The sequence below is a fragment of the Streptomyces sp. NPDC044061 genome, assembly GCF_056434305.1.
The window spans coordinates 1-113079 of record NZ_JBWKFL010000014.1; the positions used below are offsets into that span (position 1 = coordinate 1).

107 protein-coding genes, 1 tRNA gene and 1 pseudogene (1 of these 109 only partly in view) are annotated in these 113079 nt (G+C 72.0%); 77 read left to right on the forward strand and 32 right to left on the reverse strand.

From position 1 onward, the window contains the following. From AC07CM_RS23040 to AC07CM_RS23160, 25 genes and pseudogenes are all read left to right on the forward strand, one after another. Positions 1-480: acyl-CoA carboxylase biotin carboxyl carrier protein subunit (locus AC07CM_RS23040; RefSeq protein WP_478878320.1), on the forward strand; the 480-nt coding region annotated here is incomplete at its 5' end. Next, on the forward strand, positions 477-1307 hold the full coding sequence (locus AC07CM_RS23045) for a thioesterase II family protein (RefSeq protein WP_478878321.1): 831 nt from the start codon (positions 477-479) through the stop codon (positions 1305-1307). The genes AC07CM_RS23040 and AC07CM_RS23045, both read left to right, overlap by 4 nt. Beyond that, a complete protein-coding gene (locus AC07CM_RS23050) occupies positions 1304-2686 on the forward strand; it encodes a carotenoid oxygenase family protein (RefSeq protein ID WP_478878322.1) in 1383 nt (460 codons plus the stop codon). The genes AC07CM_RS23045 and AC07CM_RS23050 overlap by 4 nt, the downstream gene beginning before the upstream one ends. Positions 2687-2711: 25 nt before the next feature. Beyond that, positions 2712-4055 (forward strand): annotated as a pseudogene (locus AC07CM_RS23055) (aldehyde dehydrogenase family protein); the annotation flags it as partial. Positions 4056-4127: 72 nt separating this feature from the next. Further along, on the forward strand, positions 4128-5267 hold the full coding sequence (locus tag AC07CM_RS23060) for a glycosyltransferase (protein WP_478878552.1): 1140 nt from the start codon (positions 4128-4130) through the stop codon (positions 5265-5267). Positions 5268-5296: 29 nt separating this feature from the next. Further along, positions 5297-6364 carry a glucose-1-phosphate thymidylyltransferase gene (locus AC07CM_RS23065; protein ID WP_478878323.1) on the forward strand — a complete coding sequence of 356 codons (1068 nt, stop codon included), beginning with the start codon at positions 5297-5299 and terminating at the stop codon, positions 6362-6364. Beyond that, positions 6361-7347, forward strand: coding sequence for a dTDP-glucose 4,6-dehydratase (rfbB, locus tag AC07CM_RS23070; RefSeq protein WP_478878324.1), 987 nt, complete (start codon positions 6361-6363; stop codon positions 7345-7347). Before AC07CM_RS23065 ends, rfbB begins: the two co-directional genes overlap by 4 nt. 45 nt (positions 7348-7392) lie before the next feature. Beyond that, entirely contained in the window at positions 7393-8157 is a 765-nt protein-coding gene (locus tag AC07CM_RS23075) for an NAD-dependent epimerase/dehydratase family protein (protein ID WP_478878325.1), read from the forward strand. A gap of 47 nt (positions 8158-8204) precedes the next feature. After that, positions 8205-9620, forward strand: coding sequence for an NDP-hexose 2,3-dehydratase family protein (locus AC07CM_RS23080; RefSeq protein ID WP_478878326.1), 1416 nt, complete (start codon positions 8205-8207; stop codon positions 9618-9620). Continuing rightward, positions 9621-10577 (forward strand): Gfo/Idh/MocA family protein, encoded by a 957-nt coding sequence (locus AC07CM_RS23085; RefSeq protein WP_478878327.1) that lies wholly within the window; start codon positions 9621-9623, stop codon positions 10575-10577. It begins immediately after the preceding gene. Positions 10578-10619: 42 nt separating this feature from the next. Continuing rightward, positions 10620-11252 (forward strand): DsbA family oxidoreductase, encoded by a 633-nt coding sequence (locus AC07CM_RS23090; RefSeq protein ID WP_478878328.1) that lies wholly within the window; start codon positions 10620-10622, stop codon positions 11250-11252. Positions 11253-11691: 439 nt separating this feature from the next. Then, on the forward strand, positions 11692-13167 hold the full coding sequence (locus AC07CM_RS23095) for an FAD-dependent monooxygenase (RefSeq protein WP_478878553.1): 1476 nt from the start codon (positions 11692-11694) through the stop codon (positions 13165-13167). Positions 13168-13215: 48 nt separating this feature from the next. Then, positions 13216-13875: a TetR/AcrR family transcriptional regulator gene (locus AC07CM_RS23100; RefSeq protein ID WP_478878329.1), complete on the forward strand. Its 660-nt coding sequence runs from the start codon at positions 13216-13218 to the stop codon at positions 13873-13875. Between the two features lie 19 nt (positions 13876-13894). Continuing rightward, a complete protein-coding gene (locus AC07CM_RS23105; RefSeq protein ID WP_478878330.1) occupies positions 13895-14224 on the forward strand; it encodes a TcmI family type II polyketide cyclase in 330 nt (109 codons plus the stop codon). A gap of 37 nt (positions 14225-14261) precedes the next feature. Then, positions 14262-15530, forward strand: coding sequence for a beta-ketoacyl-[acyl-carrier-protein] synthase family protein (locus AC07CM_RS23110; RefSeq protein ID WP_478878331.1), 1269 nt, complete (start codon positions 14262-14264; stop codon positions 15528-15530). Beyond that, positions 15527-16744 carry a ketosynthase chain-length factor gene (locus tag AC07CM_RS23115; RefSeq protein WP_478878332.1) on the forward strand — a complete coding sequence of 406 codons (1218 nt, stop codon included), beginning with the start codon at positions 15527-15529 and terminating at the stop codon, positions 16742-16744. The genes AC07CM_RS23110 and AC07CM_RS23115 overlap by 4 nt, the downstream gene beginning before the upstream one ends. Positions 16745-16796: 52 nt before the next feature. Then, complete coding sequence (locus tag AC07CM_RS23120) at positions 16797-17066, forward strand: acyl carrier protein (RefSeq protein WP_478878333.1); 270 nt, start codon at positions 16797-16799, stop codon at positions 17064-17066. Between the two features lie 134 nt (positions 17067-17200). Beyond that, positions 17201-17986, forward strand: a complete 786-nt coding sequence (gene fabG / locus AC07CM_RS23125) for a 3-oxoacyl-ACP reductase FabG (RefSeq protein WP_478878334.1) — start codon at positions 17201-17203, stop codon at positions 17984-17986. Positions 17987-18026: 40 nt separating this feature from the next. After that, positions 18027-18962: an aromatase/cyclase gene (locus AC07CM_RS23130; protein ID WP_478878335.1), complete on the forward strand. Its 936-nt coding sequence runs from the start codon at positions 18027-18029 to the stop codon at positions 18960-18962. Between the two features lie 2 nt (positions 18963-18964). Further along, on the forward strand, positions 18965-21289 hold the full coding sequence (locus tag AC07CM_RS23135; protein ID WP_478878336.1) for an SDR family oxidoreductase: 2325 nt from the start codon (positions 18965-18967) through the stop codon (positions 21287-21289). 132 nt (positions 21290-21421) lie between these two features. After that, a complete protein-coding gene (locus AC07CM_RS23140) occupies positions 21422-22840 on the forward strand; it encodes an MFS transporter (RefSeq protein ID WP_478878337.1) in 1419 nt (472 codons plus the stop codon). Positions 22841-22851: 11 nt separating this feature from the next. Then, positions 22852-23436 carry an NADPH-dependent FMN reductase gene (locus AC07CM_RS23145; RefSeq protein ID WP_478878338.1) on the forward strand — a complete coding sequence of 195 codons (585 nt, stop codon included), beginning with the start codon at positions 22852-22854 and terminating at the stop codon, positions 23434-23436. A gap of 199 nt (positions 23437-23635) precedes the next feature. Then, entirely contained in the window at positions 23636-25201 is a 1566-nt protein-coding gene (locus AC07CM_RS23150; protein WP_478878339.1) for an acyl-CoA carboxylase subunit beta, read from the forward strand. A gap of 68 nt (positions 25202-25269) precedes the next feature. Beyond that, positions 25270-25524: an acyl-CoA carboxylase subunit epsilon gene (locus tag AC07CM_RS23155; RefSeq protein ID WP_478878340.1), complete on the forward strand. Its 255-nt coding sequence runs from the start codon at positions 25270-25272 to the stop codon at positions 25522-25524. A gap of 63 nt (positions 25525-25587) precedes the next feature. Beyond that, positions 25588-26136, forward strand: coding sequence for a nuclear transport factor 2 family protein (locus AC07CM_RS23160; RefSeq protein WP_478878341.1), 549 nt, complete (start codon positions 25588-25590; stop codon positions 26134-26136). Positions 26137-26227: 91 nt separating this feature from the next. Here the strand turns inward: AC07CM_RS23160 and AC07CM_RS23165 are convergent, their stop codons facing one another. After that, positions 26228-27106: an SCO6745 family protein gene (locus AC07CM_RS23165; protein ID WP_478878554.1), complete on the reverse strand. Its 879-nt coding sequence runs from the start codon at positions 27104-27106 to the stop codon at positions 26228-26230. 138 nt (positions 27107-27244) lie between these two features. Here AC07CM_RS23165 and AC07CM_RS23170 point away from each other — a divergent pair, with 138 nt between their 5' ends. The 4 genes from AC07CM_RS23170 (at position 27245) to AC07CM_RS23185 (ending at position 30364) form a co-directional block, all read left to right on the forward strand. Next, on the forward strand, positions 27245-28216 hold the full coding sequence (locus AC07CM_RS23170; RefSeq protein ID WP_478878342.1) for an alpha/beta hydrolase: 972 nt from the start codon (positions 27245-27247) through the stop codon (positions 28214-28216). Continuing rightward, a complete protein-coding gene (locus AC07CM_RS23175; RefSeq protein ID WP_478878343.1) occupies positions 28213-28338 on the forward strand; it encodes a hypothetical protein in 126 nt (41 codons plus the stop codon). The genes AC07CM_RS23170 and AC07CM_RS23175 overlap by 4 nt, the downstream gene beginning before the upstream one ends. 100 nt (positions 28339-28438) lie before the next feature. Next, positions 28439-29629, forward strand: coding sequence for an MFS transporter (locus tag AC07CM_RS23180; RefSeq protein WP_478878555.1), 1191 nt, complete (start codon positions 28439-28441; stop codon positions 29627-29629). A gap of 141 nt (positions 29630-29770) precedes the next feature. Further along, positions 29771-30364, forward strand: coding sequence for an NADPH-dependent FMN reductase (locus AC07CM_RS23185; protein WP_478878344.1), 594 nt, complete (start codon positions 29771-29773; stop codon positions 30362-30364). A gap of 4 nt (positions 30365-30368) precedes the next feature. Here the strand turns inward: AC07CM_RS23185 and soxR are convergent, their stop codons facing one another. The 3 genes from soxR to AC07CM_RS23200 form a co-directional block, all read right to left on the reverse strand. Further along, positions 30369-30830 (reverse strand): redox-sensitive transcriptional activator SoxR, encoded by a 462-nt coding sequence (soxR, locus tag AC07CM_RS23190; protein WP_478878345.1) that lies wholly within the window; start codon positions 30828-30830, stop codon positions 30369-30371. A gap of 50 nt (positions 30831-30880) precedes the next feature. After that, a complete protein-coding gene (locus AC07CM_RS23195) occupies positions 30881-31735 on the reverse strand; it encodes a hypothetical protein (protein ID WP_478878346.1) in 855 nt (284 codons plus the stop codon). 127 nt (positions 31736-31862) lie between these two features. After that, the gene (locus AC07CM_RS23200) at positions 31863-32606 is read right to left on the reverse strand and encodes a TetR/AcrR family transcriptional regulator (protein WP_478878347.1); all 744 of its coding nucleotides are present in this window, start codon (positions 32604-32606) and stop codon (positions 31863-31865) included. A 326-nt stretch (positions 32607-32932) separates the two neighbouring features. Between AC07CM_RS23200 and AC07CM_RS23205 the strand changes: the two genes are divergently transcribed. The 7 genes from AC07CM_RS23205 to AC07CM_RS23235 all read left to right on the forward strand — a co-directional run bounded on the left by AC07CM_RS23205 (position 32933) and on the right by AC07CM_RS23235 (position 40303). Beyond that, positions 32933-33673, forward strand: a complete 741-nt coding sequence (locus tag AC07CM_RS23205) for a response regulator transcription factor (RefSeq protein ID WP_478878348.1) — start codon at positions 32933-32935, stop codon at positions 33671-33673. A gap of 264 nt (positions 33674-33937) precedes the next feature. Then, on the forward strand, positions 33938-34186 hold the full coding sequence (locus tag AC07CM_RS23210) for an acyl carrier protein (protein ID WP_478878349.1): 249 nt from the start codon (positions 33938-33940) through the stop codon (positions 34184-34186). After that, positions 34183-35271, forward strand: coding sequence for a beta-ketoacyl synthase N-terminal-like domain-containing protein (locus AC07CM_RS23215; protein ID WP_478878350.1), 1089 nt, complete (start codon positions 34183-34185; stop codon positions 35269-35271). The genes AC07CM_RS23210 and AC07CM_RS23215 overlap by 4 nt, the downstream gene beginning before the upstream one ends. Positions 35272-35604: 333 nt before the next feature. Then, positions 35605-36540, forward strand: a complete 936-nt coding sequence (locus tag AC07CM_RS23220; RefSeq protein WP_478878351.1) for a 3-oxoacyl-[acyl-carrier-protein] synthase III C-terminal domain-containing protein — start codon at positions 35605-35607, stop codon at positions 36538-36540. After that, positions 36537-37250, forward strand: a complete 714-nt coding sequence (locus AC07CM_RS23225; RefSeq protein ID WP_478878352.1) for a hypothetical protein — start codon at positions 36537-36539, stop codon at positions 37248-37250. Before AC07CM_RS23220 ends, AC07CM_RS23225 begins: the two co-directional genes overlap by 4 nt. A 39-nt stretch (positions 37251-37289) precedes the next feature. Continuing rightward, positions 37290-38558 carry a beta-ketoacyl-[acyl-carrier-protein] synthase family protein gene (locus AC07CM_RS23230; RefSeq protein WP_478878353.1) on the forward strand — a complete coding sequence of 423 codons (1269 nt, stop codon included), beginning with the start codon at positions 37290-37292 and terminating at the stop codon, positions 38556-38558. A gap of 134 nt (positions 38559-38692) precedes the next feature. Beyond that, positions 38693-40303: a DHA2 family efflux MFS transporter permease subunit gene (locus AC07CM_RS23235; RefSeq protein WP_478878354.1), complete on the forward strand. Its 1611-nt coding sequence runs from the start codon at positions 38693-38695 to the stop codon at positions 40301-40303. A gap of 827 nt (positions 40304-41130) precedes the next feature. Here AC07CM_RS23235 and AC07CM_RS23240 read toward each other — a convergent pair. Together AC07CM_RS23240 and AC07CM_RS23245 are read right to left on the reverse strand one after the other, a co-directional pair. Then, positions 41131-42753, reverse strand: a complete 1623-nt coding sequence (locus AC07CM_RS23240) for an IclR family transcriptional regulator domain-containing protein (protein ID WP_478878355.1) — start codon at positions 42751-42753, stop codon at positions 41131-41133. 122 nt (positions 42754-42875) lie between these two features. Further along, complete coding sequence (locus tag AC07CM_RS23245) at positions 42876-44180, reverse strand: M6 family metalloprotease domain-containing protein (RefSeq protein WP_478878356.1); 1305 nt, start codon at positions 44178-44180, stop codon at positions 42876-42878. Between the two features lie 300 nt (positions 44181-44480). On the opposite strand from AC07CM_RS23245, the gene AC07CM_RS23250 reads away from it, so the two are divergent. Together AC07CM_RS23250 and AC07CM_RS23255 are read left to right on the forward strand one after the other, a co-directional pair. Continuing rightward, complete coding sequence (locus AC07CM_RS23250; RefSeq protein WP_478878357.1) at positions 44481-45122, forward strand: TetR/AcrR family transcriptional regulator; 642 nt, start codon at positions 44481-44483, stop codon at positions 45120-45122. A 153-nt stretch (positions 45123-45275) separates the two neighbouring features. Beyond that, positions 45276-46814, forward strand: coding sequence for an MFS transporter (locus AC07CM_RS23255; protein WP_478878358.1), 1539 nt, complete (start codon positions 45276-45278; stop codon positions 46812-46814). A 16-nt stretch (positions 46815-46830) separates the two neighbouring features. Here AC07CM_RS23255 and AC07CM_RS23260 read toward each other — a convergent pair whose 3' ends face one another. Beyond that, positions 46831-47340 (reverse strand): MarR family winged helix-turn-helix transcriptional regulator, encoded by a 510-nt coding sequence (locus AC07CM_RS23260; protein ID WP_478878359.1) that lies wholly within the window; start codon positions 47338-47340, stop codon positions 46831-46833. Between the two features lie 135 nt (positions 47341-47475). Between AC07CM_RS23260 and AC07CM_RS23265 the strand changes: the two genes are divergently transcribed. Then, positions 47476-48264, forward strand: a complete 789-nt coding sequence (locus tag AC07CM_RS23265) for a dioxygenase family protein (protein ID WP_478878556.1) — start codon at positions 47476-47478, stop codon at positions 48262-48264. A 37-nt stretch (positions 48265-48301) separates the two neighbouring features. On the opposite strand, the gene AC07CM_RS23270 is transcribed toward AC07CM_RS23265, so the two are convergent. After that, positions 48302-48820 (reverse strand): N-acetyltransferase family protein, encoded by a 519-nt coding sequence (locus tag AC07CM_RS23270; RefSeq protein WP_478878360.1) that lies wholly within the window; start codon positions 48818-48820, stop codon positions 48302-48304. A gap of 192 nt (positions 48821-49012) precedes the next feature. Between AC07CM_RS23270 and AC07CM_RS23275 the strand changes: the two genes are divergently transcribed. Together AC07CM_RS23275 and AC07CM_RS23280 are read left to right on the forward strand one after the other, a co-directional pair. Then, a complete protein-coding gene (locus AC07CM_RS23275; protein WP_478878361.1) occupies positions 49013-50011 on the forward strand; it encodes a sigma-70 family RNA polymerase sigma factor in 999 nt (332 codons plus the stop codon). 537 nt (positions 50012-50548) lie between these two features. Next, positions 50549-51172 carry a TetR/AcrR family transcriptional regulator gene (locus AC07CM_RS23280; protein ID WP_478878557.1) on the forward strand — a complete coding sequence of 208 codons (624 nt, stop codon included), beginning with the start codon at positions 50549-50551 and terminating at the stop codon, positions 51170-51172. Between the two features lie 65 nt (positions 51173-51237). Here the strand turns inward: AC07CM_RS23280 and AC07CM_RS23285 are convergent, their stop codons facing one another. Next, positions 51238-52206: a helix-turn-helix transcriptional regulator gene (locus tag AC07CM_RS23285; protein WP_478878362.1), complete on the reverse strand. Its 969-nt coding sequence runs from the start codon at positions 52204-52206 to the stop codon at positions 51238-51240. A gap of 62 nt (positions 52207-52268) precedes the next feature. On the opposite strand from AC07CM_RS23285, the gene AC07CM_RS23290 reads away from it, so the two are divergent. The 6 genes from AC07CM_RS23290 (at position 52269) to AC07CM_RS23315 (ending at position 58436) form a co-directional block, all read left to right on the forward strand. Then, on the forward strand, positions 52269-53786 hold the full coding sequence (locus tag AC07CM_RS23290) for an MFS transporter (RefSeq protein ID WP_478878363.1): 1518 nt from the start codon (positions 52269-52271) through the stop codon (positions 53784-53786). A 174-nt stretch (positions 53787-53960) separates the two neighbouring features. Continuing rightward, positions 53961-54722, forward strand: coding sequence for a DeoR/GlpR family DNA-binding transcription regulator (locus tag AC07CM_RS23295; protein ID WP_478878364.1), 762 nt, complete (start codon positions 53961-53963; stop codon positions 54720-54722). After that, positions 54719-55666: a 1-phosphofructokinase gene (pfkB, locus tag AC07CM_RS23300; RefSeq protein WP_478878365.1), complete on the forward strand. Its 948-nt coding sequence runs from the start codon at positions 54719-54721 to the stop codon at positions 55664-55666. The genes AC07CM_RS23295 and pfkB overlap by 4 nt, the downstream gene beginning before the upstream one ends. Continuing rightward, a complete protein-coding gene (locus AC07CM_RS23305; RefSeq protein ID WP_478878366.1) occupies positions 55663-55917 on the forward strand; it encodes a hypothetical protein in 255 nt (84 codons plus the stop codon). Before pfkB ends, AC07CM_RS23305 begins: the two co-directional genes overlap by 4 nt. Next, on the forward strand, positions 55914-58070 hold the full coding sequence (locus AC07CM_RS23310; protein ID WP_478878367.1) for a PTS fructose transporter subunit IIABC: 2157 nt from the start codon (positions 55914-55916) through the stop codon (positions 58068-58070). The genes AC07CM_RS23305 and AC07CM_RS23310 overlap by 4 nt, the downstream gene beginning before the upstream one ends. Positions 58071-58181: 111 nt before the next feature. Beyond that, positions 58182-58436 (forward strand): hypothetical protein, encoded by a 255-nt coding sequence (locus AC07CM_RS23315; protein ID WP_478878368.1) that lies wholly within the window; start codon positions 58182-58184, stop codon positions 58434-58436. A gap of 250 nt (positions 58437-58686) precedes the next feature. On the opposite strand, the gene AC07CM_RS23320 is transcribed toward AC07CM_RS23315, so the two are convergent. The 4 genes from AC07CM_RS23320 to AC07CM_RS23335 form a co-directional block, all read right to left on the reverse strand. After that, on the reverse strand, positions 58687-59433 hold the full coding sequence (locus AC07CM_RS23320) for a DUF6227 family protein (RefSeq protein ID WP_478878369.1): 747 nt from the start codon (positions 59431-59433) through the stop codon (positions 58687-58689). Between the two features lie 157 nt (positions 59434-59590). Next, a complete protein-coding gene (locus tag AC07CM_RS23325) occupies positions 59591-60808 on the reverse strand; it encodes a L,D-transpeptidase (RefSeq protein ID WP_478878370.1) in 1218 nt (405 codons plus the stop codon). 162 nt (positions 60809-60970) lie between these two features. Next, entirely contained in the window at positions 60971-61999 is a 1029-nt protein-coding gene (locus AC07CM_RS23330; protein ID WP_478878371.1) for a P1 family peptidase, read from the reverse strand. A gap of 40 nt (positions 62000-62039) precedes the next feature. Next, a complete protein-coding gene (locus AC07CM_RS23335) occupies positions 62040-63278 on the reverse strand; it encodes a low temperature requirement protein A (protein WP_478878372.1) in 1239 nt (412 codons plus the stop codon). Positions 63279-63408: 130 nt separating this feature from the next. Between AC07CM_RS23335 and AC07CM_RS23340 the strand changes: the two genes are divergently transcribed. Next, positions 63409-63585 (forward strand): hypothetical protein, encoded by a 177-nt coding sequence (locus AC07CM_RS23340; RefSeq protein ID WP_478878373.1) that lies wholly within the window; start codon positions 63409-63411, stop codon positions 63583-63585. 19 nt (positions 63586-63604) lie between these two features. Here the strand turns inward: AC07CM_RS23340 and mscL are convergent, their stop codons facing one another. The 6 genes from mscL to AC07CM_RS23370 all read right to left on the reverse strand — a co-directional run bounded on the left by mscL (position 63605) and on the right by AC07CM_RS23370 (position 69520). Then, on the reverse strand, positions 63605-64081 hold the full coding sequence (gene mscL / locus AC07CM_RS23345) for a large conductance mechanosensitive channel protein MscL (protein ID WP_478878374.1): 477 nt from the start codon (positions 64079-64081) through the stop codon (positions 63605-63607). A 138-nt stretch (positions 64082-64219) separates the two neighbouring features. Further along, entirely contained in the window at positions 64220-64867 is a 648-nt protein-coding gene (locus tag AC07CM_RS23350) for a hypothetical protein (RefSeq protein WP_478878375.1), read from the reverse strand. Between the two features lie 168 nt (positions 64868-65035). Continuing rightward, a complete protein-coding gene (locus AC07CM_RS23355) occupies positions 65036-65869 on the reverse strand; it encodes an S-methyl-5'-thioadenosine phosphorylase (RefSeq protein WP_478878376.1) in 834 nt (277 codons plus the stop codon). A gap of 100 nt (positions 65870-65969) precedes the next feature. Next, on the reverse strand, positions 65970-66311 hold the full coding sequence (locus AC07CM_RS23360; RefSeq protein WP_478878377.1) for an FmdB family zinc ribbon protein: 342 nt from the start codon (positions 66309-66311) through the stop codon (positions 65970-65972). A gap of 67 nt (positions 66312-66378) precedes the next feature. Continuing rightward, entirely contained in the window at positions 66379-67677 is a 1299-nt protein-coding gene (locus AC07CM_RS23365; protein ID WP_478878378.1) for an MFS transporter, read from the reverse strand. A gap of 280 nt (positions 67678-67957) precedes the next feature. After that, positions 67958-69520: a potassium/proton antiporter gene (locus AC07CM_RS23370; RefSeq protein WP_478878379.1), complete on the reverse strand. Its 1563-nt coding sequence runs from the start codon at positions 69518-69520 to the stop codon at positions 67958-67960. Positions 69521-69739: 219 nt separating this feature from the next. On the opposite strand from AC07CM_RS23370, the gene AC07CM_RS23375 reads away from it, so the two are divergent. After that, a complete protein-coding gene (locus AC07CM_RS23375) occupies positions 69740-72520 on the forward strand; it encodes a penicillin acylase family protein (RefSeq protein ID WP_478878380.1) in 2781 nt (926 codons plus the stop codon). 73 nt (positions 72521-72593) lie between these two features. Here AC07CM_RS23375 and AC07CM_RS23380 read toward each other — a convergent pair whose 3' ends face one another. Continuing rightward, positions 72594-73175 (reverse strand): 5-formyltetrahydrofolate cyclo-ligase, encoded by a 582-nt coding sequence (locus tag AC07CM_RS23380; RefSeq protein ID WP_478878558.1) that lies wholly within the window; start codon positions 73173-73175, stop codon positions 72594-72596. Positions 73176-73308: 133 nt separating this feature from the next. Between AC07CM_RS23380 and galU the strand changes: the two genes are divergently transcribed. The 7 genes from galU to AC07CM_RS23415 all read left to right on the forward strand — a co-directional run bounded on the left by galU (position 73309) and on the right by AC07CM_RS23415 (position 78878). Then, positions 73309-74211, forward strand: coding sequence for a UTP--glucose-1-phosphate uridylyltransferase GalU (gene galU / locus AC07CM_RS23385; protein ID WP_478878381.1), 903 nt, complete (start codon positions 73309-73311; stop codon positions 74209-74211). A 5-nt stretch (positions 74212-74216) separates the two neighbouring features. Further along, positions 74217-75539: a molybdotransferase-like divisome protein Glp gene (gene glp / locus AC07CM_RS23390; RefSeq protein ID WP_478878382.1), complete on the forward strand. Its 1323-nt coding sequence runs from the start codon at positions 74217-74219 to the stop codon at positions 75537-75539. Positions 75540-75651: 112 nt separating this feature from the next. Continuing rightward, entirely contained in the window at positions 75652-76164 is a 513-nt protein-coding gene (gene moaC, locus AC07CM_RS23395) for a cyclic pyranopterin monophosphate synthase MoaC (RefSeq protein WP_478878383.1), read from the forward strand. Continuing rightward, complete coding sequence (locus AC07CM_RS23400; RefSeq protein WP_478878384.1) at positions 76161-76676, forward strand: MogA/MoaB family molybdenum cofactor biosynthesis protein; 516 nt, start codon at positions 76161-76163, stop codon at positions 76674-76676. Before moaC ends, AC07CM_RS23400 begins: the two co-directional genes overlap by 4 nt. Before the next feature lie 20 nt (positions 76677-76696). Continuing rightward, positions 76697-77335: a GNAT family N-acetyltransferase gene (locus AC07CM_RS23405; protein ID WP_478878385.1), complete on the forward strand. Its 639-nt coding sequence runs from the start codon at positions 76697-76699 to the stop codon at positions 77333-77335. 173 nt (positions 77336-77508) lie between these two features. After that, the gene (sepX, locus tag AC07CM_RS23410) at positions 77509-78711 is read left to right on the forward strand and encodes a divisome protein SepX/GlpR (RefSeq protein ID WP_478878386.1); all 1203 of its coding nucleotides are present in this window, start codon (positions 77509-77511) and stop codon (positions 78709-78711) included. Positions 78712-78804: 93 nt separating this feature from the next. Then, positions 78805-78878 (forward strand) — tRNA-Ala (locus tag AC07CM_RS23415). 49 nt (positions 78879-78927) lie between these two features. On the opposite strand, the gene AC07CM_RS23420 is transcribed toward AC07CM_RS23415, so the two are convergent. Next, positions 78928-79404 carry a GNAT family N-acetyltransferase gene (locus tag AC07CM_RS23420; RefSeq protein WP_478878387.1) on the reverse strand — a complete coding sequence of 159 codons (477 nt, stop codon included), beginning with the start codon at positions 79402-79404 and terminating at the stop codon, positions 78928-78930. Positions 79405-79474: 70 nt separating this feature from the next. Between AC07CM_RS23420 and AC07CM_RS23425 the strand changes: the two genes are divergently transcribed. Continuing rightward, a complete protein-coding gene (locus AC07CM_RS23425) occupies positions 79475-80278 on the forward strand; it encodes an exodeoxyribonuclease III (RefSeq protein WP_478878388.1) in 804 nt (267 codons plus the stop codon). A 19-nt stretch (positions 80279-80297) separates the two neighbouring features. Here AC07CM_RS23425 and AC07CM_RS23430 read toward each other — a convergent pair whose 3' ends face one another. Then, on the reverse strand, positions 80298-80918 hold the full coding sequence (locus AC07CM_RS23430; RefSeq protein WP_478878559.1) for a MerR family transcriptional regulator: 621 nt from the start codon (positions 80916-80918) through the stop codon (positions 80298-80300). 201 nt (positions 80919-81119) lie between these two features. On the opposite strand from AC07CM_RS23430, the gene AC07CM_RS23435 reads away from it, so the two are divergent. From AC07CM_RS23435 to AC07CM_RS23450, 4 genes are all read left to right on the forward strand, one after another. Next, entirely contained in the window at positions 81120-82667 is a 1548-nt protein-coding gene (locus tag AC07CM_RS23435) for a flavin-containing monooxygenase (RefSeq protein ID WP_478878389.1), read from the forward strand. Beyond that, complete coding sequence (locus AC07CM_RS23440; RefSeq protein ID WP_478878390.1) at positions 82664-83632, forward strand: alpha/beta fold hydrolase; 969 nt, start codon at positions 82664-82666, stop codon at positions 83630-83632. Before AC07CM_RS23435 ends, AC07CM_RS23440 begins: the two co-directional genes overlap by 4 nt. Next, positions 83629-84513 (forward strand): SDR family oxidoreductase, encoded by an 885-nt coding sequence (locus AC07CM_RS23445; protein ID WP_478878391.1) that lies wholly within the window; start codon positions 83629-83631, stop codon positions 84511-84513. Before AC07CM_RS23440 ends, AC07CM_RS23445 begins: the two co-directional genes overlap by 4 nt. A gap of 88 nt (positions 84514-84601) precedes the next feature. Next, a complete protein-coding gene (locus tag AC07CM_RS23450) occupies positions 84602-84856 on the forward strand; it encodes a hypothetical protein (protein ID WP_478878392.1) in 255 nt (84 codons plus the stop codon). Positions 84857-85129: 273 nt separating this feature from the next. Here the strand turns inward: AC07CM_RS23450 and AC07CM_RS23455 are convergent, their stop codons facing one another. After that, positions 85130-88447, reverse strand: coding sequence for a S41 family peptidase (locus tag AC07CM_RS23455; protein ID WP_478878393.1), 3318 nt, complete (start codon positions 88445-88447; stop codon positions 85130-85132). Between the two features lie 154 nt (positions 88448-88601). Here AC07CM_RS23455 and AC07CM_RS23460 point away from each other — a divergent pair, with 154 nt between their 5' ends. The 7 genes from AC07CM_RS23460 to AC07CM_RS23490 all read left to right on the forward strand — a co-directional run bounded on the left by AC07CM_RS23460 (position 88602) and on the right by AC07CM_RS23490 (position 94610). Continuing rightward, the gene (locus AC07CM_RS23460; RefSeq protein ID WP_478878394.1) at positions 88602-89207 is read left to right on the forward strand and encodes a TetR/AcrR family transcriptional regulator; all 606 of its coding nucleotides are present in this window, start codon (positions 88602-88604) and stop codon (positions 89205-89207) included. A gap of 107 nt (positions 89208-89314) precedes the next feature. Continuing rightward, a complete protein-coding gene (locus AC07CM_RS23465; protein WP_478878395.1) occupies positions 89315-91543 on the forward strand; it encodes an MMPL family transporter in 2229 nt (742 codons plus the stop codon). A gap of 83 nt (positions 91544-91626) precedes the next feature. Next, on the forward strand, positions 91627-91854 hold the full coding sequence (locus AC07CM_RS23470; protein WP_478878396.1) for a hypothetical protein: 228 nt from the start codon (positions 91627-91629) through the stop codon (positions 91852-91854). A 70-nt stretch (positions 91855-91924) separates the two neighbouring features. Continuing rightward, entirely contained in the window at positions 91925-92437 is a 513-nt protein-coding gene (locus AC07CM_RS23475; protein ID WP_478878397.1) for a YbaK/EbsC family protein, read from the forward strand. Further along, positions 92434-93282: an EamA family transporter gene (locus tag AC07CM_RS23480; protein WP_478878398.1), complete on the forward strand. Its 849-nt coding sequence runs from the start codon at positions 92434-92436 to the stop codon at positions 93280-93282. Before AC07CM_RS23475 ends, AC07CM_RS23480 begins: the two co-directional genes overlap by 4 nt. A 94-nt stretch (positions 93283-93376) precedes the next feature. Next, a complete protein-coding gene (locus AC07CM_RS23485) occupies positions 93377-94279 on the forward strand; it encodes an NAD(P)-dependent oxidoreductase (protein ID WP_478878399.1) in 903 nt (300 codons plus the stop codon). A gap of 55 nt (positions 94280-94334) precedes the next feature. Continuing rightward, a complete protein-coding gene (locus tag AC07CM_RS23490) occupies positions 94335-94610 on the forward strand; it encodes a DUF1876 domain-containing protein (RefSeq protein ID WP_478878400.1) in 276 nt (91 codons plus the stop codon). A gap of 47 nt (positions 94611-94657) precedes the next feature. On the opposite strand, the gene AC07CM_RS23495 is transcribed toward AC07CM_RS23490, so the two are convergent. From AC07CM_RS23495 to AC07CM_RS23520, 6 genes are all read right to left on the reverse strand, one after another. Then, positions 94658-95818 (reverse strand): serine hydrolase domain-containing protein, encoded by a 1161-nt coding sequence (locus AC07CM_RS23495; RefSeq protein ID WP_478878401.1) that lies wholly within the window; start codon positions 95816-95818, stop codon positions 94658-94660. Between the two features lie 75 nt (positions 95819-95893). After that, a complete protein-coding gene (locus AC07CM_RS23500) occupies positions 95894-96352 on the reverse strand; it encodes an organic hydroperoxide resistance protein (RefSeq protein WP_478878402.1) in 459 nt (152 codons plus the stop codon). A 107-nt stretch (positions 96353-96459) separates the two neighbouring features. Beyond that, positions 96460-96936 carry a MarR family winged helix-turn-helix transcriptional regulator gene (locus AC07CM_RS23505; RefSeq protein WP_478878403.1) on the reverse strand — a complete coding sequence of 159 codons (477 nt, stop codon included), beginning with the start codon at positions 96934-96936 and terminating at the stop codon, positions 96460-96462. Further along, on the reverse strand, positions 96933-97694 hold the full coding sequence (locus tag AC07CM_RS23510) for an energy-coupling factor ABC transporter ATP-binding protein (RefSeq protein WP_478878404.1): 762 nt from the start codon (positions 97692-97694) through the stop codon (positions 96933-96935). Before AC07CM_RS23510 ends, AC07CM_RS23505 begins: the two co-directional genes overlap by 4 nt. Further along, on the reverse strand, positions 97682-98443 hold the full coding sequence (gene cbiQ, locus AC07CM_RS23515) for a cobalt ECF transporter T component CbiQ (RefSeq protein WP_478878405.1): 762 nt from the start codon (positions 98441-98443) through the stop codon (positions 97682-97684). The genes AC07CM_RS23510 and cbiQ overlap by 13 nt, the downstream gene beginning before the upstream one ends. 1 nt (position 98444) lies before the next feature. Continuing rightward, the gene (locus tag AC07CM_RS23520) at positions 98445-99488 is read right to left on the reverse strand and encodes an energy-coupling factor ABC transporter permease (RefSeq protein ID WP_478878406.1); all 1044 of its coding nucleotides are present in this window, start codon (positions 99486-99488) and stop codon (positions 98445-98447) included. A gap of 149 nt (positions 99489-99637) precedes the next feature. Here AC07CM_RS23520 and AC07CM_RS23525 point away from each other — a divergent pair, with 149 nt between their 5' ends. After that, positions 99638-99976, forward strand: coding sequence for an SsgA family sporulation/cell division regulator (locus AC07CM_RS23525; RefSeq protein ID WP_478878407.1), 339 nt, complete (start codon positions 99638-99640; stop codon positions 99974-99976). Here the strand turns inward: AC07CM_RS23525 and AC07CM_RS23530 are convergent, their stop codons facing one another. Together AC07CM_RS23530 and AC07CM_RS23535 are read right to left on the reverse strand one after the other, a co-directional pair. Beyond that, positions 99977-101641: a penicillin-binding transpeptidase domain-containing protein gene (locus tag AC07CM_RS23530; RefSeq protein WP_478878408.1), complete on the reverse strand. Its 1665-nt coding sequence runs from the start codon at positions 101639-101641 to the stop codon at positions 99977-99979. A 98-nt stretch (positions 101642-101739) separates the two neighbouring features. After that, the gene (locus AC07CM_RS23535) at positions 101740-103371 is read right to left on the reverse strand and encodes a penicillin-binding transpeptidase domain-containing protein (protein WP_478878409.1); all 1632 of its coding nucleotides are present in this window, start codon (positions 103369-103371) and stop codon (positions 101740-101742) included. 215 nt (positions 103372-103586) lie between these two features. On the opposite strand from AC07CM_RS23535, the gene AC07CM_RS23540 reads away from it, so the two are divergent. Further along, positions 103587-104084, forward strand: a complete 498-nt coding sequence (locus AC07CM_RS23540; protein ID WP_478878410.1) for a hypothetical protein — start codon at positions 103587-103589, stop codon at positions 104082-104084. A 58-nt stretch (positions 104085-104142) separates the two neighbouring features. On the opposite strand, the gene AC07CM_RS23545 is transcribed toward AC07CM_RS23540, so the two are convergent. Next, a complete protein-coding gene (locus AC07CM_RS23545) occupies positions 104143-105891 on the reverse strand; it encodes a dolichyl-phosphate-mannose--protein mannosyltransferase (protein WP_478878411.1) in 1749 nt (582 codons plus the stop codon). A 105-nt stretch (positions 105892-105996) separates the two neighbouring features. Here AC07CM_RS23545 and rsmI point away from each other — a divergent pair, with 105 nt between their 5' ends. The 7 genes from rsmI to AC07CM_RS23580 all read left to right on the forward strand — a co-directional run. After that, positions 105997-106848 carry a 16S rRNA (cytidine(1402)-2'-O)-methyltransferase gene (gene rsmI, locus AC07CM_RS23550; RefSeq protein WP_478878412.1) on the forward strand — a complete coding sequence of 284 codons (852 nt, stop codon included), beginning with the start codon at positions 105997-105999 and terminating at the stop codon, positions 106846-106848. 272 nt (positions 106849-107120) lie between these two features. Further along, positions 107121-107522, forward strand: coding sequence for a hypothetical protein (locus AC07CM_RS23555; RefSeq protein ID WP_478878413.1), 402 nt, complete (start codon positions 107121-107123; stop codon positions 107520-107522). Positions 107523-107569: 47 nt separating this feature from the next. After that, a complete protein-coding gene (locus AC07CM_RS23560) occupies positions 107570-108469 on the forward strand; it encodes a TatD family hydrolase (protein WP_478878414.1) in 900 nt (299 codons plus the stop codon). 126 nt (positions 108470-108595) lie between these two features. Continuing rightward, positions 108596-109972: a ubiquitin-like domain-containing protein gene (locus tag AC07CM_RS23565; protein ID WP_478878415.1), complete on the forward strand. Its 1377-nt coding sequence runs from the start codon at positions 108596-108598 to the stop codon at positions 109970-109972. Between the two features lie 340 nt (positions 109973-110312). Continuing rightward, positions 110313-111182 carry a 16S rRNA (adenine(1518)-N(6)/adenine(1519)-N(6))-dimethyltransferase RsmA gene (gene rsmA, locus AC07CM_RS23570; protein WP_478878416.1) on the forward strand — a complete coding sequence of 290 codons (870 nt, stop codon included), beginning with the start codon at positions 110313-110315 and terminating at the stop codon, positions 111180-111182. After that, positions 111179-112072 carry a 4-(cytidine 5'-diphospho)-2-C-methyl-D-erythritol kinase gene (locus tag AC07CM_RS23575; protein WP_478878417.1) on the forward strand — a complete coding sequence of 298 codons (894 nt, stop codon included), beginning with the start codon at positions 111179-111181 and terminating at the stop codon, positions 112070-112072. Before rsmA ends, AC07CM_RS23575 begins: the two co-directional genes overlap by 4 nt. Before the next feature lie 171 nt (positions 112073-112243). Next, a protein-coding gene (locus AC07CM_RS23580; RefSeq protein ID WP_478878418.1) for an ABC-F family ATP-binding cassette domain-containing protein crosses the window boundary here: on the forward strand, positions 112244-113079 show its 5' end (the start). It continues 973 nt past the right edge of the window; 836 of the gene's 1809 nt are visible here — the first part of the coding sequence; its start codon is at positions 112244-112246; its stop codon lies beyond the right edge, outside the window.

Sequence of the window (113079 nt, forward strand, 5' to 3'; positions counted from 1 at the left end):
GGCTCCGAGGACCCCTTCACGGTCCACACCCGGTGGATCGAGACCGAGTTCGTCAACGAGATCAAGCCGTTCGCGGCCCCGGCCGATGCCGAGGCGGAGGAGGAGACGGGCCGCGAGACGGTCGTCGTCGAGGTCGGCGGCAAGCGCCTGGAGGTCTCCCTGCCTTCCTCGCTGGGCATGTCCCTGGCCCGTACCGGCCTCGCGGCCGGTGCCAAGCCCAAGCGCCGCGCGGCCAAGAAGTCCGGCCCGGTGGCCTCCGGCGACACCCTCGCCTCCCCGATGCAGGGCACCATCGTGAAGGTCGCCGTCGAGGAGGGCCAGGAGGTCAAGGAGGGCGACCTGGTGGTCGTCCTGGAGGCCATGAAGATGGAGCAGCCCCTCAACGCCCACAAGGCGGGCACCATCAAGGGCCTCAACTTCGAGGTCGGCGCCTCCGTCACCTCCGGCGCCGCGATCTGCGAGATCAAGGACGGGTCGTGAGCCGCGGCACCGGCCGTACCGACGCGGCGGCGCCGGGCTGGACGGTGCGGATGCGCCGGACGGACCGTCCGGCCACCCGCCGACTGCTCGTCCTCCCCCACGCCGGGGCGGGACCGGGCACGTACGCACGCCTGCTCGACGGCCTGCCGCCCGACGTGGAACTGCTGGGGGTCACCCTCCCCGGCCGCGAGCACCGCACCGCCGAGCCGCCCGGCACCACCCTCGCCGCGACCGTGTCCGGGGTCCTCGGTGAGCTCGGGCGCCGCGAGCCGCTGCCCACCGTCTACTACGGGCACAGCATGGGCGCGCTGCTGGCCGCCGCGACCGCTCGTGCCGACCCCGCCCGGTGCCGTGCCCTGGTGCTCACCGCGGGGGTGCCGGAGGCCGAGGCCCTGGACCTGCCCGTGGCGCTGGACAGTCCGGAAGGGCTGGAGCTGATGTTCGCCCGGCACCGGGTGCCGATGCGGGCGCTCGACACGGACCTGGCCCGTACCCCCGAGGAGCACCGCCTCGCGCACGACCTGGTCCTGGCCCGGGAGGCCCTGCTCGCCGTCGGCGGGCTGCGGCTCGCCTGCCCGGTCACGGCGATCGGCGGCCGTGACGACCAACTGGCGCCGGCCGCCGCGGTTCCGGGCTGGCGGCGGTACACCACCGGGCCGTTCCGCCACGCGACCGTGAAGGGCGCCCATTTCTTCCCGTTCCTGCCCACCAGCGGACGCACCGTGCTGGCCGCGATCAGCGAGGCGCTGGAACCGGCCCTCCTCGGCGCGGGGCCCGCCGAACCCGCCGGCGCCGTCCGGACCACCCCGACAGGAGCCATTGGATGACCACCCCGGCCAAGGAGCCCTTCCGCGGCGCGCTGAGCCCGGTGACCGAAGAGGTCACCGCCTTCGACCTGCCCGTCACCGGCACCCTGCCACCCGAGCTCACCGGCCGTTTCCTGCGCAACGGGCCCAACCCGCTGGTTCCCGACGAGCCCCGCAACCACCTGTTCCGGGGCGAGGGCATGGTGCACGGTGTGCGCCTGCGCGACGGCAGGGCCGAGTGGTACCGCAACCGCTGGGTGCGCTCCGCCGCGGTCTCGCGCGCCCTCGGCGAACGCAGGCGGCGCGGTGCTGCCGTCGCCCGCGCCGACATCTCGCCCAACACGCATGTCGTCGGGCACGCAGGCCGGATCCTCGCCCTCATCGAGTCGGGGTTCCGCCCGTACGAGCTGAGCCAGGAGCTGGAGACCTACGGCGCCTGCGACTTCGACGGGTCGCTGCCCGCCGGCTTCACCGCGCATCCCAAGCTGGATCCGGAGACCGGTGAGCTGCACGCCGTGGCGCACGCCACCCGGTTCCCCTTCGTGCAGCACCTCGTCGTCTCGCCGTCCGGGCTCGTCACCAGCGTGGTGAACGTCCCGGCGCCGCACCGCCCGGTGATGCACGATTTCGGCCTGACCCGGCGCTACGTGGTCCTGTACGACCTGCCGGTGGTCAACAGCCTGGCGGCCGCAGCGGCCGGGGAGCCGATGGTCTACGACTGGGACGACACCCGGCCGGCGCGGATCGGACTGCTGCCGCGGGGCGGCACCGAGGTGCGGTGGTACGACATCGAGCCGTGCTGGGTCTTCCACACGCTCAACGCCTACGACGACGGCGACCGCGTCGTGATCGATGTGATCCGCTATCCGCGGATGTTCGACGGCCTCCGGCTGGACGGCAACTCCCTTCCGACGCTGGACCGTTGGGTGGTCGACACGGTTTCCGGGAAGGTCACCGAGACCCGGCTGGACGACCGTCCGCAGGAGTTTCCGGGCGTCTCCCCGGACCGGGTCTCGCGGCCGCACCGCTACGGCTACGCCGCCACCGTCCCCGATCTGCACGACTACTTCGGCCCGCACGCGTACGGGAGTGACGCGCAGGCCGCCGGACCGGTCGCCGACGACACCCTGCTCAAGCACGACTTCACCACCGGCAGCACCGAGGTGCGGTCCTTCCGCCGCGGCCACTACACGGCCGAGCCGGTCTTCGTACCGGCGGCGTCCGCGCGCGGCGAGGACGACGGCTGGCTGCTCACCTACGTGTACGACCCCGAGCGGGGCGCCTCCGACCTGGTGGTGCTCTCCGCCGAGGACTTCACCGGCGCGCCCGTCGCGACCGTCCACCTGCCCGCCCGGGTGCCGCTCGGCTTCCACGGCAGCTGGATCCCCGACGAGGCCTGACCGGACCGCCCGAACCGAACCGACCGCAGGAGCCGCGTTGTCCGATCCGACCGACGCCCCCGCCGCCGTCGTCTCCGCCGTGCGGGCCGCCTTCACCACGGGCCGTACCAGGCCCGCCGACTGGCGTGTCCGGCAGCTCACCGCCCTGCGCGCCCTGCTGGACGGCAACCGCCCGGAACTCGCCGACGCGCTCCACCAGGACCTGGGCAAGACCCGAACGGAAGCCCTCGCCGTCGAGGTCGACTTCGTCATCCGGGAGATCGACCTCCTGCTCGGTCATCTCGACACCTGGATGCGGCCGCGACCGGTGACGGTGAGCGGCTGCCCGACCGGTTCGGCGGCGGAGCTGCACCGCGAACCGCTGGGTGTGGTCCTGGTCATCGCGCCGTGGAACTATCCGGTTCAGCTCGCCCTGCTCCCGCTGGCCGGGGCGCTGGCCGCCGGCAACGCGGCGGTGGTCAAACCGAGCGAGCTGGCCCCGGCGTCGTCCGCGCTGCTGGCCCGGCTGCTGCCGCGCCATCTGGACCCGCAGGCCGTCGCCGTGGTGGAGGGCGGCCCGAAGACGGCCCAAGAGCTGCTCGCCGAGCGGTTCGACCACGTCTTCTACACGGGCAGCACGGCCGTGGGCCGCATCGTCATGCGGGCCGCGGCCGAGCACCTCACCCCGGTGACGCTGGAACTCGGCGGAAAGTCCCCCGTCTTCGTCGACCGGGACGCGCCACTCGGGCACACCGCCAAGCGGCTGGTGCGCGCGAAGTTCACCAACGCGGGGCAGGCGTGCGTCGCCCCCGACTACGTCCTCACCGATCCCGCCACGGCCCGGGCGCTCGAACCGGAGCTGGTCCGGGCGCTGCAACGGCTCTACGGGCCGGACCCGTCGACGGCGCCCGGCTACGGGCGCATCGTCAGCACCCGTCACTTCGACCGGCTCACGGGGCTGCTGGGCGCGGGGCGGACCGTCGTCGGCGGCACCGGTGACCGGGTCTCCCGGTACCTGGCCCCGACCGTGCTGGCGGAGGTGCCGGCCGACGCCCCGGTGATGCAGGAGGAGGTGTTCGGGCCGGTGCTCCCCGTCACGGAGGTGGCCGGCCTGGACGAGGCCATCGCCTTCATCAACGGGCGGGAGCGTCCGCTGGCCGTCTACGCCTTCACCGGCAACGACGTCACCCGTCGGCGCCTGGCGGCGGAGACCACCTCCGGAGCCGTGGTGTTCGGCATGCCCGCGGTGCAGGTGATGGCCCCGGAGCTGCCGTTCGGCGGGGTCGGCGCGAGCGGCACCGGTGCCTACCGGGGTCTGCACTCGCTGGCCGCCTTCAGCCATGACAAGCCGGTGCTGGACGTGCCGTTCCGCGCCGCGCCCCGGCGCTGAGCAGCGCCCCGGCCGACGCCCGCAACCGCCCCACACCCGCATTCCCCTCGTGAGGAGACAGACCGCGTGAAGATGCTGTTCGTGGCCGCCGGCAGCCCGGCGACCGTGTTCGCCCTGGCACCCCTGGCCACCGCCGCGCGCAACGCCGGACACCAGGTGGTGATGGCCGCCAACGGGGACATGATGCCGGTCGTCGCATCCATGGGCCTGCCCGCCACCGAGACCACCGATCTGCCCATCAAGGAGTTCATCACCAAGGGCCGGGACGGGAAGCCCGTGGCGATTCCCTCCGGCCCGGGCGAGGAGGCGCACTTCACCGGCAGCTGGTTCGCCCGCATGGCCCTGGCGGGACTGCCACCGCTCGAGGAACTGGCCGAGCGCTGGCGGCCGGACGTGATCGTCGGCGGCACCCTCAGCTATGTGGCGCCGCTGCTCGCGGCCCGGTTGGGTATCCCCCACGTCCGCCAGACCTGGGACGCCATCGACGCGGACGACATCCACGACGGCGCCCGGACCGAGCTCGCCCCGGACCTGCCCGCACTGGGCCTGGACCGGATGCCCGAGCCCGACCTGCTCATCGACATCTGCCCGCCGAGCCTGCGGCCCGCCCAGGCCGCCCCGGCCCTGCCGATGCGGCACATTTCGGCGGTCCGGCACGACGGTCCGCTGGAGCCGTGGATGTACACCCGGGGCGAGCGCCCCCGCATCTGCGTCACCTCCGGCAGCCGTGTCGCGAAGAACAGCTATGACGAGAACTTCGCCTTCCTGCGCACCCTTGCCCGCGATCTGGCCGCGTGGGACGCCGAACTGGTCGTCGCGGCCCCCGAGGCGGTCGCCGAGACCCTGCGTCCCGAACTGCCCGGGGCACGCGTGGGCTGGATGCCTCTGGACGTGGTCGCCCCCACCTGCGACCTGATGGTGCACCACGGCGGTGGCGTCACCACCCTGTCCGGTCTGGCCGCCGGTGTTCCACAGCTGTTGATCCCCAAGGGCGCGGTGCTGCGCACGCCCGCGCGCCGCGTCGCCGACCAGGGAGCGGCGATCACGCTGCTGCCCGGCGAGGACACCCCCGAGGCCGTCGCGACGGCCTGCCGCGACCTGCTGGAGAAGCCCGGCCATCGGCAGCGGGCGGGCGAACTGGCCGCGGAGATCACCCGGATGCCGGCGCCGCCACAGCTGGTCCCCGTACTCGAACAGCTCGCACGCAATTGACCCCTTCGCCAACCGAAAGGACCTCTCCCATGAAGGCACTGGTGCTGTCAGGAGGGTCGGGCACCCGTCTGCGCCCCTTCAGCTACTCGATGCCCAAACAGCTCATCCCCGTCGCCAACACGCCCGTCCTCGTCCATGTCCTGCGCAACATCCAGGAACTGGGCGTCAAGGAGATCGGCGTGGTGGTCGGCGACCGCGGTGCCGAGATCGAGGCGGCGATCGGTGACGGTTCGCGCTTCGGGGCGCGGGTGACGTACCTGCGGCAGGACGCCCCGCGGGGCCTTGCCGACACCGTCGCCGTGGCCCGCGACTTCCTCGGGGACGACGACTTCGTGATGTACCTGGGCGACATCATGCTGCCCGACGGCATCGCCGATGCGGCTGCCGAGTTCAACGCCCGCCGCCCCGCCGCCCAGGTGCTGGTCCACAAGGTCGCCGATCCGCGGGCCTTCGGCGTGGTGGAACTCGGGCCGGACGGCGAGGTGCTGCGGCTGGTGGAGAAGCCCGAACACCCCCGCAGTGATCTCGCCCTGTGCGGGGTGTACTTCTTCACCTCCGCCGTGCACGAGGCCGTGGCCACGATCGCCCCGAGTCCCCGCGGCGAACTCGAGATCACCGACGCGGTGCAGTGGCTGCTGACCCATGGCGCCGACGTCCGGGCCCACCGGTACGACGGCTACTGGAAGGACACCGGCCGGGTGGAGGACGTCCTGGAGTGCAACCGGCACCTCCTCGACCGGGCGGCCCGCTCCGTGTCGGGCGAGGTCGACCAGGACAGCGAACTGGTGGGGGAGGTGGTGGTGGAGCCGGGGGCGCGGATCGTCCGCTCCCGCATCACCGGACCCGTGATCGTGGGTGCCGGCTCGGTCGTCCGGGACAGCCGTCTCGGCCCGTACACCTCGGTGGGCCGTGACTGCGTGGTGACCGCCAGCCGCCTGGAGGACTCCATCGCCCTCGACGGCTCCTCGGTCACCGGCATCGACGGGCTGCGCCACTCCCTCATCGGGCGGTCCGCCTCCGTGGGTGCCGTCCGCGAGGACGGCGACCACGTCCGGCTCGTCGTCGGCGACCACACGCAGGTGGAGGTGGCGGCGTGAGGATCCTGGTCACGGGCGCCGCGGGCTTCATCGGTTCCCATTTCGCGCGCAGCCTGCTGGACAACCACTATCCGCAGTGGACGGACGTCCGGGTCACCGCCCTGGACAAGCTCACCTATGCCGGGAACCGCGACAACCTGCCGGCCGCCCATCCCCGGCTGGAGTTCGTCCACGGGGACATCAACGACCGGGCTCTGCTGGACGAGCTGCTGCCCGGCCACGATGCCGTGGTCCACTTCGCCGCCGAGTCGCACGTGGACCGTTCCCTGGACGGCGCGGGCGACTTCTTCCGGACGAACGTGTGCGGGACGCAGACCCTGTTCGACGCGGTCCTGGCCGCCGGGACACCCCGTGTCGTCCATGTGTCCACCGACGAGGTGTACGGCTCGCTGGCCGAGGGCTCATGGACGGAGGAGAGCCCGCTGCTGCCGAACTCGCCCTACGCCGCGTCCAAGGCCTCCTCCGACCTGGTGGCCCGGGCGTACTGGCGCAGCCACGGGCTGAACGTGTCCGTCACGCGGTGCTCCAACAACTACGGGCCGTACCAGCACCCGGAGAAGCTGATACCGCTGTTCGTCACCAACCTGCTGGAGGGACGGCACGTCCCCCTGTACGGCGACGGCCGCAACGTCCGCGAATGGCTGCACGTCGACGACCACTGCCGGGCCATCGCCCTCGTCCTGGACGGCGGGCGGCCCGGTGCGGTCTACAACATCGGCGGCGGCAACGAGCACACCAACCTCGAAATCACCGGGCGGCTGCTGGAGCTGCTCGGCGCGGGGGAGGAGAAGGTGCTGCGGGTGCCCGACCGCAAGGCGCACGACCTGCGCTACTCCATCGACGACACCAGGATCCGCGAGGAACTGGGATACGCCCCGCGGATCGGCTTCGAGCAGGGCCTCGCCGACACCGTCGCCTGGTACACCGACCACCCGAACTGGTGGAAACCGGTGAAGCACCCGGTGGGCGGTTCCGTCCGCTGACCCCCATCCCCGCATCCGCCCGTACCGACCGAACAGGACCACGGCATGCACATCGTGGGGAACGGCTTCCTCGCACGGAACCTGCGGCCCCTCGCCGGCCGCCACCCCGACACCGTCGCCCTCGCCGCAGGCGTCTCCTGGGCCAGCGGCACCCTCGAGAAGGATTTCGCACGCGAGCGGGAGCTCCTCGCCGACACCGCCCGGCGCTGCGTCGGCACCGGCCGGCGGCTGCTGTTCTTCTCGACGGCCTCCGCGGGTCTGTACGGCCCCCTCGACGGCCCGGCCCGTGAGGACGGTCCCGTCATCCCCGCCACCCCCTACGGCGCGCACAAGCTCGCCCAGGAGGAGCTGCTGCGGGCCAGCGGCGCGGACCACCTGATCCTGCGCCTCAGCCATCTCGTCGGCCCGGGTCAGCCCGAGCACCAGCTCCTGCCGACCCTGGTGCGGAGTCTGCGCGAGGGCACCGTACGGATCCACCGAGGCGCCACCAGGGACCTCATCGCGGTCGCCGACGTGGTCGACGTCATCGACCGCCTGCTGGCGCTTCCGCTGCGGTCCGGCACGGTCAACGTCGCCTCCGGCACGGCGGTCCCCGTCGAGGAGATCGCCGGGCACCTGCGCCGCCGAATGGGCGTCCCGGCAGTCACCGAGTACGTGGACGCCGGTCCGGTCCACCCGCACACCGTGTCCATCGAGAAGTTGCGCGCCCTCGTCCCCGGGACCGCCCCCCTGGGCCTGGACCCCGACTACCCACGCCGGCTCCTGGACGGCTACCTCGCCGAGGCGGAGCCGTGGCCGGCCCGCCTCTGACCCGCGCTCGCCGCCCTCGCCGCCCCGAGACCAAGGAGACACACGCGATGTCCCTCACGTCGCTCCACCCCGCCCCCACCGTGCTCAGGCCACGTCAGAACGCGGACCTCGGCGCCCGCCTCGCCACCTCCGCCGCGGCCGTCGACGGCGTCCACCCGACCGCGGACATCGTCGGCTGGCTGGCCGAACGGAGCAGCGCCCACACCTTCCGCGTCGACCGCATTCCCTTCGCCGCGCTGGACGGCTGGTCGTTCGAACCCGGCACCGGCAACCTGAGGCACCACACCGGCCGGTTCTTCACCGTGGAGGGGCTGCACGTCCGGCAGGAGGGAGAGCCGCTCGGTGACGGCCCCGCCGCCGCCTGGCACCAGCCCATCATCGTCCAGCCCGAAGTCGGCATCCTGGGCATCCTCGCCAAGGAGTTCGACGGGGTACTGCACTTCCTGATGCAGGCGAAGATGGAGCCGGGCAACCCCAATCTCCTGCAGCTGTCCCCGACCGTGCAGGCGACCCGCAGCAACTACACGGGTGCCCACCGCGGCGCAGCCGTTAGGTATCTGGAGCACTTCCGGGGGCCCCTGCGCGGACGGGTGCTCGCCGACTCGCTGCAGTCCGAGCACGGCTCGTGGTTCTACCGGAAGTCCAACCGCAACATGGTGGTCGAGGCGACGGGCGACATCCCGCCGCACGAGGACTTCCGCTGGATGACGCTCGGCCAGATCAACGCGCTGCTCCACCACGACAACACGGTCAACATGGACTCCCGCACCGTGCTGTCCTGCCTGCCCCCGGCCGGCGGCCCGCTGCCCCACGCCGTGCTCGGCGACACCGAGCTGCTCTCCTGGATCACCGGCGAACGCTCCCGGCACCATGTGCGCGCCCTGCGCGTTCCGCTCGCCGGACTGCCCGGCTGGACCACGGACGAGCACGCCATCAGCCACGACGCGCAGCGCTACTTCCAGGTCATCGCGGTCGCCGTGCGGGCGGGCAACCGCGAGGTCTCCGGTTGGACCCAGCCGTTGATCGCCCCCGTGGGCCTCAGTGTCGCGGCCTTCCTGCGGAGGGAGTTCGGGGGCGTGCCCCATCTGCTGGTGCACGCCCGGGTCGAGGGCGGCTTCCTCGACACCGTCGAACTCGGACCGACGGTCCAGTGCACCCCCGGCAACCACGCCCACCTGGACCCGGAGCAGCGCCCCCGCTTCCTCGACGCCGTGCTCGAAGCCCCCGCGGAGGCCGTACGGTACGAGGCCGTCCACGCGGAGGAGGGCGGCCGCTTCTACCACGCCGAGGCCCGCTACCTGATCGTCGACGCCGACGAGGACACGGCGCCCGCCGACCCGCCGCCCGGCTACGCCTGGGTCACGCCCGCCCAGCTGTCCGCCCTGGCACGGCACGGCCACTACCTCAACGTCCAGGCACGCACCCTGCTCGCCTGCCTCAACGCCCTGCCCGGGGCACGGTAGATGACCGACGTCGTACGGATCGGCGTGCTGGGCTGTGCCGACATCGCGGTACGCCGGATGCTGCCCGGGTTCGCCGCGCATCCGGGTACCCGGATCGCGGCCGTCGCCAGCCGCGATCCGGCCAAGGCCCGCCGGACGGCCGCCCGCTTCGGCGGCCGTCCCGTGCACGGCTACGCCGAACTCCTCGCCAGGGACGACGTCGACGCCGTCTACGTCCCGCTGCCCGCCGCCCTGCACGCCGACTGGACCCGCGCCGCCCTGGACGCGGGCAAGCACGTCCTGGTGGAGAAGCCCCTCGCCCAGGACGCGGCCACGGCCGCCGGTCTGTGCGCCCGGGCGCACACGGCCCGACTGGCCCTCGTCGAGAACGTCCTGTTCGTCCACCACCCGCAGCATGCGGCGGTGCGGCGGCTGGTCGCCGACGGCGCGATCGGCGAACTCCGCTCGCTGGAAGCGGCGTTCGCCGTCCCCGCGCCGGGTGAGGGCGACATCCGCTACGACCCGGAGCTGGGCGGCGGCGCCCTGGCCGACATCGGCCTGTACCCGGTCCGCGCCGCCCTGCACCTCCTCGGCGGCGGGCTGCGGGTCGCCGGTGCGCATCTCTCCGCAGGCCTCGGCCGACGCGTGGAGACCTCCGGTGCCGCACTGCTGCGCACCCCGCACGGCGTCGCCGCCCAGCTGCAGTTCGGGATGGCGCATGCCTACCGTTCGGAGTACCAGCTGTGGGGTAGTGAAGGGAGTGTCCGGGTGCAGCGGGCCTTCACTCCGCCCGCCGACCACGTGCCCGACGTCGTCCTCGTGCGGGACGGCCGTACCGAGCGGATCCGGCTGGACCCGTTCGACCAGGTCGCGGCGGCGGTCTCGGCCTTCGCCGCAGCCGTGCGGGAGGCCGCCGCACCCGACGAGGACATGATCGCGCAGGCCGCGTTGCTGGACGCGGTCCGCACCTCGGCGTGACCCACGCCGAAGACGAGACACACACCCTGAGGAGAACCGGACATGGAGCAGCAGACCGCGGTGCGGGCGGAGATCGTGGTGGACGTTATCTGCGCCCACTCGTACATCGGCTGGACCCGGTACGCCCGGGCCGCCGCCCGCCTGCGCGAGGAGGGCGTGGACGTCCGGCTGGACATCCTGCCCTTCGAGCTGGCACCCGGCGCGCCGACCACCGGCAGCCCGCTGCTGGAGGTGCTGCGCCGCGTCTTCGGCGAGCACGCGGTGACCGATGCCCTGGCGCTCGCCGAGCGGGCCGCCGACGAGGGCCTGCGTCTCGACTACGAACGGGCCGTGGCCACCGGCACCTTCGAGGCGCACCGGCTGATCCTGCTGGCCGGCCGCCAGGGTCGCGCCGAAGAGATGACGGAGCGGCTGTTCCGTGCCCACTTCACCGACGGCCTGCACATCGGTGACCCCGAGGTGCTGGCCCGCCTGGCCGCCGAGGTGGGCGTCCGCACCGACGACGAGGCGTCCGCCGGCAGCGCCGAGGAGCTGAAGCAGCGCCTGGAGTACGTCCGCGGCCAGGGCGTGCGGGGCGTTCCCGTGTTCGTCGTCGACGGGGTGCCGCCGATGACCGGCGCGCAGTCCGAGGCCGCCCTCTACGGGGCCCTGCGCTCCGGTGCGGCCCTCGGATAGCCCGGCCCGGACTCGCTGCACGGCACACCTGACACCCAGGCTCACACCCCCCGCGCCCGTTCCCGGGCGGGGGGTGTTTTGCATTCACCTGATGTTCGTCTCACCCTTCTCTGTCGGCCCTGCGAATGCCTGACGAAACATTGCGCAGACCTGAAGGTGCGCGCATTGAAACCGCGTCCGATTCCGAAGAAGCTGATGTCTAGCCTCGCAATCCTTGGCGCGATCGACGCTCGGTTTCTCGCCCGCCATGTTGCCCGGACACCGTCCGTCGGCCTGTTCCGCGGCGCCTCGTCCGCTGCGCGCCGGAACGACTTCTCTTTCTGACTTCGCAATTCCCATCAACAGCTTTCGCATCTCGTCCGCGGGCGCGCCCGCAGGTTCGTCCACACACTGATGCGCTGACTCGGAAGGAATCCCTTACATGGCCGAGGAGAGGAACCTGGACGCCGAAGTGATCGTCGTTGGCGCGGGACCGGCCGGACTCACGCTCGCCGCGGAACTGCGGCTCGCGGGGGTCGACGTCATCGTCCTCGAACGCCTCGACGAGCGCACCGGCGAATCCCGGGGCCTGGGTTTCACCGCGCGGACCATGGAGGTCTTCGACCAGCGGGGAATCCTGTCCCGGTTCGGTGAGGTCGAGACCAGCACGCAGGGCCACTTCGGCGGCCTGCCCGTCGACTTCGGTGTGCTCGAGGGGGCCTGGCAGGCCGCCAAGACCGTGCCGCAGTCCGTCACCGAGACCCATCTGGAGGAGTGGGCCACCAGCCTCGGCGCGGACCTCCGCCGCAGCCACGAGCTGCTCTCCCTCGACGAGGACGAGGACGGCGTCACGGTCGAGGTCCGCGGCCCCGAGGGCACCCACACGCTGCGCACCGCCTACCTGGTCGGCTGCGACGGCGGGCGCAGCACGGTACGCAAGTCCGCGGGCTTCGACTTCCCCGGCACCCCCGCGACGATGGAGATGTTCCTCGCCGACCTGAAGGGCGTCGAGCTCCAGCCGCGCATGATCGGCGAGACCCTGCCCGGCGGCATGGTCATGGTCGGCCCACTGCCCGGCGGCATCACCCGGATCATCGTCTGCGAGCGCGGCACCCCGCCCCGGCGGCGCGACACCCCGCCGCCCTTCACGGAGGTCGCCGACGCCTGGAAGCGGCTGACCGGCGAGGACATCTCGCACGCCGAACCGGTGTGGGTCAGCTCGTTCGGCGACGCGACCCGCCAGGTCACCGAGTACCGCCGCGGACGGGTCATCCTCGCGGGCGACTCCGCGCACACCCACCTGCCGGCCGGCGGACAGGGCATGAACACCAGCATCCAGGACGCCGTGAACCTCGGCTGGAAGCTCGCCGCAACCGTCAAGGACCGGGCCCCGCGGGACCTGCTGGACACCTACCACAGCGAGCGGCACGCAGTGGGCCGGCGGCTGCTGATGAACACCCGTGCCCAGGGCCTGCTCTTCCTCAGCGGCCCCGAGATCCAGCCGCTGCGCGACGTGTTCAGCGAACTCATCCGGTTCGAGGACGTCAGCCGGCACCTCGCCGCCATGGTCAGCGGCCTGGAGATCTCGTACGACGTGGGCAGCGGCACCCACCCGCTGCTCGGCAGGCGCATGCCGCACCTCGACCTGACCGTCGGCGACCGCCGGACCAGCAGCACCGAGCTGCTGCACTCCGCCCGTGGCGTGCTCCTGGACCTCGCGGACAACCCGAAGCTGCGTGCCCGGGCCGCCGCCTGGTCCGACCGGGTGGACGTGGTCACCGGCCTGCCGGCGGCCGTCTCCGAGGCCGGCGGGCTGCGCGGCACCACGGCCGTACTGATCCGCCCCGACGGCTACGTCGCCTGGGCCGCGCCCGGCACCCACCACGACCTGCCCATGGCGCTGGAGCGCTGGTTCGGCCGGCCCCGGTCGGCGTGACCGGCCGTGCACGGGCAATCGGACCGTACATCGACCCAAGGAGCACCCATGGCCACGCCGGCAGCAACGATCACCCGCGTCCAGGCGGGTTCGGCGGAGGAGCGGCGGGACGTCGTACAGGCGGCCCGTGACGTCTTCGCCCGCGAGGGCTGGACGCACACCACTGCCGAGGACATCGCCGCCCGGGCGGGCGTCGCACCGGAGACGGTCGAGCACTACTTCCGGGACAAGGAGCGGCTGCTGCTGTCCGTCCTGCTGGAGAGCGCCGCCCAGGTCGCCGCCGCGCTGACCGTCGCAGCCGAGGAACACCTGGTCGAGGTCACCGACCTGGAGCGGGACCTCGCCGCGCTCGGTCGCGCCTGGCTCGCGCCGCTGACGGACTTCCCCGAGCACTTCGCCATCATCCGGCACATCGGTGCCGAGATCGGCCGGTTGCCCGCCGGGCTGCTGGAGATGTGGCAGAGCGCGGGACCCCGGCAGGCCCGGCGGGAGCTGGGACGCCGGCTCGAACGCCTCGCGGAGCTGGGGCTGCTGGACATCACCGACGCCGACCACGCCGCCGAGCGGTTCATCCAGCTGGTCACGGGCGGGGTCGTCCAGCGCTCCTTCCACGGAGCGTGCCCGCTCCCGGAGTTCGAGACCGACACGCTCGTCGGCCGCGGAGTGGCCGACTTCATCCGCCTGTTCAGCCCCGCAGCTCCCCGTTGAACCACGAAAGAGAGACGAGATGCACAGCACCCTGATCGTGGCCCGGATGGACCTCGCCTCGAGCGCGGACGTCGCCCGGCTCTTCACGGAGTTCGACCGGACCGAAATGCCGCACCGTATGGGCACCCGACGCCGCCAGCTCTTCGCATACCAGGGCCTGTATTTCCATCTGCAGGACTTCGACGCGGACAACGGCGGTGAACTCATCGAGGAAGCCAAGACCGACCCGCGGTTCGTTCAGATCAGCCAGGATCTCAAGCCGTTCATCGAGGCCTACGACCCGAAGACCTGGCGTTCCCCGGCCGATGCCATGGCCACACGTTTCTACGACTGGACGGCTTCTCGGTGAATCCGTCGTACGCCGATATGAGGGGAGGCGCTCACTCGTGGGCCGCCGTGTAGTGATAACGGGAGTCGGGGTGCTGGCGCCGGGCGGTATAGGCGTCAAGAATTTCTGGAATCTGCTGAGCGATGGACGCACGGCGACCAGGGGCATCACCTTCTTCGACCCCACCCAGTTCCGCTCCAGGGTCGCGGCGGAGGCCGACTTCGACCCCGAGCTGCACGGGCTGACTCCGCAGGAGATCCGCCGCATGGACCGCGCCGCCCAGTTCGGCGTGGTGGCTGCGCGTGAGGCGCTCGCCGACAGCGGGCTCGACCTCGCCGGGTTCGACCCGCACCGCACCGGGGTCACCATCGGCAGCGCGGTCGGCGCGACCACCGGACTCGACGACGAGTACCGGGTCGTCAGCGACGACGGCCGTCTCGACCTGGTCGACCACCAGTACGCCCCGCCGCACCTCTACAACTACTTCGTGCCGAGCTCGTTCTCGGCCGAGGTCGCCTGGGCGGTCGGTGCCGAGGGCCCGGCCACCGTGGTGTCCACCGGCTGCACCTCCGGGCTCGACTCGGTCGGTCACGCCGTCGAGCTGATCCGCGAAGGCACCGCCGACGTGATGGTCGCCGGCGCCACCGATGCCCCGATCTCGCCGATCACCATGGCCTGCTTCGACGCGATCAAGGCGACCACGCCGCGCAACGACGATCCCGAGCATGCCTCACGCCCCTTCGACGGCACCCGCAACGGCTTCGTCCTCGGCGAGGGCGCCGCCGTCTTCGTCCTGGAGGAACTCGACAGCGCCCGGCGGCGGGGAGCGCACATCTACGCGGAGATCGCGGGCTACGCCTCCCGCTGCAACGCCTTCCACATGACGGGCCTGCGCCCCGACGGCCGCGAGATGGCCGAGGCGATCAAGGTGGCGCTGGCCGAGGCGCGGATGAACCCCGAAGAACTCGACTACATCAACGCGCACGGCTCCGGGACCAAGCAGAACGACCGCCACGAGACCGCGGCGTTCAAGCTGAGCCTCGGCGAGCACGCCTACCGCACCCCGGTGAGCTCCATCAAGTCGATGGTGGGCCACTCGCTGGGCGCGATCGGCTCGATCGAGATCGCCGCGTCCGTGCTGGCCATGGAGAACAACGTGGTGCCGCCCACGGCGAACCTGCACACCCCCGACCCCGAGTGCGATCTCGACTACGTCCCGCTCGTCGCGCGGGATCAGCTGACCGACGCGGTGCTCACGGTCGGCAGCGGATTCGGCGGGTTCCAGAGCGCGATGGTGCTGGCCCGCCCCGAGAGGAGTGTCTCGTGAGTGCCAGGACAGTCGTCACCGGTGTCGGTGTCGCCACCGCCAACGGGCTCGGCGTGGAGGAATTCTGGTCCGCCACCCGGGTCGGGAAGAACGCCATCGGCCCCATCGCCAGGTTCGACGCCGCGCAGTACCCGGCCCGGCTCGCCGGTGAGATCCGCGGCTTCGAGGTCGGGGACCACCTGCCGAGCAGGCTGATCCCGCAGACCGACCGGATGACCCAGCTCGCCCTGGTCGCCGCCGACTGCGCCTTCGCGGACGCGGACGTGTCGCCCGGCGACATCCCCGAGTACGACATGGGCGTCGTGACGGCCTCCACCTCGGGCGGGTTCGAGTTCGGCCAGAACGAACTCAAGAAGCTGTGGAGCCAGGGCAGTCGGTACGTCAGCGCCTACCAGTCCTTCGCCTGGTTCTACGCGGTCAACAGCGGCCAGATCTCCATCCGCAACGGCATGCGCGGGCCCAGCGGCGTGGTCGTCAGCGATCACGCCGGCGGACTCGACGCCATCGCCCAGGCGCGCCGGCAGATCCGCAAGGGCAGCAAGCTGATCGTCTCGGGCGGCTTCGACGCCTCGGTCTGCCCCTGGGGCTGGGCCGCGCAACTCGCCGGCGGCCGGCTTTCCACCAGCGAGGAGCCCGACCGGGCCTATCTGCCCTTCGACGACAACGCCCAGGGCTACGTGCCCGGCGAGGGCGGCGCGCTGCTGATCCTGGAGGAGGAGCGCACGGCCCGCGAACGCGGCGCGGAGAACATCTACGGCGAGATCGCCGGCTACGGGGCCACCTTCGACCCCAGGCCCGGCAGCGGCCGTGAGCCCGGCCTGCGCCGTGCGATCGAGATCGCGCTCGCCGACGCCGGAGTCGAGGCCGGCGACGTCGACGTGGTGTTCGCGGACGCCGCCGCCACCCCGTCGCTGGACCGCCAGGAGGCCGAGGCCATCGCCGCCGTCTTCGGTCCGTTCGGGGTTCCGGTCACCGCGCCCAAGACGATGATCGGCCGTCTGTACTCGGGCGCCGCCCCGGTGGACGTGGTCTCCGCACTGCTCGCCATCCGCGAGGGGCTGATCCCGCCCACCACCAACGTGGAGCGGTCGACCTCGTACGACATCGACCTGGTGACCGGGCAGCCGCGTACCGCCTCGGCACGCACCGCACTCGTGCTGGCCCGCGGCTACGGCGGCTTCAACTCGGCGCTCGTGGTCCGCGCGACCGACTGACCGCTCCTTCCCCGCGTCCGCCCGGATGCGGCACACCTCATGAAAGGACCCCATGTCCGAGCAGAAGTTCACCCTGGAGGACCTCAAGCGCATCCTGCGTGAGGGCGCCGGCACCGACGAGGGCGTCGACCTCGACGGCGACATCCTCGACACCGACTTCGAGGAGCTGGGCTACGAGTCGCTGGCCCTGCTGGAGACCGGCGGCCGGATCGAGCGCGAGTACGGCATCTCGCTGGACGACGACATCTTCACCGACAACCGCACCCCGCGCAGCCTCGTCGTGGCCATCAACGGGTACCTCCAGGAACTCGTCGCGCCGTAGCCCCACCTGGGCCCCCACCCCCACATCGGCCGCCCCATCCCCGCTCGGGCCGCCTCAGCTCCACCGCGGCCGCCGGCCCCACCCGGCGGCCGCTTCCGTCACCTTGCCCCTCCCCCTTTTGGAGAGAAGAGAACATGCCGCAGCAGGATCAGCGGGTCGCCCTCGTCACCGGTGCCACCAGCGGAATCGGGCTCGCCGTCGCCCGTCTGCTGGCCGCCGGGAACCACCGTGTGTTCATCGGCGCGCGCAACGCCGAGAACGTGGCCCGGACCGTCAAGGAACTCCAGGCCGAGGGCCTGGACGTGGACGGCAGCACCGTCGACGTCCGCTCGGACGACGACGTCGACGCCTTCGTGCAGGCCGCCGTGAACCGTTTCGGAACCGTCGACGTGCTGGTGAACAACGCCGGCCGCAGCGGCGGCGGGGTCACCGCCGACATCGACAGCGAGCTGTGGCACGACGTGATCGACACCAACCTCAACAGCGTCTTCCGGGTCACGAAGGCGGTGCTGAACACCGGCGGCATGCGCACCAAGGACCGGGGCCGCATCATCAACATCGCCTCGACCGCCGGCAAGCAGGGCGTCGTCCTGGGCGCTCCGTACTCGGCCTCCAAGCACGGTGTCGTCGGCTTCACCAAGGCCCTCGGCAACGAGCTGGCCCCGACCGGCATCACCGTCAACGCGGTCTGCCCGGGCTACGTCGAGACGCCGATGGCGCAGCGGGTCAGGCAGGGCTACGCCGCCGCCTACGACGCCACCGAGGAGCAGATCCTGGCGAAGTTCCAGGCGAAGATCCCGCTCGGCCGTTACTCCACGCCGGACGAGGTCGCCGGTCTGGTCGGCTACCTGGCCTCCGACACCGCCGCCTCCATCACCGCGCAGGCCCTCAACGTCTGCGGCGGGCTCGGCAACTTCTGACGGTCCCGTCCAACGCCCTTCGCCCAAGGAGAAGTTCACGATGACGACCCGTGAGGTCGAGCACGAGATCACCGTTGCCGCACCGGCCGAGGCCGTCTACCGGCTCATCGCCGAGGTGCGGAACTGGCCGCGCATCTTCCCGCCCACCATCTACGTCGACCACGTCGAACAGGACGGTGACACCGAGCGCATACGGATCTGGGCCACCGCCAACGGCGAGGCCAAGAACTGGACGTCGCGCCGGATCCTCGACCGGGAGAACCTGCGGATCGAGTTCCGCCAGGAGGTCAGCACCCCGCCGGTCGCCGCCATGGGAGGCACCTGGATCATCGAGCCCCTCTCCGCGACGGAGTCCCGGGTGCGACTGCTGCACGACTACCGGGCCGTCGACGACGATCCCGAGGGTCTGGAGTGGATCGACGAGGCCGTCGACCGCAACTCCCGCTCCGAGCTGGCAGCGCTGAAGAAGAACGTCGAACTCGCCCACGCCGCCGAGGGCCTGACCTTCTCCTTCGAGGACACCGTGCACATCGCGGGTTCCGCCAAGGACGTCTACGACTTCATCGACGAAGCCGACCGGTGGTCCGAGCGGCTGCCGCACGTGGCGACCGTCCGGCTCACGGAGGACACTCCCGGCCTGCAGACACTGGAGATGGACACCCGCGCCAAGGACGGTTCGACGCACACCACCAAGTCGTACCGGGTGACCTTCCCGCACCGGAGGATCGCGTACAAGCAGGTCACCCTGCCGGCGCTGATGACCCTGCACACCGGCTACTGGACGTTCGCCGACACGGAGACCGGCGTCGCCGCCTCCTCGCAGCACACCGTCACGATCAACACCGCGAACATCGCGCGGATTCTGGGCGAGGACGCCACGGTCGAGGACGCCAAGACCTTCGTCCGGGACGCCCTGAGCACCAACAGCCGCGCCACCCTAGGCCACGCCAAGGACTACGCGGAAGCCCGGGCCTGACCATGACCCAGGGCTGCATCACCACTCAGGTGATCGTGGTCGGCGCGGGTCCGGTCGGACTGATGCTCGCCTGCGAGCTGCGGCTCGGAGGCGCGGACGTCGTGGTCCTGGAGCAGCTGACCGAACCGACCACGGAATCGCGGGCCTCCACCCTGCACGCCCGCACCATGGAGATCCTCGACGGGCGGGGCCTGCTGGACCCGCTGGGGAAGATCTCCGACGAGCCGCGCGGTCACTTCGGCGGCCTCCCGTTGGACCTGACCCTTCCCAGCTCCCACCCGGGCCAGTGGAAGGTCCTGCAGACCCGGCTGGAGGAACTGCTGGGGGCCCGGGCCGCAGAGCTGGGCGCGGACGTGCGGCGCGGTCACGAGGTGACCGGGTTGCGGATCACCGATGCCGGGGCCGAGGCGGAGGTGCGCGGCCCGGCCGGGCGGACCCTGCTGCTCCGGGCCCGGTACCTGGTCGGCTGCGACGGCGAGGACAGCGCCGTGCGCCGGCTCGGCGGCTTCGACTTCCCCGGTACCGACGCCGCCCGTGAACTGCTCCGCGCGGACGTGGCGGGCGTTCAGATTCCCAACCGGCGGTTCGAACGGCTGCCTGCGGGACTGGCCATCGCGGCCCGCCGTCCCGACGGCGTGACCCGGGTGATGGTGCACGAGTTCGGTGCCCGGCCGCGGCCCGGCCGGCCGGAGTTCGCCGACGTCGTGGACGCCTGGAAGCGGGTCACCGGTGAGGACCTCGGCGTCGGCACATCGCTGTGGGTGAACTCCTTCGGCGACGCGAACCGTCAGGTCACCGCCTACCGGCGCGGCCCGCTGCTGCTGGCCGGCGACGCCGCCCACCGGCAGATGCCGATCGGCGGCCAGGCCCTCAACCTCGGCCTCCAGGACGCGGTCAACCTCGGCTGGAAACTGGCCGCCCGGGTCACCGGGCGCGTCCCCGACGGCCTGCTGGACACCTATCACACCGAGCGGCATCCGGTCGGTGCCCGGGTGCTCGGCAACATCGCAGCCCAGGCGCGACTGCTGCTCGGCGGCCCCGAGGTCAACGCCCTGCGCGAGGTGCTGGCCGAGCTGATGCCGCTGGAGAACGTCCGAACCCGGCTGGCCGGGATGATCTCCGGACTCGACATCGCGTACGACATGGGTGGCGGCGCCGGCCGGCCGCCGACCGGACAGCGGCTGCTGCCCCGCGAGGCCGCCCTCCGGGGCACCCCCGTGCGCACCGCCGAGCTGCTGCGCACCGGGCAGGGCCTGTTCATCGTGCCGCCCGGTGCCACCGAGCTGTACACCGCGGCAGCGCCCTGGGCGGAGCTGGTGCGCACCGTGGACGGCGGCCCCGGGGACACCGAGGCCCTGCTCGTGCGGCCCGACGGCTACGTGGCCTGGGCAGGCACCGGCGCCGCGCAGGGCACGGCGGCGCTGCGGCGCTGGTTCGGCGAGCCCTCCGCCGCGGGACCCGACACCGCCGGACCTGTCACCGCCGGATCCGTCACCGCCGTCGTGGGTCCGGCGCGCGTGGCCCGGACGTCCGCCCCCGTAACCCCGAAGAACTGGAGAACCGACATGGCTAAGCTCACGGGCAGGACCGCGCTGGTCACCGGCGCGAGCCGCGGCATGGGACGCGCCACCGCCCTGCGGCTGGCGGCCGAGGGTGCACTGGTCGCCGTGCACTACACCAGCAGCGAGGACGCCGCGGCCGACGTGGTCGAGACGATCGAGAAGGACGGCGGCCGTGCCTTCACCGTCCGCGCCGAACTGGGCGTCCCCGGCGACGTCCACGAGCTCTTCCTCGGTCTGGAGGAGGGGCTGCGCGAACGGACCGGCTCCACCGATCTCGACATCCTGGTCAACAACGCGGGCGTGATGGGCGGCGTCAAGCCGGAGGACACCACGCCGGAGACGTTCGACCGGATCTTCGCGGTCAACGCCAAGGCGCCGTTCTTCCTCGTCCAGCGGGCCCTGAAGAACCTGCGGGACGGCGGACGCGTCATCAACATCTCCTCCGGACTGACGCGCGTCGCGAACCCGGACGAGATCGCCTACGCCATGACCAAGGGCGCCGTCGAACAGCTGACGCTGCACTTCGCCAAGCACCTCGGACCGCGCCGCATCACCGTCAACAGCGTCGCGCCGGGCATCACCCGCAACGGCAACCCGGTCTTCGACATCCCCGAGGCGGTCGAGCAGATGGCGCAGCTGTCCGCCTTCGGCCGGGTCGGCGAGCCCGAGGACATCGCCGACGTGGTGGCCTTCCTCGCCACCGACGAGGCCCGCTGGATCACCGGTGCCTTCATCGACGCCACCGGCGGCACCCTACTGGGCTGACCAGCCCGGCACCCCGACCGGCCGGCCACGGACATCCCCCGACGTGGCCGGCCAACCTTCCCCACCCGGCCGCCGAGGCCGCCGCCGAAGCGGCCGGGCGCCCCTCGACCACCCTTCCGGCGGAGCGGGACCATGACCTTTTCGACGCACACGCGCACCACCACCCCGTCCGACGGCCGCCTCTCACCGGCCCTGTGGGGCCTGCTCTTCGTGCTCGCGGGCAACATGCTGATCGACGCCCTGGAGGTGTCCGTCGCCCTCGTGGCCCTGCCCGACATCGGCACGGACCTGGGGCTCGCCCCCACCCAGCTCCAGTGGGTGATCAGCGGATTCGCCGCAGGTTTCGGTTCACTGCTGCTGTTCGGTGGCCGCGTCGTCGCGATCCTCGGCCGGAGGCCCGTCTACCTGGCCGCCCTCCTGGTCTTCGCCGCGGCCTCCCTGGCCGGCGCCCTCGCCGAGGGCCCGGAACTGCTCATCGCCACCCGGTTCGTCAAGGGATTCTGCGCCGCGCTCACCGCGCCCACCGGGCTCGCGATCATCGTGTCGGCGTTCCCGGAGGGCCCCGCCCGCAGCCGGGCGATCTCGGTCTACTCCCTGTTCGGCGCGGGCGGATTCGCCACCGGCCTGCTGGTCTCCGGGTTTCTCACCGGGATCGGCTGGCGCTGGACGTTCGCCTTCCCGGCCCCGGTCGCGCTGCTGCTGTTCCTCGCCGCCCTGCGTCTGGTCCCCGCCGAAGCCGCGGGCCGCGCCAGGCCGCGCCGCTACGACGTGGCAGGCGCCCTCACCCTCGCGGCCACGTGCCTGTGCCTCGTCCTGGCGATCAGCTGCGGACCGCGGGCGGGCTGGAACGACCCGCGCACCCTCGGCGGGTTCGCCCTGGCCGCGGTCTTCGCCCTCGCGCACGTACGGGTGGAACGGACGTCCCCGGAACCCCTGCTCCACCTGGACCTCCTTCGGTACGGGACCCTGGTGCGTTCGGCGCTCGGCGCCGCGGCGCTCAACGGCTCGTATCTGAGCCTGCTCCTGCTGAGCACCCTCCAACTGCAGCAGCGCGCCGGGCTCAGCCCCCTGCAGACCGGACTCGCCTTCCTGCCGGCGAGTGCACCGCTCGTACTCAGCGCCCTGTTCTCCGGCCGGATGGCCGCCCGGTTCGGCGCCGCCCGGCTGATCGCCGCCGGTGCCGCCGCCGCGCCGCTGGGCTATCTGCTCTACCCCGGTGACACCCGCACCCAGCTTCGGTACGCGACGGATGTGCTGCCCACGATGCTGCTGCTCGGCGCCGCGTTCGTCCTCGCCTTCGCCGCCTTCCACATCCAGGCCACCGCGGCCGTTCCGGCACACCGTCAGGCGGAGGCGAGCGGGCTGTACCAGACCGCCGTCCAGCTGGGGGCCGCACTGGCCGTCGCCCTGACCGCCGCGGTGTGCGCCTGCGCGGGCCACCGCCCGGCGCTGTGGCTGGTCATCGCCATCGGCCTGGCCGGTCTCCTCGTCGCCCTGCCGGGCCTGCGCCGCACCCACCGACCTTCCACCCCCTCCACCAGCACCACCTGAAAGGAAGCCCGATGACCAACGGACCCCTGCGCCTCGCGCTGATCAACAGCAGTGTTCGCGAGGGCCGCTTCGGCCCCGTGGTCGGCAACTGGTTCGCCGCCCAGGCAGCCGGACGCCCCGACCTGACGGTCGACGTGATCGACCTGGCGGACCACGAGCTGCCGCACGCGCTGTCGTTCAACCCGGCCCCGGCGGCCGCCGAGGCGCTGGCCCAGGTGTCACCGCGCCTCGCGGAAGCCGACGCGTTCGTCGTCGTGACGCCCGAGTACAACCACAGCTTCCCGGCCTCGGTCAAGCAGTTGATCGACTGGCACTCCGTCCAGTGGCGCGCGAAGCCGGTCGGCTTCGTCTCCTACGGCGGTCTCTCCGGCGGTCTGCGCGCGGTGGAGCAGCTGCGGCCCGTCTTCGCCGAGTTGCACGCGGTCACGGTGCGCGACGTCGTCAGCTTCCACAACGCCTGGGAGCAGTTCGGGCCGGACGGCAGCCCGAAGGACGAGACGGGCCCGGCGGGCGCCGCCAAGGTCCTCCTCGACCAGCTCGTGTGGTGGGGCACCGCCCTGCGTGAGGCGCGTACCCGGAACCCGTACCAGGCCTGATGCGGCGAGCACACCGGGCGGGGCACCGCGCCCCGCCCGGTGCCCCGCCGAACGCCCCGCCCCGTGCTGCCTTGTCCAGTTCTGTCCCGCCCGCCCGCCGCTCCCTCGTCCTCCGTTGCCTCCCGCGTCAGCGGACCCCGGTGCCCACCCCCGCAGGGCCGCCGCCCGACCACCGACCCAGAAAGGGTGTGACCACACCATGCCTGCAGCGCACGAGACGATCCAGTCCCGCATCGACGAGCTGGCCGAGATCAAGGAGTCCGCGCGGTGCGGTCCGGACCCCGCAGCCACCGAACGTCAGCACGCGAGGGGCAAGCTGACGGCCCATGAGCGCGTCGCGCTCCTGCTGGACAAGGGGTCCTTCAACGAGGTCGAACCCCTGCGCCGGCACCGGGCATCCGGCTTCGGCCTGGAGCACAGGAAGCCCTACAGCGACGGCGTCGTCACCGGCTGGGGCACGGTCCACGGCCGTACCGTCTTCGTCTACGCCCACGACTTCCGGATCTTCGGCGGCGCGCTGGGCGAGGCGCACGCCGAGAAGATCCACAAGGTGATGGACCTGGCGGAGGCCGCCGGCGCCCCGCTGGTCTCGCTCAACGACGGGGCCGGTGCCCGCATCCAGGAAGGCGTCTCGGCGCTGGCCGGCTACGGCGGCATCTTCCAGCGCAACACCCGGGCCTCGGGCGTCATCCCCCAGATCAGCGTCATGCTCGGTCCGTGCGCGGGCGGCGCGGCCTACTCCCCCGCGCTCACCGACTTCGTGTTCATGGTCCGCGACACCTCGCAGATGTTCATCACCGGCCCCGACGTCGTCAAGGCGGTCACCGGTGAGGAGATCACACAGAACGGCCTGGGTGGCGCCGATGTCCACGCGGGCACGTCGGGCGTGGCCCATTTCGCCTACGACGACGAGGAACAGTGCATCGAGGACGTGCGCTACCTGCTGTCGCTGCTGCCGGCCAACAACCGTGAGCTGGCGCCCGTGGTGCGCTCCGAGGACCCTGCCGACCGGCTCACCGAAGCCCTCCTGGACCTCGTCCCGGCCGAAGCGGGGCGGTCGTACGACATCCGGCGTGTCATCGAGGAAGTCGTCGACGACGGCGAGTACTTCGAGGTGCACCCTGCCTGGGCGCCCAACATCGTCTGCGCCCTGACCCGCCTCGACGGCCATGTGGTCGGCTTCGTCGCCAACCAGCCCGCCTCCATGGCGGGCGTGCTGGACATCGAGGCGTCCGAGAAGGCGGCGCGTTTCGTGCAGTTCTGCGACGCCTTCAACATTCCGCTGGTGACGCTGGTGGACGTACCCGGCTTCCTGCCGGGCGTGGACCAGGAGCACAACGGGATCATCCGGCGCGGCGCGAAGCTGCTGTACGCGTACTGCAACGCCACCGTGCCCCGGATCTCTCTGGTGCTGCGCAAGGCGTACGGCGGCGCGTACATCGTCATGGACTCCCGTTCCATCGGAGCCGACCTCGCGCTGGCCTGGCCCACCAACGAGATCGCCGTGATGGGTGCCGAGGGCGCTGCCAACGTCATCTTCCGCCGGGAGATCAACGCGGCGGCCGACCCCGACGCGGTCCGCGCACAGAAGATCAAGGAGTACCAGGACGAGCTGATGCACCCCTACTACGCGGCCGAACGCGGTCTGATCGACGACGTCATCGACCCGCGCGAGACCCGCTCGGTGCTGATCCGCTCGCTGGAGATGCTGCGCGCCAAGCACGCCGACCTGCCCTCCCGCAAGCACGGCAACCCCCCGCAGTGACAGAAGCGACAGCAGTGACAGTGACAGGAGTGTCAGAAGTGCCAGGAGGAGTGACAGGAGTGACAGGAGTGGCGGAAGCGCAGGCAGGCGCGGCGACCGGGACAGGCTCCCTTCTCGACGCGGCAGGCGCCGTCCGCGTCGAGAAGGGGACGCCCACGGAGGAGGAACTGGCCGCGCTCATCGCGGTTCTGCTGTCCCGCTCGGCCGGGACGGCGGCCGAGGAGGACGTGTCCCCGGCGCCGCCCCGCTGGCGTCGGCCCGAGCAGGCCGCCGGCCACCGCACCCCGCGCAGCTGGCGGGCGGCCCGTGCCCTGTGGAGCTGAGAGCGCCCGCGGGGACAGCCGGAACGACACGAAGCGTCATCGACACCGAAAGAGGGGCACTGCGTGACCACGACCTTGGAAGGACTGGCAGAGGAACTTGCGACCGAGTCGGCGGTGCTTCGCCACCAGGTGGGCGAGTTCAGTGAGCTGGCGGTGCTTCGCCGCCAGGTTCGCGAGCTCACGGACCGGGCCGCGATCAGTGAGCTGATCGACCGCTATGTGGTTCTGCTGGACACCCAGGACGAGAACGGTTTCGACGAGTCCTGGCCCGGCACCGTCTTCACCGAGGACGTGCGGCTGCACTTCCCCATCGGCACCCACGAGGGGATCGCGGGCGTGGCGGAGTTCCACCTCGCGGCCAAGCAGAAGTTCGACAGGACCCTGCACCTGAGCGCGAACCATGCCGTCCGCCTCGACGGAGACCGGGCGCAGGTCAGGTTCCATCTGATCGCGACCCATGTGCACCACGACAGCGGGGCGCCGCTCTTCGACATCGGTGGCCACTACACGGGCGAGGCCGTGCGCACGACGGCCGGCTGGCGGTTCCGGGAGTGGGGCTTCCACCTCACCTGGGCGTCGGGTCCCGGTCCGGACGGCAAGCCCGTCATGTGAATCGCCTCCGGCGGCCACTTCGCCGCCCCACCCGGCAAGGGCGCCGGCGGCGGGAGCCCGGTGCTCCCCCCGGCCGGCGCCCGGCGGGCCGTCAGCGCCCGGCGAAGATCTGCAGCAGTTCCGCGGGGAAGGCGCCCGTCGCAGCGGCAGTGCCGGCGACGACGCCCGCCAGCTCGGTCAGCCGGGTCACGCCGGTGAGCCCCAGGGCCTCGTACGGAGCCCGGTCCAGCCGGTCCGTCTCGTCCTCGATGTCCTCGCGCAGCCGCACCCCCGCCGCCGTCAGGCGCCCCTCGGCGTCCATCAGGCCGCGGACGCGCAGCCGGTCCTCGGCGCCGGCCCAGTCCTCCTCCGTCCAGCCCCGCTTGCTCATGACGATCTCCTTCGGCATGCCGCTGCTGCTCGCCGAGTGGGAGACCAGGGCGTCGATGCCGCCGAGTTCGGCGGTCTGCAGCGCCGCGATGTGGCAGTCGCCGCGGTGCTCGCGCAGCAGCGTGGCGGCGTACCACAGCGCCAGGTGCGGCTCCTCGGGCACCGGCTGGTCGGCGTGGGCGGAGTACATCGGACGCCCTGCCCGGACGCCCGCGCGGGCGGCCCGCAGGGCCAGCTCTGCGGCCTCGGCCATCTCCGGACCGGTGACGAGGGATTCGCCCAGATGGCGGCGGAGTGTGGCGTCGGCCGCGCGCAACCTCAGCTCCAGGACGATGGTGGGGGAGGCCTGGGTCCACACCCACGGGATGTGCCGGGCGATCAGCTCGTGCCGGAAGCCGTAGAACGCGGCCGTGACCACGCCGGGACCCACCGGTCCCAGGGCAGCGGAACGGCCCGCCAGATAGACGGCCATCGAGTCGTCGATGCCGTGGTCGGCCAGCCCGATTTCGAGGTCGGGGGAGAAGTAGACGGTCGAGTGCAGCGAGTTGAGGGTGTCCTGGCAGCGTCGCCCGACCTGCGCAGGCAGCGGGGTGATGGTCATGGTCATGTCGGTGACGCTATCGGCGGACATCAGCCACTAGAAGTGGATTAACCAACACATATAGAAATTCCCGCATATCTAACCTGAACTTATCGTATTTCACCGTCCCACCCCTCTTTCCGAAACAGGAAGAACACCATGACGCTGCCTGTATCGCCTGAGGGCTCGCCAGTTCACGACATCGTCCTCGACGCGGCGGGCGTCCCGATCTCCGCGCTGCTCGCCGAGCCGCGGCAGACACCGCCCCGCGCGACCGTGGTCGCCGTTCACGGCGGCGGAATGAGCGCGGGCTACTTCGACAGCCGGGCCCGGCCCGGGCACTCGCTCCTGGCACTCGGAGCCCAGCTCGGGTACACCGTGCTCGCGGTGGACCGCCCCGGCTACGGCCACTCGGCCCTCCAGCTGCCCGACGGGCAGGCCGTGCACGACCAGGCGGCCACCCTGCACGCCGCGCTGGCCCACTTCGCCGCCCGCCACGACACCGGCGCGGGCCTCTTCCTCCTTGCCCACTCCAACGGCGGCAAGCTGGCACTGGCCGCCGCCGCCCGGGACGACAGCGCACTGCTCGGCCTCGACATCTCCGGACTGGGCAGCCGCCTCGCCGTGGAGCGGCACCAGCTGCCCGGCCCGGACGGGCACGGAGACTGGCGCCGGCACTGGGGCGCCCTGCGGCTCTACCCGCCGGACGCCTTCCGGCTCAGCGGCGCCCTCGTACGGCCCGTTCCGCTCGAGGAGGCGCGTGAGGGACCGCTGTGGCCGGAGCTGTACCCCGACATCGCCGCGCGGGTCCCGGTACCGGTCCGCTTCACGTTCGCCGAGCACGAGCGGTGGTGGCGGTTCGACGAGGAGGCCGTCGCTGCCCTGAGGGAGCCGCTGGCCGCACCGAGGGTGACCGTCGACATCCAGCCGGATGCCGGGCACAACATCAGCCTCGGCTGGGCGGCCCGCACCTACCACCTGCGTGCCCTGGGCTTCCTCGAGGAGTGCCTCCTCGCCCGGGACGCCGCGCCGCCCAGCCGCGGACCGCAGCCTCCCGGCCCGGCGCCCCTCTCCCGCGGGCCCGCGGTGACCGTTCGGACCCGACCGCTCGCGAAAGGAAGGCAGACGTGAGTCACGACGTTCTCGTGGAGGGGCAGCGGGCCCTCGAGGAGCCCGACACCCGACGGCCCGCGCTGCTCGCCGGGGAAGAAGGGGAGACCCCTGACCAGTACATCTTCCGTGGCATCGACTGAGCCGCAGCAGACCGGGCCGCGCGGCGGCGGGGAGCGGACGGGGCCGCCCGGCGGCGGGAGAACGGCGGCGAAGCGTGCCTTCGCCGGCGTCTTCCGGTCCCTGACGGTTCGCAACTTCCGCCTCTTCGCCACCGGCCAGATCGTCTCCGTGGCCGGCACCTGGATGATGGTCGTCGCCCAGGACTGGCTGGTGCTCTCCCTCACCGGTGACTCGGGCGCTGCCCTGGGCGTGGTGACGGCCCTTCAGTTCGCCCCGCTGCTCCTGCTCACGCTCTATGCCGGAGCGGTCGCCGACCGGTACGACAAGCGCCTGCTGCTGACGGTGGTGAATCTCGCCTCGGCCACCCTCGCCGTGCTGCTCGCGGTCCTGGTCCTGACCGGCCGGGTACGGTTGTGGCACGTCGGTCTGTTCGCGCTCGGCCTCGGTGTGGTCAACGCGTTCGAGGTGCCCGCCAGGATGGCGTTCGTCAGCGAGCTGGTCGGCGCCCCACTGCTGCCGAACGCGTCCGCGCTGAGCGCCGCGTACTTCAACTCGGCACGGGTCGTGGGACCGGCGGCGGCCGGACTGCTCGTCCAGTGCTTCGGCACCGGCTGGGTGATGCTGCTCAACGCGGCGAGCTATCCGGCGACCGTTCTCGCGCTGCGGATGATGCGCCCCGGTGAGTTGCACCGCGCCGAGTGCCGGCCGGAGCGCGCACCGGTGCGGGAGGGCATCCGCCATCTGACGGCGCGGCGGGACCTGGTGCTGCCGATGGTGCTCGTCGGCGTGGTCGGCATGCTGGGGTTCACCTTCCAGCTCACCCTGCCACTGCTCGCCAAGACGGTCTTCCACGCCGACGCCGCGGCCTTCGGCCTGCTGACGGCGTCGCTCGCGGTCGGCTCGCTGGCCGCGGCCCTCGCCACGACGCTGCGCCGCGGCCGGCCCGCCTTCACCCTGGTCACCTCGGCAGCGGCCGTGTTCGGAATCCTGGAGACCCTGGTGGGTCTTGCGCCGACCCCGACCACCGCCGCGGTGCTGCTGTGCTGCACAGGCTTCGCGTCGGTGTTCTTCGCGCAGGCGGCCAACCACCGGATCCAGCTGGGCACCGATTCTCTGTACCGCGGCCGGGTGATGGCCCTCTACACCCTGGTGTTCCAGGGCACCACCCCGCTCGGGGCGCTGCTCGTCGGTTTCCTCACCGGCCACTTCGGCGCCCGCGCCGGGCTGCTCCTCGGCGGTACCGCCTCGCTGCTGGCGGCCACAGCCGTCGGCTGGGCGGACCACAGGGGTGTGCGGACGGCCGGGACGTGACGGGCCGCCGCAGTCCATGGCGTGGCGTGGCCTGAACATGGCATCCCGGGCCGAGCGCGCTTGACCTGAACTTCGGTTCAGCTCTTAGCCTCGACCCGAGTCGATCAACCGGTCGGCTCCCTAAGGCCCTTGGGAGCACTCATGTCCGAACAGCCGCTGCGTATCGCCGTCATCCTGGGAAGCGACCGGGACGGCCGCTTCGGCCCCGTCGTCGCCAAGTGGTTCACCGAGCGCGTGCACGAGCACACGGGAACCGAGCCGGACCTGATCGACCTGAAGGAGGTCGGTCTGCCCACGTCCCTTCCCGCGTTCGGCGCGCAGCCGGAGGGAGACGTCGCTGCTGCCGCCGGGGCGGTGCGCGAACGCCTGCGCGCGGCCGACGCCTTCGTGGTCGTCACCCCCGAGTACAACCACAGTTACCCGGCCTCGGTGAAGAACATCATCGACTGGCACAACCCCGAGTGGCACGCCAAGCCCGTCGGTTTCGTCTCCTACGGCGGCCTGTCCGGCGGCCTGCGCGCGGTCGAGCACCTGCGCCCGGTCTTCTCCGAAGTGCACGCGACCACCGTCCGGGACACCGTCAGCTTCCACAACGTGTGGTCCCAGTTCGACGGCGAGGGCAGGCCCACCGAGCCGGAGGGCTGCAACACCGCGGCCAAGCTGCTGATCGACCGGCTGCAGTGGTGGGGTCTGGCGCTCCAGGAGGCGCGTGCCAAGAGCCCCTACGCGGTCTGACCGATCACGGACCGGCGAGCCGGCGGGCCCCCGGGCCCTCCTGGCTCAGGGTGTCCCCGGGGTTGGCGAGGGCACAGCTGCCCAGCGACATGCAGCCGCAGCCGATGCACTCCGCGAGCCGGTCCCGCAGGCCCTCCAGCCGCCGGATGCGGGCACTGAGGTCGTCGTGCCAGCAGTGCGAGATCCGCGCCCAGTCCTCCTCCGTGGGCGTCCTTCCCTCCGGCAGCAGGCCGAGCACCGCCTTGACCTCCGACAGCGGGATGCCCAGTTGCTGCGACATCCGTATGAAGGTGACCCGGCGCAGCGCGTCCCTCGGATAGCGGCGCTGGTTGCCGGCGGTGCGCTCGCTGGCGAGCAGAGCGCGGCGCTCGTAGAAGCGGAGGGTGGAGATGGGCACGCCACTGCGTGCCGCGAGTTCGCCGATGGTGAGCTGGGCCGGCTGTGGTGCGGGCGGAGGCGTCTTCATGGGGAACCTGGGGGTGCGAGACGGCGAATGCGGGGCCTGCGCGGCCGAGTTCATCCCGTGCGTGCTGTGCGGCGCATCGCGTGGAAGCTGTCCTCGACGTCCTGGGCCCAGTAGTACGTGCGGCCCGCGCGCTTGTCGCGGCGCCACCGGTGCTCGCTGGCGAGCCGGTACACCGTACCAGGGGGGACGTCCCGCAGCCGGGCGACGTCGGCGGCGCTGAGCCACTGCGCGGCCCGCCGTGCGGTGCCCGCCGCACCGGCCCCGTCGAGGTGGCGCCCGAGGCGGGTCCACTCCGCGGCCGGCCAGCGGTGTGCGGGCTCGGCGCTGCACACGATCTCGGAGCGGGCGGGTCCTGCTGTGCGGACATGGGCGACCAGGCTGCCCGTGCAGCCGGTCTCGGTGCAGGACCCCACCTCCATACGGCGGTTGGCGTCCGGCTCCACGACCCGGCGTGCGGCACCGACCAGCCGGCCCACCTCTGCCGTCGCCTCGGCCGCCGACTCGTGCGCAGCGAGCCAGGAGGCGTGCCGGCGGAGGAACAGCGCGAGCGCCGTCACGGTCCGGGACGGCGCGGTGATTCCGCGCTCCTGGGCCACCAGCCCGCTCCAGGACCCGAGTACCGACAGGATCGACGCCCGCACGTCGGCGGCCCGGGCGTTGAAGGGGATTCCCGGCATCGGCCCGCCGGTGCTCCGCCCTTGCGGCGCGATCCCGCCGTTGCGGCTGCCGAGCAGCGCGGCCTCGCAGGAGCGGTAGAGGCCGGGCAGCCGCTCCAGGTCCGTGAGCAACCGTCGCTCGCAGGCGGCGCAGAGCCGGCTGTGCGGGGCGGCGGGGTGCGGCTGTGCGGCGCACCCGGCCCCGCCGCACAGCCGCACCGGCGTTCGTTCCGTGTCATGGATGTCCATGGTCGAAAACGGTAGGCAGCGTGTTCGGATCCGGACAATGCGCGCGGCTCTAAGCTTTCGCTAACCGGTCTTCACTTCCCGGCGCGCGCCGACCGGGCCGGATTCGGGGGCCGCGGCCGGACTCCGGTCAGCGCTCGACGGCGGCGGCGATGCTGTCCAGCACGCGTTCGAGCCCGAACCGGAAGCGGGTGTCCGCCTCCAGGCGCAGGGTGGCCGTCTCCGCCAGGATCCGGTTGAACATCGGGTACTTCCCGCTCTCCGTCAGGCGACGTGCGTACGGCTCGGACCGGCGGATCCACTCCTGCATGTCCACCTTGGTGCGCCGCGCCTCCTCGGCCCAGCCGACCTCGTTGCGGATGAATCCCTCGACGTATCCGCTGAACAGCCCGACCACGCTGAGAAGTTCGTCGACGGACAGCCCGAAACCGTCCAGGGTTCCGAGGACGAACTCCTGCTGGCGCAGCGTGTTGGGCCCCCAGATGGGGTGTCCGGGGGTGCGGGTGGCCAGCCACGGATGCCGCAGCCACAGCGCGCGCCGCTGGTGGGCCGTGGCCGTCAGGTCCGCCCGCCAGTCGCCGGAGGGCCGCTCCGGCAGCTCGACCTCTGCGGCGACCTGATCAACCATCAGTTCGATGAGGTCGTCGCGGTTCGGGACGTAGTGGTAGAGCGTCATCACGCCGGTACCCAGCTCGGCGGCGATGTGGCGCATCGACATGCGCTCGAGGCCCTCCTCGTCGGCGATCCGGACGGCGGCGGTCACGATGTCGGCCCGGCTCAGACCGCGACGCGGGCCCGGCCCCCGCCGGGTCGGGGCATCGGGGCGCATCCAGATGCTCACGTACTCCTCGTCGGCCACCGTTCTCCCTGTCATCCGCCACCTCGACAAGCGTTCGCACACTCGCGCACACGCTACCCCCGGCACCGCCGCGCCGTGACCGGGCGCACACCGGATAAAGGTCGCCGCGCGATTCGACAAGGCCGTGTCATGTCAACTATATGAGAACGTTAGATTCTTGATCCTGTGCGAGTGTTGTTCTAACGTTCTGAGGGTCGCGACGGGGGGAAGCAAGTGTTGGCGACTTTTCGATACGTGCCGTGCATGGAATTTCTTTCAGGGAATTCAGCTGTCGGCTCGCTCCCCTGCCGTGTCCATACCCGAAACGCACGGTCCTGGAATCCGGTCGGGAGTGAGTCCACGTGCTGGTCCTGATAGTGACGAACGACTTTGAATTTGCCGCCGAACTGGCCCCGGGGCTGGAGAGCAGCGGCCACCGGGCCGAGGTGGAGCACCGGCCCGACGCGGCCCTGGCCCGTCTGGCCGAGGTGGACGCCGTCCTGCTCGATCTCCACGTCCCGGGTGCGGACGGCTTCGAAGTGTGCCGGGCGATACGTTCCGCCTCGCCGGTGCCGCTCATCGTGGCCGACGCGCACGACGACGTGTTCGACCGGGTGCTGAGCTTCAAGCTGGGGGCCGACGACCACGTCCGCCGCTCGTGCAGCGTCCGCGAACTGACGGCCCGCCTGGAGGCGGTGGTGCGGCGGGTGGACACCTCGTGGCAGCCCTGGAAGCAGGCCGGTGCCCAGCCCGACCGGGTCCACGAACTCGGTGAGGTACGGATCGCCCTGCGGGACCGGGTTGTCACGGTAGGCGGCCGTGAAGTGGCGCTGACCCGCAAGGAGTTCGACATCCTGGCCCTGCTCGCCTCGGACGCCGGACGGGTCTTCGGCCGGGAGGACATCATGCAGGAGGTGTGGGGCCACGACGGGGCCGGCGACACCCGGACCCTCGGTGTGCACATGGTCGGGCTGCGGCGGAAGCTGGGCGCTCCCACCCTCATCGAGACGGTCCGGGGCATCGGCTTCCGCCTGAGCGTGCCGCGCCGCTCCGAGCGCATGGGCGAGAGGGGGGCCGCCGGTGCCGCCATGCGTGCCGGATAGCACGGCCGTCCCCGTACGGACCACAGGCCGCGGTCACCGCTCGTCCGGCGGTGGCCGCGGCCTTTTTCGTATTCCGGCGGGAACGCGGAATCCTCGCAGGTCCCGGTGTACTTGTGTTCCCGTTCTCCCGACGTGATTCCAGGGAACCTAATGAAAACCTAGAAAGCAGCTGCTTGTTCTTTGTGTGCTTACTCACGAAGCTGTTGATCAATGCTCCGTTGACTGATCACGGGGCGCAATCCCACGGACAAGCGGAGGCAGTCCATGACTGCGATGACGACGGACGACAAGCAGCAGATCAAGGAGATCATCTGCGACATTCTCGAGCTGGAGGAGGACGAGATCAGCGAGACCAGCCGGTTCGTCGAGGAGCACGACGCCGACTCCATGCGCCTGATCGAGATCCTCTCCTCGCTGGAGCTCAACCTCGGTGTCACCATCGAGCAGGCCGACCTGCCGCGCATGGTGAACCTGGCCGGTGTGTACGAGGTTGTCGCGGAAGCCGGTCGATGACCGCGGCCGGCACGCCGCGCCCGCGGCTGGACATCGTCGGTTGGTCGGCGACCTCGCCGTTCGGCACCGGTCGCCGGGCCTTCGCCGACGGGCTGCGTGAGGACCGTGTCACCACCGCACCGCTCGACTCCGAGCGGTGGCAGGTCCCGCCCGGCCCCGCCTGTCTGGTTCCGGACTTCGACGTCCGCACCGTCCTGGGCAAGAAGGGCACCCGGGTGATGAACCGGGTGACCGGGCTCGCCGTCAGCACGGTCGGCGATCTGCTGGCCGGCCTCGACCGCACCGGGCTGAACCCGGAGAGCACCGGACTGGTGCTCGGCACCACCGGCGGCAGCGTGCAGAGCACGCTCGACTTCACCCGGGGCTCCCTGACCGGCCGGCGTCCCTACCTCGTCGAGTCGGGCCTCATCCCGTACGGCGTGATGAACGGGGCCGCCGGCCAGGTCGCCATCTGGCACCAGCTGAAGGGCCCGAACGCCACGCTGGCGGCCGGGCGCTCCGCCGGGGTGCTCGCCCTCAACTACGCGCGACGGCTGCTGCTCACGGGCCGGGCGGGCACGGTACTGGGCGGCGCGGCCGAGGAGTACTCGACCGCGCGGGCCTGGCTGGCCCGGCACACCGCGGAGGGTGACCCCGACGAGCTGGTCCTCGGTGAAGGCTGTGCGATGTTCGCGGTCAGCGCCGCGGACCCCGACTCGCCCCCGACGGGGACCTCACTCGTCGGTGCCAAGGCCATGACGTGCAGCGACGGTGACTGGCAGACGACCGTACGGCGTTGTGTCGAGCGCCTGCTGTTCGACGCGGACGCCAAACCGGACGACTTGTGGGCCGTCAGCCCCTCCGGCGCTGCCGGTGCCCCCGGCCGGGCGGAACAGGCACTGGCCGAGGAACTGGTCGGGGCCGGCGGCACCGTCGTGCCCGTCGCCCATCTGGTCGGTGAGGCGCACGCCGCCTCGGCCGCCTTCCAGCTCGCCGCCGTCCTCAGCCGGGCCGAGGAGGACGACCGGTCCGCGGGCCGGCTGTCGCTGGTCACGAGCACGGACGAGGGCGGAACCGTCGCCGCCGTACTGCTGCGCCACCACTGAGCACTCCCGGTGCACCCGGGACGGGTCCGCGAGCCGTCCCGGCGCCCCGACGGGCGGTCCGTGTGCCGTCCCGGACGACCGAGCGGCGGTCCGTGTGCCGTCCCGGACGACCGGACGGGCGGCTTGTGTGTCGTGCAGGACGACCGGACGGATGGTCTGTGTGCCCACCCGCGACGACGGGCGGTCCGCGTGCCGTCCCCGGCGGCCGCCGAGCAGATTCCCGGCGCCGTATCCGCGCCCCAGCCCGTATGCCCCGGTGGCCGGACCCGACCGGACCGGGCGGGCCGGGCGGCCACCACCCGAGAAAGGCCGCAGTTGATCACCCTGGAAGCAGTGGAGTCCCATCTCCCCGAGCGCACGGTCACGGTCGAGGACCGTGCGGCCGAGCTGGGGCTCACCCCGGAACAGACGCACATGTTCCGCCGCCACTTCGGGCTCGACCGCATGCACTACGACCCGTCCGTGGACCTGGTGGAACAGCTCGTTCAGGCCGCCGAGCAAGCCCTCGGCGACACCCCGCGCACCGACGTGCGCCACCTGATCCTCGGCCACGCCCTGCACGGCGCCGGCCACCTGGACACCGACATCCTCCAGGTGCTGGCCCGGCGGCTCGGCCTGGAGCACGCCACGGTCTTCGCTCTCACCCAGCAGAACTGCGCGGTGTCGATGTCCGCCGTGGACGTCGCGGGCGCACTGCTGCAGACCGAGCCGGATGCGTCCGCGCGCGCCCTCGTCCTCGTCGGCGACAAGCCGCGCACCCGGCAGGCCCAGCTCATCATGAACACGTGCATCGTCGCGGACGGCACCGCCGCGGCGCTCGTGGCGTGGGACGGGCCGGGCGTGCCCGTGCGCTCCTTCGCCACCCGCACCCTCGGTCAGTTCTCCGACGGCATGCTCTCCTCTCCCGAGACCCTGCGTGCCTCCGCGGAACTGCGGCCCCGGGTGCTGGCCGAGGTGATGGAGGAGGCGGCGCGGCGGGCCGGCCACACGCTCGCCGACATCCAGTGGTTCGTCCCCTCCAATCCCAACCTCGTGTTCTGGAAGGACGCCGTCCCGGACGAGGAACTGCGCGGCAGGTTCTTCCTCGCCAACGTTCCCCGGTACAGCCACTGCCTGGCCGCCGACGTACTCGCCAACTACGTGAGTCTGCGTGAGGAGAAGCAGTTGGAGCCGGATCGCCCGGTCATGTTCGTGGCCATCGGGGTGGGGATGACCTTCTCCGCGATGGTCGTCACCCCCCGCGTCGAGCACGGGGCGGTCCACCGATGAGCCTGCGCCTGCACAGTGCGGTGGAGTACACGGCCGGGCCGGACGGCCCCGACCTGCAGCCGCTGCACCACGTGGACATCGTCGACCGGCTGCTGGAGCGTGCCGCGCAGCGGGAAACGGCCGCCGGGCCGGGACCGGACCTGGTGGTCCTGGTCTACTCCGACGCGGACACCCAGGGCCACAAGACCACCGCCTCCCACCTGAACCTGCACACCGGCGGGGCGGCGCACAGCTTCGCGCTCACCGCCCCGGGCACGGGCGGGCCGTTCGCCGCGCTGCGGGTCGCCGACGCCTGCGTCCGGACCGGCCGCGGCTCGTCGTCGTTGCTGGCCCTCGTGGAATGCGCCGGCGCGGACGGGGCGTCGGCCGCGTCCGGCGTCCTGCTCCACCTGGACGGGGGGCCCGGTTACGGCGTGGCCGCCGCCCTTTCCGTCCCCCTGGCCGAACTCGCCGATGCCTGTGCGGCCCTGGTGCCCGAGCGGGGCCGACTGCTGCTCGTCCTCGGTCCGGGAACGGACCCGGCGGCAGCCCCGATACCGCGGACGGACATCCGCACGCCGCCTGCCGACAGCTCGAGCACCGCCGTGTGGCGGCTGCTGGCGACGGAGTCGGAGGCATGGCGGGAGCAGTACCCGGTGGTGGCGCTGTGCGCCGCGGACCCGGAGACGGGCACCGGCCACCTCGCCGTACTACGTGACCTGGATCAATGAGACACGCCTGCGGGCGGGACCGAGGAAGAGAGATGCGACATGACTGACGTGACGGCGCCGGCCGGGCAGCGGCCCGCGCGGGACCGGGTGGTAGTGACCGGACTGGGGGTGTTCTCCAGCATCGGCGTGGGCGTCTCGGAGTTCAGCGAGGGACTGCGCGCCGGGCGCAACGGTGTCTCACCGATCACGGCGTTCGACACCTCGGGCTTCGACCACGCCAACGGCTGCGAGGTACGGGACTTCGAGCCCGGCCCCTGGCTGCGCCGCTGGCAGGAGGAGGATCTGGGCCGGACCGCGCAGTTCTCGGTGGCCGCCGCGCGGATGGCCGTCGCGGACGCGGGCCTGACGGACGAGCAGCTGCGTGCCGCCCGCGTGCAGGTCACCGTGGGCACCACGGACGGGGAGTCGCAGGACCTGGACCGGCTGGCCGCCGAGTGGGTGGCCGAGGGGCCGCAGTCGTGGAGTGCGCAGACGGCCGGCCGGGTCGGCGCGGGCCGCCTCTCCGCCGCCGTGGCCTGGGAGTTCGGGCTCACCGACAGCGAGGCCGTCACCCTCGCCACGGCGTGCTCGGCCGGCAACTACGCGATCGGCATGGGCCTGGACGCGATCCGGGTCGGTGACGCGGACATCGCCCTGTGCGGTGGCGCCGACGCCATGTGCCAGAAGTCCTTCGCGGCCTTCTACCGGCTGGGAACCATCGCTCCGGACTTCTGCCGGCCCTTCGACAAGGACCGGCAGGGCATCCTCACCGGCGAGGGCGCCGGGGTGCTGGTGCTGGAGCGGCTGGAGTCCGCGCTGGCGCGCGGTGCGCGGATCTACGCCGAGGTGCTGGGCTACGGGCTGAGCTGCGACGCCCACCACCCGGTGCAGCCGGAGCAGTCGAGCATCGCCCGCTGCATGCGCGCGGCGCTGGACGACGCGGGCGTGCGCCCGGAGGACGTCGACCTCATCTCCGCGCACGGCACCGGCACCCGGACCAACGACGTGACCGAGTCCCGCGCGATCCGCGAGGTGTACGACGGCGAGCCGCCGCGGACCGTCTCGCTCAAGTCGATGCTCGGGCACACGATGGGCGCCGCCAGCGCGCTGGCGGCAGTGGCCTGTTCGGTGGCGCTCACCGAGGAGTTCATCCCGCCGACCATCAACCACCGCGAGACGGACCCCGAGTGCGAGATCGACTGCGTGCCGAACCACTCGGTGCCGGCCCAGCTGCGGGTGGTGCAGAACAACGGCCTGGCGTTCGCGGGCAACAACGCGGTCGTGGTGCTTGGCCATTACCCGGATCCGCAGGAGACGCCGGCCGCGTAGCAGCGGCCTCCGAGGCGGGAGAACCACTTGCGTACGCCGTACGAAGATGGCACAGTAGAGCTATCTTCGTGCGGTGTACGAAGATAGCTGGCGACTGGCCGGCTCCCCACGTCGTGGAAAGTGAAGGAGAAGCCATGGAGAAGGAAGAGGACTCCACGGCGGTGCTCGGCGACGCCCGTTCGCCCCGTGCGATACCGGACGCGAAGTCGCCCGCGGCACGCGGCAGCCGCACCGCGTTCGGCGTGCTGTCGCTGCTGCTGGGCATGGTGCTCGGCGTCCTGGACCAAGTGATCGTCGGAACCGCGCTGCCCACGATGGTCGGCGAGCTGGGCGGGCTGAGCCTGCTGCCGTGGGTGGTGACTGCCTACGGGCTCGCAACGGCCGTCACCACCCCGCTGTGGGGCAAATTCGGTGACCTCTACGGCCGCCGCCGCACCTTCATCGGTGCCATCGCCCTGTTCCTCGTCGGCTCCATGGCGGCCGGCCTGGCCCAGGACATGACCCAGCTGATCGCCTTCCGCGTGGTCCAGGGGCTCGGCGCCGGCGGGCTCATGGTCGGCGCCTTCGCCCTCATCGGCGACCTGATCCCCGACCCGGCCGACCGGGTCAAGGTGCAGTCGGTGATCGGTGCCGTCATCCCCGTCGCCCTCGTCGGCGGCCCGCTGCTCGGCGGAATCCTCACCCAGCACGCCAGCTGGCGCTGGGCCTTCTACCTCAACGTCCCGGTCGGCGCCGTGGCCCTGGCCGCCGCCGCCGTGGGCATCCCCGCCGCCGCCCGGAAGGCCAAGCAGCGCATCGACTATGCGGGGGCGGCGCTGCTCACCGTCGCCGTGGTCGCGATGACCCTGCTCGCCGGCTGGGCCGGCACCCGGTACGCCTGGGGCTCCTGGCAGATCGCGGGCCTCGCCGTCGTCGCGGCGGCGGCCCTCGCGGCCCTCGTCCGGGTCGAGCGCAGGGCCGCCGAACCGATCCTGCCGCCCCGGCTCTTCCGTTCCCGGGACTTCAACCTCGCGCAGGTCCTGGGCCTGCTGGTGGCCGCCGGCATGCTGGCCGTCATGGTCCACCTGCCGCTCTACATGCAGAGCGTGCGGGGTGCTTCCCCGACCGTCAGCGGTCTGCTGCTGCTGCCCTTCATGGGCGGGATGATCAGCGCGCAGCTGCTCTCCGCCCGCCTGGTGCTGCGCACCGGCCGGGTCCGGGTGCTGGCGCTCACCGGCACCGGCACCGCCGCCGCCGGACTGGGCCTGCTCACCCTCCTGGACACCGGGACGGCGACGGCACTCGCCGCCGGCCTCGGCCTCGTGGCGGGCTTCGGGATCGGCATGACCCTCCAGAGCACGCTCGTCATCACCTTCGGCAGCGCGGACCGCCGTGACATCGGGGTGGCCAGCGGCCTGCTCAACCTCTTCCGGGCCATCGGGGGCTCCCTGGGCCTGGCCCTGCTCGGTTCCCTCTACGCGTCCTCGGCCGAGGACACCCTCACCCAGCGGCTCGGTACCAAGGCGGGCCACGCCCTGTCCGCCTCCAGTCAGCACCTCAACCCCCAGGCCCTGACCCACCTCCCCGCCGACGCCCTGTCCGCCTTCCACTCGTCAGTCGTCAACGGCCTGCACAGCGTCCTGCTGGGCGGCGTCGCCCTCGCCGCCGTCGGCTTCGCTGTCGCATGGCTGCTACGCCCGCGCATGGCGGCCCCCGCCGCCACCCCGGGCAACGCCCCCGCCGCCACCCCGGCCGAAGGCGCCTGAGAACACCGAAAGGCCGGTGGCCCGCCGGGCCACCGGCCACTTCCTCGACGTGCGGATGCTCAACCCCAGCGAGCTGGGCGCGAGCGAAGAAGGTCGCTGCGGTCATCGCCGCCCTCACTCGTCGATCGAGCAGTCGGAAGCGCTGCGCCTGGCAGCCGTGGTCGTCGACAGCCCCACAGGACCGAAGATCGGGGTGCCCAGGCGGAAGACCAGCCAGGTGAAGGGGAAAACCGCCGAGCCGGACAAGACACCAAAGAGTCCTACGCGAGGCACGGGCCGACGAGGGCGGCGCCGACACTGTGCGCGACCAGCCACTGAGCTTTGCGGCCGATCAGCGACGGCACGGCCCTGTGTGCCGTCGTCACCCAGGTCGTGCACGTGCCTCCCGGAGGCACAGCAATCCGCTCATGTGATGCGACCGCTGGTGTGCTCCTGATCAGCAGCGTGGGAAGACTGGCGGCACAGCCTGGGAAATGATCTGCCCATTCCTTTGGGAGCAGGGTGAACACGGCGGTCGAGGAGCCGTGGGGCGGGGGAGGTGGGCGCACTGCAAGGCTGCACAGATGGCAGAGTGCGACGCATGTCGTGAACTGCAAGAACACTGCAGAGACGTTGGGAATTCTGTGCTGCAGCGTTTGGGGGCGTCACACGGCATCAGGCCTGAGCTGCTACGACGGAATTTCCCACGGATCCCACGAAGGCAGTGTCACCGGCGACAGTGTGGCGGGTGCCCGGGCGGTGGCACGTGACTTGTCTGGCGGGAGGCGGCCGGGCGGGGAGGAGGGCCCGCCGTACGGGACGTCCGTGTGACGGCCGTCGGTCCGGGGTCAGGACGTCGCGACCCGGGTGAAGCGGGACGCGGTGCGCAGGTCGGTCTCGATGTGGGCGGCGGTCGCGCGGAGGGCGGGGAGGAGGTCCTGGACGCAGTCGTCCAGGGTGCGGCGGGCGGCGTGCGTGGCCACGTTCAGCGCGGCGACCGCCCGGCCGGTGCGGTCCCGTACGGGTACCGCGATGGCGCGCAGGCCCGATTCCAGCTCCTCGTCGGCCAGCGCGTAGCCCTGTGCGTGGATCTCGGCGAGGGCGGGCGACAGGGGTCCGCCGGTGTCCGCGAGGAGCACGCGGCCCAGGGCCGTGGAGGCGGCCGGCAGCCGGGTGCCGACGGCGATGTCCACGGTCAGGACGCGGCTCGCACCCGCCCAGGCCGTGTACTGGATCTCCGGCTCCGTACCGCTCGGCACCAGGACCGCCAGGGCCGTCGGCTCGTGCAGCCGGTCGGTCAGGGCGCGGAGACGGGGCTCGGCGAGGCGGGGGAGTGTGGTGCGGGACAGGGGCGGGAAGCCCAGGTCGAGGACGCGCGGGGTGAGGGTGAAGGTGCGGTCGGGCGCCGCTGCCACCAGGCCCAGGTGTTCGTACGTGATCAGTGCACGGCGGGCCGTGGCGCGGGCCAGGCCGGTCGCCCGGGCCACCTCGGTCAGGGGCAGCGCCGAGCGGCCCTCGCCGAACGCGGTCAGCACGGTCAGGCCCCGGGCCAGGGACTCGACGAACTCCCGGCCCAGTTCGTGCTTGGACGCCGTCGTCCAGGTGGCCAGACCCGAGGGTGCCGGGCCGGGCGCCGGCGGCGGTGCCTCGCGCAGGTCGGCCTCCATCGCCGCCACCGCCGTACGCAGCCGGGGGAGGAGGGCGGTGCGCAGCCCGGTCGCCGAGTGGCGGCTGGTGTGGCTGACCACGCTGGCCACGCAGGCCGCACGGCCGGTGCCCGGGTCCCGTACCGGTACGGACACCGCGACCAGGCCCGGCTCGATCAGCTGGTCGTCCAGCGACCAGCCGTTCCGGCGAGCCTGTTCCACCCGCTCCGCGAAGTCGTCGGAGGCGGACGGGGACCGGGACGGTACGGCGGGGAAGGAGGCGTCCAGCGGGTCCCCGGCCCGCCGGGCCCGCCACCGCCGCCATTCCGCCTCCGTCCACTCGGCCGCGAACAGCGGGCCCGGCGCGGTGCGTTCGGACGGCAGCAGGTCGCCGATGCGGAAGCTCACGGACATCGCACGGCGGCGGGTGGCCTGGTGGATGAAGCGGATGCCGTCCAGGTCGGGCACCGCCAGCGACACCGACTCGTCCAGCTCGTCGGCGAGGGCGTCGGCGCGCGCGTCGAGCAGCGCGGGCAGGCGCAGAGCGGCGAGGTAGGCGTTGCCCAGCTCCATCACGCGAGGGGTCAGGACGACGTCCCGGCCGTCCAGGCGCACGTATCCCATGCGGGACAGGGTCGCGGTGATCCGGTCGACCGTGGACCGGGCGAGTCCGGTCTCCCGCTCCAGCGTGCTCGGGCTCAGCGTGCCGCCCGCCTCGGTCAGCCGCCGCAGCACGGCGATGCCGCGGATCAGCGGCGTGACCGCCTCGGCCGGCGGCCCGGCCTCGTCGCCGGCCTCGGCGTCCAGTGCGGTGTTCGCGGGCATCGGCTCTCCGTTGCGGCATCCGGGAACGCCTACGGTAAACCGCGCGGCCCCGACCGTGGCCGGCCCGCCCTCGCCTAACGCCCTCGCCAAACGCCCTCCGTCGCCCGGCGACCCCGGCAGGATCAGGGAGAGACCTGACCCCGTGTCACCCGCACCCTGTACGTCCCGGCGGGATCCCCGCTCAGCACCTGGACGGTGATCCGGTGCCGGGGGTCCTTGAAGGTCTCGCCGGGGTCGAAGGGGGCGTCGGAGAGTTCGGCGTGGACGTTGGGGCTGCGGGTGCAGCCGCCGCTGTCGCGGTGGGCGTCGTAGACCGTGATGGGGCCGCGTCCGGTGTCCACCCTGGAGTCGACCCGGTAGATGAGGATGCCGGGCCGGCACACGTCCTCGTCGTTGCCGCCGGGTGTGCGCAGCTCCAGCGCGTACACGCTCCGTGCGTCGATCGGCACGAGGACGAGTTTCCCGCCGCCCTTCTTGTAGAGCGGGGTCAGCGTGTACTCGATGCTGCCCGGGGCCGCGGCGCAGCCGACCTGGGTGCTGTCCAGCCAGCCCAGCTTCCACTTGTGCCAGCCGAGCAGGTCGTTGTCGGCCCCCCAGTCCTCGCTCATGATGTCCCAGTGCCCGACCGCGCCCCCGCCCTCCTGGGTGTACAGGTCGGGCAGGCCGAAGGTGTGTCCGTTCTCGTGCGGCAGCACGCGGAAGCCGGTGTGGGCGTACGAGCCGGAGCCGTCGTCCTGGCGGGAGTAGACGAAGGACGCGTTGGCGATGGGGACCCCGTCGGCGACCGGGGCGTCGGAGTTGCCGGCGAAGGTCACGGACAGCACCGTGTCCAGGGCGGAGGGGCCGGCGTTCGGGGTGACCAGCACGTTCAGCAGGTCGTAGGAGCGGAAGTCCACATCGGGATCGGCGGCGGCCACGATGTCGCGCACCAGCTGCCGGTAGCCGGGGTCGAAGGGGGCGCCGCGCTCTATGCCGTACGCCCTGAAGGGTTTCGGCATCCGCAGCCAGCCGGGTATGGGTGTCTCGGGCCGGTAGTCGAGACGGCCGTACGACGCCGTGCGGAACCACTCCTGGGTCTGCGGGAAGAACTCGTGGAAGCGGTCGAGCGCGCTGCCCTTTCCCGGCGCGTCGGAGAAGTCGACCATCAGGGTCAGGGCGTGGACCGTGCCGGTGGAGTGGGAGTAACCGGTGGGGGTGGGGAAGCCTTCCGTCATCTGCACGTCCGGGCCGCCGCGGATGATGCAGGGCGAGAGGGCGGAGGAGCGGGCCAGGCCTATGGGGCCTGCGGTGGTGGGCGCCGCCAGATGCCCGGTCCCGGCCGAGGTGCTGACCGCGAGGGTCAGGACGGTCACCGCGGCGAGGGCGGCCACACGGCGCGGGCGTATGCGGCGCGGGCGTATGGGGCGTCGGGGTGACTGCGGCTGCATGCATGGACCTTCCGCTCCACGGCAGCCGCCGGTCTCCGGCTGCACCCATGCGATCACCCTGTGTGGAGGGTGTCGGGGGGCGCGCGCTGGAGGAGACCGATCGTGGGACGTCCCGGCGCGTGCGGGTGGGAAACCCGCCCGGAAGGTGTGACCCAGGTCACGGGAATTCTTTTGGGCGGGGGGAAATAACCGGGGAACCTCTCCCCGTTTAGACCTGTGTCCGAGCGAAACGGGGACTCCCTCCCCGGAACGCCTCACCCGACGCACTTACGTCCATCGACTCGACCCGAGGAGTACGCCGTGCAGACCGCAGCCCCCACGCGCAAGGCACCCCGGCCCCGCGCCGACGCCCTGCGCAACCGGGAGCGGATCGTCACCGCCGCCCGGGAGATGTTCGTCGAGCACGGCCCGGACGTGCCGCTCGACGAGATCGCCCGCCGGGCCGGCGTCGGCAACGCCACGGTGTACCGCAACTTCCCCGACCGTGACGCCCTCGTCCGCGAGGTCGTCTGCTCCGTGATGGACCGCACGGCCGAGGCGGCCGAGCAGGCCCTCGCGGAGACCGGGGACGCCTTCGCAGCACTGGAGCGCTTCGTGCACGCCGCCGCCGACGAGCGGATCAGCGCCCTGTGCCCGATGGTCTCCAGCACCTTCGACCAGCACCACCCGGACCTGGAAGCGTCCCGGGAACGCATCGAGCGGCTCGTGGAAGAGATCATGGGCCGCGCCAAGGCGGCCGGGCAGCTGCGTACCGATGTCGGGGTCGGCGACCTGCTGGTCGTCGTGTCCCAGCTCAGCCGCCCCCCGGCCGGCACGGACTGCCTGCTCAGCGACCGCTTCGTCCACCGCCATCTGCAGCTGTTCCTGGACGGGTTGCGGGCCCCGGCCCGCTCCGCCCTGCCGGGCACGCCGGTGACCATGAAGGAGCTGCGTCAGCCCTGACCGCCTCCCAGACCCCGCACGCGACCGCTTAGTTCCGCACGGCACGGCGGTCCCATCACACGACGAGGCTCCGGCCGCACGGCCGCCGAGCCGCACTGCACTGCTCCGTTTTCTGCCTTTATTTCGTCACGAAGTCCCGAAGTGGGTATCCCCATGTCCGAAACAGCCCTCAAGGCTTCCGGCGCCGCCGCACCGAGCGGCGACGCCAACCGCTGGAAGGCGCTCGTCTTCATCGCGCTCGCCCAGCTGATGGTCGTCCTCGACGCCACCATCGTGAACATCGCCCTGCCCTCCGCCCAGCAGGACCTCGGCATATCCGACGGCAACCGCCAGTGGGTCGTCACCGCCTATGCCCTCGCCTTCGGCGGACTGCTGCTCTTCGGCGGCCGCGTGGCCGACCTGTGGGGCCGCAAGCGCGCCTTCGTCATCGGCCTGGTCGGCTTCGCCGCGGCCTCCGCGCTGGGCGGCGCCGCGACCACCGGCGCCATGATGTTCGGCGCCCGCGCCCTGCAGGGCGTCTTCGGCGCCCTGCTCGCGCCCGCGGCGCTCTCCCTGCTCGCCGTGATGTTCACCGACCCCAAGGAGCGCGCCAAGGCCTTCGGCATCTACGGCGCGATCGCGGGCGGTGGCGGTGCCGTCGGCTTCATCCTCGGCGGTGTGCTGACCGAGTACCTGGACTGGCGCTGGACGTTCTTCGTGAACGTCCCCTTCGCCGTGGTCGCCGCGCTCGGCGCGTACTTCGTCATCCGTGAGCCCGAGGGCGGCCGCAACCGCTCCCCGCTGGACATCCCGGGCGTGGTCCTGTCCACCCTCGGTCTGGTCTCGCTCGTCTACGGCTTCACCCGCGCCGAGTCCGACGGCTGGGGTGACGGCGTGACCGTGGGCCTGTTCATCGCCTCGGCCGTCCTCCTGCTGGCCTTCGTGGTCACCGAGGCCAGGGTCAAGGCGCCGCTGCTGCCCCTGCGGGTGGTCACCGACCGCAACCGCGGCGGCATCTACCTCTCCCTCGGCATCGCGATCATCGCGATGTTCGGCACCTTCCTGTTCCTGACCTACTACCTGCAGGTCGTCAAGGGCTACTCGCCGATCAAGACCGGCTTCGCCTTCCTGCCGATGATCGCCGGCATGATGGTCGGCTCCACCCAGATCGGCACCCGCCTGATGACCCGGGTCCCGGCCCGGGCGCTGATGGGTCCCGGCTTCCTGGTCGCCTCGGTCGGCATGCTGCTGATGACCCAGCTGGAGATCGGCTCGTCGTACGCCTCGACGATCCTGCCGGCGATGCTGCTGCTCGGCCTCGGCATGGGTACGGCGTTCATGCCCGCCATGTCCCTGGCCACCCTGGGTGTCGAGCCCCGGGACGCCGGTGTGGCCTCCGCGATGGTCAACACCTCGCAGCAGGTGGGCGGCGCGATCGGCACCGCCCTGCTGAACACGATCGCCGCCTCGGCGACCACCGCCTACGTCCGCGACCACATCGGCGCCGCCGCCTCCAAGCCCCAGCAGCAGCTGGTCCAGCTGGAGGGCATGGTGCACGGCTACACCAACGCCATCTGGTTCGCCGTCGGCATGCTGGTGCTGGCCGCGGTGATCGTCGTGGGCTTCGTCAACGCCGGCAGCCCGGACACGACCGCGACGGCCTCCGGCGAGGGTGTGCAGGACGACGTGCCGGTGCCGGTGGTCGCCCACTGAGCACCCGTACGGTGTCTCAGCGGAGCCAGGGCAGGTCCGCACCCGCTTCGTTGGGCTGAAGGCCCTCGGTGACGATCTCCATGATCTCGCCGAGGGTCTTCTGCTGTTCCGGGCTCAGCCGCTCGAACAGCGCCTGCCGTACGGCGGCCACATGCCCGGGAGCGGTGCGGCGCAGTACCTCGGCGCCCTCGTCGGTGAGCACCGCGAACTGGCCGCGCTTGTCCGAGGGGCAGTCCTCGCGGCGGACCCAGCCGCTCTTCTCCAGGCGTGCGATCGCGTGCGACAGCCGGGAGCGGGTGATCTTCGACCGCATCGCCAGCTCGGTCATCCGCAGCCGGCGGCGCGGCGACTCGGCGAGGCCGACGAGCAGGCCGTAGTAGATGTGCGGCATGCCCGCGTCGCGCTGCAGCTGGCGGTCGAGATGGTCCTCGAGCAGGGTGGTGGCATGCAGATAGGCGCGCCAGACGCGCTGCTCCTCGTCGGAGAGCCAGCGGTGCCCGTCGGCGGAGTCCGTTGCCGTGTTCATGGATTCCACTGTACGGGGCATCTCCTTGAAACTTGAACAAGTCAGGCGTACGCTGTTCGGGTAAAGCTTGAGAGTTAAAGCATCTCAGTGATCAGCATCCCTGTGATGCGCGTCGAAGGATGGGGAGCCGCCGTCATGTCCGCCACCCGGGAGCGCATGCCCGCGCTGTACCTCAGTCACGGCGCTCCGCCGCTCGCCGACGACCCGGTCTGGCCCGGTCAGCTCGCCGCCTGGTCCGCCGACCTGCCGCGGCCCCGGGCGATCCTCATGGTCTCCGCCCACTGGGAGGAGGCACCCCTCGCCCTCGGCGCCACGCAGACCATTCCCCTCGTCTACGACTTCTGGGGCTTCCCCGAGCACTACTACCAGGTCCAGTACGCCGCCCCCGGCGCGCCCGAACTGGCCGAGTCCGTGCGCAAGCTGCTGCGCGCCCCCGGCATCCCCGTCCAGGACATCCCCGACCGCGGCCTCGACCACGGCGCCTACGTGCCCCTGGTCGAGATGTTCCCGGCCGCCGACATCCCGGTGCTGCAGATCTCCATGCCCACCCTCGACCCGGTCCGCCTGATGGACATCGGGCGCAGGCTCGCCCCGCTGCGCGACGAGGGCGTGCTGATCGTGGGCTCCGGCTTCTTCACGCACAACCTGGCCGCACTGCGCCACGCGGGCGGCGGCGTGCCGAGCTGGTCCTCCGAGTTCGACGACTGGGGCAGGCGGGCCCTGGAGGCCCGGGACTGGGACTCCCTGCTGGACTTCCTCCGCAAGGCCCCGGCCGGCCGCTACGCCCACCCGCGCACCGAGCACTTCGCCCCGCTGTTCGTGACCATGGGCGCGGCGGGGGCGGGCGGCGAACTCGACGCCCAGAAGTCGGTGATCGACGGCTTCTGGATGGGAATGGCGAAGAGGTCCGTGCAGTTCGGCTGACCGGGGCAGGGTTCCCGAGGCCTGCCCCGGTGTGCGGCTAGAGGTCCTTCTCGTACCAGGCCACGTCCCAGTAGCGGCCGAACTTGCGCCCGACCTCCCGGTACGTGCCCACGTGCCGGAAGCCGAAGCGGGCGTGCAGCCGCCCGGAGGCCTCGTTGGGCTGGGCGATTCCGGCGTAGGCTCGGTGTACGTCCTCGTCGGCCAGGGCTCCGAAGAGGGCGTCGTAGAGCAGCGTGCCGATTCCGCGGCCGCCGGCTTCCGGGGCGACGTACACCGAGGTCTCCACGGAGGTCGCGTACGCGGGCTTCGCCCGGTAAGGGCTGGATGTGGCGTACCCCAGAATCCCCTGAGAGTCCGCGTCCGTGGCAACCATCAGGCGGTACGGGCCGTCTTCCGGGTGGGAGAGCAGCCAAGGGCGGCGCTCTTCCGGAGTGAAGACCGCCGTGTCGAACGTGATGGGCGTCTCACGTACGTAGTGGTTGTAGAGGGCCGTGAGGGCATCGAGATCGCCCTCGACTCCTGGCCTGACCTGCACCTCTGTACGCCCGGACGACATCGTGCCTCCCCGTGTGGCGGACAGGGTACTGCATGATCAGAAAAATCGAGGGGCAGGTTGGGAATTCTGTCCGGATTCCAGTCGTTGTTTCCCACGGATGCAGGGCACTCGAGGAGAGTCCCGGAGACAGTCCCCGGAGTGCCGAGCGTTCACCAGGACCACCCGCCAGCCCACCATCGCAAGGGAGCACGCATGGCAACCCGTGCCGTCGCCCGTCGTCAGTCCGCCTCCGGCGAGACGGTCGACCCGGCAAGCAGTGTTCGCGCCCATGGCGGCGAGATCGCCGACCGCGACCTGGTCGGCATGTACCTCGACGAGATCGCGCGCACGCCGCTGCTCGACGCCGCCAAGGAGGTCGAGCTGTCCCAGACCATCGAAGCGGGTGTGTTCGCGCGGCAGGTCCTCGACGGCGAGGAGCAGTCCAGGACGGACGCCAGCCGCGAGGAGCTGGAGGCCCTCGTCGCCGCCGGTGAGCGGGCCAAGGACGTCTTCATCCGCTCCAACCTCCGCCTGGTCGTAGCGGTGGCCCGGCGCTACCCGCGCAGCGGCCTGCCGCTCCTCGACCTGATCCAGGAGGGCAACGCCGGCCTGGTGCGCGCCGTCGAGAAGTTCGACTACCGCAAGGGCTTCAAGTTCTCGACGTACGCCACCTGGTGGATCCGTCAGGCCATCACCCGGTCCATCGCCGACCAGTCCCGCACGATCCGGCTCCCCGTCCACCTGGTGGAGGAACTGGGCCGCATCCGCCGCGTCCAGCGCGAGTTCAACCGTGAGAACGGGCGCGAGCCGGAGCCCGCGGAGATCGCGGCCGAGCTGGGTTCGACGCCGGAGCGCGTGATCGACGTGCTCGACTGGTCCCGTGACCCGGTCTCGCTGAACATGTCGGTGGACGACGAGGGCGAGACGCAGTTCGGCGACCTCCTGGAGGACACCTCCGCGGTCTCCCCGGAGCAGTCGGTCCTCACCCTGCTGCGCAGCGAGGAACTGGACGACCTGATCGGCCGCCTGGACCAGCGCACGGCCTCCATCATCAAGATGCGTTACGGCATCGAGGACGGCCGGGAGCGCACGCTGACCGAGGTCGGCAAGGAGCACGGCCTGACCCGCGAGCGCATCCGCCAGATCGAGAAGCACGCGCTGCTCGAGCTGAAGAAGCTGGCCCGCCAGACCGGCTTCGACGCGGCGGCGTAGCGGGCGTACTGGGCCGCGGCGCGCGTACGCCCGGTGGCGAAAGACGGCGCAAACATGGCGCGGTACCGTCGCTTCAACTCCGGAGTTCGAGGGAAAAACCCTTCAGGGCCCAGGAGTTGGGCCCCGGGGTCGCACTCCCACCATCCGCACATCCCCCACAACCGGCCCGGTCCGCACCTGGCCCGGCCGGGCAAGTGAGCCACGTCCCGACGCCATCCCCCCCAGCGCCGGGACCTTCCCAGAGCCGGGCTTCGGCGCCTACCCCCCCCAGGCGCCGGGGCCCGGCTTCTTGCTGCCGCCGGCCACCGGCTTTCACGTTCGCCGGCCACGCTGAATCGGCGGGCCACCCCGTACCTGAACCCCGGGGTGGCCCGCCGGATGGCAGATTCTGCCACATCGGCATAGCCTGCCGATGTGAGTACCCCGAGCACCACCGGCAACACCCCCGACCAGCCAGTTTCGGCCTCCAAGGCCTCGACGGCCTCGACGGCCCCTTCCACGGTGTCCCTCACCGAACGCCGTAAGGCGGAGACCCGGATGGAGATCGCCCGCGCGGCGGCGGCCCTCTTCGTCCGGCAGGGCCTGCGCGCCACCCGCGCCGAGGACATCGCCCAGGCGGCGGGCATCGCTCCGCGCACCTTCTACCGCTACTTCGCCTCCAAGGAGGAGGCGGTGACCCCGCTCTACGCGGCAGGCGCCCAGCGCTGGATGCAGGCCGTGCGTGACGCCCCGCCGGCCCTCACCGCGCCGGAGGCCCTGCGCCACGCGGTCCACCACACCCTGACCCCCGGTGCCGGTGTCACGGCGTCGTCCTGGGAGTGGGTCCGCACGCTGATCCGACTGGCCGACGCGAGCCCCGCCCTGCGCAAGGTGTGGGCGGAGGTCTGTCAGACGTCGGAGGCGGCGTTCGCGGAAATCCTGGCGGAAAGGCTGTCACCGCGCACGGGGGAAACGACGCCCGCGGCGGGTGAGGACAACGTTGCCCACCCGGTCCCGCCCCGCCTCCGCTTCGCGGCGGCGGTCGCCGGCGCGGCGATCCGAGTGGCCGTCGAGTCCTGGGCCGTCACCGACGACCCACCCACGGGCCCCGACGGCCCGGCGGCCCTGGCCCTGCACAACCTGGAGGCGCTCGGCGACTTCGGGTGGGGGGAGGGGGCCTAGGAGCGCCCTGGGTCCGTCCGGGAGCGCCATGTGCCGTCTCTCGGCCGCCCGAACTCCTCGCGGGATCAGTCCACTTCCCCTGCCCGGCTCAACCGCCCGCCCAACCCCCGTACACACTCGATCAGTTCGGCCGGCCCCCGCACCACGAACTCGCAGCCCACCATCGCCAGCCGCACCGCCAGCCACTCCACCGGATCCCCGCTCGCCCCTCGCAGCACACACCCGCCCTCACCGTCCGACTCCGGCACCCCGAGCCATCCCGGCAGCCGCGAGGACACCGCCTCCACCGGCCCGGCGAACCGCACCTCGAACGCGTACGTCTCCTGCCGCCGCTGGATCGACCGGCGCAGATACTCCGCCGCGCTCCCCTCCGGCAACTCCCGCGGTGCGAACCGCACTCCGGTGGCGAAGGGCTGCCGTACCCGGTCCACCCGGAACGTCCGCCAGTCCTCCCGCCCGAGGTCGTACGCGACGAGGTACCACCGCCGCCCCGTCGAGACCAGCCGGTGCGGCTCGGTCAGCCGCCGCGAGTCACCGCCGTCCTTGTCCCGGTAGGCGAACCGCAGCCGCTCCCGGCCCGCCACCGTCGACGCCATCACGGTCAGTGTCTCCGGTGCGATGCTCGCCCCGTCCCCGCTGGTCAGCGGCGTCGTCGCGGCCTGAAGCGTCGAGACCCGGTGCCGCAGCCGCGCAGGCAGCACCTGCTCCAGCTTCGCCAGCGCCCGCACCGACGCCTCCTCCACCCCCTCCACGGCGTGCCCGGCACCGGCCCGCAGCCCGACCGCGATCGCCACCGCCTCCTCGTCGTCGAGCACCAGCGGGGGCATCGCCTTGCCCGCGACCAGCCGGTACCCGCCGTCGGCGCCCTTGGTGGCCTGCACGGGATAGCCCAGTTCCCGCAGCCGGTCGATGTCCCGCCGCACGGTACGGCGGGACACCCCGAGCCGGTCGGCAAGCTCGCCGCCGGGCCATTCGCGCGGGGTCTGCAGGAGGGAGAGCAACTGGAGGAGCCGAGCCGGAGTGTCCGTCGTCATGCGTTCGAGAATGCCGTAGAACTAGGACACGATCTGACCTAGTGGGGTCCTACCTTCGGTGCATGACCTCCACGGAACAGACCCTCAGCGCTCAGCCGGCACCGGGCGACCGCCGCCGCTGGTTCGCGCTCGCGATCGTGATGACGGCGGCCTTCATGGACCTCGTCGACGTCACGATCGTCAACATCGCGATTCCCTCGATCAAGCGGGACGCGGGCGCCTCGCTCAGCCAGATCCAGTGGATAACCGCCGGATACGCCCTGGCCTTCGCCGCCGGTCTGATCACCGGAGGCCGCCTCGGCGACATCCACGGCCGCCGTCGGCTGTTCCTCGTCGGCATCGGCGGCTTCACCCTGGCCTCCGCCCTGTGCGGCTTCGCCGCGAACCCGGAGATGCTGGTCGCCTCCCGCATCCTGCAGGGCGGCATGGCGGCGATGATGGTCCCGCAGGTCCTGTCGATCGTGCACGCCACCTTCCCCGCCCATGAGCGCGGCAAGGTCTTCGGCCTCTTCGGTGCGATCGTCGGCCTGGGCGCGGTCTCCGGCCCGCTGCTCGGCGCGCTGCTGACGGAGTGGAACCTGTTCGGCCTGGAGTGGCGGCCCATCTTCCTGATCAACCTGCCGGTCGGCATCGCCGCGTTCCTGCTCGGCCGCCGCTACATCACCGAGTCCCGCGCGCCGAAGGCGCTGAAGCTGGACCTGGTCGGTGTCGCCCTGGTGACCCTGGGCCTGCTGATGCTGCTCTACCCGCTGACCCGCGGTCGCGAGCTGGGCTGGCCGCTGTGGGGGTACGTGTGCATGGCCGGCGCGCTCGGCGTCTTCGTGGCGCTGGTCGCCTACGAGCGGCGCAAGGCGGCCCGCGACGGCTCCGCGCTGATCGAGCTGTCCCTGTTCCGGGTGAAGAGCTTCGCCGCCGGCATCGCCGTACAGACCGTCTTCGGTGTCGCGCTCGGCATCTTCTTCCTGGTCTGGACGCTGTACATGCAGATCGGCCTGGGCTGGAGCCCGCTGCACGCCGGCCTGACCGGTGTGCCGTTCTCGCTCGCGGTGTCCACGGCGGCCGGGATGTCCGTGCAGAAGCTGGTTCCGCGGTTCGGCCGCAAGGTGCTCCAGACGGGCGCGCTGGTGATGGCGGTGGGCGTCCTCCTCTACATCTGGGAGTCGCACCGGTACGGCCTCGCCATCGCCTCCTGGCAGATGGCCCTCCCGCTGGTCGTGATGGGGGCCGGCATGGGTCTGATCGTCGCCCCGCTGACGGACGCGGTGCTCTCGGAGGTGCCGCGCGAGCACGCCGGTTCCGCGTCCGGCCTGATCAACACCGTGCAGCAGATGGGCAACGCGCTCGGGCTCGGGCTGGTGTCCGTGGTGTTCTTCGGGGTGATCGGCGACCGGCTGACCCCCGTCCGGGTGGGCCCCGCCTTCGTGCACGGCTTCCAGCACGCGCTGTGGTGGGTCGCCGGGGTCATGGGCCTGATCTTCCTGCTGATGTCCGCCCTGCCGAAGCGTCCGGCGCAGCACGTGGAGGGGGCGGCGGACGAGGAGCCCGCGGTGGTGGAGAAGGAGCGCGAGCTGGTGGGCTGACCAGGCACGACGAGGGACCCGGTACCGAATGGGTACTGGGTCCTTGTGCTGTCCGGACATCACCGGAAGTCCGTTCGTGCCCGATTCGAGTCCGAACCCGTTTACTTTCCGGAAAACCGGGCGTAGCCTCGCAGTGAAACCACACGTTCGGGCATGAGTCGGAGGCGAACGGACATGTACGCACCGGAGCGGCAGCAGGAGATCCTCCGGCTCGCCCGTGACGGCGGCCGGGTGGACGTCCTGTCGCTGGCCGAGGAGTTCCAGGTGACGGCGGAGACGATCCGCCGGGACCTGAAGGCCCTCGACCGCGCCGGCCTCGTCCGCCGCGTGCACGGTGGCGCCATCCCGGTCGGCCGCCTCGACTTCGAGCCGGACCTCGCCGAACGCGAGTCCACTGCCGCCGACGAGAAGGACCGCATCGCCAAGGCGGCCCTCGCCGAGCTGCCCACCGAGGGCACGATGGTCCTCGACGCCGGTACGACGGTGGCGCGGGTGGCCGCGGCCATCCCGCTGGAGTCGTCCCTCACCGTCGTCACGCACAGCCTGCCGATCGCGGCCCGCCTCGCCGACCACCCGGGCATCCAGCTCCACCTGGTCGGCGGGCGCGTACGGCACCGTACGCGCGCCGCCGTGGACGCCTGGGCGCTGCGCGCGTACGGCGAGATCCGCGCCGACGTGCTGTTCGTCGCCGCCAACGGATTCTCCGCCGAGCACGGTCTGACCACTCCCGACCTCGCCGAGGCCGCGGTCAAGCGGGCGGCCGTCGCCGCCGCCCGCCGCGTCGTCCTCCTCGCCGACTCCGCCAAGCACGGCCAGGAGCACTTCGCCCGCTTCGCCGACCTGAGCGACGTGGACCTGCTGATCACCGACAGCGGGCTGAGCCCCGAGGACGCCGCCGTGATCGAGCGCGGCGGCACGGAAGTGGTGCGCGCATGATTCTCACCGTCACCCCCAACCCGTCCCTCGACCGCACCTACGAGGTCCACGCCCTCAAGCGCGGCGAGGTCATCCGGGCCGAGACCGAGCGCACGGACCCCGGTGGCAAGGGCGTGAACGTCTCGCGCGCCGTCGCGGCCACCGGTCGGCGCACGGTCGCCGTCCTGCCCCTGGGCGGTGCGCCGGGGGCGCTCGTCGCCGATCTGCTCGACGCACAGGGCATCGAGGTCGCGCCGGTCCCGATCGCCGGCGCCACCCGCTCCAACATCGCCCTCGCGGAGGCGGACGGAGTGCTCACGAAGATCAACGCTCCGGGCCCGCTGCTGTCGCCGGCCGAGCAGGAACTCCTGCTGGAGACTGTCCGCGCGCAGTCCCGGGACGCCGACTGGATCGCGTGCTGCGGCAGCCTGCCCGGGGGCCTCGCGCCCTCCTGGTACGCCGATGTCGTCACGCGGGCGCACGCTGGGGGCGCGCGTATCGCCCTGGACACCTCGGGGCGTGCGCTCCTGGAGGCGCTGCGCGCGCGGCCCGACGTGGTGAAGCCGAACGCCGCGGAACTCGCGGAAGCCGTCGGTCGCCCCCTGGCGACCGTGGGCGACGCGGTGAAGGCGGCCGAGGAACTGCGTGAGATGGGCGCACGCACCGTGCTCGCGAGCCTGGGCGCCGACGGGCAGCTCCTCGTGGAAGACGCCGGGGCCTGGTTCGGCAGCGCCCGCGTGGACGCCGTCCGCAGCAACGTCGGCGCCGGCGACTCCTCCCTCGCCGGTTTCCTGATCGCCGGCGGCAGCGGCCCGGAGGCCCTGGCCTCCGCCGTCGCCCACGGTGCCGCCGCCGTCCAGCTCCCGGGCAGCGTGATGCCCACGCCGGCCGACCTGGACCCGGCCGCGGTCACCGTCACGGCCGACGTCCCGGTCGACCGCGAACTGACGGAGCGCGTGTCATGAACCTCCGCGACGCCCGTACGACCGTGCCGTCGGCCCCGCTCCCACCACCGGTCACCAAGTGGCGAGGCTCCCCGTTACTCGCCGCCGCGACAGGCCGGCAGGGCACCCCGATCCGCTCCGCCGCCCCCGCCGGGCAGGGTCTGCCCGGCCTCGCCCCCGTCCACCCCGCCGTCTCCCCCCACGGCACCCCCGTCCCCACCCCCGCCCACCCCTCTCCCCGGGCGATACGCGTGCATAGGAGCCCGCGATGAGCGACATGATCACCGCGGACCTGGTCGATCTCGACCTGTCCGCCGACACCAAGGAAGCGGCGGCGCGCGCCCTCGCCGAGCGCATGGTGGCCCTGGGCCGGGTGACCGACCTGGACGGTTTCCTCGCCGACGTGGCCGCCCGCGAGGCACAGATGCCGACCGGCCTGGACGGCGGCATCGGCATCCCGCACTGCCGCAGCCCCCACGTCACCGAGCCGACGCTCGCCTTCGGCCGCAGCTCCGCCGGGATCGACTTCGGCGCCGCCGACGGCCCCGCCGACCTGATCTTCCTGATCGCGGCCCCCGCCGGCGCCGACGACGCCCACCTGACGATCCTGTCGTCGCTGGCCCGGCAGCTGATGAACACCGAGTTCACGGACGCGCTGCGGTCGGCGCGGGACGCGGCGACGGCGGCCGCGCTGGTCCGGGGTGAGGAGGCGCCGGCCACAGCGGCCGAGGGCGCCCCGCAGGACACCGCCGCGGCGTCGGGGGCGGCCTCCGCCGACGCCGCGGCGGGCAGTACGGCGCAGGACGCGGAAGCCGGTGCGCAGCCGGGCGCGGGTGCCACCGCTCCGGCGCCGGCCACCGCGGAAGGCGCCGCCGCCGAAGCCTCGGCCGGTGCGTCCGCCGCCGATGCCTCCGGCGCCGGTGAGCGGCCGTTCCGCATCGTCGCCGTCACCTCCTGCCCGACCGGCATTGCCCACACCTACATGGCGGCCGAGTCCCTGGAGAACGCGGGCCGCGAGGCCGGTGCCGAGGTCGTCGTCGAGACGCAGGGCTCGGCGGGCTTCACCCGGCTCGACCCGGCGGTGATCGCGTCCGCGGACGGCGTGATCTTCGCGCACGACGTCCCCGTGCGGGACAAGGACCGCTTCGCGGGCAAGCCGACGGTCGACGTCGGTGTGAAGGCGGGCATCAACCGCCCCGCCGAGCTGATCGGCGAGGTGCGCGGCAAGGCCGAGCGCGGCGAGGTCACCTCGGGCGCCGCAGCCGCCACGCCCGTCGAGCGGGCCGGCGACTCCACCGAGGGCTACGGCACCAAGCTGCGCAAGTGGCTGATGAGCGGTGTCAGTTACATGGTCCCGTTCGTCGCGGCCGGCGGTCTGCTGATCGCCCTGGGCTTCGCTATCGGCGGCTGGCAGGTCAGCAAGGCACCGTCGGTCATGGACCACTTCGTCTGGACGCAGGCCGACAGTTGGGGCGCCCTGCTCTTCCAGATCGGCGGCGTGGCGTTCAAGTTCCTCGTCCCCGTCCTGGCCGGCTACATCGCGTACGGCATGGCCGACCGGCCCGGCCTCGTCCCCGGTTTCGTGGGCGGCGCGATCGCACTCGACATCAACGCGGGCTTCCTGGGCGGCCTGGTGGCCGGTCTGATCGCCGGCGGTGTGGTGATGGCGATCCAGAGGGTGAACATCCCCACGGCCCTGCGCGGCATCATGCCGGTGGTGGTGATTCCGCTGATCTCCTCGGCGATCGTCGGATTCCTGATGCTCGTCGTCATCGGCAAGCCCATCGCCGCCGCCCAGAAGGGCATGACCGACTGGCTGAACAGCCTCACCGGCACCAACGCCATCCTGCTGGGTGCCCTGCTCGGCCTGATGATGTGCTTCGACCTGGGCGGCCCGGTCAACAAGGTCGCCTACACCTTCGCCACCGCCGGCATCGCGGTCGCCAGCCCGAGCGACTCGGCGATGAAGATCATGGCCGCGGTGATGGCGGCCGGCATGGTCCCGCCGCTGGCGATGGCCCTGGCCACGACGGTCCGCGGCAGGCTGTTCACGCAGACCGAGCGCGAGAACGGCAAGGCCGCCTGGGTGTTGGGAGCCTCCTTCATCTCCGAGGGCGCGATCCCGTTCGCCGCGGCGGACCCGCTCCGCGTCATCCCGTCCGCCATGGCCGGCGGCGCGGTCACCGGCGCCCTGTCGATGGTCTTCGGCGCCACCCTGCGCGCCCCGCACGGCGGCATCTTCGTGGTCCCGCTGATCGGCAACCCGTTCCTGTACCTGATCGCCATCGCGGCCGGCGTGTGTGTCACCACCGCCCTGGTCGTCATCCTCAAGGGCATGCGCAAGCAGGCACCGGGGACCACGGTCACCGACCCCACCGCCGGTCCGGCCACGGCGGCGGAGGCGAAGCAGCCGGTGGCCGCCTGACGGGCGCCGCCGGCTCTTGTCCCTTTGGTGAGCTGTGAGTTGTTCACGGCACCTGCGAGATACGTCACGGTCCGGGACCAAAGTCCCGGGCCGTGGTGTCTACTGGGGCTCATGCCTGAGCACGTCTCGACTCTCCAGCTGACCGGCATGGTCGCCCTCACCGTGGCGGCCGTCGCCTGGGCCGCCGTGGTGCTGCGACTGCTGCGCCGGGCCCGTGTCGAGGCCGTCGCCGAATGGCATGCCGCCGCCGCGCTGCCCGCTCTCCCGGAGCAGCCCCAGGCCGGCCCCCCGCGGGAGTCCGTCGAACTGACCCCGGCGGAACAGGACGCCTTCGCGGGCCTGGTACGACAACTCGGCGACCGCTGACGGAAGAGAGCGCCGAGCCCCCTCCGGGTCAGGGCCTCTCTTTCGGATCTTGCCGGGGTCGCGGGGTCCGGCACGCGCATCCGCCGCGTTGTGGTCGGTTGCCGACTCCCCCACGCTCGGCTTCGCTCGCGCGGGGGCGCCCCCATCGCGTCGACGCCCTCCTCCGCCTTGCAGCTGCACGCACCGGACCCCGTTCGGGCCGGACACAAGGCGCCACCGCTCCGAGCCGGCCAGATCCGAAAGAAAGGCCCTAGGCCTGCCGGGCCGCGCGGCGCTCCATGGCCTCCCGGGCCGCGTCCTCCGTCGCGTAGACCTCGCACATGTGCCGCCCGTCGGGCGTCGCCGTGTGCTCGACCTCCCACAGCGAGACCTCCCGGCCGTCCGGCAGCAGGAACGCGTGCTCGTACAGCGCGAAGCTCAGTCCCGCGCGGGCGGCCCGCCCGGGCCGTCCGAACGCCTGGGTGATCTGGTGCGCCGCCGCCGTCGCCAGCAGCGCCGCCGTCTCCGCGCCGGGCCGGTCGGGGTTCTCCGCGCGCCGCAGCAGCCGGCGGGCGTGGTCCGCGGAGTCGTCCGGCGCGTAGACGTGCCGGGGCTCGGGGACGGCCCACAGCTGCATCAGGGCCGGCAGCTCGAAGTCCGGTGCCTCCGGCGGCAGCGGGAGCCGGGCGGTGGCGGTGTGCAGCTCCTCCTCGTCGGCGTACACCTCGTGCTGTACGTCGCCGCCCGGGGCCGTGTTGTGGACCAGCTCCCACAGGGTCACCGCGGAGCCGTCGGCGAGCAGCCAGGTGTGCCGGTACGTCTCACGGTGCAGCCCCGCGCTGTGATGGGCGGAGAGCAGCGAGCTGTCGTGCGCCAGCGCGCAGTCGAGCCGCCTTATCACCTCGTCCGGCAGCTCGAAGGAGTTCAGGGCACGGCCGAGGAGTCGCGCGAGATGCTCCTCCGGAGACTCGGGCGACTCGGCTGGTTCGTACGCTGCCGTCTCGTACGGAACGCTCAAGGCTTCTCCCGGCGTTGCTGCATGTCACCTAGTGGGTGCATACCGTAGCCCCTCGGTCGGACATCGTGTCCGGGAACCGAGAAAACGTATGCCCGGAAAACGCGAGGGCCGCGCGAAAAGTTCCCGCACGGCCCCACGTTCCGTCAAAACCAGCCGGTCAGGCGGCACTTCCCGCGGTCCAGGCGCTCCAGGACATGTTCCAGCCGTTGAGCCCGTTGTCCGGGGAGACCGTCGTGTCCGGGGAGTTCTTCACGACCACGACGTCCCCGATGAGCGAGTTGTCGTAGAACCACTTGGCCGTCGTGTCGCCCTGCGCGCCCTGCGCGTCCGCGAGGCCCACGCAGCCGTGGCTGGTGCCCTCCCGACCGAAGGGCGGGTTGCCCTTGTTGTACCAGTAGTTGCCGTGGATGAACGTGCCCGACGAGGTCAGGCGCATCGCGTGCGGCACGTCCGGGATGTCGTACTCCCCGCCGAAGCCGACCGTCGAGCCGTTCATCCGGGTCTGCACGAACTTCTCGGAGATCACCATCTGCCCGTTGTACGTGGTGTGCTGCGGGCTGCCCGCGGAGATCGCCACCGACTTGAGCGTCTTGCCGTCCCGCACCACCGTCATGGTCTGCGTGGAGACGTCGACGGTGGAGACCTGCGAGCGCCCGATCGTGAAGGACACCGTCTTCTTCTGCACCCCGTAGACGCCGTTCGCGCCCCGCACGCCGTCCAGGTCGATCTTCATCGTCACCTTGGAGCCGGCCTTCCAGTAGTCCTGCGGCCGGAAGTCCAGCCGCCGGTCCCCGAACCAGTGCCCCACCACCTGCTGGCCACTGCTGGAGTCGACCGTGATGTGCGACTGCACGGTCTTCTTGTCGGTGATGGACTTGTCGAAGGTGAACGACACCGGCATGCCCACCCCGACCGTCGAGCCGTTGTCCGGTGTGTAGGTGCCGATGAAGCTGTTCGCCGAGGTGACGGTGGTGAAGATGGAGTTGGCCGCCGCGGTGCGTCCGCCGGAGTCCTTCGCGGTCGCGTTTATCTCGTACTTCGTGCCGCGCTCCAGCTGCTGCTTCGGCTTCCAGCTGCCGCCGTCCGCCGATACGGCCCCGGGCACCGACCGCCCCGACTCCGCCACGGTCATCTTCACGTCCGTCAGCCTGCCGCCGCTGACCTTCACGCCGGTGCCGTTGATGGACGCGCCGGTCGAACCGTCCTTGGCCGAGATCGCGATCTTCGCCGACGAGGTCCGCGGCGCGTTCTTGCCGCCCTTGCCGTCGTCGGTGGCGTTGGCGTCGCCGCCGCAGGCGGTCAGAGTGAGGGCGCCGACCATCAGGGCGGCACAGGCCCCCAGTGCGCGCCGCGCTGCAATGTCCGGCGTTGTCACGGGCTGCTCCAGGTTCGTGTGATGTGCGTGATCCGTTCCAGTGCGTGGAGAGAGAGGGACTCGGCCCCGAGGGAGGTTCCCTCCGGGGCCCGTTGCGCCCATCACGTGACGAAACCGCGACAATCCGAGGCCCCCGCCCGGGCCCCTGCACCGCCGCCGCGCCTACCGCTTCCCGTACAACTCCCCGTACGACGGCCACGCTCCGCCCGGCCCGTCGACCGGCTCGGCGGCGCGCACGGCACGGACGATCGCGCGCGTCACCAGGTCCGCACCCGCGGCGAGGATGTCGTTGAGCGCCAGCGGATGTCCGCCGGCGAGCGGGCGCGTGCCCGTCGCCAGCGCGAACACCGTGTCGCCGTCGTGCAGCAGGTGCACCGGCCGCACGGCGCGCGCGATGCCGTCGTGTGCCGTGCCCGCCATCTTCTGCGCCTGCGCCTTGGTGAGGTCCGCGTCGGTCGCGACCACGGCGAGCGTCGTGTTCAGCGGCGGGGGCGGGTTCTTGGAGGCGGCCTCGTCGAGGCGCAGGCGCGCGGCGTGGTGCAGATCCGCCCGCGGGTACTCGAGGCGGCCCTGGAAGAACTCCCCGTACAGCGCGCCCGTCTCGGGGTCCACCACCGCCCCCGCGGCGTTCACGACCGCCAGCGCGGCCACGGTGACGCCCGAGTCGAGGACCGTGCTCGCGGTGCCCACACCGCCCTTGACCGCCCCCGCCACGGCGCCCGTTCCCGCGCCCACACAGCCCTCGGGCACCCGCGCGCCCGGTGCGCTCGCGGCCGCGGCCTCGACCGCCGCGCGTCCCGTGGCCGCGTCCGGGCGGGCGCGGAAGTCCCCGCCCCGCCCCAGGTCGAAGACGCACGCGGCGGGGACCACCGGGACGACGTGCGCCGGGTCCGTCCCGACCGGCACCCCTCGTCCGCGCTCCTCGAGCCAGGCCATGACGCCGGACGCCGCGTCGAGCCCGTAGGCGCTGCCTCCGGTCAGCACGACGGCGTCGACCTTCTGCACCACGTTGCGCGGGTCGAGGGCGTCGGTCTCCTTGGTACCGGGGCCGCCTCCGCGCACGTCCACGGCGGCGACGGCGCCGCCCTCCGGTGCGAGGACGACCGTGGTGCCGGTGAGCCAGCCGTCCCCGGTGCGGGTGGCGTGTCCCACCCGCAGCCCGGCGACGTCCGTCAATGCGTCAACTGTCATGGGGTCAGTCTGGCCCACCCCCGTGACGCGTCCGACGAGTTCAGGCAGTGGACGCCGGTGTGCTCGAGGGCCTCCCGCGGGAGGCCGTACGGGTGGTGAGCACCACGCCGACGGCGACGGCGGCCGCCGACACGAGTCCCGCCGCGAGCACCGCCCATCCGCCCAGGAAGGTGCAGCAGACCACGAGCAGCGCGGTGACCGGGAGCACCAGCTGCTGGGTGATGCCGATCTTGAAGTGCCGTGAGTGCAGCGCCCATACGGTGAGCAGGTACAGCGCCGTCGGCAGGGTCACGGCCGCCGAGGCCGACAGCGTCGATATGTGTGCCATGCCGACGGACTGCTCCACGGCCACCTCCAGGCCGGCGCCGATCGCGGCGGCCGAGGCGAAGATCAGATAGTGGCCGTAACCCCAGAGGAACGCCTGCCCGTTGGATCGCAGGTGGCCGTGGATGGGCACCACGAAGTAGATCCACCATGCGGAGAAGACGATCAGCAGGCCGCCCGCCGCGATCGGCAGCAGTTCGCCCAGGGCGCCGTGCTCGTCCACCGCCGACTTCACGGCGACCGTGGCCGCGGCGATCGTCTCGCCGAGCACGATGATCGTGAACAGGCCGTACCGCTCGGCGATGTGATGCGGATGCCAGGGGGTCTCCTGGTCCTTCTCCGCGTACACCGGCACGCACAGCTCCGCGACCGCCATCACCAGGAACATCCAGGGCCGGGCGGGCTCGGGCAGCAGGACCAGCCCCAGCCAGCCCACCTGGCACAGCAGCACGCCGCACGCGTATCTGAGTGCCACGGTCCGCTCCGCGCCCTCGGCCGATCCCGCCGCTCTCAGCCACTGCGCGACCATCGCCAGCCGCATGATCACGTAACCGAGCCAGACCACCAGGTAGTCGTGTTGCTGGAACGCCCGGGAGACGCCCGCGGCCAGCACCAGCACGCCGGCGATCTGCACCAGGGTGACGGCCCGGTAGAGGACGTCGTCGTTGTCGTACGCCGAGGCGAACCAGGTGAAGTTCATCCAGGCCCACCAGATGGCGAAGAACACCAGCGCGTAGTTCAGGATCCCGTGGCCCGGATGCCCCTCCGTCACGGCGTGCACGAGCTGCTGGCCCGCCTGCGCGACGGCCACGACGAAACACAGGTCGAAGAGGAGCTCCAGCGGGGAGGAGACACGGTGGGACTCGTCGCGCCCGCGCGCGACGAGCCGCCGCAGGGGCCCCTTGGGCTGGTGTGCGCCCGGTGAGGCGGGCGCCGGAGCGGAACTCGACGTCATGCCTCCCAGGACAACAGAAATCACCGGCAAAATCTTGTGAGCGCATTCACAAGGGTGTACCGGGCTCTCGTCCCGTGTCCGGAAGGGGCGCTCGCCGGGGCCGCCCGGGCCGGGGCCGTACCCTTGAGGCATGAGCACCGCCCCCGCATCCGAGCCGCGCGACCCGAAGCCGGCGCTGATCTTCGACGACCCGCTGAGCCAGCAGTCCTCGGACGACACCGACCGCGGGTGGGGCGAGCGCACGGACGGCGACAGCGCCGCCGACCTGAGGCGCTTCCTCGACGAGAAGCCGCCCCACCACCTCTGAGCCGCCCGCGGCCCCGCCGCTATCGCGCGTCGTGCCCCGACCCGCGCTGCGCGACCAGCGCGTCGCGGATCTCCTTCAGGACCTCCAGCTCGGTCACCTCCATGACCTCCTGAGTGCCCATGCGCGCCTTCTTGCGGGCCTCCTGCCGCGCCAGGTACTTCGACATCGGCAGAACCATCAGGAAGTACACGACGGCCGCGGTGATCACGAACGTGAGGGTGGCGCCGATCACCGTCCCCCACAGGATCGGCACACCGCTCTTCACCGACCCGTCCGGGTTCACCGCGCACGGTGCCTCGAGGCAGGAGCTGTAGTGGTCCAGGTTCTGCGTGCCGATCGCACCGACCACGGGGTTGATGAGCCCCTTCACCACAGAGTTGACGATGTTCGTGAAGGCGGCGCCGATGACCACCGCGACTGCCAGATCGACGACGTTCCCGCGCATCAGGAAGGCCTTGAAGCCCTCCCAGACGCTCGCTTCCTTCTTCGCGCTCACCTCGGCGACTCTCCTCGCATGCACAGGGTGTGGAACCAAACGCTCCGCAACCTACGGCACCGTACGGCCATTGTGTCCAATTCCGTAGCTCGGTAGAACGACTTGCCGGTGGGTCGCCCGGCAAACGTCCGAGGTGGGTCAGCACAGCGTCACCGCCAGCCGTGCCGTGGCGCTCGCGCCGACGAGCCGGGCCGCCGCGCCGCGTGGCACCGACAGCACGACCAGCGCCCCGCTCTCGGCCGCCCCCTCCAGGGGCTCCGGCACCTTCGTCACCCGCGCGCCGCGCGCCAGCACCCGGACGCCGCCCCCGGTCGACGGGTCCTCGGCGGCGACGACGTCGACCCGGTCGCCGGGCCGCAGCAGCCGGACCGTGGCGGCGTCGGCGATCCGCACGGGAGCCGTCACCACCTCCGCCGCCCGGTGCCGTCGCGCGGGTTCCGCGACCGGGTGGCCGTGGGCGCGGTCGCCGTGGTGCGGTTGCGTCACGGTCCGCGGCCCCGCCGCGACGAGCGCGGCCGCGGTCACCGCGAGGCCGGCCGCGAGGGCCCGCCTGCGGTGCCGTACCAGCCGCTGCAACCGGTACCGGCCGCCGCGCACCCGCACCGGGGCGAAGGGGGGCACCTCGCAGGTCGCCGGGGCATCGGTGCCCAGCGGACACGGGAGGCGGAGGGGAGGCGGGAAGGGGGAGCGGGCGGAGGGGGAGCGAGGAGAGACGGAAGGTGCCGGCGGAGCGGAGGCGGACGGAGTGGGCGCGTACGGACCGGGGGACGACGAGGACAAGGGCATGGGGATCACCGCCTGCGAGGAGGAATTCGGCTGCGATGCCACGATGAGGCCTCGCGCCGGATCCCGCCGGAGCCGGTGGACGGTGGGCGGGTTGTGGACAACCCGCCCACCCGAACGAGTAGTTCCGCCGCGCGCTACGGCAGGCTTCGCGCTGCGACGGGCCTCCCGCTAGGGGAGTTCGAACCCCGGGTCCATCCCGCCGAGCGCCTTCATGCACAGGCAGTCCCGCGCCCCGGTCTCCGGAAGCGCCGCCACCGCGTCGAACAGCACACCCCGCAGCCGGTCCACGTTGGCCGCGAACACCCGCAGGACCTCTTCGTGCGAGACGCCCTCGCCGGTCTCCGCGCCGGCGTCCAGGTCGGTGACCAGAGTCAGGGACGTGTAGCACAGCTCCAGTTCACGGGCGAGGGCCGCCTCGGGGTGGCCCGTCATGCCCACCACCGACCAGCCCTGGGCCTGGTGCCACAACGATTCGGCGCGGGTCGAGAAGCGCGGCCCCTCGACCACGACCAGCGCGCCGCCGTCCACCGGTTCCCAGTCCCGTCCGCGGGCCGCCTTCAGCGCGGCGGCGCGTCCGGTGGGGCAGTACGGGTCGGCCATGGACACGTGCACCACGTTGGGCACCGTGCCGTCGGGCAGCGGCAGCCCGTCGAAGTACGTCTGTACCCGGGACTTCGTGCGGTCCACGAACTGGTCCGGCACGAGCAGGGTGCCGGGGCCGTACTCGGGGCGCAGCCCGCCCACCGCACACGGTCCGAGGACCTGCCGGACGCCGACCGAGCGCAGGGCCCAGAGGTTGGCGCGGTAGTTGATGCGGTGCGGCGGCAGGTGGTGGCCGCGGCCGTGCCGGGGCAGGAAGGCGACCCGCCGGCCGGCGATCTCGCCGAGGAAGAGGGAGTCGCTGGGCTGCCCGTAGGGGGTGTCCACCTGGACCTCGGTCACGTCGTCGAGGAACGAGTAGAAGCCCGAGCCCCCGATCACACCGATCTCTGCGTTCGCCATGACGAGCACACTAGCTGGCCGCTCGACGGCGGGGGAGCCGGTGTCCGGGTACGCCCGAGGCCCTGCCGTCACGCGACGGCAGGGCCTCGGGCGCGAGTTCTCAGGCGGCGGAGGTGCCGGCGGAGCTGGAGGAAGACGAGGAGGACGACGACGGCGACGACGCGGACGATGCCGAGGACGACTTCGCGTCGGACGACCCGGACGACTTCGCGTCGGACGTCGACGAGCCGGACGACTTCGACGCCGGGCTGCTGCTCGACGTGGAGCCGCGGGAGTCGTTGCGGTAGAAGCCGGAGCCCTTGAAGACGATGCCGACCGCGGAGAACACCTTCTTCAGGCGGCCACCGCAGCTGGGGCACTCGGTCAGGGCGTCGTCGGTGAACTTCTGCACCGCCTCGAGGCCCTCGCCGCACTCGGTGCACTGGTACTGGTAGGTCGGCACTGTCTTCCTCCTGGCACTCTCACTCAATGAGTGCTAACGACGGTCCATAGTGACGTATTCCTGGGGATCAGTCCACCGTCACCGGCACTCGGTGACCGACGCCACGTGCGACGGTGCGGTTCCGGGGCCGGGCGACCAGCGCCGAACGCAGAGCCACAAGGGTGGCCAGCGCCAGCAGGGTGCCGGCCATCGGCACCAGGAATCCGGCGCCGCCCCACAGGCGGTCCTCCAGCTGTCCGGCGACCGTGACGGCGGCCGCCTGGCCGAGCGCGACGGCGCCGGTCAGCCAGGTGAACGCCTCGGTGCGGGCCTCGGCCGGGACCAGGCCCTCGACCAGGGTGTAGCCGGTGATCAGGGCCGGCGCGATGCACATGCCGACCAGCAGGCCGAGACCGGCCAGCAGCGCCACCGAGTGTGCCGTCCACAGCGCGGAGGCGACCAGCGCCAGCGCCGTGTAGCCGACGACCAGGCGCCGCTGCGGGGCGACCTTCCAGGCGATCGCGCCGCAGACGATGCCGGAGAGCATGTTGCCCGCGGCGAAGACGCCGTACAGGACGCCGTTCAGGCCGGGCTCGCCGATCGACTCGGTGAAGGCGGCCAGTGACACCTGCATGCCGCCGAAGACCGAGCCGATGCCCAGGAAGGTCACGACCAGTACCCGCACGCCCGGGACGCGCAGCGCGGAGGCGTGCCTCACGCGCGCGTGCCCGTTCTCGGCGGTCACCGGCGGCTGGGTGCTCCGCTGGGCGGCGAACAGCAGACCGCCGACGAGCGTCAGCGCGGCCTCCGTCACCAGACCGGCGGACGGGGTGACGGCGGTGCACAGCGCGGTCGCGAGCAGCGGCCCGAAGACGAAGGTCAGCTCGTCCGTGACGGACTCGAAGGCGGCCGCGGTGGCCATCAGGGGCGAGCCCTGGAGCTTCACGCCCCAGCGGGCGCGCACCATGGGGCCGACCTGCGGCACGGAGGCGCCGGTGGGTACGGCGGCCGCGAACAGGGCCCACAGGGGAGCGTGTGCCAGCGCGAGCGCCGTCAGGGTGAGGCCCGCCAGCGTGTGCACGAGGACACCCGGGATCAAAACGGCGCGCTGTCCGTAGCGGTCGGCCAGGCGGCCGCTGTACGGCGCGAACAGTGCCATGGACACGCCGGTGGCCGCCGCGGCGGCGCCCGCGGCGCCGTAGGAGCCGGTGGTGTGCTGCACGAGCAGCACGATGGAGATGGTGAGCATCGCGAACGGCTGGCGCGCCGCGAAGCCGGGGAGCAGGAAGGTCCAGGCGCCGCGGGTGCGCAGCAGCTGTCCGTATCCCGGGCGGGAGGATGCCGTCGAGGTCTTCGCCGGTTCGGTGGTGGTGACCGTGGATCCCACGGCCCGTGCCTTTCTGCCGCCTGGTAGCGCGGTGCCCCGTTGCGGGCCCGGGCGCCGAGAGCTGTCCTCTTGCGCGGACTGCGGTAGATACCGACGCCCACTGCGGGTGGGGGGACTCGGCCGCCATACGGTCGCGCCAGCTCTGCGTCAGGCAGAGTTGGTTCGATCAGGGTGCGCCTTCATCGTACAGGGGCTGCCCCCGCGCGGACCTGTGAAAATGAGCACCATCAGGCTCGGCCACCTGGGATTGCCGGGGGTGTGAACGGTACGAAACCCGCACTTAACGAGAGCTGCCCGCCCCGGCTCCGTCGGTGCCCAGCCAGTCGGCCAGCTTGCCGCCGTGGGCGACCGCCCGCAGACGTCGTTCCGCGGAGTCGCGCACCGGGTCGGTGGCGACCACGAGGAGTTCGTCCCCGTGCCGCAGCACCGTCGTGGGCAGCGGAACAAACGATTTGCCCTCGCGGACGACGAGGGTGACGGCGGCCCCGGGCGGCAGCCGCAGCTCGTTGACCTCGACACCGTGCATCCGGGAGCCCTCGGGGACCGTGATGGACAGCAGATGCCCGCGCAGCCGCTCCAGGGGCGCCGACTCGATGCCGAGGTCGGACGCCTCGCCCTCCTCGCCGAGGCGCAGCTTGCGGGCCAGCCAGGGCAGCGTCGGCCCCTGGACGAGGGTGTAGACGACGACCAGCACGAAGACGATGTTGAAGATGCGCCGGCTGCCCGCGACGCCGTTCACCATGGGAATGGTCGCCAGGATGATGGGCACGGCGCCGCGCAGCCCCGCCCACGACATCAGGACCTGCTCCTGCCACGGCACGCGGAACGGGGCCAGGCTGAGGATCACGCTCAGGGGGCGCGCGACCATCGTCAGCACCAGCCCGATGACCAGCGCGGGCAGGATGTCGTCGCCCAGCTCGTGCGGGGTGACGAGCAGGCCGAGCACGACGAACATGCCGATCTGCGCGATCCAGCCGAGCCCCTCGGCGAAGCCGCGCGTGGCGGGCCAGTGGGGCAGTTTGGCGTTGCCGAGCACCATCGAGGCCAGGTAGACGGCGAGGAAGCCGCTGCCGTGCGCCAGGGCGCCGTCGGCGTACGCGGTGACGGCGATGGCCATCACGGCGATGGGGTAGAGGCCCGAGGCGGGCAGGGCCACATGCCTGAGGCCCCAGGCCCCGATCCAGCCCACCGCCAGCCCTATGGCCGCTCCGATGGCCAGCTCCAGGGCTATCTCGCCGACCAGGGTGTACCAGTGCTCGACCGGGCCGGCCTGGGAGAAGGCGACGACCAGGATGACGACCGGAGCGTCGTTGAAGCCGGACTCCGCCTCGAGCGTGCCCGTCACGCGCGCGGGGAGGGGGATTCTGCGCAGCACGGAGAAGACCGCCGCCGCGTCCGTGGACGACACCACCGCACCGATGATGAGCGCCTGCCGCCACTCCAGCCCGACCAGATAGTGCGCGCCCGCCGCCGTGACCCCGACGCTGACCGCCACTCCCACCGTCGCCAGGACGGAGGCGGAGGACAGGACCGGCCGGACCTCCTTCCACTTCGTGCCGAGGCCGCCCTCGGCGAGGATCACGACCAGGGCCGCGTATCCCATCACCTGGGTCACTTCGGCGCTGTTGAAGTGGATGTCACCGATGCCGTCCTGGCCCATGAGGACGCCGATCCCCAGGTAAACGAGCAGGCTGGGGAGCCCGCTGCGGGAGGAGACCCGGACGGCCGCGACTGCGACGAGCAGGACGACGGAGCAGACGAGCAGCAGCTGGTTGAGGTGGTGGACAGTCAGCGGCGGTTCCCTTCGTTGGCCCGCGCGGGGCGCGCGCGGACTCACGTACACAAGACCCGAGGCTGCGGCGGACCGCACACCCAAGTACTTCGTTACCTTACCTAACTCTTGACGCTTTCTTGACGCTTCCCGGGGCAAGATCGAACGTCCGTGCGCGCCTGTTCCCGACTCCGCGTCAAGTGGTTCGAGGCCCTACGCCTATGGTTGCTCCAGCGCTCATTCAAAGTCACAGCCCGACCTGCCGCTCGCGTTAGGACAGCAAGGACAGCGATGCCCCCCAACACCACCGCCACAACGGGTGACACCGCCACGACAGGTGCCACGCCCGTCAAGTCCGGCAGGAAGAAGGGGCGTAAAGCCCGACTTGTCGTGCTGGTGCTCGTCCTGGCCATCATCGGCGGCATCGCCTACGGGGCGTACTGGTCGATCAGCACCGTCCGCGCCTCCTTCCCGCAGACCAAGGGTTCGATCACGCTCCAAGGCCTCTCGGGGCCCGTCGACGTCAAGCGGGACGGCAACGGCATCCCGCAGATCTACGCCTCGTCCGACGCGGACCTGTTCATGGCCCAGGGCTACGTCCAGGCGCAGGACCGGTTCTACGAGATGGACGTGCGCCGGCACATGACCTCCGGGCGCCTGTCGGAGATGTTCGGCAAGGGCCAGGTCAAGAACGACGAGTTCCTGCGCACCCTCGGCTGGGACCGGATCGCCAAGGAGGAGTACGACACCAAGCTGTCGGCCTCCACGAAGAAGTACCTCCAGGCGTACGCCAAGGGAGTCAACGCCTACCTGCAGGGCAAGGACGGCGAGGACATCTCCCTGGAGTACGCGGCCCTGGGCTTCACCAACGACTACAAGCCGCAGAAGTGGACCCCGGTCGACTCCGTCGCCTGGCTGAAGGCGATGGCCTGGGACCTGCGCGGCAACATGCAGGACGAGATCGACCGCGCGCTGATGACCAGCCGTCTCGGCCCGCAGCAGATCCAGGACCTGTACCCCCAGTACCCGTACAGCCGCCACAAGGCGATCGTCCAGGAGGGTCAGTACAACGAGCTGACCAAGACCTTCCAGCAGAACGGCGGCGCCACGGGCTCCTCCCAGGGCGCGACGGGCACGACCGGCTCCGCCACCTCGTCCACGACCGGATCGGCGCTCACGAGCCAGCTGGCGGGCCTCTACAACGTTCTGGACGACGTGCCGACCGCCGTCGGTGTGAACGGCCAGGGCATCGGCTCCAACTCCTGGGTGGTCGCCGGGAAGTACACCGTCAAGCACAAGCCGCTGCTGGCCAACGACCCGCACCTGTCGGCGTCGCTGCCGTCCGTCTGGTACCAGATGGGCCTGCACTGCCGTGCCGTCTCCGGCAAGTGCCAGTACGACGTCACGGGCTACACCTTTGCCGGGATGCCCGGTGTGATCATCGGCCACAACGCCGACATCGCCTGGGGCATGACCAACTCCGGGGTCGACGTCACCGACCTGTACCTGGAGAAGGTGACCGCGAACGGCTACCTGTACGACGGCAAGATCCGGCCCTTCAAGACCCGCGAGGAGACCATCGAGGTCGCCGGCGGCAAGCCGAAGACGATCGTCGTGCGCCAGACCGCCGACGGCATGCCGCTGCTGTCCGACCGGGACGACGAACTCGTCCAGGTCGGCAGGAGGGCCACCGTCAACACCGCCGCACCCGACCGCGGCGACGGCTACGGCATCGCCCTGAGGTGGACGGCGCTCGACCCGGGCACCTCCATGGACGCCGTGTTCGCCATCGACAAGGCGGCTGACTGGAGTGACTTCCGCGCGGCCGCCGCCCTGTTCGACGTGCCCTCGCAGAACCTGGTCTACGCCGACACCAGGAACCACATCGGCTACACGCTGCCCGGCAGGATCCCCACGCGTTCCTCGCTGGACGACGGCTCGATCCCGGCGCCGGGCTGGGACTCGAAGTACCGCTGGACCGGCTTCATCAAGCAGGACGAGCTGCCCTACGAGTACGACCCGGAGCGGGGCTACATCGTCACCGCCAACCAGGCCGTGGTCGACAAGGACAAGTACCCGTACACGCTCACCACCGACTGGGGCTACGGCACCCGCAGCCAGCGCATCACCGACCTGATCGAGTCCAAGATCAATCACGGCGGCAAGATCTCCACCGACGACATGCGCCAGATGCAGCTGGACAGCAGCAGCGAGATCGCCAAGCTGCTGGTGCCCAAGCTGTTGAAGATCGACCTCGGCGACAAGGACGTCCGCCAGGCGCAGAAGCTGCTGGAGGGCTGGGACTACACCCAGGACGCCGACTCCGCGGCCGCCGCCTACTTCAACGCCGTCTGGCGCAACATCCTCAAGCTCGCCTTCGGCAACAAGCTCCCCAAGGAGCTGCGGGTCAAGGGCCAGTGCCTGTGGGTCGACAAGATCGACAGCACCGGTCCGCTGGACGACGACACCAAGGTGCGCGAGTGCGGCCAGCGCGATGCCGACCAGGCCCAGCCGGACGGCGGCGACCGCTGGTTCGAGGTCGTGCGCAAGCTGATGGACAAGCCGGACAGCGACTGGTGGAAGACGCCCGCGTCGGGCACCCGCCCGAAGGCCGAGAACCGGGACCAGCTGTTCGCCCGCGCCATGATCGACGCCCGCTGGGAGCTCACCGCCAAGCTCGGCAAGGACATCGACACCTGGAGCTGGGGCCGGCTGCACCGCCTGTTCCTGAAGAACCAGACGCTCGGCACCGAGGGCCCCAAGTTCCTGCAGTACGTCCTCAACCGCGGCCCCTGGAAGCTCAGCGGCGGCGAGGCCACCGTCAACGCGACCGGCTGGAACGCGGCCGGCGGATACGGCGTCGTCTGGGTGCCGTCCATGCGGATGGTGGTCAACCTCGCCGACCTGGACAAGTCCCGGTGGATCAACCTGACCGGAGCCTCCGGGCACGCGTACAGCGCCCACTACGTCGACCAGACCGGCAAGTGGGCCAAGGGCGAGTTGCTGCCCTGGTCGTTCTCCGCCGGGGCGGTCGACAAGAGCACGAGCGACACCCTCGTCCTCAAGCCGTGAGCCGTTGACGCGTCGCTGACGACAGGGCCCTCCACGCGCGCGTGGAGGGCCCTGTCGCACGAGGGCCGGTCCGTCAGGCGCCCGGGAAGCGGCGCACGCCCGACGGCGTCACCACCGCCTGCACCGGCCGGTCGTGCGGCTCCGCCGGGACGCGCGCGACGACCTCCGTGTCGTACAGCAGCACCACGAGCGCGGGGCGGGCGCCCGCGCGCTCCAGACGCGCGAGCACACGGTCGTACGAGCCTCCGCCGCGCCCCAGGCGCATCCCGCGCGCGTCCACCGCGAGTCCGGGCAGCAGCACGACGTCGGCCGCGCACACCGCGTCCGGGCCGAGGTGCTCGCCGGACGGCTCGAACAGGGCCATCTTTCCGCCATGTTGGATCCGCGCGAGGGAGCCGGCACCGGTGTACTCGCCCCAGTCCAGGTCGTTGTCGGGCAGCAGAGCGGGGAGCAGGACGCGCACGCCACGCGCGCGCAGTGCGTCCAGCAGCGCGAGCGTGCCGGGCTCGCCGCCCACGGAGACGTAAGCAGCCACCGTGCGCGCACGGGCGAGTTCGGGCAGTTCCAGGGCGCGCGCGGCCAGCGTGTCGGCCGCCTCCTGGACGACACCGTCCGTCAACCTGTTCCTCACCGCGAGGAACTCCCGCCGCAACATTCGCTTGTCAGGCTCGCCCGTGCGTCCGTCGTGTTCCACTGGCCGTTCTCGCACCTTTCTTGATGTGCTCATATGAGTACGAGTTAACCGGAGCCACAGATTCCGTACAAAGGCACCGGATAAGGTTGCGGGCATGACTCAGTCGCACCCCAGGATCAGCAAGGCTGTCATTCCCGCAGCAGGCCTCGGCACCCGGTTCCTGCCGGCCACCAAGGCCACTCCCAAGGAGATGCTGCCGGTCGTGGACAAGCCCGCGATCCAGTACGTGGTCGAGGAGGCCGTGTCGGCGGGGCTCGACGACGTCCTCATGATCACCGGACGCAACAAGCGTCCCCTCGAGGACCACTTCGACCGCAACTACGAGCTGGAATCGGCGCTCGAGAAGAAGGGCGACGCCGAGCGGCTCGCGAAGGTGCAGGAGTCCAGCGACCTGGCCACCATGCACTACGTGCGCCAGGGCGACCCCAGGGGCCTCGGCCACGCCGTCCTGTGCGCCGCCCCGCACGTCGGCCACGAGCCCTTCGCCGTCCTCCTCGGCGACGACCTGATCGACCCCCGCGACCCGCTGCTCCAGCGCATGATCGAGATCCAGGAGCAGCACGGCGGCAGCGTGATCGCCCTCATGGAGGTCGCTCCCGAGCAGATCCACCTCTACGGCTGTGCCGCCGTGGAGTCCACCGCCGACGGCGACGTGGTCCGGGTGACCGGCCTGGTCGAGAAGCCGGACGCGGCCGACGCCCCGTCCAGCTACGCGATCATCGGCCGTTACGTCCTCGACCCGCACATCTTCGACATACTGCGCAAGACCGAACCGGGCCGCGGCGGCGAGATCCAGCTCACCGACGCCCTCCAGCAGCTCGCCCAGGACGAGAAGGTCGGCGGCCCGGTGCACGGTGTCGTCTTCAAGGGCCGCCGCTACGACACCGGCGACCGTGGCGACTACCTGCGTGCCATTGTCAGACTGGCGTGCGAACGTGAAGACCTGGGCCCGGACTTCCGGACCTGGCTTCGCAGTTACGTAGCCGAGGAGATGTAACCACGTTGAGCAGCGCCGCGACCCGCACCACCGGCCCGGACCACCTCTGGTCGGTGGACGAGCACCTGGAGGACGTCCTCACCACCGTCCGCCCCCTCGAACCCATCGAGTTGCAGCTGCTCGACGCCCAGGGCTGCGTCCTGGTCGACGACATCACGGTGCCGGTCTCCCTGCCGCCGTTCGACAACAGCTCGATGGACGGGTACGCGGTGCGGGTCGCGGACGTCGCCGGCGCGAGCGAGGAGTTCCCGGCCGTCCTGGAGGTCGTCGGGGACGTCGCGGCGGGCGCGGCCGGTCCGCTCCGGGTCGGCCCCGGCCAGGCGGCCCGCATCATGACCGGCGCCCCGCTGCCGCCCGGCGCCGAGGCCGTCGTACCCGTCGAGTGGACCGACGGCGGGCTCGGCGAGGGGCCGGTGAGCGGGATGCGGGCGCGCAGCCTGTCCCCCGAGGGCGCCGAGGGGCAGGTGCGGGTGCACCGCCCCGCCGAGGCACGCGCGCACGTGCGCGCCAAGGGCAGCGACGTGAAGGCCGGGGACCTCGCCCTGGAGGCCGGGACGCTCCTCGGACCGCCGCAGATCGCGCTGCTCGCCGCGATCGGCCGGGGCACGGTGCGCGTGCGCCCCCGCCCGCGCGTGGTCGTGCTGTCCACGGGCAGCGAACTCGTCCAGCCCGGCGAGGAACTGGGCCACGGCCAGATCTACGACTCCAACAGCTTCGCCCTCACCGCGGCGGCGCGGGACGCGGGCGCCATCGCCTACCGGGTGGGCGCCGTCGCCGACGACGCCGACATTCTCCGGTCCACCATCGAGGACCAGCTCATCCGCGCCGACCTGCTGGTGACCACGGGCGGGGTGAGCGTCGGGGCGTACGACGTCGTCAAGGAGGCGCTGTCGCACGTCGGCGACGAGGACGAGGCGGGCAGCGGCGTCGAGTTCCGCAAGATCGCCATGCAGCCGGGCAAGCCCCAGGGCTTCGGCTCCATCGGCCGCGACCACACACCCCTGCTGGCCCTGCCCGGCAACCCCGTGTCGTCGTACGTCTCCTTCGAGCTGTTCGTCCGCCCCGCGATCCGCACCCTTATGGGCCTCGAGGACGTCCACAGGCCCCGCACCCGGGCCACGCTGCGGTCGGACAAGGCGCTCGGCTCGCCCAAGGGCCGCCGGCAGTTCCTGCGCGGCACGTACGCGGACGGCGAGGCGACCCCTGTCGGCGGCTCCGGCTCCCACCTGGTCGCCGCGCTGGCGCACGCCGACGCGCTGATCGTCGTCCCCGAGGACGTCGAGTCCGTCGAGCCGGGCACCGAGGTGGAGGTCGTCCTGCTCGGCTGAGCGCCCCGGCGGGGGTCCTGGCCCGCTGCCCGTGCCGACTTGGCGGTACCGTGTCGCGCACAACAGGCCTGTGCACCGCACTGCCACGGGCCCGGACCGGGAGCGCCACACCATGACCGTGCCATCCCGGGGGGAGACCCCCGGACCCTCCGCACAGGACCGGCTGACGCACATCGACGACGCGGGTGCGGCCCGCATGGTCGACGTGTCCGGCAAGGACGTCACCGCGCGCACCGCCCGCGCCAGCGGCCGGGTCCTCGTCTCACCCCGCGTGGTCGAGCTGCTGCGCGGCGAGGGGGTGCCCAAGGGGGACGCCCTGGCCACCGCGCGCATCGCGGGCATCATGGGCGCCAAGCGCACCCCCGATCTGATCCCGCTCTGTCACCCGTTGTCGGTGTCCGGTGTGAAACTGGACCTGACGGTCGCGGACGACGCCGTGGAGATCCGGGCCACCGTGAAGACGACGGACCGTACGGGCGTCGAGATGGAGGCCCTCACGGCGGTGACGGTCGCCGCGCTCACCGTGATCGACATGATCAAGGCTGTCGACAAGGGAGCGGTCATCACGGACGTACGGGTGGAGGAGAAGACGGGCGGCAAGTCGGGCGACTGGAGCCGGGCATGAGCGGCGGGCCGTACCGTGCGCTCGTCGTGACCGCCTCCAACCGGGCCGCCGCCGGCGTCTACGAGGACCGGGGCGGACCGCTGATCGCGGAGGGCCTCGAGGGATTCGGGTTCGCCGTCGAGGGGCCCCGGGTCGTGCCCGACGGGGACCCCGTGGAAACGGCGCTGCGGGAGGCCGTGGCGGCCGGATTCGATGTCGTCGTCACCACCGGAGGCACCGGCATCTCGCCCACCGACCGCACGCCCGAGGCGACCCGGAAGGTGATCGATCACGAGGTGCCGGGCATCGCGGAGGCCATCCGGGCCTTCGGACGGGAGAAGGTGCCGACCGCCGCGCTCTCCCGGGGGCTGGCCGGGGTGGCGGGACGGACGCTGATCGTCAACCTGCCGGGTTCGACCGGCGGGGTGCGGGACGGGCTGGCCGTCCTGGAGCCCCTGCTGGTGCACGCCGTCGACCAGATCCGCGGCGGCGACCACCCGAGACCCGGCGCCACCAGTGGGGGTGCGAGCTGAACAGCGCATCCTGGCCCGTCGTGCTGGCGGACGGCGATGTCGTCCTCCGGCCGATAAAGCTGCGCGACCAGCGGGTCTGGCGTGAGGTGAACCGGCGCAACCGGGACTGGCTGCGTCCCTGGGAGGCGACCATTCCGCCGCCCACGCCGAGCGGGCCGATCGTGCACCGCCCGACCTACCGCCAGATGGTCCGGCACCTGCGGTCCGAGGCCAACGCGGGCCGGATGCTGCCGTTCGTCATCGAGTACCAGGGGCGGCTCGTCGGGCAGTTGACGGTCGCCGGGATCACCTGGGGCTCGATGTGCTCGGGGCACATCGGCTACTGGGTGGACGAGGCGGTGGCCGGGCACGGAGTGATGCCGACGGCCGTCGCGCTCGTGGTGGACCACTGTTTCCGCACCGTCGGGCTGCACCGCATCGAGGTCTGCATTCGCCCCGAGAACCGGCCCAGCCGCCGGGTCGTGGAGAAACTCGGATTCCGCGAGGAGGGGCTGCGGCCGCGTTATCTGCACATCGACGGCGCCTGGCGCGACCACCTCGTCTTCGCGCTCACGGCGGAGGAAGTGCCCGAGGGGCTGCTCGGACGCTGGCAGCGGGCACGCGCCGCGCGGGAGCAGCACACGCAACACCCGGGGAATCACGCACAGTCCGGAAATTGAATATGTGTTCGAAATTGATCGGCCGGTGACCGCCTCGGGGGCATTCAATTCGCGACTTCGGAGGTCCGCTGATCGCATCGGTCGCAAAAAAAGCTGGAAATATCAGCCAGATCGTGCGACACACCGGCCCAATTGGCGGATGGCCTCGTGCAAACCCCTCTACCGTGTGAGATGTGAGCAGCAGCGGCCTCATCTACGCAGTCATTGTCGGGGCCTGGGCCGCCTACTTGGTGCCGATGTGGCTCCGTAGGCAGGACGAGCTGAACGAGGCCCGTCCGACGGAACGCTTCAGCACCGCCATCCGGCTGCTGTCCGGACGCGCGGGTATGGAGCGCCGGTACGCCAGGGACCTGCGGGCGCGCTCCGCCCAGGAGGGGGAGCCGGAAACCGGTGCCCCGGACGCCGTCACCGACTCGGTGGACGTCCGGTCCTTCGCCGTGCCTCCGACCCGCCGTCAGGTACGCGCGGACGCCGTGCCGGAGACATCCGGACGGGCGGAACCGGCACCCGACCGGTCCACCGGCCCGGCGCCCAAGTCCCCCTCCGCGCACGCGTCGGGCCCCGCCCCCGCGCAGAAGCGCGTGCCGGCCCCACGGCGCACGCCCTCGGCGCAGGCGGCCGCGGCGCGCGCCCAGCGCTCGAAGGCGCTCGCGCGCCGCCGACGCACCACCGTGATGCTCTTCCTCGCCTTCACGCTCGGCGCGATCGTCGCAGCGCTCGGCGGCCTCACCTTCCTGTGGGCGCCCGGCGTACCCGCCGTACTGCTCAGCGCGTACATCGCCTACCTGCGCTCCCAGGAGCACCGCCGGTTCGCCTACCAGATGGACCGACGGCGCGCCGAGGTCGCGGCCCAGCGCCTGCGCGAGCGCCAGCCGCGCCGGCGCGCGCCCCTCGACGAGGGCACCGCCGTCGACGAACCGGCCGGGGGGCCGGCGGCCGAGACCGACACCGGGCTCTCGGCGCTCGCCGCCGACCGCCGCGCCCTCGTCGAGCAGACCGACCACGCCGAGTGGGTGGACCAGCAGCGTGAGCGCCGGCGCCGCCCCGGACACGGGGACAGCTGGGACCCGGTGCCGGTACCCCTGCCGACGTACGTGACCGCGCCGGTCGCCCCCCGAGCCACCTCCGACGTGGACCTGGGCGCGCCCGACACCTGGAGTTCGGCGCGCTCCAGCTCGGTCGTACCCGAGCAGGAGCCCGGCCACGCGCCCGGAGCCGAGGCGGACGGCGAGGCGCCCGAGTCCGAGGACAGGCCGGCGGGCGGCCGCAGCGACGCGCGCCGCGCCGCCTCCGCGCGGCGGGCACGCGAGCGCGGCCGCACGCCCCTGTTCGACCAGTACGAGGACGGCGACCGCCCGCGCGCGGCCAACGAGTGACGGCCGTCACGCCACCGGAAGCCCGCCCCTGACCAGTCAGGGAACGGATTTCCAAGCACCCCGACGGGGATGCTAGAGTTTCACTCGTTGCAAGGGCCTGTGGCGCAGTCCGGTAGCGCACCTCGTTCGCATCGAGGGGGCCAGGGGTTCAAATCCCCTCAGGTCCACGCATCATGAAGCCCCAGTCGGCATCCGCCGACTGGGGCTTCATCGTGTCTACAGCTGCTTCGCGTAGCAGCGGCTCTCCTCGTAGTGGCGGTAGTAACCGAACTTGGCGCAGGGCGCGTAACCGCTCGAGGTGTACAGGGCGATGGCCTCCGGCTGCTTGGTGCCGGTCTCCAGGACCATGCGCAGGCGGCCGGCCGAGCGGGCGTCCTCCTCCAGGGCCGTGAGCATGTGGCGGGCGAGGCCCCGGCCGCGCATCTGCGCGACGACGAACATGCGCTTCAGCTCGGCGTCGCCGTTCTCGTTGCCCTCCTCGTTGCGGTCCTGGCTGCGCCAGCCGCCGGTGGCCACCGGGCAGTGGTGCTCGTCGTACGCGATCAGATACACACCGCGGGGCGGGTCGAAGTCCGTGGCGTCGAGGAAGGTGGCATCGCCGCCGTCGCCGTAGCGCAGGTGGTACTCGGCCTGGACCTCGTCGTTGAGCTTGACGGCGTCGGGGTGATCGAAACGGACACGACGTATATTCATGCTGGGCATCGTACTTCTATGCAAGGTGGGGAACGCGGACCTCGACCAGTGTGCCGGTATCGTGCCCCTGGTGCTGACAGTGACCTCGGTGAACGTGAACGGGCTGCGGGCCGCCGCCAGGAAGGGCTTCGTGGAGTGGCTCGCCCGGACTGAAGCGGACGTCGTCTGCCTGCAGGAGGTGCGCGCGGAGCCGCACCAGCTGCCGGAAGAGGTACGGCAGCCCGACGGCTGGCACGTCACGCACGCCCCGGCCGCCGCCAAGGGCCGCGCGGGCGTCTCCCTCTACACGCGGCGCGAGCCCGACCGCGTCCGGGTCGGCTTCGGCTCGGCCGAGTTCGACGGCAGCGGCCGCTACATGGAGGCCGACCTGCCCGGCGTCACCGTCGCCTCCCTCTACCTGCCCTCCGGTGAGGTCGGCACCGAACGCCAGGACGAGAAGATCCGTTTCATGGGCGAGTTCCTCGCCCACCTCAAGGCGCTGCGCGAGCGGGCTGCCGCCGACGGCCGCCAGGTGGTCGTCTGCGGTGACTGGAACATCGCCCACCAGCGGGCCGACCTCAAGAACTGGCGCGGCAACACCAAGAGCTCGGGCTTCCTCCCCGAGGAGCGCGAGTGGCTCGACCGGGTGTTCGCCCCGGAGGACGGCGGCTACGTCGACGTCGTACGCGCCCTGCATCCGGAGGTGGAGGGCCCGTACACGTGGTGGTCGTACCGGGGGCGGGCGTTCGACAACGATTCAGGATGGAGGATCGACCTCCAAGTCTGCACGCCGGATCTCGCGACCAGGGCGGTCAAGGGGTACGTCGAGCGGGCGGCCACGCACGCCGAGCGGTGGTCCGACCATGCTCCGGTGACCGTCGTGTACGACCTGTAGGAGCGGACAGGGCCACCGCTCAGTCCTGCTTCCTCATCCGTCGGTCCAGTGCCAGCGACAGTTCCGCCTCCACCACGCTCCGGGCCAGGGGGCGCAGGCGGTGGAGGTCGTCCTCTGTGGTGTGGCGCAGGATCAGGGCGGTGAAGAGTTCCGCCAGGGCGTCGGCGTGTTCGCGGACGCGCTGGCCGGCCGTCAGGACCTCGGCGAGCGGGATGCCCTCGCGGACCAGGGCGGAGGAGACGTCCAGCAGGCGGCGGCTGATGTGGACGATCTCGTCGCCGTCGGTGCCGAGGTAGCCGAGGTCCATGGCGGCCGCGAGGTTCTCGGGGGTGACCTCGCCCTCGAAGCGGGCGGCGAGCTCCTCGGGGGTGAGGCGGACCGGCTCCTCCTCGGTGGGGGTGCCGACGCCGAGCAGGTCGGCGACGTCGCGGCCCTGGTCGAGGGCCTCCGCGAGCTCCGCGATGCCGGTGAGGGTGTGGCCGCGTTCCAGGAGCGCCGCGATGGTGTGCAGCCGGGCCAGGTGGTGGTCGTCGTACCAGGCGATGCGGCCCTCGCGACGGGGTGGCGGGATCAGCTTGCGCTCGCGGTAGAAGCGCAGCGTGCGCACGGTGATGCCGGCCAGGCGTGCCAGCTCCTCCATGCGGTACTCGCGCGGTCCGCCGGTCTGCCCGCCGCCCTGCTGGTCCTGGTGTCCGCCGTCGTCTGCCACGCCCGCAGCCTATGTTGTACCGCCGGTAACTTTCCTTTCCCCGCCCCCTACCGCTCGGTACGGAGCTGCTCTACAGTCCCATTGCGCCAGTGTTCACTGGCAGAGTCCAAGGTGATGCGTGGAGGCTTCGGGATGGCCGAGCACGAGCATGTTCGAGTGGCGGTGATCGGGTCCGGGTTCGGTGGGCTGGGCGCCGCGGTCCGGCTGCGCCGGGAGGGGATCACCGACTTCGTCGTCCTGGAGCGGGCCGACAGCGTCGGCGGCACCTGGCGGGACAACAGTTACCCCGGGTGCGCCTGTGACGTTCCGTCCCATCTGTACTCCTTCTCCTTCGCGCCCAACCCGGACTGGCCGCGCACCTTCTCCGGGCAGGAGCACATCCGCGCCTACCTGGAGCACGTCACCGACGTCTTCGGGCTGCGTCCGCACATCCGCTTCGGCGCCGAGGTGAAGATGATGCGCTGGGACGGCGAGCAGCTGCGGTGGGAGATCGAGACCGCGCGCGGGACGCTCACCGCCGACGTCGTCGTGTCCGCCACCGGGCCGCTGTCCGACCCGAAGATCCCCGAGATCCCGGGGCTCGAGTCCTTCCCGGGCAAGGTGTTCCACTCGGCTCGCTGGGACCACGACTACGACCTGAGCGGCAAGCGCGTGGCCATGATCGGCACCGGCGCCTCCGCCATCCAGATCGTGCCCGCCATCCAGCGCCGGGTCGGCCGGCTCACCCTCTTCCAGCGCACCCCGGCCTGGGTGATGCCCCGAGTGGACCGCGCCATCAGCGGTGCCGAGCGCCGGCTGCACCGGGCGCTGCCCTTCACCACCCAGCTGCGGCGCGGTCTGCTGTGGGGCATGAGGGAGCTGCAGGTGCAGGCGTTCACCAAGCATCCCGACGAACTCGGCCTGGTCGAACGGCTCGCCAAGCGCAACATGGCCCGTGCGATCAAGGACCCGGCCCTGCGCGCCAAGCTCACCCCCGACTACCGCATCGGCTGCAAGCGGATCCTGCTGTCCAGCGAGTACTACCCGGCGCTGGCCCGGCCGAACGTGGACGTCGTCGCGAGCGGGCTCAGCGAGATCCGCGGCTCGACCCTGGTCGCCGCCGACGGCAGTGAGGCCGAGGTCGACACGATCGTCTTCGGTACGGGCTTCCACGTCACGGACATGCCCATCGCCGAGCGGGTGGTCGGCGCGGAGGGCATCACGCTCGCGGAGTCCTGGAAGAACGGCATGCAGGCGCTGCGCGGCGCCGCGGCCGCCGGGTTCCCGAACTGGATGACGGTCATCGGGCCCAACACCGGCCTCGGGAACTCCTCCATGATCCTCATGATCGAGTCCCAGCTGAACTACATGGCCGACTACCTGCGCCAGTTGGACGTCCTCGGCGGCCGTACCGCCCTCGACGCCCGGTCCGCCGCCGTCGAGGCCTGGAACCACGAGGTGCAGGAACGCATGAAGCGGACAGTGTGGAACACCGGCGGCTGCACCAGCTGGTACCTGGACGCGAGCGGCCGCAACACCACCATCTGGCCCGGTACGACGACGGAGTTCCGGCGCGCGACCCGGCGGGTGGACCTGGCGGAGTACGAGGTCGTCCGCGGGGGCGAGGACGAGCGGCGGCGGGGTGACGCCGTGACGGAGAAGGCCGTGGCGTCCGGGAAGCAGAGCGAGGCCGCCGCATGAGCCGTGTTCTCTCCGTCACCAGCGGTCCCTACGCGCCGCCCGTCCCCTCCCGCACCCTCACCGTCGTCTCCGCCGACGGCGCGCGCCTGCACGTAGAGGTGCACGGGCCCGAGGACGCGCCCCCGGTCGTCCTCTCCCACGGCTGGACCTGCTCGACGGCCTTCTGGGCCGCGCAGGCAGCCGAGTTGGCCGGCGACCACCGGGTGATCGTGTACGACCAGAGGGGGCACGGGCGCAGTCCCGCGAGCCCGGCGTGCACCACCGAGGTGCTGGCGGACGACCTCGAGGCGGTGCTCGCGCAGACGCTCGCACGCGACGAGAAGGCGCTGATCGTCGGCCACTCCATGGGCGGGATGACGGTCATGGCCGCCGCCACGCGCCCCCGCTTCCGCGAACACGCCGCCGCCGTCCTGCTGTGCAGCACGGGCAGTTCCCGGCTGGTCGCCGAGTCGCGCGTGGTGCCGTTGCGCGCCGGGCGGGTACGCACCTGGATCACCGGGCGCATTCTCGGATCGCGCGCTCCTCTCGGACCGGTCACGCCCCTCGCGAGGCGCGTCCTCAAGTACGGCACCATGGGCGCCGGTTCCGCCCCGCACATGGTGGAGGCGTGTGCCCGGATCGTGCACGCCTGTCCGCGTGCCGTGCGCCATGCCTGGGCGGGTGTGCTCGCGGCGCTCGACCTCGACCACGGGGTACAGGAGTTGCGCGTGCCCACCGAGGTGGTGCACGGCGTCTCCGACCGGCTCACGCCCCCCGTGCACGCCCGCGCGCTGGCGGCCGCGCTGCCCCACTGCCTCGGCCTCACCGAGCTGACGGGCGTCGGCCACATGACCCCGATCGAGGCTCCCGAGCTGGTGACCGGCAGGATCCGGGACCTCGTCACCACGTACGTCACGGGCAGCACCCCCGGATCGCAACCGCGGTCCCACCCCACCCCCGTGCAGCAGATCAAGGAGGGCGCATGAGCAGGGTCAGCCTCGAAGGGCAGGTCGCCGTCGTCACCGGAGCGGCGCGTGGCGTCGGCGAGTTGCTGGCGCGCAAGCTCTCCGCACGCGGCGCCAAGGTGGCGCTGGTCGGGCTGGAGGAGGAGGCGCTCAAGGAGGTCTCCGAGCGGCTGCACAGCGACAGCGCGCACTGGTACGCGGACGTCACCGACCACGAGGCGATGAGCCGGGTGGCCGAGGAGGTCAAGGAACGCTTCGGCAAGGTCGACATCGTCGTCGCCAACGCCGGTGTGGCGACCGGCGGTCCCTTCGCCGACTCCGATCCGCGGGCCTGGCGGCGGGTGATCGAGGTGAACCTGATCGGTTCGGCGGTGACCGCCCGCGCGTTCCTGCCGGTGCTCACCGAGAGCCGCGGCTATCTGCTGCAGATCGCCTCGCTCGCCGCGATCACCCCGGCGCCGATGATGACGGCCTACTGCGCCTCCAAGTCGGGCGTGGAGGCGTACGCGCACAGTCTGCGCGCCGAGGTCGGCCACCAGGGCGTGCGGGTCGGTGTCGCCTACCTGTCCTGGACGGACACCGACATGGTGCGCGGCGCCGACCAGGACGACGTCATGCGGGAGCTGAGGCAGCGGCTGCCGTGGCCGTCGAACAAGACGTACCCGCTGGGCCCGGCGGTGGACCGGATCGTGGCCGGGATCGAGCGGCGCTCGGCGCATGTGTACGGGCAGTGGTGGCTGCGCGGCATGCAGAGCGTGCGCGGATACCTGCCGGCGCTCATCGGCACGGTCGGCCAGCGCGAGATGCGGCGGTTCGGGCCGCGGCTGCAGGGGATGCGCTCCGGACTCGTCGGCGCAGGTGGGGAGGCGGACGAGGCGGCGCGTGCTACGCACCGTAACTGATCGACATGCACTCCGTGTTCGCCCGTGTGAATCTGGTCGAGGCCCCACCGAGGGGCCGAACCCCCACCCACTACGGGAGTGAACCCACATGGGTATGAAGGACAAGTCGAACGAGTGGCAGGACCAGGCCAAGCAGAAGGTCGGCGACACCCGTGAGAAGGCCGGCCAGCGCGGCCCCCAGCAGGGCGGCCAGCGCGGTCCCCAGCAGGGCGGCCAGCGCGGTCCCCAGCAGGGCGGCTCGCAGCGGGGTCAGCAGACCGAGCGCGGTCGTCAGAACCACCGTGACATCCAGGACACGGAGCAGGAGATGGAAGACCGCTTCGACCAGGACTACGACGCCTAGTCGCTGCGCTCGGCCTTGGCCGATCGGCGTGGGGTGCCCTTCTTCTTGGAGGGCGCCCTGCGTCTTTTGTGTGTCGGAGCGTTGTCGGCTGACGGCGCGTGGGGGCTGGTCGCGCCCACGCGGCGGAGCCGCACATCGGTACGGCCTCGCGCCCCCTTATTGGCGCCCCCTTATTGGACGCGCCCCTTTCTGGAAGGCGGCCCTTGGCCGTTATGAGGTCGCCCTGGGCGGAAGCTTCGGCCTTGAGCGTTTCTGGAAGGCGGCCCTTGGCCGTTATGAGGTCGCCCTGGGCGGAAGCTTCGGCCTTGAGCGGTTCGGTACCTCGCTGCGGTCCGGGGGCACCGCCGGTGGGTTGGTCTTCAGGAGTTCCAGGGCCAGTTCGACCGCGTCGTCGAGTTGGGCGTGGCGGCCCTCGGCCCAGTCCAGGGGGGTGCGCTGGATCTCCAGGTCGGGGGCGACGCCGTGGTTCTCCACGGACCATCCGTAGGCGTCGAACCAGGCGGCGTTCATCGGGACCGTGATCACCGTGCCGTCGCCCAGGCGGTGCCGGCCGGTCATGCCGACGACTCCGCCCCAGGTGCGCTGACCGACGACCGGCCCGAGCTTCAGGAGCTTGAACGCGGCGGTGATCATGTCGCCGTCGGAGGAGGTCGCCTCGTCCGCCAGGGCCACCACCGGGCCCCGGGGAGCGTTCGAGGTGTACGACACGGGCTGCGCGTCCCGGGTCAGGTCCCAGCCCAGGATCGTCCGGGAGAGTTTCTCGATGACGAGTTCGCTGATGTGGCCGCCCGCGTTGCCGCGCACGTCCACGATCAGCGCGGGCCGGGACATCTCCATGCGCACGTCCCGGTTGAACTGGGCCCAGCCCGAGCCGCCCATGTCGGGGATGTGCAGGTACCCGCACTTGCCGCCGCTCAACTCACGCACGACCGCGCGACGTTTGGCCACCCAGTCCTGGTAGCGCAGCGGCCGGTCGTCGATGAGCGGGACGACGGCGACGCGCCGGGGCCGGGCCGGCTCGCCCTCCTGGGTGGCGGCCGGGGTGAAGGTCAGCTCCACGGTCGTACCGCCCGAGCCCGCGAGCAGCGGATAAGGTCCCGCCACCGGGTCGACCGGACGGCCGTCCACGTGCGTCAGTACGGCGCCCTCGCGGATGCCCGTCCCGGCCAGCGGCGAGCGTGCCTTGGAGTCCGAGGAGTCGCCGGGAAGGATGCGCTTGACGGTCCAGCCGCCGTCCCGGCGTACGAGGTTGGCGCCGAGCAGGCCCTGCCAGCGCTGGTAGTGGGGCGGGCCCTCGTTGCGGCGGGCGGGGGTGACGTAGGCGTGCGACGTGCCCAGTTCGCCGAGGACTTCGCGCATCAGGTCGGCGAACTCGTCGGGGGAGGCGACCCGTTCGACCAGCGGCCGGTACTGGTCGAGCACCGCGTCCCAGTCGATGCCGCACATGCCGGGGTCCCAGAAGTAGGCGCGGATGATCCGGCCGGCCTCCTCGTAGGCCTGGCGCCACTCGGCGGGCGGGTCGACCTCGTGCAGGATGCGGCGCAGGTCGATCCACACGGTCGTGTCGCTGTCGCCGGACTCGGTCGACGGCACCGCCCGCAGCTCGCCCTCGTCGACCACCACCAGGCGGGTGCCGTCCCCGCTCAGCGCGAACCAGTCCAGGTGGTCGACGAGTTCGGACTTCTTCGCCTTGGCGATGTTGAAGTACTCCAGCGTCGGCCGTCCGCTGACGTCGGCGGGGTTGGCGAAGGTCTCGCCGAGCGCGCCGGAGATGGGCCAGCGCAGCCAGACCAGGCCGCCGCCCGCCACCGGGTGCAGCGCCGAGTACTTGGAGGCGACGACCGGGAACGGTGTCACCCTGTTCTCCAGGCCTTCCACCTCCACGGTCACCGTGCCGCCCTCGCCGGTCTCCTCGTCCTCGAGCGGGTCGAGCCCGCCGGCCGCCGGGCGGCCCTCGGGGTTGAGGGCGAAGGGGGAGGGGGTCGCCGAGGACAGCGGGACGAGGTACGGCCGGCAGCCGAGCGGGAAGGACAGGTCGCCGGTGTGGACGTCGTACACCGGGTCGAAGCCGCGCCAGGACAGGAAGGCGAGGTAGCGGCCGTCGCGGGTGAAGACCGGGTTCTCGTCCTCGAAGCGGCCGTTGGTGACGTCCACGATGAGCCGGTCCTTGATGCGGGCCAGCTTGATCTGCCGCAGCGAGCGGCCGATGCCCGGGTGGGACCAGGTGAGCCAGGAGCCGTCCGGGGAGAAGGCGAGGTCGCGGACGGGGCCGTTGACCGACCGGATCAGCTCGGTGACCACCCCGTCCCCGGAGCCGCCGGCGCCCTCGGCGGCGCCCTCGCCGGTCTCCTCCGCCCCTTCGGTCCCCTCCGTCGTGTCGATCAGCAGCAGCCGTCCGTCGTGCGAGGCGATCGCGATCCGCTCACCCGGCGGGTCGGGCACCATCTCCAGGACCCGCCCCAGGTCGCCCGAGGCCGGCCGGCGCGGTGCGCGGTCTCCGCTGGCGCGGGGCAGCTGGGCGATCTCGACGGCGTCCCTGCCCTCGGCGTCCGTCACGTACGCGACCTGCCCGGTGGAGCCGAGCATCTCCGGCAGCCGGACCCGCACGCCGGGCGTGTCGGTGATCGTGCGCGCCGGTCCGTCCCGGTGCGTGAGCCAGTACAGGCTCCCGCGTACGACGACGGCGCTGGCGCGCCCGGTCTCGTCCACGGAGATGCCGTCCACGTGCTGGGCGGCCGGCACCTGGTACTTGCGGCGTCCCGCGCGCGGGCCGCTGAGCCGGATGTCGAGCTTGCGTGGCGCGGCGCCCGGCGTGAAGTCGTCCACCAGCCACAGGTCGCCCGCGCACTGGTAGACCACGCGGGTGCCGTCGCCGGCGGCGTTGCGGGCGTAGAAGGCGTCGTGGTCGGTGTGGCGGCGCAGGTCGGAGCCGTCGTGGGCGCAGGAGTAGAGGTTGCCGACGCCCTCGTGGTCGGAGAGGAAGGCGATCCGGCCGGCGACGAACATGGGGGCTTCCAGATGGCCCCCGATGTCGGGCAGCAGCCGCTGTCCGTGCAGCCACAGCCGGCCCATGGCGCCGCCCCGGTACCGCTTCCAGGAGGCCGGTTCGTGCGGCGGGGTGCCGGTGAGCAGCAGCGTCTTGTGCTGGTCGTCGAGGTCGGCGACCTGGATGTCGGAGACCGGGCCCCAGGGCAGCTTGCGGCCGGGGTCGCCGTCGGTGGGCACCTTGTAGGCCCAGGTGAAGTACGAAAAGGGTTCGCCGTGGGAGGCGACGGCGAGGATGTCGCTCTCGCCGTCCTCGTCGGGGGGCGTCCAGCCGCGGACCTCGGTGTCGACGCTGCCCCAGTAGGTGAGCTGCCGCGCGGGTCCGCCCTCGACGCCGACGAGGTGGATCTCGGGCACGAGGCTGCGCCAGGTCGTGTACGCGATGTGGCGGCCGTCGGGCGAGAAACGCGGGTGGCCGGTCTTGGCGCGGTCCACCGTGAGCCGCCAGGCACGGCCCGGGGTGTCGAGGGGAGTCAGCCAGAGGTCGTCCTCGGCCACGAAGCACAGCAGGTCGCCGTGGAGGTGGGGAAAGTGCAGATAGCTCACCTCCCCATGCTTTTCCGGGGGCGCAGGCCCAGCAACTTATGCGGAGCCGACAGCCGTGAGCCAAGACACGTACGAAACGGTTTCGTTTCGAACGCTCACAGGGTATCTTCATGGATGTACGCAGAAGCGGGCTCGGAGCGGGAAGGTGAGTGGCATGACCGAGGCAGTCGCAACGACGCGCCGCAGTCGGATCACGCCCGAGCGCGAGGCCGAGTTGTACGAGGCCGTGCTCGAACTGCTCCGCGAAGTCGGCTACGACGCCCTGACCATGGACGCCGTGGCCGCCCGCACCCGGTCCAGCAAGGCCACGCTCTACCGCCAGTGGGGCGGCAAGGCCGATCTGGTGGCGAAGGCGGTGCGGCACACCAAGCCGGGCGGCTCCGCCGACGAGATCGACACCGGGTCCCTCAGGGGCGACCTGCACGCGCTCACGCTGCGTGCGGACGACTGCGAGATGGAGCAGAACTCCGCGCTGATGCGGGGCCTGGCCATGGCGACCCACTCCAACCCGGACCTCCTGAGGGCGTTCCGGGACCATCTGATCGAGCCGGAGATGGCGGAGTTCCGCCGCGTCCTGCAACGGGCGATCGACCGGGGTGAGGTCCGCGCGGACAACCCCGCGATCGATTTCGTGATGCACATGATGATCGGCGGGTTCGCGGCCCGCACGCTCATCGACGAGCAGCCGCCCACGCAGGCCTTCCTCCTGTCGTACATCGACGCCGTGGTCCTCCCCGCCCTCGGCGCCCCCACCGGCTGAACCCTCTCCCCAGCAAGCAAGCCCACCACCTGACGTCTCCGCTCACGTCGTCGGGCTGATCACCCCTGCCCTGATGAACCCAACGACCTGACCGGGAGTACGCCTCCGTGGCCACGTTCCTCTACAGACTCGGCCGTCTCGCCTTCCGGCGACGGCACTTCTTCGCCCTGATATGGGTCGCGCTGCTCACCCTCGCCGGGGTGGGCGCCGCCTCCGCGCCGGCCGCCGGCAACTCGTCCTTCTCCATCCCCGGCACCGAGGCCCAGAAGGCCTTCGACCTGCTGGAACAGCGCTTCCCCGGGATGAGCGCCGACGGCGCGACCGCCCGGGTCGTCTTCAAGGCGCCCGACGGCGAGAAGATGACGGACAAGCACAACAAGGCGACCGTGAACAAGACGGTCAAGGAGCTGAAGAGCGGCTCCGAGGTCGCCTCCGTCGCCGACCCCTACACCGGGCACGCCGTCAGCAAGGACGGCACGATCGCCTACGCCTCGGTGAAGTACGAGGTCTCCGGCATGGAGCTGAAGGACTCCTCCAAGGACGCCCTGAAGGAGGCCGCGCAGGACGCGCGGGACGCCGGGCTCACGGTCGAGGTCGGCGGTGACGCGCTCACCGCGACCCCCGAGACCGGATCCAGCGAGGTCATCGGCCTCGCGGTCGCCGCCGTCGTCCTCGTCATCACCTTCGGTTCGCTGCTCGCCGCCGGGTTCCCGCTGCTGACCGCGATCATCGGCGTCGGCATCGGCGTCTCCACGATCACCGCGCTCGCCGGCGCCCTGGATCTCGGCACGACCACCTCCACCCTGGCCTCGATGATCGGCCTCGCCGTCGGCATCGACTACGCCCTCTTCATCGTCTCCCGCTACCGCTCCGAACTGGCCGAGGGCCGCGAGCGCGAGGACGCGGCCGGACGCGCCGTCGGCACGGCGGGCTCGGCGGTGGTCTTCGCGGGCCTGACCGTCGTCATCGCCCTGGTCGGCCTGTCCGTGGTCAACATCCCGATGCTGACCAAGATGGGCGTCGCGGCCGCCGGCACGGTCGCCGTCGCGGTCCTCATCGCCCTCACCCTGATCCCCGCGCTGCTCGGCTACGCGGGCCGCAGGGTCAAGCCGGCCGGCGAGAAGAGCAAGCTGCTCGGCGGTGGCCGCAGGACCCGGAACGCCGCGAAGCAGGGCCGCCCGAACATGGGCACCCGCTGGGCGAGCTTCGTCGTACGCCGCCCGGTCGCCGTCCTGCTGCTCGGTGTGATCGGTCTCGGCGCGGCGGCGATCCCGGCCGCCTCCCTCGAACTGGGCCTGCCCGACGACGGCTCCCAGCCGGTCTCCACCACCCAGCGCCGCGCGTACGACCTGCTGTCCGAGGGCTTCGGTCCGGGCTTCAACGGCCCCCTGATGGTCGTGGTCGACGCCAAGGACAGCAAGCACCCCAAGGCGGCCTTCACCAAGGTCGGCGACGAGATCAAGGGCCTGAAGGACGTCGTCACGGTCACCCCGGCCGCGCCCAACAAGACGGGCGACACCGCGACGATCACCGTCATCCCCGACTCCAAGCCGTCCTCGACCACCACCGAGGACCTGGTGCATGCCATCCGTGGCAAGGGCGCCGGCATCACCTCGGCGACCGATGCGAAGGTGCTGGTCACCGGCTCGACGGCGATGAACATCGACGTCTCGCAGCGGCTGAACGACGCCCTGCTGCCGTACCTCGCCCTCGTGGTCGGCCTGGCCTTCCTGCTGCTCATCGTGGTCTTCCGCTCGGTCCTCGTCCCGCTGAAGGCGGCCCTCGGCTTCCTGCTCAGCGTGATGGCGGCCCTCGGCGCCGTGGTCGCGGTCTTCCAGTGGGGCTGGCTGTCCGGCCTGATGAACGTCGAGCAGACCGGCCCGGTCATGTCGATGATGCCGATCTTCATGGTCGGTGTGGTCTTCGGTCTCGCCATGGACTACGAGGTGTTCCTCGTGACCCGCATGCGGGAGGCGTACGTCCACGGGGAGAAGCCCGGCCAGGCCGTCGTCACCGGCTTCAGGCACGGCGCGCGGGTCGTCACCGCCGCCGCCGTCATCATGATCGCCGTCTTCGCCGGCTTCATCGGCTCCAGCGAGTCGATGGTCAAGATGATCGGCTTCGGCCTCGCCACCGCCGTCTTCTTCGACGCGTTCATCGTCCGCATGGCCATCGTCCCGGCGGTGCTCGCACTGCTCGGCAAGAGGGCCTGGTGGCTGCCCAGGTGGCTGGACCGTGCCCTGCCCAACGTCGACGTGGAGGGCGAGGGCCTGCGGACGGCGCAGGACCACCGGGACGCCGACCCCGACGGGGAACGGGAGCTGGTACGCGCCTGACGTACCGCTCGTGAGGACCGGCCGGTGAGGGATCCGTGGGGACGGGGCACCCTCACCGGCTTCTTCCACCGTTCCTCGTGGGCATGACGGCGCTGTGGGGGCTGGCGGACGGCATGTCCTGGGCGCAGGTCCGGGACTTCGCGCTGCCGTACGTCCTGACGGTCCTCGGCGCGGCGGCCGCCCTGACCGGGCTCGCCTTCGCCCCCGGCGTCCGCCGCCTCACCGCGCTCTCCCGCCTGCTCCTGCTCGGCGTCCTGGCCTGCCCGGCGCCGGTCGGCCTCGCGGTGTGGACCTGGTGCCAGGTGGGCTGACGGCGCGGAGACGTGCCCGGGCCCACAACCCGGTCGCGTGCACCGTACAGCCACCGCTAGCGTGCCCCCCATGACGACAGCCGCCACTGACGCCGAGGAATCCGGAGCGCACCCCCGCTTCGCCGAAGCCCTCCGCGCGCTCGGACTCGAGGACGTCCTCAACCGAACCCGCAGGTTCCCGGAGGCCACCCGTACCGCCGCCGAGGCCGCCGCCGCGATCGGGTGCGAACTGAGCCAGATCTGCAAGTCGCTGATCTTCGCGGCCGACGGGGTACCGGTGCTGGTGCTGATGGACGGCGCCTCACGCGTGGACGTGGAGCGCGTGCGCGAGGAACTGGCGGCCGGCAAGGTCACCCGGGCCGACGCCTCCGTCGTACGCGAGACCACGGGATACTCCATCGGCGGCGTACCGCCCTTCGGACACCGCACCCGTACCCGGGTCCTCGCCGACCGCTCGCTGCTCGCGCACGACCTGGTGTGGGCGGCGGCCGGAACACCGCACACGGTCTTCCCCATCGAACCGAAGGCGCTCGTGGCCCACGCCGGTGCCGCGCTGGTGGACGTGCGCGAGCAGACCGCGTGACGCCGCTGGTCACCGCGGCGGTGCTGCTCGCCGCGGTCACGCACGCCAGCTGGAACGCCATCGCACACCGGATCACCGACAAGCTGGTCGGGTTCACCCTGATCCTGGCGGGCGGCGTGCTCATCGGGCTGCTGCTGGCGCCGTTCGCGGCCTTCCCGGCGGCCGCGGCCTGGCCGTACCTGGTCGTCTCGGCGGTCATCCACCTGCTGTACGTCGTGCTGCTGATGACGTCGTTCCGGCTGGGCGACTTCGGGCAGGCCTACCCGATCGCGCGGGGCAGCGCGCCGCTGGTGGTCACCGTGTTCGCGGCCGTGTTCGCGCACGAGGTGCCGGACGGCTGGGCGGCCACGGGCATCGCCCTGTCGTGCGCGGGACTGACCGGCGTGGCGCTGTGGGGGCTGCGCGGACACCGGCCGGACTGGGCGGCGATCGGGGCCGCGCTCGCCACCGGGCTGTCCATCGCCTCGTACACGGTCGTCGACGGGCTCGGCGTGCGCACCTCCGGCTCCCCGCTCGGCTACACCGCCTGGCTGATGGTGGTGCAGGGCGTCGCGATCCCGGCGTACGCCGTCTGCCGCCGTTTCCGGCGCGACACCGTGGCCGTCCTGCGCCCCTTCGCCGCCCTCGGCCTGTTCGGTTCCGTCCTGTCCGTCTCCGCCTACGGCCTGGTCCTGTGGGCGCAGACCCGGGCCGCACTCGCCCCCATCGCCGCCCTGCGCGAGTCCTCGATCATCGTCGGCGCGGCCATCGGCGCCCTGTTCTTCAAGGAGCGCTTCGGCGCGCCCCGGATCGCGGCGGCGGGCCTGCTGGTCGTGGGCATCGGGCTGATGCTGCACGCCGGGTAGCGCGCCGCACGCAGGAGTCCGTACGAGGATGTTCGGGGATGTTCGGGGAGTTCGGGGACCCGCAGGACAGGAACCGTACGACAGGGAGCCGTCAATGACCGACAAGCCGACCGTCAGCGTCCTGGGCACCGGCATCATGGGCGCCGCCATGGCCCGCAACCTCGCCCGCGCCGGGCTCGGCGTCCGGGCCTGGAACCGCACCCGGGAGAAGGCCGAACCGCTCGCCGCCGACGGGGTCCGGGTCACCGGCACGCCCGCCGAGGCCGTCGACGGCGCAGACGCCGTGCTCACCATGCTGTACGACGGCGGCACCGTCCTGGACGTCATGCGCGAAGCCGCCCCGGCCCTGCGTCCGGGCACCGTGTGGGCGCAGTGCACCACCGCCGGCACCGAACTGGTCGCAGATCTGGCGGGCTTCGCCCGCGAGCACGGGCTGGTGTTCTACGACGCCCCCGTGCTCGGCACCCGTCAGCCGGCCGAGGCCGGACAGCTGGTCGTGCTGGCCGCCGGGCCCGAGGCGGGCCGGGAGACGGTCACGCCCGTCTTCGACGCGGTCGGCACCAGGACCGTGTGGACCGGCGAGGACGGGGCCGCGGGCGGCGCCAGCCGGCTCAAGCTGGTCGCCAACAGCTGGGTCCTCGCGGCCACCGCGGCGGCCGGTGAGGTGCTGGCCCTCGCCAAGGCCCTCGGCGTCGACCCGCAGGACTTCTTCGACCTCATCGAGGGCGGGCCGCTCGACATGGGGTATCTGCGGGCCAAGTCCGCCCTGGTGCTCGACGGGAAGCTGACCCCGGCGTCGTTCGCCGTGGCCACCGCCGAGAAGGACGCCCGGCTCATCGTCCGGGCCGGCGAGCTGGGCGGCGTACGGCTCGACGTCGCCGCCGCCACCGCCGAACGCTTCGCCCGCGCCGCCGCACAGGGGCACGCCGACGAGGACATGGTCGCCGCCTACTTCGCCAGCTTCGACGAGAAGTCCGGTGGCCAGGCTCCGACGTGACGTTCCGGGCGCGCGGGAGCACCCTGGAATCAGCGGACCTCCGGAGGTGGTCGACATGATGAACACCGTTGTGGGATGGCACGTAGAGCTGGAGTTCCAGGAAGACGCGCAGCACACACGGGCGGTCGCCCTGGTGCGCTTGCCCGACGGCAGCGAGGTGCGGGCCCACGGGCACGCCAGCCGTCACCGCGTCGACTCCAACCAGCCCCGGGTCGGCGAGGAGATAGCGGGTGCCCGCGCCCTCAACGAACTGGCCATGCACCTGCTGACCAAGGCGCACGACGAGATCGACGCGGCGTCCGGGCGGACCTCGCATCCGATCAACGTGTGAGGGCGACTCCCAACCTGTGAGGGCGCCTGCTCGCACGCCGAAGCCCGTCAGCCGAGCGACCTGCGCACCGCCCGCACCAGCGCCTGCGCCCGCGGGTCCGCCGTCACGCTCTTCCTGAAGCCGTTGGTGACGTAGCCGAAGGCGATGCCCGTCTCCGGGTCGGCGAAAGCGAGAGCGCCGCCCCGGCCGGGATGGCCGAAGGAGTGCGGGGACAGTAGCGGGGACGCGCTGCCGTGCAGCATGTAGCCGAGGCCGAACCGGGTGCCCACCACGAGGACCCGGTCCGGTCCGGCGGACTGCTCGGCCCGGGCCAGTTCCATGGTGGCCGGGGTGAACAGACGGGCGCCGCCGTCCACTTCGCCGATGAGGGAGGCGTAGAAGCGGGCGAGGCCGTCGGCGGTGGCGATGCCGTTGGAGGCGGGCAGGGCGGCCGCGCGGTAGGCGGCCGCGTTCTCGTCCGGGAGCGGGGTGATCGCGGCGAAGGCGCGCCGGGTGAGTGAGCCGGGGTCGGCGTAGGCCTCGGCGACCGCGCGCTTGGGGCGGGTCCTGAGCGCGCCGGCCGACTCGGGTGCCTCGGTGGGGCCGACGCGGCCCACGCGCGCGTGCTCCGTCTCCGGCAGGCCGAGCCACAGGTCGGCGCCGGCGGGCGCGGCGATCTCCTCGGCGATCCACTCACCGACCGGGCGCCCGGTGACCCGGCGGACCAGCTCGCCGGTGAGCCAGCTGTAGGTCTGCGCGTGGTAGCCGTGGTCCGTGCCCGGCTCCCACACCGGCGCCTGTGCGGCGACGGCCGCCGCGCCGAGGTCCGGGTCGGCCGCCTCCGCGGGGGTCAGGGGACGGTCCAGGACCGGCACGCCCGCGCGGTGCGCGAGCAGGTGCCGGACGAGCGTGTGTTCCTTGCCGGCCGCCTTGTACTCGGGCCAGTACGCGCCCACGGGTGCGTCCAGGTCGAGTTCGCCGCGCTGGTGCAGCAGCAGGAGGGCGGCGGCCGCGACGCCCTTGGTCGCGGAGCGCACGATCTGCGCGGTGCCGGGCTCCCAGGGGGCCGTACCGTCCACGTCCCTGGTGCCGCCCCGGAGATCGACGATCTTCCGGCCGTCGCGGTACACGGCGACTGCCGCTCCGCGCTCCCCGAGCAGCTCGAAATTGGCTGCGAACGCCTCCCTGACCGGCTCGAAGCCCTCGGCCACCACGCCGTTCACGTCCACGCCCGCTCATCCCTTTCGGCTTGCCTTCGACAGTGGGTGCAACACCTACTGTCACCCTGGGATTCCTTTGTCGCGCTAGCCGAGGAGGATCGTTACATCGATGTTGCCCCGGGTGGCGTTGGAGTACGGGCACACCTCGTGGGCGGCGTCCACCAGCGTGGTCGCGACGTCCGGGTCCAGGACGGGCAGGGAGACGCTGAGGGCGACCGCGAGACCGTAGCCGCGGTGCTTGTTGGGGCCGATGCCCACCTTCGCGGCCACCGTGGAGCCGGTCAGGTCGTAGCCCGCCCGGTTGCCGACCAGGATGAGCGCGTTGTGGAAGCAGGAGCTGTAGCCGGCCGCGAACAGCTGCTCCGGGTTGGTGCCGTTGCCGTCGCCGCCCAGCTCGGGCGGCATCGCGACCTTCAGCTCGATCTGGCCGTCCTGGCTGGTGACATAGCCGTCCCGGCCGCCGTGGGCCGTGGTCTCCGCGACGTACATGATCTTCGTCGGGCGGGTGTCGACAGTGGGATCGACAGCGGTGCCGTCGGTCATGGGTGGCCTCCCCCAGAACAAGTCGCGCGCAAGTACATCGTGCACAAGGTACTGGCCGGTAGGTCAGCTTGCCAGGGCAGGGGGTGGCAACCGCGGGTAACGCGGGATCAGTGCCGTTCGGCCGCCGCGTCGGCGCGTTCGGTGAGTTTCCACAGCTCCGCGCGCAGCCGCTCGACCTCCTGGGCGCCGAGCCCCGTGGACGTGAGCAGGGCGCCGGGCACGCGCGCCGCGCGCTCCCTGAGCTGTTCTCCGCGTCCGGTGCACGCGACGAGCACCGAGCGCTCGTCGCCCGCCGCGCGCTCCCTGCTCACCAGACCCGCCCCCTCCAGCCGCTTCAGCAGCGGCGAGACGGTGCCGTAGTCCAGGCGCAGGGCGCCCGCCAGCTCCTTCACGCTGGTCTCGCCGTGCTCCCAGAGGACCAGCAGCACGAGGTACTGCGGGTAGGTGAGCCCCAGCTCGTCGAGGAGCGGGCGGTACGCGGCGGTCACGGCGCGCTGGGCGGCGTAGAGCGCGAAGCACAGCTGGTCGTCCAGCAGCAGCGAACCGGAGGCCCCGGTGTCGTCTCGGTCGTCTTGACGCGTCACGCGCCCATTGTCACGGACTTCGGGTCGAAGCCGAACGGCAGCTCCAGACGGTGCGCGCGCATCAGGGCGTCGTCGGAGAGCAGTTCGCCGGTCGGGCCGTCGGCGGCGATCACGCCGTCACTGAGGATCAGCGAGCGCGGGCACAGCTCCAGGGCGTACGGCAGGTCGTGCGTGACCATGAGGACGGTCACGTCCAGGGAGCGCAGGATGTCGGCGAGTTCGCGCCGGGAGGCGGGGTCGAGGTTGGAGGAGGGCTCGTCCAGGACCAGGATCTCCGGCTCCATCGCGAGCACCGTCGCGACCGCGACCCGGCGCCGCTGGCCGAAGGAGAGGTGGTGCGGCGGCCGGCCGGCGAAGTCCTGCATGCCGACCCGCTCCAGGGCCGTGCGCACCCGCTCCTCCAGCGCGGCCCCCTTGATCCCGGCCGCCGCCGGTCCGAACGCCACGTCCTCGCGCACGGTCGGCATGAACAGCTGGTCGTCGGGGTCCTGGAAGACGATGCCGACCTTCTGCCGGATCTCGGCCATGTGCTGCCTGCCGACCGGCAGCCCGGCCACGGTCACCCTGCCGGTGCCGCCGCCCAGGATGCCGTTCAGGTGCAGCACGAGGGTGGTCTTGCCGGCGCCGTTCGGGCCGAGCAGCGCGACCCGTTCGCCGCGCGCGATGGAGAAGTCCACGCCGAACAGGGCCTGGTGGCCGTCGGGGTAGGCGAAGGCGAGGCCGGAGACCTCCAGCGAAGCATTACTCACAGGACCCATCCCAGCAGACGGACGACGAGGGCGGCGCAGGGGAGCGCGAGGGCGTGGGACCACTGCGCGCGGGACGCGGTCACCTCGTCGATGACCGGCATCGAACCGGCGTAACCCCGGCTGACCATGGCCAGGTGCACCCGCTCCCCGCGCTCGTAGGAGCGGATGAACAACGCGCCCGCGGACTTGGCGAGCACCCCCCAGTGGCGGACGCCCCGCGCCTCGAAGCCGCGCGACTCGCGGGCGATCCGCATCCGGCGCATCTCGTCGGTGATGACGTCGCCGTAGCGGATCATGAACGAGGCGATCTGCACGAGCAGCGGCGGCAGCTTCAACCGCTGCAGCCCGAGCAGCAGTTCGCGCAGTTCGGTGGTGGCGGCCAGCAGCACGGAGGCGGCGACGCCGAGGGTGCCCTTGGCGAGCACGTTCCAGGCGCCCCACAGCCCGTTCACGCTGAGCGAGAGGCCGAGCACGTGCACCCGTTCGCCCTCGGCCACGAAGGGCATGAGCACCGCGAACGCGACGAACGGCACCTCGATCAGCAGCCGTTTGAGCAGGAAACCGGCCGGCACGCGCGCACGGTGGGCGACGTACGCCAGCAGCACGGCGTACACCGCGAACGCCCACATCGCCTCGCGCGGGGTCGACACCACGACCACCACGAACGCGAAGGCGGCGGCGAGTTTGGTGTGCGGCGGCAGGGCGTGCACGGGCGAGTGCCCGTGCCGGTAGAGCCTGTGCGCGTGTCCGGCGCCCATGTCAGACGCCCGTGCCGGCGGGGGAGACGTCCTCGGTACGGCGCCTGCGCACCGCCCAGAACACCGCGCTGCCCGCGACGACCGTGACGCCGACGCCGATCACGCCCGCGAGACCGCCGGACAGCCGGGCGTCGGAGACGTCCTTGACGCCGTAGCCGGCCAGCGGGGAGCCGTCCGACGCGTGCCTCCCGGCCTTCTTGTCGATGCCCTGGTCGTGCGCGACCTTCTCCAGGCCGTCGGGGTCGGCGGAGGCGTAGAAGCTCACGAACCCGGCGAGCACCAGCGAGGTGACCAGCCCGGTGACCCACAGCGTGCGCCGGGAGGAGCGGGCCGCGACGGGCGTCGTCGGAGCCGGCGCGTCCACCAGCTCGCCGTTCACGCGCAGCCGCAGCGTCTGCCGCAGTCCGCGCGCGCCGTGCACCAGGTCCGGGCGTACGGCGACGACGGCGCCCACCGTGAGCGCGGTGATCACGGCCTCGCCGATGCCGATCAGCACATGGACGCCGATCATCGCGGTCGCCACCTTGCCGATGGAGACGTCGGTGGTGCCGCCGATCGCGTACATGAGCGTGAAGGCGACGGCCGCGGCCGGCACGGAGAGCAGCGCGGCGACGAAGGAGGCGATGGTGACCGAGCGCCGCTTGCCGGGCAGCACGGCGAGCAGCCCGCGGAAGACCGCGTACGCGACGACCGTCGTGACGATGGCCATGTCGGTGATGTTCACGCCGAGCGCGGTCAGCCCGCCGTCCGCGAACAGCACGCCCTGCATCAGCAGCACGACCGACACGCACAGCACGCCGGTGTAGGGGCCGACGAGGATGGCGGCGAGCGCACCGCCCAGAAGATGGCCGCTGGTACCTGCCGCCACCGGGAAGTTGAGCATCTGCACGGCGAAGATGAACGCCGCCACCAGACCGGCCAGCGGGGCGGTCCGCTCGTCGAGTTCGCGGCGGGCGCCGCGCAGACTCACCGCGAGGGCGCCGGCGGCGACCACTCCGGTGACCGCGGAGGTGGGGGCGTCGATGAATCCGTCAGGTACATGCACCAGACGATTCTAGAAGGTTGTTGCGAACCTTTTGCAAGAGAGAGGGCGTCTCCGCGTTCACCAGGGCGTGAACCGGGAAATGTGGGACATTGGATGGGAAGCGGATGCACAGCTTTCGCATAGGTCACTGAGCGTGAGAGGGCGATCCGATGTCTGTAGTCGAGCAGTACGCGCGCGCCCATATCGTCACGGACGAGGAGGATCCCGGGGCCGTACCCGTGGTGCTGCGCTACGACCCCGACGCCGATCCCCGCGCGGTGCGGGTCGGCCTGCCCGGACCGCACGAGTGGACGTTCTCACGCGCACTGCTCGAACGTGGACTGCGGGCGCCGGCCGAGAGCGGCGACGTACGGGTGTGGCCGTGCGGCCGAGTCCAGGCCGTCCTGGAGTTCCACTCCGCGCACGGCGTAGAAGTGGTGCAGCTCGATTCGAAGGCGCTGCTGAGATTCCTCCGCCGCACCTACACGGCGGAGCCGGTGCACACCTGATCAGCCGCCCAGCTTCAGCAGGGCCGCCACGATCGGGCCGGCCGTGTCGCCGCCATGGCCGCCCGCCTGGACCACGCCGGCCGCGGCCAGGTCGCCCCGGTACGCGGTGAGCCAGCCGTTCGGCTTCTTCTGGCCGTCGACCTCGGCGGAGCCCGTCTTGGCGCCGTAGTCCGGTCCCAGGCCCGCCATCGCCTTGGCCGCCGTGCCGTACGCCGCCGTGTACTGCATGACCTCCTTCACCTGGGCCTGCGTCTTGGACGACATGCCGCGCGACGCCTTCGCCAGGGTGCGGTGGTCCACCGTCGGGGACACCAGGTACGGCTGGTGGAAGGTGCCCGACTCCACCGTCGCCGCCACCGACGCCATGTTCAGCGGGTTCATGCGCACCCCGCCCTGCCCGATCAGCGAGGCGCCCATCTGCGCGCCGCTCTGCACCGGGACCGAGCCGTCGAACGACGGGACGCCGATGGCCCAGTTGTTCAGGCCGAGGCCGTAGACCTGCTGGGCCTCGTTCGTCAGGTCGCCGTTCGACAGCTTCGGCGCGAAGTTGATGAAGGCGTTGTTGCAGGAGGCTCCGAAGCTCAGCTTGAAGGAGCCCTTCTTGATCTCGGAGTCGGCGTCGTTGTGGAACGTCCAGCCGGCCAGCTTGTACGTCTTGGGGCAGGGGTGCGACGCCTCGGGGGTGACGAGCCCCTTCTCGAACAGCATGGTCGACGTCACGACCTTCATCGTGGAGCCGGGCGCCAGTGAGCCCTGGAAGGCGGTGTTGAAGCCGTGCTCGCTGTTGGCGACCGCGAGGATCTCGCCGGTCGACGGCCGCAGGACCACCACCGAGGCCCGCGGCCGGGTGCCGACCTGCCGCTCGGCGGCCGCCTGGAGGGTCGGGCTCAGCGTGGTCTTCACCGTGCCCGGCGTGCCCTTGCTGAGCTCAACCAGCGTCTTGTCGGACAGCTTGGCGGCCTTGGACGCCTTGCCGCGCACCACGCGCAGCTCCACGCCCGCCTTGCCGCCCGCGGTCTTGCCGTACTTCTCGCGCAGGCCGTCCAGCACCGTGCCCAGCGAGGGGTACCTGGCCGTGGTCAGCTCGGCGCCGTCGCGGTCCAGCGCCTTGATGGGCGGGGTGCCGGACTCGCCGGTGACGAGCGTGTCGCCGTCCTTCAGGTCCGGGTGGAGCACGGAGGCGTGCCAGTCGACCAGGGGCTTGCCGTCGCTCGCCCGCCGGACGACGGTGAGGGAGCTGTCGTAGGACAGCGGCTCGCTGAGGTTCTTGTACGCCACGGTCGCCCTGACGGAGAACGGCACCCTGGCGGCGGTGGCCGTCTTGGCGGTGAGCGTGACGTCCTTCAGGTGGGCGGCCTCGGTGTAGCCGGTGAGCAGCTCGGCGGCGGCGGCCGAGTCGTCCGTGGCGGCCGCCGCCTCGGTGATCCGGCCCTGCTGCCAGGCGGTGAGGAAGCGGGTGGTCGCCGTGCGGACCTCGGCGGCGGTCGGCGGGCCGGTCCTGACGGCCTTGTGGCCGGCCGTGGAGGCACGGTCGTCGGCCGACGCGCCGCCGCCGTACAGCGCGTAGACGCCGAACCCGGCGCCGCCGACGACCACGGCGAGCATCCCGCCGAGGACGGCGGGTCTGGTCTTCCGTCGCTCGGCGACGCGCCTTCTCTTGCCCACAGCCTCAGTTCCTCCGCGCCTTCCCCAGGGTCCCCGCAGCCCTCACACTCTGCCCAACGACGGCAACCACACTAAGGTCCCCGCCTGTGCGGGTGATGTCAGCCCGCACTCCGTAGCACGCTTGCGACAATAGGCCCGGCCGCGTCGATGCCGTGCCCCCCGTCCTGGACCATCGCGGCCCCCGCGACGTCGTTGCGGTAACCGGCGAACCAGCTGTCGGACTTCGCGGCCCCGTCCACCTCGGCCGAGCCGGTCTTCGCGCCGATGTCACCGCTCAGCCCGGCCATCACGCCGGCCGCGGTGCCGCTGTGGGCGGTGCGGCTCATCATGCCGCGCAGCTGCTGGACCGTGCCTGCCGACAGCCCACGCGCGTGTGCCGGTTCCCGGTGGTCCAGGCTCAGCGGCACGATCACCGGCTGCCGGAAGGTGCCGGTCAGCGCGGTCGCGGTCACCGAGGCCATGTTCAGCGGGCTCATCTGCACCTGGCCCTGGCCGATCAGGCCGGCGGCCGTGTCGGGGCCGCCGGCGGCGGGCACCCTGCCGTCGAAGGACGGTACGCCGATCTTCCAGTTGTTCTGCCCGAGCCCGAACCGGTCCTGGGCCTCCTTGGTGAGCGAGTCCACCTTCACCTCGTTCGCGAACTTCACGAACGCCGTGTTGCACGAGCGGGCGAAGCTGTCGGCGAGCGTGGCGTGGTCGTCCGGGGCGAGGTCCTTCAGGTTGTGGAAGGTCTGGCTCTCCGAGACGGCGGACGGCGGGCAGGGCGCGGGGCCGTTCGCGGTGGTCAGGCCGTTGTCGATGAGGGTCGCCGCGCTGATGATCTTCATCGTGGAGCCGGGGGCGCGTTCGCCGAGGAAGGCCGCGTTGAAGCCGTCCTCGCGATGGTTGGCCACGGCCAGGATCTCGCCCGTGCTGGGCTTGACCGCCACGACGGAGGCGTTGACGTACTTCGCCACGGCCGTCTCGGCCGCCGCCTGCGCGCTCGCGCTGAGCGTCGTGTTCAGCTTGCCGGGCCTGCCCTTGGCGAGGGTGAGCAGCGTGGTGTCGGCCGCGCCCTCCTCCGCCGTGCCGGCGTGGCGTACGACCAGCTCCGCGCCGGGCCGGCCGCCGGTCTTGCCGCCGTACCGCTTGCGCAGCTCGTCCAGGACGGGACCGAGGGAGGGGTACTGGTCCTTCGTCAGCACCTTCCCGTCCCGGTCCACGGCCTCGATCTGCGGCGTCGACGCGTCGATGGTGAGCGTGTCCCCCTTCCGCAGCCGCGGATGTACGACGGAGGGCTGCCAGTCGACCAGCGCGCGGTGCGAGGTCTCGCCGCGCACGACGGTCAGGCGGCTCTTGTACGTCAGCTGCCGCGACTTCCCCTTGTACGACACCGTTGCCTCGACCGTGTAGGGCACGGCGGTTCCGCCGGCCGTACCGGGCGTGACGCGCACCTTGCCGATGTGCGCGTCGTCGCTGTACGCCGTCAGCAACTCCCGAGCCGCCTCTGGGAAGTTGGTGTAGGCCGCCGCGGTGGAGGCGTCACCCTTCTCCCAGGCGGCGAAGAACTTGCCGGTCGCCTCCTTGACCTCGTCGGCACTCGGCGGCCCGGTCTTCACGGCCGCGGCGCCGCCGCCCGTCCCCCCGTCGCCGTTCAGCGCGGACACGATGTTGTAGGCGCCGTACCCGGCCCCGCCCAGCATCACCGCACACACACTGCCTATGACCGCGGCCTTCACTCCGCTGCGCATCGCGCGAACCCCTCCCCGTTCCCCGTTGGACACCACCGCGTTGCAGTTTCCTGAACGCGTTCAAAAGTAGGTGCAGGGGGCACTCTATGCGGTTGTGAGGTTCGTGTGACCGGAGTTGCCGATTGTTGTCCGAACGGAGACGTTGGCGACCGCATTGTCAGCGCCGCCTGCTCTACTTCGGCACAGGACAGGACCGGTGAACGACGGAGACCGACATGGGCGTGCTGTACGACTACTTCCACGCCGCCGACCACGCCACGGCGGTGCACCAGGCCGTCGGCCCGGACGGCGACTGGCTCCGCGGGGCGTCGCTGGAGGAGGCGGGCGCGGACTGGATCGACGCGAAGGGCTTCGACCCGAACGTCGTACTGGCCCAGCTGGTCGCCTACGCCGAGGGTGTCTCCTTCGCCGATCAGCCCGATGCGCCGAACCTGATCTGGCCCGAACCGCCGTATCCCCAGGGCGAGCCCATCGACCCCGACTCCCCCTGGAACGCGTGCGTGCTCCTCGAACAACACCCGGATCGCTGGCGGGACGTCCTCGCCACCCTCCCCGAGGACGCAGTCCCGATGGTGGCGGCTCAGTGGTACGAGATCCAGGAGGTCGACTTCGCCGACTACCTCGATGCCAAGGACGCGGTTGCCACGTTCATGTCCCTGGCCCACCGCGCGCGGCCGGCGGGCGCCCACCTCTACTGCCGCTGCAGCCCGTGAAGCCGGTCCGACACGGGGGCGCGGCCCGACCGCCCGCGCCCCCGCGGTGTCCGGCCACCTAGACCCAGGTATCGAGCCACATCCGCGACCGCCAGCTGTCGATCGGGATGGCCTGGCCCGTGTACAGCGGCCAGAAGTAGATGAAGTTCCAGGCGATCAGCAGGACCAGGACGCCCGCCGCCGAGGCGCCGATCACTCGGCGGGTGTCGCTGGAGTTCGACGGGCCGATGATCGCGCCGATCAACATCGCCACCGCCAGGCACAGGAACGGCAGGAAGACGACCGCGTAGAACAGGAAGATCGTCCGCTGCTGGTACATGAACCAGGGCAGATAGCCGGCCGCGATGCCGCAGGCGATGGCGCCGGCCCGCCAGTCGCGGCGGAACGCCCAGCGCCACAGCACGTACAGGAGGGCGAAGCAGGCCGCCCACCACAGCAGCGGCGTGCCGATGGCCAGCACCTCGCGGGCGCACTTCTCGCCGGCGTCGGCCGGGCAGCCGTCGGCGCCGGGGGAGGGCGACTCGTAGAAGTACGACACCGGGCGGCCCAGCACGATCCAGCTCCACGGGTTGGACTGGTAGGTGTGCGGGGACGACAGGTGCACGTGGAAGTTGTAGACCTCGTGCTCGTAGTGCCACAGGCTGCGCAGCCAGTCCGGCAGGAAGGTCCAGTGGCCGCCCTTGCCGTCGGTCGCCGCCCAGTTGCGGTAGTAGCCGCCGGTGCCGTCGGCCGGGGAGAGGATCCAGCCGGTCCAGGACGCCAGGTAGACGGCGATCGTCACCGGGACCGTCGCCAGCAGTGCGAGGCCGAGGTCGTACTTGAGTACCGCGACGTACGGGTGCCGGGCGCCGGCCACCTTGCGCGTGCCGACGTCCCACAGCACCGCCATCGCACAGAACGCGAACAGGATGTACAGGCCGTTCCACTTCGTGCCGAAGGCCAGGCCCAGCATCAGCCCGGCGCCCCAGCGCCAGGGCCGCAGGCCGAAGCGGAAGGTGTCGGCGACGTGCTCGTCCGGGCGGACCCGGCCGTCGGGCCCGGCGGGCAGAGCGGCCGCGATCCGTTCCCGGGCCCGGTCCCGGTCGACGACCAGACAGCCGAACGCGGCCACCACGAAGAACATCAGCACGCCGTCGAGCAGCGAGGTCCGGCTCATCACGAAGTGCAGGCCGTCCACCGCCATCAGCGCGCCCGCCAGACAGCCGAGGAACGTCGAGCGGAACATGCGGCGGCCGATCCGGCACAGCAGCAGGACCGACAGGGTCCCCAGCAGGGCCGTCATGAACCGCCAGCCGAACGGGTTGAACCCGAACATCAGCTCGCCGAGGCCGATGACGTACTTGCCCACCGGCGGGTGCACGACGTACGCGGCGTCCGCGGGGATCGCGAGATGGCCGTGTGTCTGCAGCACCAGGTCGTTGGCGTTCTTGTCCCAGTTGACCTCGAAACCGCGGTGGACGAGCGCCCAGGCGTCCTTGGCGTAGTACGTCTCGTCGAATATCACCGCACGCGGGCTGCCCAGGTGCCAGAACCGCATCACGCCCGCCAGCAGCGTCACCAGCAGCGGACCGCCCCAGCCCGACCAGCGCGTGATCCGGTCCGCCAGGACCGGCGGCACGCCCAGCCCCTGCCACAGGCGCGGGCTCGGCCGCGTGTACGGCGGCACCAGCCGGTCGCGTACGTCGCCGGAGGGCGCGTCAGTGGCGGGCGTGTAGCCGAATCGGCGCAGCCGCTGCTGCCACGACGGTTGCTGGTCGTGCGGTGCCTGGCCCTGCCGGAGGTCCGTGGAGGACGCGGTACTGGTCACCGCGCCATCGTAGGGAACCGTTCTGTGTGAGTCCCGTGCATGGCGGTACCGGTCGGGACACGGTCGCTTTCCGTCACGCCCCTGAGCGCCTGCGAGGATGGGGGCGTGACTGGAACCCTTGTCCTGGCAGGTACCCCCATCGGCGACATCGCGGACGCACCGCCCCGGCTGGCCGAGGAGCTGGCCGGCGCCGACGTCGTCGCCGCCGAGGACACGCGGCGGCTGCGCCGGCTCACCCAGGCGCTCGGCGTGACCCCCAAGGGCCGCGTGATGTCGTACTTCGAGGGCAACGAGTCGGCCCGCACGCCCGAGCTGGTCGAGGAGCTGCTCGGCGGCGCGCGCGTGCTGCTCGTGACGGACGCGGGCATGCCGTCGGTCTCCGACCCGGGATACCGGCTGGTCGCGGCCGCCGTGGAGAAGGACATCCGGGTCACCGCCGTACCCGGGCCGTCCGCCGTGCTCACCGCCCTCGCCCTGTCCGGACTGCCCGTCGACCGGTTCTGCTTCGAGGGCTTCCTGCCGCGCAAGGCAGGCGAGCGGCTGTCCCGGCTGCGCGAGGTCAGCGGTGAGCGGCGCACGCTCGTCTACTTCGAGGCCCCGCACCGGCTCGACGACACTCTCGCCGCCATGGCCGAGGTCTTCGGCGCGGACCGGCGGGCCGCCGTCTGCCGCGAGCTGACCAAGACGTACGAGGAGGTGCGGCGGGGCCCGCTCGCGGAGCTGGCGCGGTGGGCCGCCGAGGGGGTGCGCGGGGAGATCACCGTCGTCGTGGAGGGCGCCCCGGAGTCCGGGCCCGAGGAGCTCGACGCCGAGGAGCTGGTGCGGCGGGTGCGCGTCCGGGAGGAGGCCGGCGAGCGGCGCAAGGAGGCGATCGCGGCGGTGGCGGTGGAGGCCGGGCTGCCCAAGCGGGTGGTGTTCGACGCGGTGGTGGCGGCGAAGAAGGACGGGGCGCTCTAGCGGCGCACACGCCCTCTGAGCAGGCCTCTTCTCGACTGAGCGAGCGCCCCATGGAAGGGCAAAAGGCCGGCGTGGAAGGCAAAGCCCAGACCCCCCGTGCGGGCCCGGTTTGGCAAGGAACGTCCAAGACGCCTCCAACACTCGACAGGCCTGATGCGTTCGCGCCGGTGGAGGCGTCCACTGGTCAAAGGGACGCACCCGTCCCTCGCCCCAAGGGGTTCCGGGGGGAACCCCGCGCCGGGGCGCTTGTCCAGCGGACAAGAGGAGCTGGCATGAGTGAGATCGCAGGGCAGACCGGCCTCCGCGGTACGGCCACCGCCGTCGTTCACGAGTCGTACGCGTTCGCCTGCATGCGATGCGGGCACGGCTGGGAGCAGTCGTACGCGATAGAGCACCACACGAACGCCGACGGCCAGGAGTTCGTGCTGTACGTGGCCGACGGACAGGTCGTGCCGTCCCCGCTGAGCCGGCCCTCGTGCCACAACTGCGACGGCCACGTCGTCAGGATCATGCGCGCGGGTCAGGTCTCTTCGGTGCGGAGCGCGGCCGAGCGGCAGCACCGCGTGCCGCAGGCGGGCCCGGTCGAGGCCCCGCAGGTGCCGGGGCAGACCAAGGAGCCGCACCACTGGCATCTGTCCGATCTCCTGCACCCCTTCCAGCGCAAGGCCGGCTGAGCAGGTCACCGGCGCTCGGCGGCCTGCCCCTTTCGTAGGATCGGGACATGCCTTCGAACGCCGGCCGCGCCGCACAAAAGGACGACAGGAACGCGGCTCCGCCGCTCCCGGCACCCCTGCGGGTGCCCGTCGCCGACTCCCACACCCACCTAGACATGCAGTCCGGCACCGTCGAGGAAGGCCTCGCCAAGGCCGCTTCCGTGGGCGTGACGACGGTCGTCCAGGTCGGCTGCGACATCAAGGGCTCACGGTGGGCCGCCGAGACCGCGGCGGCGTACGAGAACGTCCACGCCGCCGTCGCCCTGCACCCCAACGAGGCACCGCGCATCGTGCACGGCGACCCCGACGGCTGGTCGAGGCAGGGCGCCCGCGAACCGGGCGGCGACGCCGCGCTGGACGAGGCCCTCGCCGAGATCGACCGGCTCGCCGGGCTGCCCCAGGTGAAGGGCGTCGGCGAGACCGGACTCGACTACTTCCGCACGGGCCCCGAGGGCAAGGCGGCGCAGGAGCGGTCCTTCCGCGCCCACATCGAGATCGCCAAGCGGCGCCGCAAGGCCCTCGTCATCCACGACCGCGACGCCCACGCCGACGTCCTGCGCGTCCTGAAGGAGGAGGGCGCCCCCGAGCGCACCGTCTTCCACTGCTACTCCGGCGACGCCGAGATGGCCGGGATCTGCGCCCGCGAGGGCTACTACATGTCCTTCGCCGGCAACGTCACCTTCAAGAACGCCCAGGACCTCCGGGACGCCCTCGCCGTCGCCCCGCTGGAACTGGTCCTCGTGGAGACCGACGCGCCCTTCCTGACCCCGGCGCCCTACCGCGGCCGGCCCAACGCCCCCTACCTGGTCCCGGTCACGGTGCGCGCGATGGCCGCCGTGCGCGGTGTCGACGAGGACGCCCTGGCGGCGGCCCTGGGCGCGAACACCGCCCGCGCCTTCGGGTACTGAGCGCACGTTCGGGGAGGCATCTGTAGACAACTGTACGTAATCGAGTCGCTTTGGAGAGTGACCGTCGCTCCGCTAGGTTCTGGGGGCCCTATCCGGACCCCTCTGGCACCCCTGGAGCGTGTCGGCGTGAGCAAGCCGCAGTACGAGACGTACGACCCCTATGGCACTGGCGCCTGCCTGCACACCGCGGAGACGCTGCCGTACGGGGTCTACGAGGACACCTACCGGCCCGCCTACGAGGCCGAGGCGTACCTCGTCACCGAGCCGGTGCCGCCGCTGCGGCGGCAGGTGACGAGCGTGCCCGACCCGGCGGCGCCGGACGCCGAAACGGTGATCTCCGAGCCCCGGCCGCCCGCGGCGGCGAGTGGGCGCGCCGCCCGTCGGCGCAGGGCGCGCTCCACCGAGCGACCGGAGTCCGCCGTGCGCCGTCTGCTGCCGCAGGCCCTGGTCGTCGTGTTCCTGGCCGGCGGCACCACCGCCTTCGTCGCCAACGACAAGGCGATCGAGCTGAGCGTCGACGGCAGGCCGCGCACCCTGCACACCTTCTCCGACGACGTGTCGGAACTGCTCACCGAGGAGGGCGTGCGGGTCGGGGAGCACGACGTGGTCGCGCCCGACCCCGGCGCGGCGCTCGCCAGCGGCGACCAGGTCGCGGTGCGCTACGGGCGCCCGCTCAGCCTCACGCTGGACGGCGAGCGGCGCCAGGTGTGGACGACGGCGGACACGGTGGACGGGGCGCTGCGGGAGATGGGGGTGCGCCCGGAGGGCGCGCATCTGTCGACCTCACACTCCCAGGGCATCGGACGTGCCGGGCTCGCGCTCGACGTGCGCACCGAGCGGGCCGTCACGATCATGGCGGACGGCCGCGCCCGCACCATCCGCACCAACGCGGCCACCGTCCGCGAGGCCGTCGAGGAGGCCGGCATCACCCTGCACGGCCAGGACACCACCTCCGTGCCGCTCGACAGCTTCCCGCGCGACGGGCAGACGGTGACCGTGCTGCGGGTGACCGGCGTCAGGGAGGTGCGCGAGGAGCTGATCCCCTTCAAGGTCGAGCGGACCGCCGACCCCTCCCTCTTCAAGGGCACCGAGGTGATCGAACGCCCCGGACAGCCCGGGCTGCGCCGGGTCACCTACCTCCTGCGCACCGTCAACGGCGTCCGCGAGAAGCCGCGCCGGGAGAAGTCCGAGGTGGTGCGGGAACCGCGCAAGCAGGTGGTGCGGGTGGGCACCAAGTCCCGGCCGCACTCCGTGCGCGGCGCCGACCACCTCGACTGGCACGGCCTCGCCGCCTGCGAGTCCGGCGGCCGCCCCCACGCGGTGGACCCCTCGGGGACGTACGGTGGGCTCTACCAGTTCGACTCGCGCACCTGGCACAGCCTCGGCGGCAGCGGGCGTCCGCAGGACGCGCCGGCGGAGGAGCAGACGTTCCGCGCCAAGAAGCTGTACGTACGCCGGGGGGCGAGCCCCTGGCCGCACTGCGGGGTGCGGCTGCACAGGTGAGGGCCGTCCTTCGGCCGCGGGCCGGCGGCGGGGCGCTGGTCGCGTCCACGCGGCGGAGCCGCACATCGATACGGTTCCGCGCCAAGAAGCTGTACGTACGCCGGGGGGCGAGCCCCTGGCCGCACTGCGGGGTGCGGCTGCACAGGTGAGGGCCGTCCTTCGGCCGCGGGCCGGCGGCGGGGCGCTGGTCGCGTCCACGCGGCGGAGCCGCACATCGATACGGTTCCGCGCCCCTGGGAGGTGCGCGGAACCGGCGGCCGCGCGCACCGGCGAGCCGTGACCTCGCTGCGACGCCGGGCGCGTGGCAACCCCCGCATCCGCACCCCCGTACCCTTGTGGCGTGAGCAGCCCCAACCCCGACGCCCTCCTGGGCCCCGCCGACATCCGCGAGCTCGCGGCCGCGCTCGGTGTACGCCCCACCAAGCAGCGCGGCCAGAACTTCGTGATCGACGCCAACACGGTCCGCCGTATCGTCCGCACCGCCGGGGTCCGCCCCGACGACGTGGTCGTCGAGGTCGGTCCGGGGCTCGGCTCCCTCACGCTCGCGCTGCTGGAGGCCGCCGACCGGGTCACGGCCGTCGAGATCGACGACGTGCTGGCCGACGCGCTGCCCGCGACCGTCGCCGCCCGGATGCCGGGGCGCGCCGACCGGTTCGCGCTGGTCCACTCCGACGCGATGCACGTCACCGAACTGCCCGGACCGGCACCGACGGCCCTGGTGGCGAACCTGCCCTACAACGTGGCCGTCCCCGTGCTGCTGCACATGCTCCACACCTTCCCGAGCATCGAGCGCACGCTCGTCATGGTCCAGTCCGAGGTCGCCGACCGGCTGGCCGCGACGCCCGGCAACAAGGTGTACGGCGTCCCGTCCGTGAAGGCCAACTGGTACGCCGAGGTGAAGCGGGCCGGGGCCATCGGGCGCAATGTCTTCTGGCCCGCGCCGAACGTCGACAGCGGGCTGGTCTCGCTGGTCCGGCGGGCCGAACCGATCAAGACCACGGCCTCCAGGCAGCAGGTCTTCGCGGTCGTCGACGCGGCGTTCGCGCAGCGCCGCAAGACCCTGCGGGCCGCCCTCGCCGGCTGGGCCGGGTCCGCGGCGGCCGCCGAGGCGGCCCTGGTCGCGGCCGGGGTCTCGCCGCAGGCGCGGGGGGAGTCACTGACGGTGGAGGAGTTCGCTCGGATCGCCGAGCAGAGGGAGGCGGGCAAGTGAGCGTGACGGTCCGGGTACCGGCGAAGGTCAACGTGCAGCTCGCGGTGGGCGCCGCCCGCCCCGACGGGTTCCACGACCTCGCCAACGTGTTCCTCGCGGTCGGTCTGTACGACGAGGTCACCGTCACCCCGGCGGACGAGCTCCGGGTCACCTGCGAGGGCCCGGACGCCGGCCAGGTCCCGCTGGACCGCACCAACCTCGCCGCGCGCGCGGCGATCGCGCTGGCCGAACGCCGGGGCATCGAGCCGGCCGTGCACATCCACATCGCCAAGGACATCCCGGTCGCCGGCGGCATGGCGGGCGGCAGCGCGGACGGCGCGGGCGCGCTGCTCGCCTGCAACACGCTGTGGGGTACGGGTGCCTCGCGGGCCGAACTCCTCGCCATCTGCGCCGAACTGGGCAGTGACGTGCCGTTCAGCCTGGTCGGCGGCGCGGCCCTCGGGATCGGGCGCGGTGAGCGGCTGACCGCCCTGGAGGTCGGCGGGACGTTCCACTGGGTGTTCGCGATGGCCGAGCGCGGGCTGTCCACCCCGGCGGTCTTCCGCGAGTTCGACCGGCTGGCCGAGGGGCGGGACATCCCGGAGCCGGTGGCCTCGCCGGCCCTGCTGGAGGCGCTGGCCGAGGGCGAGCCGGAAGCGCTGGCGGCGGCCGTCTCCAACGATCTCCAGCCCGCGGCCCTGTCCCTCTTCCCCGAGCTGGCCGACACGCTGGAGGCGGGGCGCGGAGCCGGCGCGCCGGCCGCGCTGGTCTCCGGCTCGGGGCCGACCACGGCCTTCCTCGCCCGGGACGCCGAGTCGGCCGAGAAGGTGGCTCAGGCGCTGCGGGGCTCCGGGACCTGCCGGTCGGTGCGGACCGCCGAGGGCCCGGTCGCCGGGGCGACGGTGGTCTGAGGTTCGGAGGCGTCCACGGCGGTCAGGTCGATGGCGATGCTCGATGCCCTAGGTCGTCACAAAGAGTGACCACCCCCACCCGCGCCGCGCCCACACCGGCAGGCCCTAGGCTAGAAGGCTGACCCCCGCGGTGGAGCCGCGAGTCGATTCAGCCCCGCGCACAGGAGTGAAATGGCCGTCAACCTGGTCAATGTCGAGAACGTCAGCAAGGTGTACGGCACCCGTGCGCTGCTGGACGGCGTCTCGCTCGGTGTGCAGGAAGGGGACCGGATCGGGGTCGTCGGACGCAACGGCGACGGCAAGACCACCCTCATCCGGATGCTGGCCAAGGTGGAGGAGACCGACACCGGGCGGGTCACCCACTCCGGCGGGCTGCGGCTCGGCGTGCTCACCCAGCACGACTCCCTCGACCCGGCCGCCACCGTCCGCCACGAGGTCATCGGCGACATGGCCGACCACGAGTGGGCGGGCAACGCCAAGGTCAGGGACGTGCTGACGGGACTGTTCGGCGGGCTCGACCTGCCCGGCTTCCCCAAGGGGCTGGACACCGTCATCGGGCCGCTGTCCGGTGGCGAGCGGCGCCGTATCGCGCTCGCCAAGCTGCTCATCGAGGAACAGGACCTGATCGTCCTGGACGAGCCCACCAACCACCTCGACGTCGAGGGCATCGCCTGGCTCGCCCAGCACCTGCGGAACCGGCGCTCGGCGCTGGTGTGCGTGACGCACGACCGGTGGTTCCTGGACCAGGTGTGCACCCGCATGTGGGACGTGCAGCGCGGTGACGTGTACGAGTACGAGGGCGGCTACTCCGACTACGTGTTCGCGCGCGCGGAGCGCGAGCGGATCGCGGCCACCGAGGAGGCCAAGCGGCAGAACCTGATCAGGAAGGAGCTGGCCTGGCTGCGGCGCGGCGCCCCCGCGCGTACGTCCAAGCCGCGCTTCCGGGTCGAGGCCGCCAACGAGCTGATCGCGGACGTGCCGCCGCCCCGGGACAGCAGCGAGCTGAT

What these genes read in the sequence shown, in the direction of transcription:
- AC07CM_RS23280 (WP_478878557.1), top strand. Translation starts at nt 50,549, where the DNA reads ATGGAGATCGCCCGCGCGGCGGCGGCCCTCTTCGTCCGGCAGGGCCTG.
- AC07CM_RS23470 (WP_478878396.1), top strand. Translation starts at nt 91,627, where the DNA reads ATGACGGCGCTGTGGGGGCTGGCGGACGGCATGTCCTGGGCGCAGGTC.
- AC07CM_RS23050 (WP_478878322.1), top strand. Translation starts at nt 1,304, where the DNA reads ATGACCACCCCGGCCAAGGAGCCCTTCCGCGGCGCGCTGAGCCCGGTG.
- AC07CM_RS23430 (WP_478878559.1), bottom strand. Translation starts at nt 80,918, where the DNA reads ATGGAGGAGCTGGCACGCCTGGCCGGCATCACCGTGCGCACGCTGCGC.
- AC07CM_RS23540 (WP_478878410.1), top strand. Translation starts at nt 103,587, where the DNA reads ATGGGCGTGCTGTACGACTACTTCCACGCCGCCGACCACGCCACGGCG.
- AC07CM_RS23130 (WP_478878335.1), top strand. Translation starts at nt 18,027, where the DNA reads ATGACGACCCGTGAGGTCGAGCACGAGATCACCGTTGCCGCACCGGCC.
- AC07CM_RS23235 (WP_478878354.1), top strand. Translation starts at nt 38,693, where the DNA reads ATGGAGAAGGAAGAGGACTCCACGGCGGTGCTCGGCGACGCCCGTTCG.
- AC07CM_RS23485 (WP_478878399.1), top strand. Translation starts at nt 93,377, where the DNA reads ATGACCGACAAGCCGACCGTCAGCGTCCTGGGCACCGGCATCATGGGC.
- AC07CM_RS23200 (WP_478878347.1), bottom strand. Translation starts at nt 32,606, where the DNA reads ATGACAGGGAGAACGGTGGCCGACGAGGAGTACGTGAGCATCTGGATG.
- AC07CM_RS23275 (WP_478878361.1), top strand. Translation starts at nt 49,013, where the DNA reads ATGGCAACCCGTGCCGTCGCCCGTCGTCAGTCCGCCTCCGGCGAGACG.
- AC07CM_RS23215 (WP_478878350.1), top strand. Translation starts at nt 34,183, where the DNA reads ATGACCGCGGCCGGCACGCCGCGCCCGCGGCTGGACATCGTCGGTTGG.
- AC07CM_RS23305 (WP_478878366.1), top strand. Translation starts at nt 55,663, where the DNA reads ATGAACCTCCGCGACGCCCGTACGACCGTGCCGTCGGCCCCGCTCCCA.
- AC07CM_RS23445 (WP_478878391.1), top strand. Translation starts at nt 83,629, where the DNA reads ATGAGCAGGGTCAGCCTCGAAGGGCAGGTCGCCGTCGTCACCGGAGCG.
- AC07CM_RS23230 (WP_478878353.1), top strand. Translation starts at nt 37,290, where the DNA reads ATGACTGACGTGACGGCGCCGGCCGGGCAGCGGCCCGCGCGGGACCGG.
- AC07CM_RS23350 (WP_478878375.1), bottom strand. Translation starts at nt 64,867, where the DNA reads ATGCCCTTGTCCTCGTCGTCCCCCGGTCCGTACGCGCCCACTCCGTCC.
- AC07CM_RS23225 (WP_478878352.1), top strand. Translation starts at nt 36,537, where the DNA reads ATGAGCCTGCGCCTGCACAGTGCGGTGGAGTACACGGCCGGGCCGGAC.
- AC07CM_RS23525 (WP_478878407.1), top strand. Translation starts at nt 99,638, where the DNA reads ATGTCTGTAGTCGAGCAGTACGCGCGCGCCCATATCGTCACGGACGAG.
- AC07CM_RS23420 (WP_478878387.1), bottom strand. Translation starts at nt 79,404, where the DNA reads ATGAATATACGTCGTGTCCGTTTCGATCACCCCGACGCCGTCAAGCTC.
- AC07CM_RS23535 (WP_478878409.1), bottom strand. Translation starts at nt 103,371, where the DNA reads ATGCGCAGCGGAGTGAAGGCCGCGGTCATAGGCAGTGTGTGTGCGGTG.
- fabG (WP_478878334.1), top strand. Translation starts at nt 17,201, where the DNA reads ATGCCGCAGCAGGATCAGCGGGTCGCCCTCGTCACCGGTGCCACCAGC.
- AC07CM_RS23105 (WP_478878330.1), top strand. Translation starts at nt 13,895, where the DNA reads ATGCACAGCACCCTGATCGTGGCCCGGATGGACCTCGCCTCGAGCGCG.
- galU (WP_478878381.1), top strand. Translation starts at nt 73,309, where the DNA reads ATGACTCAGTCGCACCCCAGGATCAGCAAGGCTGTCATTCCCGCAGCA.
- AC07CM_RS23090 (WP_478878328.1), top strand. Translation starts at nt 10,620, where the DNA reads ATGGAGCAGCAGACCGCGGTGCGGGCGGAGATCGTGGTGGACGTTATC.
- AC07CM_RS23245 (WP_478878356.1), bottom strand. Translation starts at nt 44,180, where the DNA reads ATGCAGCCGCAGTCACCCCGACGCCCCATACGCCCGCGCCGCATACGC.
- AC07CM_RS23210 (WP_478878349.1), top strand. Translation starts at nt 33,938, where the DNA reads ATGACTGCGATGACGACGGACGACAAGCAGCAGATCAAGGAGATCATC.
- AC07CM_RS23145 (WP_478878338.1), top strand. Translation starts at nt 22,852, where the DNA reads ATGACCAACGGACCCCTGCGCCTCGCGCTGATCAACAGCAGTGTTCGC.
- AC07CM_RS23140 (WP_478878337.1), top strand. Translation starts at nt 21,422, where the DNA reads ATGACCTTTTCGACGCACACGCGCACCACCACCCCGTCCGACGGCCGC.
- AC07CM_RS23460 (WP_478878394.1), top strand. Translation starts at nt 88,602, where the DNA reads ATGACCGAGGCAGTCGCAACGACGCGCCGCAGTCGGATCACGCCCGAG.
- AC07CM_RS23355 (WP_478878376.1), bottom strand. Translation starts at nt 65,869, where the DNA reads ATGGCGAACGCAGAGATCGGTGTGATCGGGGGCTCGGGCTTCTACTCG.
- AC07CM_RS23260 (WP_478878359.1), bottom strand. Translation starts at nt 47,340, where the DNA reads ATGAACACGGCAACGGACTCCGCCGACGGGCACCGCTGGCTCTCCGAC.
- AC07CM_RS23500 (WP_478878402.1), bottom strand. Translation starts at nt 96,352, where the DNA reads ATGACCGACGGCACCGCTGTCGATCCCACTGTCGACACCCGCCCGACG.
- AC07CM_RS23240 (WP_478878355.1), bottom strand. Translation starts at nt 42,753, where the DNA reads ATGCCCGCGAACACCGCACTGGACGCCGAGGCCGGCGACGAGGCCGGG.
- AC07CM_RS23165 (WP_478878554.1), bottom strand. Translation starts at nt 27,106, where the DNA reads ATGACCATCACCCCGCTGCCTGCGCAGGTCGGGCGACGCTGCCAGGAC.
- soxR (WP_478878345.1), bottom strand. Translation starts at nt 30,830, where the DNA reads ATGAAGACGCCTCCGCCCGCACCACAGCCGGCCCAGCTCACCATCGGC.
- AC07CM_RS23295 (WP_478878364.1), top strand. Translation starts at nt 53,961, where the DNA reads ATGTACGCACCGGAGCGGCAGCAGGAGATCCTCCGGCTCGCCCGTGAC.
- AC07CM_RS23340 (WP_478878373.1), top strand. Translation starts at nt 63,409, where the DNA reads ATGAGCACCGCCCCCGCATCCGAGCCGCGCGACCCGAAGCCGGCGCTG.
- AC07CM_RS23265 (WP_478878556.1), top strand. Translation starts at nt 47,476, where the DNA reads ATGTCCGCCACCCGGGAGCGCATGCCCGCGCTGTACCTCAGTCACGGC.
- AC07CM_RS23120 (WP_478878333.1), top strand. Translation starts at nt 16,797, where the DNA reads ATGTCCGAGCAGAAGTTCACCCTGGAGGACCTCAAGCGCATCCTGCGT.
- AC07CM_RS23555 (WP_478878413.1), top strand. Translation starts at nt 107,121, where the DNA reads ATGAGTGAGATCGCAGGGCAGACCGGCCTCCGCGGTACGGCCACCGCC.
- AC07CM_RS23255 (WP_478878358.1), top strand. Translation starts at nt 45,276, where the DNA reads ATGTCCGAAACAGCCCTCAAGGCTTCCGGCGCCGCCGCACCGAGCGGC.
- AC07CM_RS23380 (WP_478878558.1), bottom strand. Translation starts at nt 73,175, where the DNA reads ATGTTGCGGCGGGAGTTCCTCGCGGTGAGGAACAGGTTGACGGACGGT.
- AC07CM_RS23060 (WP_478878552.1), top strand. Translation starts at nt 4,128, where the DNA reads ATGCTGTTCGTGGCCGCCGGCAGCCCGGCGACCGTGTTCGCCCTGGCA.
- AC07CM_RS23510 (WP_478878404.1), bottom strand. Translation starts at nt 97,694, where the DNA reads ATGGGTCCTGTGAGTAATGCTTCGCTGGAGGTCTCCGGCCTCGCCTTC.
- AC07CM_RS23440 (WP_478878390.1), top strand. Translation starts at nt 82,664, where the DNA reads ATGAGCCGTGTTCTCTCCGTCACCAGCGGTCCCTACGCGCCGCCCGTC.
- AC07CM_RS23170 (WP_478878342.1), top strand. Translation starts at nt 27,245, where the DNA reads ATGACGCTGCCTGTATCGCCTGAGGGCTCGCCAGTTCACGACATCGTC.
- AC07CM_RS23185 (WP_478878344.1), top strand. Translation starts at nt 29,771, where the DNA reads ATGTCCGAACAGCCGCTGCGTATCGCCGTCATCCTGGGAAGCGACCGG.
- AC07CM_RS23135 (WP_478878336.1), top strand. Translation starts at nt 18,965, where the DNA reads ATGACCCAGGGCTGCATCACCACTCAGGTGATCGTGGTCGGCGCGGGT.
- cbiQ (WP_478878405.1), bottom strand. Translation starts at nt 98,443, where the DNA reads ATGGGCGCCGGACACGCGCACAGGCTCTACCGGCACGGGCACTCGCCC.
- AC07CM_RS23490 (WP_478878400.1), top strand. Translation starts at nt 94,335, where the DNA reads ATGATGAACACCGTTGTGGGATGGCACGTAGAGCTGGAGTTCCAGGAA.
- AC07CM_RS23310 (WP_478878367.1), top strand. Translation starts at nt 55,914, where the DNA reads ATGAGCGACATGATCACCGCGGACCTGGTCGATCTCGACCTGTCCGCC.
- AC07CM_RS23075 (WP_478878325.1), top strand. Translation starts at nt 7,393, where the DNA reads ATGCACATCGTGGGGAACGGCTTCCTCGCACGGAACCTGCGGCCCCTC.
- AC07CM_RS23195 (WP_478878346.1), bottom strand. Translation starts at nt 31,735, where the DNA reads ATGGACATCCATGACACGGAACGAACGCCGGTGCGGCTGTGCGGCGGG.
- AC07CM_RS23400 (WP_478878384.1), top strand. Translation starts at nt 76,161, where the DNA reads ATGAGCGGCGGGCCGTACCGTGCGCTCGTCGTGACCGCCTCCAACCGG.
- AC07CM_RS23270 (WP_478878360.1), bottom strand. Translation starts at nt 48,820, where the DNA reads ATGTCGTCCGGGCGTACAGAGGTGCAGGTCAGGCCAGGAGTCGAGGGC.
- AC07CM_RS23100 (WP_478878329.1), top strand. Translation starts at nt 13,216, where the DNA reads ATGGCCACGCCGGCAGCAACGATCACCCGCGTCCAGGCGGGTTCGGCG.
- AC07CM_RS23335 (WP_478878372.1), bottom strand. Translation starts at nt 63,278, where the DNA reads ATGACGTCGAGTTCCGCTCCGGCGCCCGCCTCACCGGGCGCACACCAG.
- AC07CM_RS23560 (WP_478878414.1), top strand. Translation starts at nt 107,570, where the DNA reads ATGCCTTCGAACGCCGGCCGCGCCGCACAAAAGGACGACAGGAACGCG.
- AC07CM_RS23290 (WP_478878363.1), top strand. Translation starts at nt 52,269, where the DNA reads ATGACCTCCACGGAACAGACCCTCAGCGCTCAGCCGGCACCGGGCGAC.
- AC07CM_RS23285 (WP_478878362.1), bottom strand. Translation starts at nt 52,206, where the DNA reads ATGACGACGGACACTCCGGCTCGGCTCCTCCAGTTGCTCTCCCTCCTG.
- moaC (WP_478878383.1), top strand. Translation starts at nt 75,652, where the DNA reads ATGACCGTGCCATCCCGGGGGGAGACCCCCGGACCCTCCGCACAGGAC.
- AC07CM_RS23330 (WP_478878371.1), bottom strand. Translation starts at nt 61,999, where the DNA reads ATGACAGTTGACGCATTGACGGACGTCGCCGGGCTGCGGGTGGGACAC.
- AC07CM_RS23150 (WP_478878339.1), top strand. Translation starts at nt 23,636, where the DNA reads ATGCCTGCAGCGCACGAGACGATCCAGTCCCGCATCGACGAGCTGGCC.
- AC07CM_RS23375 (WP_478878380.1), top strand. Translation starts at nt 69,740, where the DNA reads ATGCCCCCCAACACCACCGCCACAACGGGTGACACCGCCACGACAGGT.
- AC07CM_RS23080 (WP_478878326.1), top strand. Translation starts at nt 8,205, where the DNA reads ATGTCCCTCACGTCGCTCCACCCCGCCCCCACCGTGCTCAGGCCACGT.
- AC07CM_RS23475 (WP_478878397.1), top strand. Translation starts at nt 91,925, where the DNA reads ATGACGACAGCCGCCACTGACGCCGAGGAATCCGGAGCGCACCCCCGC.
- AC07CM_RS23450 (WP_478878392.1), top strand. Translation starts at nt 84,602, where the DNA reads ATGGGTATGAAGGACAAGTCGAACGAGTGGCAGGACCAGGCCAAGCAG.
- AC07CM_RS23085 (WP_478878327.1), top strand. Translation starts at nt 9,621, where the DNA reads ATGACCGACGTCGTACGGATCGGCGTGCTGGGCTGTGCCGACATCGCG.
- AC07CM_RS23435 (WP_478878389.1), top strand. Translation starts at nt 81,120, where the DNA reads ATGGCCGAGCACGAGCATGTTCGAGTGGCGGTGATCGGGTCCGGGTTC.
- pfkB (WP_478878365.1), top strand. Translation starts at nt 54,719, where the DNA reads ATGATTCTCACCGTCACCCCCAACCCGTCCCTCGACCGCACCTACGAG.
- AC07CM_RS23315 (WP_478878368.1), top strand. Translation starts at nt 58,182, where the DNA reads ATGCCTGAGCACGTCTCGACTCTCCAGCTGACCGGCATGGTCGCCCTC.
- AC07CM_RS23065 (WP_478878323.1), top strand. Translation starts at nt 5,297, where the DNA reads ATGAAGGCACTGGTGCTGTCAGGAGGGTCGGGCACCCGTCTGCGCCCC.